The organism is Ornithinibacillus caprae, from assembly GCF_009728145.1.
GTDB lineage: Bacteria > Bacillota > Bacilli > Bacillales > Amphibacillaceae > Ornithinibacillus > Ornithinibacillus caprae.
Genome location: NZ_WOCA01000004.1, coordinates 1 through 115,343 on the forward strand (window position 1 = coordinate 1; position 115,343 = coordinate 115,343).

115 protein-coding genes, 3 tRNA genes, 1 rRNA gene, 1 other RNA gene, 1 pseudogene and 1 other annotated feature (1 of these 122 running past the window's edge) are annotated in these 115,343 nt (G+C 35.3%); of the genes and pseudogenes, 33 read left to right on the top strand and 88 right to left on the bottom strand.

Going from position 1 to position 115,343, the window contains the following annotated elements; all coding sequences use genetic code 11:
* The 17 genes from GMD78_RS06550 to GMD78_RS06630 form a co-directional block, all read right to left on the bottom strand.
* Positions 1-126: ribosomal RNA gene (locus GMD78_RS06550) — 16S ribosomal RNA — on the bottom strand; the annotation flags it as partial.
* Between the two features lie 539 nt (positions 127-665).
* Entirely contained in the window at positions 666-2,147 is a 1,482-nt protein-coding gene (gene lysS, locus GMD78_RS06555) for a lysine--tRNA ligase (RefSeq protein ID WP_343042162.1), read from the bottom strand.
* 369 nt (positions 2,148-2,516) lie between these two features.
* Complete coding sequence (locus tag GMD78_RS06560; RefSeq protein WP_155668048.1) at positions 2,517-2,729, bottom strand: helix-turn-helix domain-containing protein; 213 nt, start codon at positions 2,727-2,729, stop codon at positions 2,517-2,519.
* Positions 2,699-3,214: a 2-amino-4-hydroxy-6-hydroxymethyldihydropteridine diphosphokinase gene (folK, locus tag GMD78_RS06565; RefSeq protein ID WP_155668049.1), complete on the bottom strand. Its 516-nt coding sequence runs from the start codon at positions 3,212-3,214 to the stop codon at positions 2,699-2,701. Before folK ends, GMD78_RS06560 begins: the two co-directional genes overlap by 31 nt.
* Positions 3,207-3,575 (bottom strand): dihydroneopterin aldolase, encoded by a 369-nt coding sequence (gene folB / locus GMD78_RS06570; RefSeq protein WP_155668050.1) that lies wholly within the window; start codon positions 3,573-3,575, stop codon positions 3,207-3,209. Before folB ends, folK begins: the two co-directional genes overlap by 8 nt.
* 1 nt (position 3,576) lies before the next feature.
* Positions 3,577-4,398, bottom strand: coding sequence for a dihydropteroate synthase (gene folP / locus GMD78_RS06575; RefSeq protein WP_155668051.1), 822 nt, complete (start codon positions 4,396-4,398; stop codon positions 3,577-3,579).
* 105 nt (positions 4,399-4,503) lie between these two features.
* A complete protein-coding gene (gene cysK, locus GMD78_RS06580) occupies positions 4,504-5,433 on the bottom strand; it encodes a cysteine synthase A (RefSeq protein ID WP_155668052.1) in 930 nt (309 codons plus the stop codon).
* 149 nt (positions 5,434-5,582) lie between these two features.
* Positions 5,583-6,491 (bottom strand): peptidylprolyl isomerase, encoded by a 909-nt coding sequence (locus GMD78_RS06585; protein ID WP_155668053.1) that lies wholly within the window; start codon positions 6,489-6,491, stop codon positions 5,583-5,585.
* A gap of 33 nt (positions 6,492-6,524) precedes the next feature.
* On the bottom strand, positions 6,525-7,397 hold the full coding sequence (hslO, locus tag GMD78_RS06590) for an Hsp33 family molecular chaperone HslO (protein WP_155668054.1): 873 nt from the start codon (positions 7,395-7,397) through the stop codon (positions 6,525-6,527).
* The gene (locus tag GMD78_RS06595) at positions 7,390-8,187 is read right to left on the bottom strand and encodes a type III pantothenate kinase (protein ID WP_155668055.1); all 798 of its coding nucleotides are present in this window, start codon (positions 8,185-8,187) and stop codon (positions 7,390-7,392) included. The genes hslO and GMD78_RS06595 overlap by 8 nt, the downstream gene beginning before the upstream one ends.
* A gap of 236 nt (positions 8,188-8,423) precedes the next feature.
* Complete coding sequence (ftsH, locus tag GMD78_RS06600; RefSeq protein WP_155668056.1) at positions 8,424-10,421, bottom strand: ATP-dependent zinc metalloprotease FtsH; 1,998 nt, start codon at positions 10,419-10,421, stop codon at positions 8,424-8,426.
* 132 nt (positions 10,422-10,553) lie between these two features.
* Complete coding sequence (hpt, locus tag GMD78_RS06605) at positions 10,554-11,099, bottom strand: hypoxanthine phosphoribosyltransferase (protein WP_343042164.1); 546 nt, start codon at positions 11,097-11,099, stop codon at positions 10,554-10,556.
* A 10-nt stretch (positions 11,100-11,109) separates the two neighbouring features.
* Positions 11,110-12,510 (bottom strand): tRNA lysidine(34) synthetase TilS, encoded by a 1,401-nt coding sequence (gene tilS, locus GMD78_RS06610; protein WP_155668057.1) that lies wholly within the window; start codon positions 12,508-12,510, stop codon positions 11,110-11,112.
* Positions 12,511-12,561: 51 nt separating this feature from the next.
* Positions 12,562-13,494, bottom strand: a complete 933-nt coding sequence (locus GMD78_RS06615) for a protein kinase domain-containing protein (RefSeq protein WP_343042165.1) — start codon at positions 13,492-13,494, stop codon at positions 12,562-12,564.
* On the bottom strand, positions 13,466-14,200 hold the full coding sequence (locus GMD78_RS06620) for a VWA domain-containing protein (RefSeq protein ID WP_155668058.1): 735 nt from the start codon (positions 14,198-14,200) through the stop codon (positions 13,466-13,468). Before GMD78_RS06620 ends, GMD78_RS06615 begins: the two co-directional genes overlap by 29 nt.
* A gap of 536 nt (positions 14,201-14,736) precedes the next feature.
* Entirely contained in the window at positions 14,737-17,187 is a 2,451-nt protein-coding gene (gene spoIIE / locus GMD78_RS06625; RefSeq protein ID WP_155668059.1) for a stage II sporulation protein E, read from the bottom strand.
* A gap of 129 nt (positions 17,188-17,316) precedes the next feature.
* Positions 17,317-17,781 carry a DinB family protein gene (locus GMD78_RS06630; RefSeq protein WP_155668060.1) on the bottom strand — a complete coding sequence of 155 codons (465 nt, stop codon included), beginning with the start codon at positions 17,779-17,781 and terminating at the stop codon, positions 17,317-17,319.
* A 132-nt stretch (positions 17,782-17,913) separates the two neighbouring features.
* Here GMD78_RS06630 and GMD78_RS06635 point away from each other — a divergent pair.
* Positions 17,914-17,987 (top strand) — tRNA-Met (locus tag GMD78_RS06635).
* A gap of 257 nt (positions 17,988-18,244) precedes the next feature.
* Here GMD78_RS06635 and GMD78_RS06640 read toward each other — a convergent pair.
* From GMD78_RS06640 to metG, 26 genes are all read right to left on the bottom strand, one after another.
* Positions 18,245-18,628 (bottom strand): S1 domain-containing RNA-binding protein, encoded by a 384-nt coding sequence (locus GMD78_RS06640; RefSeq protein ID WP_155668061.1) that lies wholly within the window; start codon positions 18,626-18,628, stop codon positions 18,245-18,247.
* Positions 18,629-18,701: 73 nt separating this feature from the next.
* Positions 18,702-19,082 carry a septum formation initiator family protein gene (locus GMD78_RS06645; protein ID WP_155668062.1) on the bottom strand — a complete coding sequence of 127 codons (381 nt, stop codon included), beginning with the start codon at positions 19,080-19,082 and terminating at the stop codon, positions 18,702-18,704.
* A gap of 4 nt (positions 19,083-19,086) precedes the next feature.
* Positions 19,087-19,686 (bottom strand): spore cortex biosynthesis protein YabQ, encoded by a 600-nt coding sequence (gene yabQ, locus GMD78_RS06650; protein WP_155668063.1) that lies wholly within the window; start codon positions 19,684-19,686, stop codon positions 19,087-19,089.
* Positions 19,683-19,988, bottom strand: coding sequence for a sporulation protein YabP (yabP, locus tag GMD78_RS06655; RefSeq protein ID WP_155668064.1), 306 nt, complete (start codon positions 19,986-19,988; stop codon positions 19,683-19,685). Before yabP ends, yabQ begins: the two co-directional genes overlap by 4 nt.
* A 56-nt stretch (positions 19,989-20,044) precedes the next feature.
* On the bottom strand, positions 20,045-20,305 hold the full coding sequence (locus tag GMD78_RS06660) for an RNA-binding S4 domain-containing protein (protein ID WP_155668065.1): 261 nt from the start codon (positions 20,303-20,305) through the stop codon (positions 20,045-20,047).
* Positions 20,305-21,750: a bifunctional methyltransferase/pyrophosphohydrolase YabN gene (gene yabN, locus GMD78_RS06665; protein WP_155668066.1), complete on the bottom strand. Its 1,446-nt coding sequence runs from the start codon at positions 21,748-21,750 to the stop codon at positions 20,305-20,307. Before yabN ends, GMD78_RS06660 begins: the two co-directional genes overlap by 1 nt.
* Before the next feature lies 1 nt (position 21,751).
* Positions 21,752-23,323 carry a putative polysaccharide biosynthesis protein gene (locus GMD78_RS06670; protein WP_155668067.1) on the bottom strand — a complete coding sequence of 524 codons (1,572 nt, stop codon included), beginning with the start codon at positions 23,321-23,323 and terminating at the stop codon, positions 21,752-21,754.
* Between the two features lie 185 nt (positions 23,324-23,508).
* The gene (gene spoVT / locus GMD78_RS06675) at positions 23,509-24,042 is read right to left on the bottom strand and encodes a stage V sporulation protein T (RefSeq protein WP_155668068.1); all 534 of its coding nucleotides are present in this window, start codon (positions 24,040-24,042) and stop codon (positions 23,509-23,511) included.
* Between the two features lie 240 nt (positions 24,043-24,282).
* Positions 24,283-27,801 (bottom strand): transcription-repair coupling factor, encoded by a 3,519-nt coding sequence (mfd, locus tag GMD78_RS06680; protein WP_343042167.1) that lies wholly within the window; start codon positions 27,799-27,801, stop codon positions 24,283-24,285.
* Positions 27,802-28,030: 229 nt separating this feature from the next.
* Positions 28,031-28,261, bottom strand: a complete 231-nt coding sequence (gene fin, locus GMD78_RS06685) for an anti-sigma-F factor Fin (RefSeq protein WP_155668069.1) — start codon at positions 28,259-28,261, stop codon at positions 28,031-28,033.
* A 114-nt stretch (positions 28,262-28,375) separates the two neighbouring features.
* Entirely contained in the window at positions 28,376-28,939 is a 564-nt protein-coding gene (gene pth, locus GMD78_RS06690) for an aminoacyl-tRNA hydrolase (protein ID WP_155668070.1), read from the bottom strand.
* Positions 28,940-29,097: 158 nt separating this feature from the next.
* Positions 29,098-29,733, bottom strand: a complete 636-nt coding sequence (locus GMD78_RS06695; protein WP_155668071.1) for a 50S ribosomal protein L25/general stress protein Ctc — start codon at positions 29,731-29,733, stop codon at positions 29,098-29,100.
* A 140-nt stretch (positions 29,734-29,873) separates the two neighbouring features.
* Positions 29,874-30,827 carry a ribose-phosphate diphosphokinase gene (locus GMD78_RS06700; RefSeq protein WP_155668072.1) on the bottom strand — a complete coding sequence of 318 codons (954 nt, stop codon included), beginning with the start codon at positions 30,825-30,827 and terminating at the stop codon, positions 29,874-29,876.
* Positions 30,828-30,843: 16 nt separating this feature from the next.
* Positions 30,844-32,223: a bifunctional UDP-N-acetylglucosamine diphosphorylase/glucosamine-1-phosphate N-acetyltransferase GlmU gene (gene glmU / locus GMD78_RS06705; RefSeq protein WP_155668073.1), complete on the bottom strand. Its 1,380-nt coding sequence runs from the start codon at positions 32,221-32,223 to the stop codon at positions 30,844-30,846.
* 345 nt (positions 32,224-32,568) lie between these two features.
* Positions 32,569-32,856, bottom strand: coding sequence for a septation regulator SpoVG (gene spoVG / locus GMD78_RS06710; protein ID WP_155668074.1), 288 nt, complete (start codon positions 32,854-32,856; stop codon positions 32,569-32,571).
* Positions 32,857-33,315: 459 nt separating this feature from the next.
* Positions 33,316-34,131: a pur operon repressor gene (gene purR, locus GMD78_RS06715; protein WP_155668075.1), complete on the bottom strand. Its 816-nt coding sequence runs from the start codon at positions 34,129-34,131 to the stop codon at positions 33,316-33,318.
* A 66-nt stretch (positions 34,132-34,197) separates the two neighbouring features.
* Positions 34,198-35,049, bottom strand: a complete 852-nt coding sequence (ispE, locus tag GMD78_RS06720; protein WP_155668076.1) for a 4-(cytidine 5'-diphospho)-2-C-methyl-D-erythritol kinase — start codon at positions 35,047-35,049, stop codon at positions 34,198-34,200.
* A gap of 274 nt (positions 35,050-35,323) precedes the next feature.
* Positions 35,324-35,503, bottom strand: coding sequence for a small, acid-soluble spore protein, alpha/beta type (locus tag GMD78_RS06725; protein ID WP_155668077.1), 180 nt, complete (start codon positions 35,501-35,503; stop codon positions 35,324-35,326).
* A 107-nt stretch (positions 35,504-35,610) separates the two neighbouring features.
* The gene (locus GMD78_RS06730) at positions 35,611-35,967 is read right to left on the bottom strand and encodes an SCP2 sterol-binding domain-containing protein (RefSeq protein WP_246187591.1); all 357 of its coding nucleotides are present in this window, start codon (positions 35,965-35,967) and stop codon (positions 35,611-35,613) included.
* 75 nt (positions 35,968-36,042) lie between these two features.
* Complete coding sequence (veg, locus tag GMD78_RS06735; RefSeq protein ID WP_155668078.1) at positions 36,043-36,309, bottom strand: biofilm formation stimulator Veg; 267 nt, start codon at positions 36,307-36,309, stop codon at positions 36,043-36,045.
* Between the two features lie 289 nt (positions 36,310-36,598).
* Positions 36,599-37,486 carry a sporulation peptidase YabG gene (gene yabG / locus GMD78_RS06740; RefSeq protein ID WP_343042169.1) on the bottom strand — a complete coding sequence of 296 codons (888 nt, stop codon included), beginning with the start codon at positions 37,484-37,486 and terminating at the stop codon, positions 36,599-36,601.
* A 133-nt stretch (positions 37,487-37,619) separates the two neighbouring features.
* Positions 37,620-38,501 carry a 16S rRNA (adenine(1518)-N(6)/adenine(1519)-N(6))-dimethyltransferase RsmA gene (gene rsmA, locus GMD78_RS06745; RefSeq protein ID WP_155668079.1) on the bottom strand — a complete coding sequence of 294 codons (882 nt, stop codon included), beginning with the start codon at positions 38,499-38,501 and terminating at the stop codon, positions 37,620-37,622.
* Positions 38,488-39,063 carry a ribonuclease M5 gene (gene rnmV, locus GMD78_RS06750; protein ID WP_155668080.1) on the bottom strand — a complete coding sequence of 192 codons (576 nt, stop codon included), beginning with the start codon at positions 39,061-39,063 and terminating at the stop codon, positions 38,488-38,490. The genes rsmA and rnmV overlap by 14 nt, the downstream gene beginning before the upstream one ends.
* Positions 39,064-39,258: 195 nt before the next feature.
* Positions 39,259-40,455, bottom strand: a complete 1,197-nt coding sequence (locus tag GMD78_RS06755; RefSeq protein WP_155668081.1) for a resuscitation-promoting factor — start codon at positions 40,453-40,455, stop codon at positions 39,259-39,261.
* A 231-nt stretch (positions 40,456-40,686) separates the two neighbouring features.
* A complete protein-coding gene (locus GMD78_RS06760) occupies positions 40,687-41,460 on the bottom strand; it encodes a TatD family hydrolase (RefSeq protein ID WP_155668082.1) in 774 nt (257 codons plus the stop codon).
* 61 nt (positions 41,461-41,521) lie between these two features.
* On the bottom strand, positions 41,522-43,474 hold the full coding sequence (gene metG, locus GMD78_RS06765; RefSeq protein WP_155668083.1) for a methionine--tRNA ligase: 1,953 nt from the start codon (positions 43,472-43,474) through the stop codon (positions 41,522-41,524).
* 410 nt (positions 43,475-43,884) lie between these two features.
* Here metG and abrB point away from each other — a divergent pair, with 410 nt between their 5' ends.
* A complete protein-coding gene (abrB, locus tag GMD78_RS06770) occupies positions 43,885-44,166 on the top strand; it encodes a transition state genes transcriptional regulator AbrB (RefSeq protein ID WP_155668084.1) in 282 nt (93 codons plus the stop codon).
* 17 nt (positions 44,167-44,183) lie between these two features.
* Here the strand turns inward: abrB and rsmI are convergent, their stop codons facing one another.
* The 16 genes from rsmI to dnaX all read right to left on the bottom strand — a co-directional run bounded on the left by rsmI (position 44,184) and on the right by dnaX (position 55,339).
* Positions 44,184-45,068 (bottom strand): 16S rRNA (cytidine(1402)-2'-O)-methyltransferase, encoded by an 885-nt coding sequence (gene rsmI, locus GMD78_RS06775; protein WP_155668085.1) that lies wholly within the window; start codon positions 45,066-45,068, stop codon positions 44,184-44,186.
* A complete protein-coding gene (locus tag GMD78_RS06780) occupies positions 45,046-45,339 on the bottom strand; it encodes a GIY-YIG nuclease family protein (RefSeq protein WP_155668086.1) in 294 nt (97 codons plus the stop codon). Before GMD78_RS06780 ends, rsmI begins: the two co-directional genes overlap by 23 nt.
* The gene (locus GMD78_RS06785; RefSeq protein WP_155668087.1) at positions 45,332-46,072 is read right to left on the bottom strand and encodes a tRNA1(Val) (adenine(37)-N6)-methyltransferase; all 741 of its coding nucleotides are present in this window, start codon (positions 46,070-46,072) and stop codon (positions 45,332-45,334) included. The genes GMD78_RS06780 and GMD78_RS06785 overlap by 8 nt, the downstream gene beginning before the upstream one ends.
* Positions 46,073-46,141: 69 nt before the next feature.
* Positions 46,142-46,510: a DNA replication initiation control protein YabA gene (yabA, locus tag GMD78_RS06790; RefSeq protein ID WP_155668289.1), complete on the bottom strand. Its 369-nt coding sequence runs from the start codon at positions 46,508-46,510 to the stop codon at positions 46,142-46,144.
* Positions 46,511-46,528: 18 nt separating this feature from the next.
* The gene (locus tag GMD78_RS06795) at positions 46,529-47,356 is read right to left on the bottom strand and encodes a PSP1 domain-containing protein (protein WP_343042170.1); all 828 of its coding nucleotides are present in this window, start codon (positions 47,354-47,356) and stop codon (positions 46,529-46,531) included.
* 6 nt (positions 47,357-47,362) lie between these two features.
* Positions 47,363-48,352, bottom strand: a complete 990-nt coding sequence (gene holB, locus GMD78_RS06800) for a DNA polymerase III subunit delta' (protein WP_155668088.1) — start codon at positions 48,350-48,352, stop codon at positions 47,363-47,365.
* 41 nt (positions 48,353-48,393) lie between these two features.
* A complete protein-coding gene (locus GMD78_RS06805) occupies positions 48,394-48,828 on the bottom strand; it encodes a YaaR family protein (RefSeq protein WP_155668089.1) in 435 nt (144 codons plus the stop codon).
* 24 nt (positions 48,829-48,852) lie between these two features.
* Positions 48,853-49,182: a cyclic-di-AMP receptor gene (locus GMD78_RS06810; RefSeq protein ID WP_155668090.1), complete on the bottom strand. Its 330-nt coding sequence runs from the start codon at positions 49,180-49,182 to the stop codon at positions 48,853-48,855.
* A gap of 100 nt (positions 49,183-49,282) precedes the next feature.
* The gene (tmk, locus tag GMD78_RS06815; RefSeq protein WP_343042171.1) at positions 49,283-49,921 is read right to left on the bottom strand and encodes a dTMP kinase; all 639 of its coding nucleotides are present in this window, start codon (positions 49,919-49,921) and stop codon (positions 49,283-49,285) included.
* An 18-nt stretch (positions 49,922-49,939) separates the two neighbouring features.
* Entirely contained in the window at positions 49,940-51,361 is a 1,422-nt protein-coding gene (locus tag GMD78_RS06820; RefSeq protein WP_155668091.1) for an aminotransferase class I/II-fold pyridoxal phosphate-dependent enzyme, read from the bottom strand.
* Positions 51,362-51,500: 139 nt separating this feature from the next.
* Positions 51,501-51,695, bottom strand: coding sequence for a sigma factor G inhibitor Gin (locus GMD78_RS06825; RefSeq protein WP_155668092.1), 195 nt, complete (start codon positions 51,693-51,695; stop codon positions 51,501-51,503).
* Between the two features lie 93 nt (positions 51,696-51,788).
* Positions 51,789-52,055 carry a pro-sigmaK processing inhibitor BofA family protein gene (locus tag GMD78_RS06830; protein ID WP_155668093.1) on the bottom strand — a complete coding sequence of 89 codons (267 nt, stop codon included), beginning with the start codon at positions 52,053-52,055 and terminating at the stop codon, positions 51,789-51,791.
* A gap of 369 nt (positions 52,056-52,424) precedes the next feature.
* Positions 52,425-52,652 carry a YaaL family protein gene (locus GMD78_RS06835; protein WP_343042172.1) on the bottom strand — a complete coding sequence of 76 codons (228 nt, stop codon included), beginning with the start codon at positions 52,650-52,652 and terminating at the stop codon, positions 52,425-52,427.
* A gap of 18 nt (positions 52,653-52,670) precedes the next feature.
* Positions 52,671-53,267 carry a recombination mediator RecR gene (gene recR / locus GMD78_RS06840; RefSeq protein WP_155668094.1) on the bottom strand — a complete coding sequence of 199 codons (597 nt, stop codon included), beginning with the start codon at positions 53,265-53,267 and terminating at the stop codon, positions 52,671-52,673.
* Between the two features lie 18 nt (positions 53,268-53,285).
* Entirely contained in the window at positions 53,286-53,606 is a 321-nt protein-coding gene (locus tag GMD78_RS06845; protein ID WP_155668095.1) for a YbaB/EbfC family nucleoid-associated protein, read from the bottom strand.
* A 44-nt stretch (positions 53,607-53,650) separates the two neighbouring features.
* A complete protein-coding gene (gene dnaX, locus GMD78_RS06850) occupies positions 53,651-55,339 on the bottom strand; it encodes a DNA polymerase III subunit gamma/tau (RefSeq protein WP_155668096.1) in 1,689 nt (562 codons plus the stop codon).
* Positions 55,340-55,553: 214 nt separating this feature from the next.
* Here dnaX and GMD78_RS06855 point away from each other — a divergent pair, with 214 nt between their 5' ends.
* Positions 55,554-55,778, top strand: coding sequence for a helix-turn-helix transcriptional regulator (locus GMD78_RS06855; RefSeq protein WP_343042186.1), 225 nt, complete (start codon positions 55,554-55,556; stop codon positions 55,776-55,778).
* On the top strand, positions 55,775-56,056 hold the full coding sequence (locus tag GMD78_RS06860; RefSeq protein ID WP_155668097.1) for a hypothetical protein: 282 nt from the start codon (positions 55,775-55,777) through the stop codon (positions 56,054-56,056). Before GMD78_RS06855 ends, GMD78_RS06860 begins: the two co-directional genes overlap by 4 nt.
* Positions 56,057-56,111: 55 nt before the next feature.
* Here the strand turns inward: GMD78_RS06860 and ffs are convergent.
* Together ffs and tadA are read right to left on the bottom strand one after the other, a co-directional pair.
* Positions 56,112-56,376, bottom strand: an RNA gene (gene ffs / locus GMD78_RS06865) — signal recognition particle sRNA large type.
* 82 nt (positions 56,377-56,458) lie between these two features.
* Positions 56,459-56,923 (bottom strand): tRNA adenosine(34) deaminase TadA, encoded by a 465-nt coding sequence (gene tadA / locus GMD78_RS06870; protein WP_155668098.1) that lies wholly within the window; start codon positions 56,921-56,923, stop codon positions 56,459-56,461.
* A gap of 87 nt (positions 56,924-57,010) precedes the next feature.
* Between tadA and GMD78_RS21550 the strand changes: the two genes are divergently transcribed.
* The 3 genes and pseudogenes from GMD78_RS21550 to GMD78_RS06885 all read left to right on the top strand — a co-directional run bounded on the left by GMD78_RS21550 (position 57,011) and on the right by GMD78_RS06885 (position 59,822).
* Positions 57,011-57,196, top strand: a complete 186-nt coding sequence (locus GMD78_RS21550) for a cysteine hydrolase family protein (protein WP_246187592.1) — start codon at positions 57,011-57,013, stop codon at positions 57,194-57,196.
* A 93-nt stretch (positions 57,197-57,289) separates the two neighbouring features.
* A pseudogene (locus tag GMD78_RS06880) lies at positions 57,290-58,155 on the top strand (RNA-guided endonuclease TnpB family protein); the annotation flags it as partial.
* A 374-nt stretch (positions 58,156-58,529) separates the two neighbouring features.
* Positions 58,530-59,822 (top strand): glycoside hydrolase family 18 protein, encoded by a 1,293-nt coding sequence (locus tag GMD78_RS06885; RefSeq protein WP_155668099.1) that lies wholly within the window; start codon positions 58,530-58,532, stop codon positions 59,820-59,822.
* Positions 59,823-59,900: 78 nt separating this feature from the next.
* On the opposite strand, the gene acsA is transcribed toward GMD78_RS06885, so the two are convergent.
* From acsA to GMD78_RS06905, 4 genes are all read right to left on the bottom strand, one after another.
* Positions 59,901-61,616: an acetate--CoA ligase gene (acsA, locus tag GMD78_RS06890; RefSeq protein ID WP_155668100.1), complete on the bottom strand. Its 1,716-nt coding sequence runs from the start codon at positions 61,614-61,616 to the stop codon at positions 59,901-59,903.
* Positions 61,617-61,880: 264 nt separating this feature from the next.
* Positions 61,881-62,522: a YqcI/YcgG family protein gene (locus tag GMD78_RS06895; protein WP_155668101.1), complete on the bottom strand. Its 642-nt coding sequence runs from the start codon at positions 62,520-62,522 to the stop codon at positions 61,881-61,883.
* A 297-nt stretch (positions 62,523-62,819) separates the two neighbouring features.
* Complete coding sequence (locus GMD78_RS06900) at positions 62,820-64,043, bottom strand: dicarboxylate/amino acid:cation symporter (protein ID WP_155668102.1); 1,224 nt, start codon at positions 64,041-64,043, stop codon at positions 62,820-62,822.
* An 87-nt stretch (positions 64,044-64,130) separates the two neighbouring features.
* Positions 64,131-64,206, bottom strand: a tRNA-Arg gene (locus tag GMD78_RS06905).
* A gap of 353 nt (positions 64,207-64,559) precedes the next feature.
* Between GMD78_RS06905 and GMD78_RS06910 the strand changes: the two genes are divergently transcribed.
* Together GMD78_RS06910 and GMD78_RS06915 are read left to right on the top strand one after the other, a co-directional pair.
* Positions 64,560-65,204, top strand: a complete 645-nt coding sequence (locus tag GMD78_RS06910) for a deoxynucleoside kinase (RefSeq protein WP_155668103.1) — start codon at positions 64,560-64,562, stop codon at positions 65,202-65,204.
* 16 nt (positions 65,205-65,220) lie between these two features.
* Positions 65,221-65,904: a deoxynucleoside kinase gene (locus GMD78_RS06915; protein ID WP_155668104.1), complete on the top strand. Its 684-nt coding sequence runs from the start codon at positions 65,221-65,223 to the stop codon at positions 65,902-65,904.
* Positions 65,905-66,050: 146 nt separating this feature from the next.
* Here GMD78_RS06915 and GMD78_RS06920 read toward each other — a convergent pair whose 3' ends face one another.
* On the bottom strand, positions 66,051-66,401 hold the full coding sequence (locus GMD78_RS06920) for a hypothetical protein (protein ID WP_155668105.1): 351 nt from the start codon (positions 66,399-66,401) through the stop codon (positions 66,051-66,053).
* Positions 66,402-66,588: 187 nt separating this feature from the next.
* On the opposite strand from GMD78_RS06920, the gene GMD78_RS06925 reads away from it, so the two are divergent.
* On the top strand, positions 66,589-69,354 hold the full coding sequence (locus GMD78_RS06925; RefSeq protein WP_155668106.1) for a PAS domain S-box protein: 2,766 nt from the start codon (positions 66,589-66,591) through the stop codon (positions 69,352-69,354).
* Here the strand turns inward: GMD78_RS06925 and GMD78_RS06930 are convergent.
* The 8 genes from GMD78_RS06930 to guaB all read right to left on the bottom strand — a co-directional run bounded on the left by GMD78_RS06930 (position 69,347) and on the right by guaB (position 77,646).
* The gene (locus GMD78_RS06930) at positions 69,347-69,775 is read right to left on the bottom strand and encodes a universal stress protein (protein WP_155668107.1); all 429 of its coding nucleotides are present in this window, start codon (positions 69,773-69,775) and stop codon (positions 69,347-69,349) included. The genes GMD78_RS06925 and GMD78_RS06930 overlap by 8 nt on opposite strands.
* Positions 69,776-69,949: 174 nt before the next feature.
* On the bottom strand, positions 69,950-70,615 hold the full coding sequence (locus tag GMD78_RS06935) for a response regulator (protein ID WP_343042173.1): 666 nt from the start codon (positions 70,613-70,615) through the stop codon (positions 69,950-69,952).
* Between the two features lie 232 nt (positions 70,616-70,847).
* Positions 70,848-70,940 (bottom strand) — tRNA-Ser (locus GMD78_RS06940).
* Positions 70,941-71,522: 582 nt separating this feature from the next.
* Positions 71,523-72,797 (bottom strand): serine--tRNA ligase, encoded by a 1,275-nt coding sequence (gene serS / locus GMD78_RS06945; RefSeq protein ID WP_155668108.1) that lies wholly within the window; start codon positions 72,795-72,797, stop codon positions 71,523-71,525.
* 52 nt (positions 72,798-72,849) lie between these two features.
* Positions 72,850-73,077, bottom strand: a binding site (T-box leader).
* 53 nt (positions 73,078-73,130) lie between these two features.
* Complete coding sequence (gene pdxT, locus GMD78_RS06950) at positions 73,131-73,721, bottom strand: pyridoxal 5'-phosphate synthase glutaminase subunit PdxT (protein ID WP_155668109.1); 591 nt, start codon at positions 73,719-73,721, stop codon at positions 73,131-73,133.
* Between the two features lie 16 nt (positions 73,722-73,737).
* Positions 73,738-74,622: a pyridoxal 5'-phosphate synthase lyase subunit PdxS gene (pdxS, locus tag GMD78_RS06955; protein WP_155668110.1), complete on the bottom strand. Its 885-nt coding sequence runs from the start codon at positions 74,620-74,622 to the stop codon at positions 73,738-73,740.
* 64 nt (positions 74,623-74,686) lie between these two features.
* Complete coding sequence (locus GMD78_RS06960) at positions 74,687-76,021, bottom strand: serine hydrolase (protein WP_425495047.1); 1,335 nt, start codon at positions 76,019-76,021, stop codon at positions 74,687-74,689.
* A 155-nt stretch (positions 76,022-76,176) separates the two neighbouring features.
* On the bottom strand, positions 76,177-77,646 hold the full coding sequence (gene guaB, locus GMD78_RS06965; RefSeq protein ID WP_155668111.1) for an IMP dehydrogenase: 1,470 nt from the start codon (positions 77,644-77,646) through the stop codon (positions 76,177-76,179).
* Between the two features lie 174 nt (positions 77,647-77,820).
* On the opposite strand from guaB, the gene GMD78_RS06970 reads away from it, so the two are divergent.
* The gene (locus GMD78_RS06970; protein ID WP_155668112.1) at positions 77,821-78,780 is read left to right on the top strand and encodes a YaaC family protein; all 960 of its coding nucleotides are present in this window, start codon (positions 77,821-77,823) and stop codon (positions 78,778-78,780) included.
* A 717-nt stretch (positions 78,781-79,497) separates the two neighbouring features.
* Here the strand turns inward: GMD78_RS06970 and GMD78_RS06975 are convergent.
* The 9 genes from GMD78_RS06975 to dnaA all read right to left on the bottom strand — a co-directional run bounded on the left by GMD78_RS06975 (position 79,498) and on the right by dnaA (position 91,673).
* A complete protein-coding gene (locus GMD78_RS06975) occupies positions 79,498-80,712 on the bottom strand; it encodes a carboxylate--amine ligase (protein ID WP_155668113.1) in 1,215 nt (404 codons plus the stop codon).
* 77 nt (positions 80,713-80,789) lie between these two features.
* Positions 80,790-81,890 (bottom strand): HD-GYP domain-containing protein, encoded by a 1,101-nt coding sequence (locus tag GMD78_RS06980; RefSeq protein WP_155668114.1) that lies wholly within the window; start codon positions 81,888-81,890, stop codon positions 80,790-80,792.
* Between the two features lie 136 nt (positions 81,891-82,026).
* Positions 82,027-84,552 (bottom strand): DNA gyrase subunit A, encoded by a 2,526-nt coding sequence (gene gyrA, locus GMD78_RS06985; RefSeq protein ID WP_155668115.1) that lies wholly within the window; start codon positions 84,550-84,552, stop codon positions 82,027-82,029.
* 440 nt (positions 84,553-84,992) lie between these two features.
* Positions 84,993-86,912, bottom strand: coding sequence for a DNA topoisomerase (ATP-hydrolyzing) subunit B (gene gyrB, locus GMD78_RS06990; protein WP_343042174.1), 1,920 nt, complete (start codon positions 86,910-86,912; stop codon positions 84,993-84,995).
* 27 nt (positions 86,913-86,939) lie between these two features.
* Positions 86,940-87,218 (bottom strand): extracellular matrix regulator RemB, encoded by a 279-nt coding sequence (gene remB / locus GMD78_RS06995; protein WP_155668116.1) that lies wholly within the window; start codon positions 87,216-87,218, stop codon positions 86,940-86,942.
* A gap of 1 nt (position 87,219) precedes the next feature.
* Entirely contained in the window at positions 87,220-88,338 is a 1,119-nt protein-coding gene (recF, locus tag GMD78_RS07000) for a DNA replication/repair protein RecF (RefSeq protein WP_155668117.1), read from the bottom strand.
* Between the two features lie 57 nt (positions 88,339-88,395).
* Positions 88,396-88,620 carry a S4 domain-containing protein YaaA gene (gene yaaA, locus GMD78_RS07005; RefSeq protein ID WP_155668118.1) on the bottom strand — a complete coding sequence of 75 codons (225 nt, stop codon included), beginning with the start codon at positions 88,618-88,620 and terminating at the stop codon, positions 88,396-88,398.
* Positions 88,621-89,004: 384 nt separating this feature from the next.
* Complete coding sequence (gene dnaN / locus GMD78_RS07010; RefSeq protein WP_155668119.1) at positions 89,005-90,141, bottom strand: DNA polymerase III subunit beta; 1,137 nt, start codon at positions 90,139-90,141, stop codon at positions 89,005-89,007.
* Positions 90,142-90,326: 185 nt separating this feature from the next.
* Complete coding sequence (gene dnaA / locus GMD78_RS07015) at positions 90,327-91,673, bottom strand: chromosomal replication initiator protein DnaA (RefSeq protein WP_155668120.1); 1,347 nt, start codon at positions 91,671-91,673, stop codon at positions 90,327-90,329.
* A gap of 745 nt (positions 91,674-92,418) precedes the next feature.
* On the opposite strand from dnaA, the gene rpmH reads away from it, so the two are divergent.
* From rpmH to GMD78_RS07080, 13 genes are all read left to right on the top strand, one after another.
* Positions 92,419-92,553 (top strand): 50S ribosomal protein L34, encoded by a 135-nt coding sequence (rpmH, locus tag GMD78_RS07020; RefSeq protein ID WP_019377820.1) that lies wholly within the window; start codon positions 92,419-92,421, stop codon positions 92,551-92,553.
* Between the two features lie 132 nt (positions 92,554-92,685).
* On the top strand, positions 92,686-93,027 hold the full coding sequence (gene rnpA, locus GMD78_RS07025; RefSeq protein ID WP_155668121.1) for a ribonuclease P protein component: 342 nt from the start codon (positions 92,686-92,688) through the stop codon (positions 93,025-93,027).
* A 143-nt stretch (positions 93,028-93,170) separates the two neighbouring features.
* A complete protein-coding gene (gene spoIIIJ, locus GMD78_RS07030) occupies positions 93,171-93,941 on the top strand; it encodes a YidC family membrane integrase SpoIIIJ (RefSeq protein ID WP_155668122.1) in 771 nt (256 codons plus the stop codon).
* Positions 93,938-94,552, top strand: coding sequence for an RNA-binding cell elongation regulator Jag/EloR (jag, locus tag GMD78_RS07035; protein WP_343042175.1), 615 nt, complete (start codon positions 93,938-93,940; stop codon positions 94,550-94,552). The genes spoIIIJ and jag overlap by 4 nt, the downstream gene beginning before the upstream one ends.
* A 116-nt stretch (positions 94,553-94,668) precedes the next feature.
* A complete protein-coding gene (locus GMD78_RS07040) occupies positions 94,669-94,938 on the top strand; it encodes a hypothetical protein (RefSeq protein ID WP_155668123.1) in 270 nt (89 codons plus the stop codon).
* Positions 94,939-94,981: 43 nt separating this feature from the next.
* The gene (locus tag GMD78_RS07045; protein ID WP_155668124.1) at positions 94,982-95,221 is read left to right on the top strand and encodes a YozQ family protein; all 240 of its coding nucleotides are present in this window, start codon (positions 94,982-94,984) and stop codon (positions 95,219-95,221) included.
* Between the two features lie 265 nt (positions 95,222-95,486).
* The gene (mnmE, locus tag GMD78_RS07050; RefSeq protein WP_155668125.1) at positions 95,487-96,863 is read left to right on the top strand and encodes a tRNA uridine-5-carboxymethylaminomethyl(34) synthesis GTPase MnmE; all 1,377 of its coding nucleotides are present in this window, start codon (positions 95,487-95,489) and stop codon (positions 96,861-96,863) included.
* A 53-nt stretch (positions 96,864-96,916) separates the two neighbouring features.
* A complete protein-coding gene (gene mnmG, locus GMD78_RS07055) occupies positions 96,917-98,803 on the top strand; it encodes a tRNA uridine-5-carboxymethylaminomethyl(34) synthesis enzyme MnmG (protein WP_155668126.1) in 1,887 nt (628 codons plus the stop codon).
* A 69-nt stretch (positions 98,804-98,872) separates the two neighbouring features.
* Positions 98,873-99,589, top strand: a complete 717-nt coding sequence (rsmG, locus tag GMD78_RS07060; RefSeq protein WP_155668127.1) for a 16S rRNA (guanine(527)-N(7))-methyltransferase RsmG — start codon at positions 98,873-98,875, stop codon at positions 99,587-99,589.
* A gap of 643 nt (positions 99,590-100,232) precedes the next feature.
* Entirely contained in the window at positions 100,233-101,096 is an 864-nt protein-coding gene (noc, locus tag GMD78_RS07065; RefSeq protein WP_155668128.1) for a nucleoid occlusion protein, read from the top strand.
* A 746-nt stretch (positions 101,097-101,842) separates the two neighbouring features.
* Complete coding sequence (locus tag GMD78_RS07070) at positions 101,843-102,616, top strand: ParA family protein (RefSeq protein WP_155668129.1); 774 nt, start codon at positions 101,843-101,845, stop codon at positions 102,614-102,616.
* Complete coding sequence (locus tag GMD78_RS07075) at positions 102,597-103,433, top strand: ParB/RepB/Spo0J family partition protein (protein WP_155668130.1); 837 nt, start codon at positions 102,597-102,599, stop codon at positions 103,431-103,433. Before GMD78_RS07070 ends, GMD78_RS07075 begins: the two co-directional genes overlap by 20 nt.
* 108 nt (positions 103,434-103,541) lie before the next feature.
* Complete coding sequence (locus GMD78_RS07080; protein WP_155668131.1) at positions 103,542-104,249, top strand: DUF554 domain-containing protein; 708 nt, start codon at positions 103,542-103,544, stop codon at positions 104,247-104,249.
* Positions 104,250-104,325: 76 nt separating this feature from the next.
* Here the strand turns inward: GMD78_RS07080 and yyaC are convergent, their stop codons facing one another.
* Entirely contained in the window at positions 104,326-104,943 is a 618-nt protein-coding gene (gene yyaC / locus GMD78_RS07085; protein WP_155668132.1) for a spore protease YyaC, read from the bottom strand.
* A gap of 172 nt (positions 104,944-105,115) precedes the next feature.
* On the opposite strand from yyaC, the gene GMD78_RS07090 reads away from it, so the two are divergent.
* The 6 genes from GMD78_RS07090 to rpsR all read left to right on the top strand — a co-directional run bounded on the left by GMD78_RS07090 (position 105,116) and on the right by rpsR (position 109,023).
* The gene (locus GMD78_RS07090; RefSeq protein ID WP_155668133.1) at positions 105,116-106,141 is read left to right on the top strand and encodes a YkvI family membrane protein; all 1,026 of its coding nucleotides are present in this window, start codon (positions 105,116-105,118) and stop codon (positions 106,139-106,141) included.
* A 113-nt stretch (positions 106,142-106,254) separates the two neighbouring features.
* Entirely contained in the window at positions 106,255-106,452 is a 198-nt protein-coding gene (locus tag GMD78_RS07095; RefSeq protein WP_155668134.1) for a DUF951 domain-containing protein, read from the top strand.
* 210 nt (positions 106,453-106,662) lie between these two features.
* Entirely contained in the window at positions 106,663-107,763 is a 1,101-nt protein-coding gene (gene ychF / locus GMD78_RS07100) for a redox-regulated ATPase YchF (RefSeq protein ID WP_155668135.1), read from the top strand.
* A 175-nt stretch (positions 107,764-107,938) separates the two neighbouring features.
* Positions 107,939-108,229: a 30S ribosomal protein S6 gene (rpsF, locus tag GMD78_RS07105; RefSeq protein ID WP_155668136.1), complete on the top strand. Its 291-nt coding sequence runs from the start codon at positions 107,939-107,941 to the stop codon at positions 108,227-108,229.
* 25 nt (positions 108,230-108,254) lie between these two features.
* Positions 108,255-108,758: a single-stranded DNA-binding protein gene (ssb, locus tag GMD78_RS07110; RefSeq protein WP_155668137.1), complete on the top strand. Its 504-nt coding sequence runs from the start codon at positions 108,255-108,257 to the stop codon at positions 108,756-108,758.
* A gap of 34 nt (positions 108,759-108,792) precedes the next feature.
* Complete coding sequence (gene rpsR / locus GMD78_RS07115; RefSeq protein WP_050350602.1) at positions 108,793-109,023, top strand: 30S ribosomal protein S18; 231 nt, start codon at positions 108,793-108,795, stop codon at positions 109,021-109,023.
* A gap of 29 nt (positions 109,024-109,052) precedes the next feature.
* Here rpsR and GMD78_RS07120 read toward each other — a convergent pair whose 3' ends face one another.
* From GMD78_RS07120 to GMD78_RS07135, 4 genes are read right to left on the bottom strand one after another with little or no spacing between them, the layout of a single operon-like run.
* Positions 109,053-109,667, bottom strand: a complete 615-nt coding sequence (locus tag GMD78_RS07120) for an ATP-binding cassette domain-containing protein (protein WP_155668138.1) — start codon at positions 109,665-109,667, stop codon at positions 109,053-109,055.
* A gap of 15 nt (positions 109,668-109,682) precedes the next feature.
* The gene (gene modB, locus GMD78_RS07125) at positions 109,683-110,360 is read right to left on the bottom strand and encodes a molybdate ABC transporter permease subunit (RefSeq protein ID WP_155668139.1); all 678 of its coding nucleotides are present in this window, start codon (positions 110,358-110,360) and stop codon (positions 109,683-109,685) included.
* A 2-nt stretch (positions 110,361-110,362) separates the two neighbouring features.
* Positions 110,363-111,157, bottom strand: a complete 795-nt coding sequence (gene modA / locus GMD78_RS07130; RefSeq protein WP_155668140.1) for a molybdate ABC transporter substrate-binding protein — start codon at positions 111,155-111,157, stop codon at positions 110,363-110,365.
* Positions 111,158-111,180: 23 nt separating this feature from the next.
* Positions 111,181-111,672 (bottom strand): hypothetical protein, encoded by a 492-nt coding sequence (locus tag GMD78_RS07135; protein ID WP_155668141.1) that lies wholly within the window; start codon positions 111,670-111,672, stop codon positions 111,181-111,183.
* 450 nt (positions 111,673-112,122) lie between these two features.
* Between GMD78_RS07135 and GMD78_RS07140 the strand changes: the two genes are divergently transcribed.
* The 3 genes from GMD78_RS07140 to rplI all read left to right on the top strand — a co-directional run.
* Entirely contained in the window at positions 112,123-113,070 is a 948-nt protein-coding gene (locus GMD78_RS07140) for a YybS family protein (protein WP_155668142.1), read from the top strand.
* A gap of 101 nt (positions 113,071-113,171) precedes the next feature.
* Complete coding sequence (locus GMD78_RS07145; RefSeq protein WP_155668143.1) at positions 113,172-115,148, top strand: DHH family phosphoesterase; 1,977 nt, start codon at positions 113,172-113,174, stop codon at positions 115,146-115,148.
* Positions 115,145-115,343, top strand: the start of a protein-coding gene (gene rplI / locus GMD78_RS07150; protein ID WP_155668144.1) for a 50S ribosomal protein L9. 248 nt of this gene lie beyond the right edge of the window; the window shows 199 of its 447 coding nt (coding positions 1-199); it begins with the start codon at positions 115,145-115,147; its stop codon lies beyond the right edge, outside the window. The genes GMD78_RS07145 and rplI overlap by 4 nt, the downstream gene beginning before the upstream one ends.

Genomic DNA, 115,343 nt, shown 5'->3' on the forward strand with positions numbered 1-115,343 from the left:
ACCCGTCCGCCGCTCGTTCCACAAGTTCACGCCCCGAAGGGCGATCACTTGCTTCCCGCGCTCGACTTGCATGTATTAGGCACGCCGCCAGCGTTCGTCCTGAGCCAAGATCAAACTCTCCAAAAAAGTTTGTATGTGATTAACACCAATCAATCACATGAAAGTTCTTAGCTACTAGAAACACTAGCTTCTAGATTTAATCTTTAAAGAAAAACGGGATGTTTTTCTATCTTAACATACTAGTTGTTTTGTTCAGTTTTCAAAGAGCAAATATTATTGTGTTGTTTTTAGCGACAACTTTTATATTATATCAAATCAACTTATCGGTGTCAACAACTTTTTTTCAAATTGTTCTTCTCTTTAAGTTGGTCGCAAATTAGCGACTAGAATAATATAACACGTTGAGTTATTGAAGTCAACATGTTTTTTTAATACGTTCGTTGCTAATCAAAAAAGCAACGAAATATAATTTATCATGATTCTTCCCTTAAATCAAGAATAATTACATGGAAATTTTATGTAATTATATTATGATATATTTACCCCCATCCCCTTAGAATTAAACATTAAGTAGGTCAATCTATTTTTCCTACATATAAGAAAAAACCCAAGTATTTGTTTGAACTATAAATAGCTTGGGTTTTTTATACACTTTATTATGCTTACTATTTATTACGCATTTGTGGGAAAAGTAATACATCACGAATAGATGGGGAATTCGTTAATAGCATTACTAGTCGATCTATTCCAATTCCTAGACCACCAGTTGGAGGCATTCCATATTCTAATGATTCTAGGAAATCTTCATCCATTAGATGTGCTTCGTCATTTCCTTCAGCACGTTCTTTCACTTGTGCTTCAAATCGTTCGCGTTGATCAATTGGATCATTTAATTCACTAAATGCATTCGCATGTTCACGAGCCACAATAAATAACTCAAATCGATCTGTGAAGCGTTCATCTTCTTTATTTTTCTTAGCTAGTGGAGAAATTTCTACTGGATGTCCATATACGAAAGTCGGTTGAATCAATTTTTCTTCTACTTTTTGTTCAAAAAATTCATTAACTACATGTCCAAATGTCATCGTATCTTTAATTTCTACTCCATGATCTTTAGCTAATGCTCTTGCTTCTTCATCGCTCATTTGTTTCCAGAAATCTACGCCTGTATACTCTTTTACAGCATCAACCATATGAAGTCTTTTCCATTTTGGATTTAGGTCGACTTCGTATTCACCATAAGTAACTGTAGTTGTACCTAATACTTCTTCAGCTATATGAGCAATGAGATTTTCAGTTAATTCCATAATATCTTCGTAATCGGCATAAGCCTCATACAATTCAATCATCGTAAATTCAGGATTATGACGTGTAGATACTCCCTCATTTCTAAATACTCTACCAATTTCATAGACCTTCTCCATACCGCCCACAATTAAGCGTTTTAGATGTAATTCAATTGCAATTCGCATATATAGAGGAATATCTAATGCATTGTGATGTGTAATAAAAGGACGAGCAGACGCTCCACCTGGAATACTGTGCATCATTGGTGTTTCTACTTCTAAATACCCTTGTCCATCTAAGTATCTGCGCATCGACTGTATAATTTTGCTACGTAGCACAAACGTATCTCGACTATCTGGATTTGTAATCAAATCTAAATACCGTTGACGATAACGTTGTTCAACATCCTTTAGACCATGGTATTTTTCAGGTAATGGTCGAAGTGCCTTTGATAATAATTGGAATTCTGTAGCTTTTACAGATAATTCTCCAACATTTGTTTTAAACATAACGCCAGTAACACCAACAATGTCACCTAAGTCTGTCGTTTTAAAGACTTCATATGCATCTTCTCCAATTTTATCTTTACGGACATAAAGTTGGATTTGTCCACTTACATCCTGAATATGCGCAAAGCCTGCTTTTCCTTTTCCACGCTTTGTCATCATTCTTCCAGCAATCGTTACCTCAATTTGTCGCTCCTCAAGGTCTTCTTTGGATATTTCACTATACTGCTTATGTAATTCCTCCGCAACATGTGTGCGTGTAAATTTACCTCCAAAAGGATCCAACCCTCTTTCGCGATATGCATCTAGTTTATCTCTTCTGACCCGCATATGTTCATTTAATTCTTCAGACACTGCAATCACTCCGTTTTTATACAATTTATTTTAAACCAGCCACTAGACTGTATGTGAAAAAAATTAATATGTATGTGACTAATCTACCTCAATACATTAAAACAAACTTTTATCATTATCTCAAGATACCGTATATTTTACACCTCAAACACTTGAAATATCAACTATTCCAATCTTAAAAGAGGAAATAAAAAATTCGCCTGGAAGTCCAGCGAATTTTTTACGAAGCCTTCGGTGTAGCTTCTAGCTCATTTACATACTACTAATTCTTTTTGTATCTCTACTTAATTAATCTTACTTACTTCTTACTTTACGATTTCCTTTTAACCCTATAAAAATACCAAGCAGAATTTGCAACCTTATTCAACTTCAATCATCCTTAGAAATAATAATTTCATCCACTTCAATATTTAAAGAATCTGCTACTTTTAGGATCAAATCGTCATTAGGTTCACGAGTTCCTCTTTCAACCCCTCCAAGTACAGATAACGGTATACTCAATTCTCTTGCAAAATCTACTTGTGTATATCCCTTTAGTTTACGAAATGCTTTTATTCGTCTTCCAACCCGTTCCTTGTCCATATCATTACATCCTTCATGTCTTTCTTTGATAGTTTATTTACTAGTTCTCTTACAGACTCACCTCTAGAAGGAAGCAATATACCAGGGGCTATCTCCTCTAAAGGAATTAACACAAATGCTCGTTCATGCATTCTTGGGTGTGGAATAGTTAATTGCTCCGATTTTCTGTTTTCTTCATTATAGAGTAAAATATCAAGGTCAATTGTTCTTGGACCAAATCGAATTTCCCTTTTCCGCCCTAGCTGTTGCTCAATTCTTTGGCAATTTGTTAATAATTCTGTAGCAGTTAGAGTAGTTTCTATTTGTACTACCATATTCAAAAAATCATTCTGATCTGTATAACCTACTGGTGCTGTTTGATAGATAGAAGATTTTTTAATAACCTTTATACTTTTGTGATTACCCAAAATTTCTAATGAATGTTTTAAATGTTCGTACCTTGGTTCTATGTTTGTTCCTAAAGCAAGATAAGCCTTATTATCCATGTTCTTTCTCCCTATAAATTTTTACAGCAACCGATTGTAAGTGACCTGGGATTGGAGCATCTGGTTTTGTTACTTGGATTGAACAAGCTTGTAATAAGTCAAAGGATGCTAATAAATCTTCAGCAATAGTTTCGGCAACTGCCTCTATAAGGTTCATCGCTTTACCTTCCACTATCCTTTTAACACGGTCATAAACGATTGCATAACTAATGGAATCGTTCATGTTATCACTTCTACCTGCTTTTTTTAAATCTACATACAATTCCGCATCAACATAAAAACGTTGACCCAACTTATTCTCTTCTGGTAATAATCCATGATAGCCATAAAATTGCATTTGATTTAGTATGATTTGATCCATTTTATTCAACTCCCGCACGTAGCATTGCATCCATCATTTTTGCCATCTCTATATTTACCTTCACATTATGCACTCGTACAATATGAGCCCCTTTAGTAATTCCTAAACAAGTTGTAGCCCCCGTACCATGATCTCTTTCTGGTGCTGGCAAATCTAAAATGTTTCCAATAAACCGCTTGCGTGAAGTAGCTAACAACACGGGATAACCCATCTCTACAATTCTTTCAAGATTATTCATGACAATTAGATTATCAGTAGCATCTTTTGCAAAACCAATACCAGGGTCTAAAATAATATTTTCCCTTGGAACTCCAGCTTTTAATGCAATCTCAATACTTTCTTCCAAATCCTTTTTCATATCGTCAAGTAACGAATTGTAATTTTGATTAGTTCGATTATGCATGAGTATAATCGGGACATTAAATTGTTTAGCAACATCAGCAATTTCTGGGTCTCGTTTCGTACCCCATACATCATTTATTATATCTGCACCAGCTTCCACAGCTTTCCTAGCTGTTTCAGCTTTATATGTGTCAATAGAGATCGGAATATTTATATGCTCTTTTACCGACCTAATCATCGGTACGACTCTTGCAATTTCTTCTTCAACTGATACGGGTTTATGATCAGGTCTTGTTGATTCTCCACCGATGTCTATTATGTCAGCACCTTGCTGTTCCATCATTACAGCTTGCTGGATTGCTCTTTCTTCTGTTGTATACTCCCCGCCGTCTGAAAAAGAGTCAGGAGTCACATTTAATATTCCCATTATATGTGTTCTAGAATTTAAGTCATAGCTTGTAGTTGATGTGATTAATTTCATATTCGATCCTTCCTATTCCAAATACTACTTATCTATACTTTATCCTAACACATAAAAATAGAGCTAGCACCAATTTTTAGGGTGCTAGCTCTATTGTATGTTTTATTATTTTTCATCACTAAATTGATATAATGGAGTAGATAAATATCTTTCACCATTGTCAGGGAAAACAGCAAGCACTTTTTTTCCTTTGCCTAATTCTTTAGCAACCTTTAATGCTGCTGCAACTGCAGCTCCTGCAGAAATACCACCTAATATTCCATTTGTGGTAGCGACTTTGCGCGAAGTTTCAAATGCTTCATCATTAGAAATTTGTATTACTTCATCATATACTTTCGTATCAAGCACATCTGGAACAAAACCAGCCCCAATACCCTGAATTTTATGTGGTCCTGGTGTCCCTCCAGAAAGTACTGCAGAATCTGTAGGTTCAACGGCATATAATTTAACTTGGTCAAAGTTTTCTTTTAAAACTCTTCCTGCACCTGTAATGGTCCCTCCTGTTCCGATACCAGATACAAATGCATCTAAACCGTCTTTCATTTGTTCAACGATCTCTTTCCCTGTCGTACGGGCATGTACCTCTGGGTTTGCCTGATTACTAAATTGCTGTGGCATGAAATAACCATTTGCTTCTTTAAGTTCTTCCGCCTTTTTAATGGCACCCTTCATTCCTTCTGCTCCGGGTGTTAATACAAGTTCAGCTCCATAGGCACGCAATAAGTTACGGCGCTCTTGACTCATAGTATCAGGCATTACTAGTACAGCTTTATATCCTTTAGCAGCTGCAACCATTGAGAGACCAATTCCTGTATTACCACTAGTTGGTTCAATAATGGTATCTCCTTCTTTTAACTTACCTTCTTCTTCAGCCGCTTCGATCATCGCTAAAGCAATACGATCCTTAACTGAACTTCCAGGATTCATAAATTCCAATTTCACATAAACATCTGCACTATTTTCATCTGTTAGTCGATTTAATTTAACAATAGGGGTTTCGCCAATTAAGCCAGTAATATCATTCGCAACTCTCATCCAACATAACCTCCCGTTTAATTCCTAGTAAATATATAGGATTTATATCTAATGTAATTCTCATCAGAACTAAAGTCAATCAAAACGCTCCAGATTAATGATAGCTTACATTACAGTTTATACAACTTAACCCTTTACATATTCCTAGTTTATTTATTATATAACCAATCGATCTCCATTGTGTCCCATAATGAATCAGCAACCAACGAAACTTCGGAAGAAACAAGTGCTAATTCGTTTTTTATGTAAGGTTTTAATTCATCATACGTAAATGTTATTTCTGGCATACTTCTGTGTAAATACATGATAGCGTACCCTTGATCGGTCAAAAACGGTTCGCTATACGAATACTCCTCCATCTCGGAGGCTTTTTCCTTATAACCGTTCGGTAAGAATTGACTATTTGTGGTATAGTACCCAAAGTATCCCCCTGCATCTCTCGTATCTTCATCAATGGAGTATTCTTTGGCTAACAATGAAAACGATGCTCCATTATCCAGTTCTCCCTTTACCTTTTCTGCTGTCTCTTGGTCTTCCACTAAGATATGTGAAAACTGAATCGATTCCGTAAAGTTATACTGGTTATGATACTGATCGTAATATGCGCGCATGTCATCCTCAGATACGTTAATACCCTCCGCTAATAGAGCTTCGAGCTGATATCGATAAATGATTTCATCTCTCCACTTTTCTTCCATTTTCTCTGTCTCTTCTTCCGTCATCACCCCTTGCATAGAGGCTAATAAGGCTATTTCTCGATTAATCACCTTTTCATGTACAGTTATTCCTTGTTGATCAGCAAGTTTGTTTACTACTGTACGGTCTATCATCGTCTTTAATTGTTTTTGACCGTAATTATCTCTTAATGCTGCCATCCAAGCTTCATATGTGATTTCATCTCCATCAATAGAAGCGACTGGTTTTTTGGTATCTATCTGCATATCCGAAGCTTCATCTTCAACTACTTCACCAGGCCCACTTCTAGTCCACAACATTAATGTAGCAATATTTGTAATTAGTAAAACGGCTATAAGAGCCATTAAAAACCTTCGAGACATGATCGACTTCCTTTCGCACCTGTTGTTTATACATTAAGTTCGTAGTAAGGCTTCTAACTCATCCTCTGTAAAATAATACTTTTCATTACAAAAATGACAACTAGCCTCAGCTCCATGGTCTTCGTTAATCATTTTTTGTATTTCTTCATTACCTAGTCCCTTAATTGCCTGTTCTAACCTTTCTTTTGAACATTTACAACGGAACTCGATTGGCATTTTCTCATGAATGGTCATTTCTTCCTCTCCAAATAGACGCTCGAGTATTTCTTCTGGCGTTTTTCCTTCCTTTACAAGAGAGGAAATTGGTGGAAAGGAATTAATTCGTTCTTCTAACCGAGAAATCACATCATCATCTGCACCAGGCATTACTTGAACAATAAATCCACCTGAAGCCAAAACCGAATGGTCTGGATTTACTAATACCCCTGCCCCAACAGCAGAAGGAACCTGCTCAGAATTTGCGAAATAATACGTAAAGTCCTCGCTAATTTCTCCAGAAACAATCGGAACTTGCCCAGTAAAATAATCCTTTAACCCTAAATCTTTTACTACACTTAAATTACCTGTAGTACCTACTGCGCGGGCAACATCCAACTTTCCTTTTTCATTTAAGTCAAAATCAACATGAGGATTCGTCACATACCCTCTAACCTCACCTTTAGCATTTGCATCCGCAACGATTGCTCCAATAGGTCCGCCACCTTCAACCTTTGTGGTAAGCGAATCATTTCCTTTCAACATAGCGCCCATCATTACAGTAATAGTTATTGTGCGACCTAATGCTGCCGTTGTCGTAGCCCAAGAATCTTGGCGTCTTCTCGCTTCCTCAACCGTACTGGTAGAACGAACAGCATACGCACGTACCATCCCTTTATAGGAAGTAGCTTTTATTAAATAATCATTCATGATGTAATTCTCCTTTATTTTTCAAGTTATTATTTTGGTAAATAATATATAAGCCTTTCAATGTTAGGTAAGGGTCAATGACATCAATGGTTTCACTTGCATCACCAATTAAAGATGCTAACCCACCAGTAGCAATAATGGTTGGTTTTTTCCGCATCGATTTTTTAATTCTTTCTACAATGCCATCTACTTGTCCGACATATCCATAAAAAACTCCTGACTGCATTGCTTCTACAGTAGATTTTCCGACTATATTAGAAGGAGCTTCTATTTCTATTTTAGGAAGTTTCGATGCCTTTTGATACAATGCTTCCATAGATATATTTATGCCCGGGGAAATAATTCCGCCACAATATTCTTCGTCCTCATTGATATAGCAATAGGTTGTTGCTGTACCGAAATCAATAATTACTAGTGGTGCCCCATGTTCCTTTATAGCACCTACAGCATTAACAACTCGGTCTGCACCAATTTCTTGTGGATTAGGATAACACATTTTCAAATTTGATTGAACAGTCTCTTTCCCAACTATAAGTGCTTCTTGATTAAAATAAGTTTTGCACATTTTCTCTAGAGAGAACATAATTGGCGGAACAACGCTTGAAATAATGATCCCGTTAATATCTGTTAATTGTAATCCTTTATGCTCAAATAATGATTTAATCAGTATACCAAATTCATCTTCTGTTTTATATCGATCTGTCTTTATACGCCACTGATGCTTCAATATATCTTGTTCAAATACACCTAATACAGTATTTGTATTCCCTACATCAAGTACCAAAAGCATTCTGTACCAAACCTTCCTACTAAGTATTAATTATACACCTTATAAATATACCAAAATCAAAAACGTAATGGAAATTACAAAACGCAAGCACCCTAGGACCTATGGATGACTACAGCCATGCAAAAATAAAAAAATCACCAAGCAACGAATCAGTGCTTTGGTGATTGTATAATGAAAAGAGGTCTGCCCAATGGTCAAGTTTCATAACTCACGAGGCGCCTCTTACTATTTAAACTCTATTCTTTTTTCTCATCATCAGAACCATCATCTATTGGCTTATTCGTTTTTTCTTCCGCCTTTGCTTTTGCTTCTTCAAAAGATGGTCCTAATTTTTCATCATCATCATGTTTAGAGATATTTACTTTTACATCCTTATCTTCTGAAACATCACTTTTTTCATCGTCTACTAATGGCTCTGGTAGAACACCATCTTCAAACAATGATTTAATTTGTCTTGCATCTAATGTTTCCACTTCAAGTAATGTTTGTGCAATAAGTTCTAGTTTATCTTTATTTTCTGTAAGAATCGTTTTTGCGCGATCGTAACAGAAATTAATAAAGTTCTGCATTTCCTGATCAATATCATGAGCAATTGCATCACTATAATTCTGTTCATTTTGGATATCTCTTCCTAAGAAAACTTCTCCACCACCACTAGTAAATTGAAGTGGTCCAAGTTTATCACTCATACCATACTCAGTAATCATCTTACGAGCAATACCTGTTGCACGCTGGAAGTCATTAGAGGCACCAGTACTTACTTCACCAAAGATAATTTCCTCTGCAACACGACCACCTAGTAGTCCAGTGATCTTATCAAATAGCTCTGGTTTTGTCATGAAGTAACGATCTTCTTTCGGAAGCATAACAGCATATCCACCAGCCTGCCCACGAGGAACTATCGTAACCTTATGAACAACATCAGCTTCATCTAGAACCATACCAATAACCGTGTGTCCACTTTCGTGATAAGCAACAATATTTCTTTCTTTTTCAGAAATAACCCTCGTTTTCTTAGCTGGTCCAGCTATAACTCGGTCGATCGCTTCATCAACATCGGTCATATCAACAGACTTCTTGTCATTTCTTGCAGCTACTAAAGCTGCTTCATTTAACAAGTTTTCCAAGTCTGCACCAGAGAAGCCTGGTGTACGCATTGCAATTGTTTTTAAGTCAACAGAGTCATCTAGTGGTTTGTTTTTCGCATGTACTTTTAATACTGCTTGACGTCCTTTAACATCTGGACGATCCACTGTGATCTGACGGTCAAAACGTCCTGGACGTAATAATGCAGGGTCAAGAATATCTGGTCGGTTCGTTGCAGCAATAATAATAATACCTTCATTTGCTCCAAATCCGTCCATTTCAACTAACAATTGGTTTAATGTCTGTTCACGCTCATCATGGCCACCACCAAGACCAGCACCACGTTGACGACCAACTGCATCTATCTCATCAATAAATATAATACAAGGTGCATTTTTCTTTGCATTTTCAAATAAATCACGTACACGAGAAGCACCGACACCAACAAACATCTCAACAAAATCAGAACCACTAATAGAGAAGAATGGAGTTCCTGCTTCACCTGCTACCGCTCGTGCAAGTAATGTTTTACCTGTTCCTGGAGGTCCTACTAAAAGAACACCTTTTGGTATACGTGCACCAATTGCCGCAAACTTCCTAGGATCTTTTAAGAATTCAACAACCTCTACAAGCTCTTGTTTCTCTTCATCGGCTCCGGCAACATCTGTAAACCGTACTTTTTTCTTTTCCTCACTATACATCTTCGCCTTACTTTTACCAAAATTCATGACGCGTCCACCGCCGCCACCTTGTGCTTGGCTAAGTAAGAAGAAGAATAATAACCCAATAATCAAAAATGGAATTAACGTTGTAAAAAGGGTTACCCAAATGCTTGGGGTATCTTCCTCAACGACATTTAATACACTTTGTTCAGCTGCTTGTTCTGTTATGGATGCTATAATATCGTTATTATCTGGAACTTGTGCTACAAACGATGTATCATCTGTTAATGTTCCAGTAAAGCGCATTATTCCATTAACTGGCTGCATCGTCATTTCTTCAATTTCGCCATCCGTTAATGCATCTGTAAACTGTCTTACATTAAATTCTTCTGCTTGATCATTTTGTCCATTAAGTACCCCTAACACTCCGATAATCACTAAGAATAGGAGTAAATAAAAGAACGCATTCCGAAATATTCGGTTCATTGCCTACCTCCTCCCAAGCGGGAAAAACTATAAACAATAGTACCATAGGAAAAAGTTTTTTTACAACTAATTGCTCCTTGCCAATACTATTATTTTTCATAGTTTTTTATTCATGATATTCATTTACTTTAGTTATTCTTCTCCACCATATACTTTTGGTTTTAATACACCAATATACGGTAAATTACGATATTTTTCTTGGTAGTCTAAACCATACCCTACTACAAACTCATTAGGCACTTCAAAACCTACAATATCAGCTTTGATTTTAGCAGTCCTACCTGATGGTTTGTCCAATAAAGTAACAATTTTAATGGATTTTGCTTTACGGTATTTAAAGAGGTCCACTAAATAACTTAATGTTAATCCACTATCTATAATATCTTCAATAATTAGTAAGTCCCGTCCTTCAACTTGGGTATTTAGATCTTTTACAATCTTTACCTCCCCGGAGGAACTCATTTCTCCTCCGTAGCTAGATACATCCATAAAATCCATTTCAATATAGGTTTCCACACGACGTAAAACATCAGACATAAAAGGCATCGCACCTTTTAATACACCTATAGCTAAAGGGAATTTTCCATCATACTCCTCGGTTAACCTTCTACCTAGCTCCTTACATTTTGCTGCTATTTCTTCTTCCGTTATGAGAACTTTTTCTATGTCGTTATGCACGATGACCCTCCTAAAGTTTTCCTTTTTGATAGTATAGTTTAATAAGTGAATTAGAATCTTTGCATGTTTTAGGGTTCCCTTTTTTTATTCCAGCAAGCCATATTATTTCCCCGTTATTATCGGTTATTATTGGCCAAATATCCCGTTTATGTAAGGGAATTTTAGCATCAATAAAAATATCTTTAATTTTTTTACTTCCATTTAATCCTTTCCATCTCATTCGATCACCATTTTTACGAGTTCTTATATGTAACGGTAATGCAATATCTCCAGAAAGAACATATGTATGTTTATCATAGCGATCATTCATTTCATCCTGTTCTACATAAGTAGCGGAAACTTTAGATCCATCTGGTAAAACCACTTCTCCTGGTATATCTAATAAATAATGAAACGAAAGATCTTGGGGATTTGTTGATTGGAAGCTAAAACGTATCGTTTGATATGATTTTTCCACGATTAATTGTTGAGGAAAATCAATTTGGACATTGCCTTTATCCCTTTGTAATAATGCAAAGAATTGTTCTTCATGTACATAAGATAAATTATCTGGCAATTCATCATATAGATAATTTAATATTAGATGATAGGTTCTCCTTTGTAAAGCCGTTGCGTATGATTTGAATTTCTCAATATCAAAGGTTGCAATTTTATCCCCATCATGCAAATATACAACTTGTTCAAACATGCTTCGAGCTTCTGTAGACAAATACATTTCGTCCTCGTGAAGCGATTCACTTAAAAGTTGTATTGTTGTATGTATATTATTATTTTTCTCTTTTAGTATTGGTAGTACAAATTTTCTAAAATAATTTCGAGTATAAACTGTTTCCTCATTAGAAGGGTCAAGCCTAGGAACAATGTCATGTGCCCTACAATAATCTTCAATCGAAGCTTTCGTCGTGCAAAGTAATGGTCGAATGATCTCACCCGTACCAAATAATCGCTTATATGGAATGCCAGAAAAACTACTCGAATCCGCAGTACGAACAAGTCGCATTAGTATTGTTTCAATTTGGTCATCACCGTGATGACCAAGAGCTAGATAATCTGCTTGATAAGACTCCATTTGTTGTTTAAAAAACTCATATCGAAGGACTCGAGCAGCCACTTGTGTACCAACTTGATGCTCATTTTTATAGGTATAAACATCTACAGAAGTGCTAACAAATCCTATATTCCATTTGCTACATAGGTCAGCCACATACTGGACATCTTTTTTGCTTTCTTCACCTCGTAATTGGTGATCAACTGAAAGTGCAATTAACGTTAACTTCCAATCTGCTTGTATCTCCCGTAAATAATGCAACAGTGCTAACGAGTCTGGCCCTCCTGAGACACCTACCAAAACTGTAGCATTTTCCTTTAATAGCTGATGTTTTTTAATAAATGCTGTAACTTCATCTTTCATCTTCAACCCATCTCTCCGTTACCATTAAACTATCCCTTTATTTTATCATATTTAAGGGATAATAATAGAAGAAAGGTAATACCCAAGCGCTATAATACAGATTCCCAAAGATTCGATCACAAAAGGAAATGTATCGCCGGTATTGTCCTGTTGTTTTTTTCTCTGCCCTTTTTGTGCATGATATAAGACATCAGTAATTTCTTGCTTCATCTCTGCACTGGAATGATATCTCCCTAGAATTGCTTTTTTCAAACAGTTATTATACGGTTTTAAGGCTTTTACATCATTCATTTTTTTTAGTAAAGTTGCCTTTGGATTGGACCCTTTTTGAAACCGTTTCGGGTAGTAGACACTTAAAAATACCATGACGAATGCAAATAAATCATAGCTTGGTTCTGCTCGTCGCGAACCTAACTCCCAATAACCACGGTCATAAAATTCCGTGTACTCTTTAATAGCTCTACCAATCTGTGTTGTTCCACCAACATCAATCCACCGAACTTTTGGTGGTGAAGAGGCAACTAATAAATTCTCTGTTTTTAAATCCCCAAATACCCAACCTGATTGATGTAGATCTCCAAGATCTTCTAATAATTGTAGCATGAAAACACCAACCCATTCACTTCCATGACCTTTAATAAAGTCAGCCATCGGAATTCCTCGAACATATTCCATAACATAGAAGGAATAGATGTTTCCTTGAGTTGTCACCCAATCATCTACATCCAATAAGTAAGGCCCAAGACGATTTCCTTGGGCCTTTTCAAGCGACTTTAATACATTTACTTCCATCGTCATTGATGAACTTTTATCACTTATTTTTAACGCAGCTTGTTTTCCATTCATTTCGCATAAATAAACAGATCCAATAGCACCATTACCAAGCTTACGTTTAATGAGATAGGATTTCTTATGCCACTTACCTGTTATAGTCATACCAGGTCTTATTACATAATCAAGCGTTTTCGATGTCTTGTTCATCATTCTTTCTAAAGCTCCTTAGTAAGCTTTTCTTACCAAATTGATACATTGCTTCACGAATAGCAGGACCAGTAGGAGTAATTCCCCCACTTGTTAACTTAGGAAATACTGTAGATACGGCATCTAACTTTGGTGACCAATCAAATACTTTATCAATATCCTTCCGTTTACCAGGGAAGCTATAAATAGAGAAACGATTGCGACCAATTCTAGAATTTAAACTAATAGAAAGATCAATTAATGCTTCTTTTACTGTAGGAAGCTTATCATGCATACTTGCGCTTGTATCAATGAGTACAAGAACTTCCAAGTCACAGGTTTCTCCTAAATCCTCTACTACTTCCATAATTTCGCCACGTTTTTCTGGTTCTAAATCTTCCATTGATTGTTCCGAACCTAGAATTTGCTTTAATTCTGTGTTCACAAACCCTTGCAAGGTTTGCGTCATTGCTTGTTTCGTAACCATTTGTACCGTCTGTGATAATGCTTGCTTATAAACTAATTGACTTACACCACCACCGGATAAAGCGATTTCTTCCACTTCTTGTAAACCTTCAGGATCTTCCGTTTGGTCATCGTCTAGAATCCCAATAACGTTAACAGTTATACCTTGTTGATGGGCTAGTGCCGCTGTTGCTGCCGGGTCCTCCCCTTTATTAGAGCAACCGTCAGTGATTAATAGAATTTGCTTCAAAGTCCCCTTTTTCAATGAAAACACCTCCAACTTATTCCACTACCATCATCGCCAAAATAAGGAAAGTTTATACATTAGAAAACTTGTATTTTGCCACGTCTTTATGGAGATATCCTTAGTTACACTTTTGTAAATACCAAGAAAATGACGCCCAAAGACGAATGATTTAGGATCTGGAAATAGTTTTTTAATAACATAAGATGCTATTTGTAAGTCTAGTGATTAGAGCGGAGGGCAGTCGACTCCTGCGGAAACAGCACGTGTCTGAAGACCCCGCAGCAACGGTTTTTCCGTTAGGAGGCTGTAGCCGTGCCCACGGCAAAATAGACACTGTGATAGTGACTGAAAGGAGCTTAAACAGATGTCACCCTTGTGCTGGGTGTATTTTCCGGGGATAAAGCACCAACCGTCATTTCCGGTTACTTCAGATTCTATTAAAATTAGCAACAAAGCTTACGGAAATATTCCAAAAGGAAATCCGAACTAGTTAGTTCGGATCTCCAATTGATTAATATACTTTTTTCTCAGCTTCAACTATAATAGTTTATCAATTATTGAGCTTTCCCCTCATAGATTGGGACAGATGCCCATTCTGGAGTATTCTTCTTCACTTTTGCCACAAGAACTGTCATATCATCCTCAATTACACCTGAACGCGTACGAACTACTTCTTCTAACAATAGATCGGCAATTTCTTGAGGATCATCCGTTTCCATTTCACGTATCTTTCGCTTAAGCCAAACATCTGTATTCTCTACATGCTTTGGACCATCAAAAATACCATCACTCATCATGATTAATAGATCCTCTGACATTAATTGCTCACTGACAATATCGACATCAAATTCTTGAATTATACCCATTGGTAAATTGCTAGCCTCTATCTTAATCATCTCATCACCACGCTTTACAAAACTTGGTGTGGAGCCAATTTTCAAAAACCGAACGAATGCATTGTGTAAATTAATTACTGCGAGATCTAATGTTGCAAACATTTCATCTGTTGTACGTAGTGCTAAGATAGAATTAATAGATTTAATAGCGACTTTTTCTGGTATTCCAGTTTGAAGAATTTGTTGGAGTAAACGCAATGTCTCACCACTTTCTTCATTCGCCCTAGCACCATTTCCCATTCCATCACTAATCGCCATAGCATATTTCCCTGCTCCCAATTCTATCATTGTATAACTATCACCTGATACGATCCCACCACCTTTAGCGGCATGAGAAACACCAGTTTCCACAGCAAATTCCTTGGCAGACCCAAATTGTAAAAAGGAATAGCCATTTGGAAATGGTGAAATTTCTTCATGTTTTAAAATAATATTTTCATTTAATATATCTGATAGTACTGGGGCAATTAATTTTTCCCCTTCTCCTCGGTACTCATAAAAAGATACAGCCATTTCAATATCGACATTTCCTTTTTCTAGTTGATATACATCTAGCTTCTCTAATTCCATTCCCATTGATTTTAGTGCATGAACAATTTGAATTTCTTGTTTTTCATGATGCTCACGTTCCTTAAGTATTTCTTTCGCGAAATCTTCCATTACATCAGAAACCCCTTGAAGTTGTTCAGCTACTAAGCGCTTACTTTCTAGAACCTGCTTTTTCAGTTTACGATTTGCATCAAAATAAGACATCTCTTCTTTCATAACATCCATTACTCTTTTGGATTTAACACAATGATTTTCAAATTCACGAATAACTTTTCGATTTGGTTCACGACCATCCATATATTCATCTTTCATTTCTTCCATTAATGAGTACGTTGTATCGAATTGCTGTTGCCAGCAACGTTCCTTCATAAAACATGTTTGACATGTTTTTTCTGTTACTTGGCTTAGAAAATAGTCGGTCTCTCGCTGATCTTCACTTTCATCTTCTGAAAAATTCTCTGCACTATTAAAGCTTTTAGATAATGCAGCGAACACATCTGAAAACTGTTCTACACGTTTAGCAGTAACATTTCTTACTTTTTGCAAATATTGCTCCTGTTCATTGGTATGTTCTTCTGTACCTGGAATATATCTTGAGATTTTTTTAAACCAACTTGCCGGTGTTATGAAAAATAGAAATATCGCGGCTAACGATTCCATAAAAGAAGGAATGATAGCTCCAGAGTCACCATATATTCCAACTAAGAAAGTCCCAACTAATAATCCTGTTGCTACCCCAATTTTCTTTCCTTCTTTTAATAGTCCTCCTAGTAAACCGGAAAATGCTAATAAACTCATTTGGTAAAGACTAGCTACATTTGCTAAGGACAATATTAATCCTGCAACCACACCAACCGTTGATCCAATAGCTGCTCCACCAACAAAAGCAAGAACTAATACAAAATAACGTGAGAATACTTGTTCAATAGATGCACCATATAGCTCCCATCCTACTGTTCCAGTTAGTATCGAAGCGATCAATATAATCATACATACAATTTCTTCATTTTTAAGTGAAGGTTTGTACCTTTTTGGTGATAATAACGGTACACTTTGCATAAAGATTAATACTAGGATCGTTCCTAACACTCCCTCAACAAGTAAAAGCATCCATTCATAGGATGATAGTTGTCCATAAAGAGAATATAAAAATAACCTAGGAGCTACCGTTGATATAAATACAAATAGTGGAACTTTAATCTGCTGATGTTTTGTATTTTTAAAGATACCCGCTAATAAAATAAATAAAAACATGGCAATACCAATAAAAATACTATGCTCCATGGAATATGTAATGGCTCCAATTAGCATTGCCAGCATAGCCCTTGGTGCATGGCTTTTTTGGATAAACCAAAGAGTTGCTAAAAATGCTACTGCAAATGGAGATACGACTGATAGAATGACTGCTCGTCCTAATAAAAATCCGACAAATACAAACAGCCACCCCTTATCAAGTAATATTGATTTGATCCGTGTATAAATACCTCTCCGAAATTTTTCCAGGTTGGTTTGTTCTACATCTAAGGCTTTCGTTTCCATACTTGGAATTGAATCCATCATATCTCAACCACTCCCTCTTAGAAGCATATTAAACCATAAGATGCTTTCTGATTTTGTCAAAACAAGAGAGCAAATCCAAAAAATCGTTCGACTAGTTTCTAGGCGTACCTACAAAAAGCTAGAAACCTATCATAGAAAGAAAAAACGTTTTATAGACTGTATTGTTGAGGCATGCAAACCTTCATGGAAAATTGTGCGAACCAATACTTGTTCAACTGTATGCATGTCCATTTCAGTAGGTTCAAAAACTTCCTCTAGGCGTTCTCCATATACCTCTTTAATACGGAGAGGTTGCTCCCTTAGTAGCTTTTTTAGTTCCTCTAAATCTGGAGTTTCTTCTGAAAAATTACCGGGATTCGTTCCAAACCCAAACCAATCATTAAATTTGTCGTTATACGTCATTTTTTCCTTTGTTACTGCCTGTATCCACAAATATTGATCTAAATAAATATGTCCTAAATTCCAACGAATGTTATTGTTGAAACCATTGGGAATAATATTTGCTTGCTGTTCTGTAATGCCATCTATTAGTGATAATGTTTCTTGTCGATATGTATGTAGTTGCGTAAAAAGAACTTCATGTCTTTTTTTCATGATTCCACTCCTCTAATTTTGAATACTTACATATTCTCCACCATTATTAAAAATCCTTTATTTTGTCGAAAGAAAAAAATCTATTGACACAATTCGAATACTCCTGTAATATATTTTTTGTTGGCTTTATACGGCGGTGTAGCTCAGCTGGCGAGAGCGTACGGTTCATACCCGTGAGGTCGGGGGTTCGATCCCCTCCGCCGCCATTGAAAAAATAAAACCTGTTCTCTTTTGAGAGCAGGTTTTTTGTTAATAGGTAAATTGTTCATACTGTACATAAATCTAGCTTCTAGTATTTAACAGAATGAGGATCCATATAAGAAATAACCCATAAAAGAGCAGGTACCAATCCAATTTGGTACCTGCTCTTTTATCATTTTGCACCGGATAGTAACCGATGTTTATCCGTCATTGACTTTACTTATATTTAAAATTATAGAGCATTCTCTATAGACAGCAACTGCTATCCTCTTTTAGCACCTCGACCCCCGCGTCTGGATTCCGTGTGCTTCTTTAAAGAGGCTAAACGGTCTTCAGAATCTTTTAGAAAACGATTCATTTTCGCTTCGAATGATTCCGTACGTTCTCTTGAATTTTTTTGGCGTACCGGCTTATCTTTCGCTTTTTTAATAGATAAACCTATTTTACCATCCTTTTCAACATTAATAACTTTTACCTTGACTTCATCACCTACAGATAAATGTTCATTAATGTCTTTGACATAGTTGTCGGCAACCTCACTAATATGGACAAGGCCAGTAGTTCCTTCTCCTAGTTCAACAAAAGCACCAAAATTAGTGATACCAGTTACCTTTCCCTGCAGCTTGCTGCCTACTTCGATTGACATAAAAAAAATGCTCCTCCTTAAGATTTTAAAATATACTTACCATATATATTATAGCTAAGCTTGTAAAAGTGTGTCAATAAGACGGGTCTTCCTCAGGAATTTTAAAAATTAATTCCCCTTCTTTAGATAAAAAATAATTCGTACGAGCTATATCCAAAATATATTCTTCATCGTTTAACAACTGAATTTCTTCTTCGTATTCTTCTTCAGCTGCTTTTAACTTTGCAAGCTGCTCTTCTAGTTCTTGATATTCTTCCAATTTTTCAGCATGTAACGATCGTTGTTTAACATGATAGGTTGTCATTGTTCCAATAGCAAGAGCTACTATGGCCGAAAAAAGCACAAGACGGCGAATTAAACGTTTTTTCTTTCGTTTTTGTCGCTCTATGTAAGCATCGTATTTCTGCATATAGTTCGAATCTAGTCTTGCTACTGTTTTTTTCTTTTCAGACATAGCATTACCTCCTCTTTTGTGCGATATACTTGATCCATTTAATACATATATTCTTTATTTTACTATAAAATCCTGCTAGATTGTGAAAAAATAAATGGATTTTTTTAGGCAGCATTCTGTATATCACACGCAAAACCCATTTTATTGGAGTAAAGAGGACGTAAAAAATGTATTTAATTATCATAAATAATATATTACCAATGAACAATACACTGGTTATTAATGCCTGGAACAAAAACTGAATTGGTTTAATTATAACAACTGTAACAACTCTAGCTAAAAATTGATAGATGTCGGCAATTATGATTATTAAGCGTTCTAGTATACGTTTGTATATGTTCGCAGCTACTACTTGATAAATAGAAAAACCAAGTAAGCAAGCTACAAACACATACACCCTCAATTCACCAGAGTTAACCCGAAATAAAATATAGTATAGAATAAATGTTTGAGTTAACCAAAAGCTTATTTCCATGACATAAGCTAAAATGGTATGTTTTTTCCAATGCCTCGCAAATCGTCGGAATGTTTCTAGTGCTATACCTAAATAAAAACCACCTAATACCATTGCGATCATTGTCAAGAATTGAACGTTTAACGTCATTTAAATAGCTTGCTAAAGAATCCTTTAGCTTTCTCCTGATGATGTTCATCTACATAGGAAAGCTCATAGATTTTACCTTTAATAGACACAACGCCCTCGCCTACATCTAAGTTTTTCAGTTGTAAATTCTGACCACGGACAATTAAATAACCCATCACGGTTTCCAACAAAAACTCTTCATTATCAAAACTATCTACTTCTTTTACACCGGTAATTTCTAATAACTTCCGATTATTAATCTTCAGTTGGTGATCTTGATGCTGTACACTTCTTGTACTATTTTCTTTATCATAATAATTCATACGCGCTTCCTCCCTTATCATTAATACCTTATGAAAGGAAGGACAAGTATAGAACTTTATGCGTTAATTTTTTCTTCTTTTATCACGTTATATAACATACCTGCCTCGTCTTTTTTCACCGTTTCTTTTAACGATATTACCTCAATGGTTACTAGTTTTTGACCAAACTTAATAACTAGTTCATCTCCGACTGAAACGGTTGAGGAAGCTTTAGCTTGATTACCATTAATGGTAATTCTCCCCTGGTCAGCTACTTCCTTTGCTAAAGTACGACGCTTAATTAACCGAGAAACCTTTAAAAATTTATCTAATCGCATTACTCTCTCTCCTTTGCTTGATCCCAATAATAATCCATCTCTTGTAAGGATGTTTCTTGAATATCTTTTCCCTGTTCTTGTAATTGCTTTTCTATATAGGAAAAACGGGAAAGGAATTTTTGATTTGTCCGGTTTAAAGCTACTTCTGGATTAATCTTGTAGTATCTTGATATATTAGCTAAAACAAATAGAACGTCCCCTAATTCCTTCTCCATTTCTAATTGATCTTTGTCCTCAATGGCAGCTTTTACTTCCTCTATTTCTTCCTTCAATTTATTCCAAATATCATTTACATCATCCCAGTCAAACCCTACTTTAGCTGCCTTCTTTTGCAATTTGAACGCTTTTGCTAGAGATGGTAAATGTTCGGGAACACCATCTAATACAGATTTACGCTGCTCACCTTTTTCCTTTTTCTTTAAGTCATCCCAGTTTTTATAAACATCATCCACAGAATCTACTTTTATCGTATCAAACACATGGGGATGACGATATATCATTTTATCTGTAATAGATCGAATCACATCTTCTACGTTAAAATACCCATCATCTTCGCCAATTTGACTATGTAACATGACCTGTAATAGTATATCGCCTAGCTCTTCTATAATCCCTTCATCATCTTGATCATCGATTGCTTCTATTAATTCATATACCTCTTCAATCGCATATTCCCGTAACGTCTCATGGGTTTGCTCTTTATCCCATGGGCAACCGTTAGGACCTCTTAATTCTGCAATTACCTCACGTAATCGATAAAAGGTATGATTTAATAGATGTGCTGGAGCAGGTGGTACGTATACACTAGTTAAATTACTAACTTCCATCTGATGATCCAACTCTTCTAATGGAACCTTTTTAATCATTTCCTTGCTACTTCCTGCCGCTTCAATAATTGTTATTTCGTAATCAGCAGGTAGATCTTCTAATAAAGCTAGCTTTACTTCAGAAGCAATAAATCGATCATATACCTGACAAAAAACAATATGCTGTCTATAGTTTAGTTCACTCCGACTAAAAGATGTTCCATCTACAAATTGAAAACCCTCAATAGGGTCAATCTGTAACGAAGTAAATAAATCATCTAAATAACTTTGTCCACCAATAATTTTCGTTTCTATCTCCGAATTCTCTAGCAATAGCTGAACGGTTTTTTCTGCTAACATCGGATGCCCTGGAACTGCGTAGATTAAGGAGGTAAAGTCGCTTGCTTTTTCTATTATCCGTTCAACAATTTGTTGGTACACAGATTCAAATTGATCCTCTGTCTCATAGATCGTATCAAATGATTCAAACAGAACGCCTTCTTTTTGTAATGTTTTAATAACAGGATGATCCATGGTACGTACCAAAATAGGAGCCTTTGTATTGGTTAGCTTTTTATATATTCCAAGCGGTAATTGCTCAATATCTCCTGCCCCTAGTCCAATGATTTCTATCTTCATATTACTTCCTCCTCTGTAAGCGAATCAATTTTGCTGCAAAAGGTAACATAGATAATTCATCTTCAGTAAAAGCTCTACCACGTAAAAGTGTAACTAAATAGATTAATCCACCAATGCAAATAATGAACAATATATAAATGAATAAGACCGTTCTCGAATAGAACTCTACATGCATAGTGATTAATTGCGTTAGAACTAAAAATAAAACCATACTGCTACTTGCCTTTAAAAAAATCTTCCATTTTATTTTTTGAAAAATATACAGGCCTGGTAGTTTTCGTTTTAATTCAAATAACACAACAACACAAAGCGCTAATAAACTGATCACAGTAGCAATAGCACTACCTATTATTCCCCAGAATGGCACAAGCATCTGATTTGCGATCCATTTAATAAATAATGCAGCTAGAATAAATCCAGCTGTACGTTTCATATAATCTAAGCCTTGCAAAATCGATAATCCTGTAATTGCTATAGAACTAAGCACTATTGAAAGAACGACAATTCGTAGAGCTGTCACTCCATGATTATTTTGAAATAAAAGCATATTTGCTTCTGGAAAAATGACGATTAATCCAATCGTTGCACCAGCAGCAATATAAAAACTAAACGATAATGCACCTTCTATTTGCTTATAAAAAAGAGTTGACTCACTATACAATTTTCGTTTACTCACCGCGGGAATAAGAGCTAATGCAAAAGATGAACCTAAAACGGTTCCAAGCTGAATTAATGGTTGGCCACGATCATATACGCCTTTTGCAACCATCGCTTCAAGCTGTGTAAGCCCATAATCTTTCAAACTAGGTACTAACGTAAATGCATCTGCAAATTGGATCATCAGTAAAATCATATGATTTAATGAGGCGACAACTCCAAATATTAGAATGGTTCTAATATAATCATTCCACGGTATACGGTAGGTGCCCTGTTTTACAGGTTTATATTTTATAAATAAAAATACCAATATGAAAAGTGCAACTACCATACCAATTATAGAAGCTAACCCTCCAGCTTTTCCTATCATGTATATATCTTCATTATGATAGGAAACGTAAAACGCTGCTAATATGATTATAATCACTCGAAACAGTTGTTCTCCAATCTGAGAAAAAGCAGTTGGTTTCATCTGCATCTCTCCTTGGAAAACTCCTCGAAGCAAAGCGACAAAAGGAATGAGTAAAAACAGGAAAGCAGCAACCCGATAAGTAGCTACTAAGTTTTCATCACCTACCCATATCGCTAACGAATCGGCATTTAAACGAATAAATAAAAACAACGCTGTATTAATTCCTAATAAAATAAAAAAAACCGGTACATAAAACCGTTTAAAGGAAAGCACGTTACCTTCCGATTTTAAATCTACTGCTATTTTTGAAACAGCTGATGGAAATCCATAAAGGGCTAATACAAAAGCAATCCCTAATAATGGATATACCTGTTGATAAACATAAAATCCAATATCACCAGTTAAGTTCTGTAATGGAATACGATATCCAGCACTTAATACCTTACTAATGAATCCTGCTAATGTTAAAAGTAGTGCACCTTTTACTAAATTATTTGCTGCCATAATATACGTCCTTCTTAAGACCCTATAAAACGATACATTGTAATAGGATGATTATGTCATATTATAGCATAGTTGGGATATAACCCTAAATATCATATGCACAACCTGATAGTTCTTTAGCTCAGAAACAGTAAAATGGGTAAAAATCAGTACATCATACTAATTTCTACCCATATGTCTCACACTTATTCCATTTGTTTTGCAAGAAAGCTTGCAGCAGTTTCAATTGCTTTTTGTTCTACCTCACCTAGTTTTCCTTCTCTAGAAAATAGCATTACACAACCAATCGGATCACCATTAGCAATTATCGGGCTAAGACAGTATGCGTTTAGTTCTTCTTCTTTTCCTTGAATTATTTCTACAGTTTTTGCTTCGGTTTCTGTTACGACAGAGCGATTTTCAATCGACTTTTCTAGATGTTGTCCTATGTTTTGATTTAAGTAATCTTTCTTCGATTCTCCTGCTACAGCTATTATTTCATCTCGATCACAGATTAAGACCGGGAAATGAAGGGAATCAAATAGAGCTTGAGCATATTCAGAAGCGAAACTCCCAAGTTCATTAATTGGGGAGTATTTCTTTAGAATAACCTCACCTTCTCGGTCAATAAAAATTTCCAATGGATCTCCTTCACGTATACGTAATGTTCTTCTGATTTCTTTCGGGATGACTACTCTACCTAAATCATCAATCCGTCTTACAATTCCTGTTGCCTTCATCCGATATGAAGCCTCGCTTTCTATGATGATTTTTTTAGGCGCACCTTAACATCTTAGCCTCTTGTTTGCACTAATGGTGAAAGAGTATGTTTTTGATGATTGCTATCAAAAACCGAGTACTAAACGGACACAACAACATGCCTTTCCTATTCCTCTCTGAATGGGAAAATAACACCAGTTGTGTTTGCTTAGTATTGATCATCTTTAAAAGAAGTATACATGAAATACCAATTTCTGTTTTTAACGATTAACTTTTTCCAATTTTTCAATGAAATTCCCAAGAATCTCATACCGTTGGTGCTCCGTATCTCTTGATGGTTTATAGATTATTTTTAATTTATTACTTTCTGTTCCTAACTGAATTCCTCTTCCGAATTCATTCGCAAGCTCGAATAATTTTGCTCCATCGATCTGTTGGCTACGTTCTTCCGTTAAAAGCATTTCAATCTTTTTATTGCGTTCCGTAATACTTTCAACTCGTTCATTTTTAGAAACTCGTTTCAAGTTAGATACGATGAATAGGTTTTCTACTTCTTCTGGATAATCGCCAAAGCGATCGATTAACTCATCTTTTAAGTCATCAATATCTTCCTGTGCCAAAATCGTTTGAAATTGCTTATACATATCAATTTTTTGTTTTTCATCACTAATATACGTATCCGGTATATACGCATCAATAGAAAGGGCTAGTTCTGGTTCAAATGGTTTAATTTCTTCAATTTCTTTGCCAGCTTTACGAGCATCAATAGCATCTTTTAACATCTGGTTATACATATCAAATCCTACAGAGTCAATGAATCCATGCTGCTGCGCACCTAATAAGTTCCCTGCACCACGGATAGAAAGGTCTCGCATTGCAATCTTAAAACCAGACCCCAATTCGGTAAATTCCTTAATTGCCTGTAGGCGTTTCTCAGCAACCTCTGTTAATACTTTATCCTTTTGATACGTGAAATAAGCATAAGCTACTCGATTAGAACGACCTACTCTACCCCTTAATTGATAGAGCTGACTCAATCCCATACGATCTGCATCATAGACAATTAATGTATTTACATTTGGAATATCTACACCGGTTTCAATAATGGTTGTACTTACTAACACATCATATTCACCTTCTAAGAAGCCAAACATAACATTTTCCAACTCTGTTTCATTCATTTGTCCATGGGCTACTGCAATTCTTGCATCCTCTACTAGCATGCCAATATCACGAGCCATCTTATCAATATTCTCTACTCGGTTATATAAGAAAAACACTTGACCACCACGTGACATCTCTCGTTCAATGGATTCCCTAATTAATATTGGATTATATTCAGCCACATACGTTTGGATCGGAAAACGATTCTCTGGTGGTGTTTCAATAACGGATAAATCTCTTACACCTAACATCGACATATGCAATGTTCGTGGGATCGGTGTTGCAGTTAATGTTAGTACATCAATATTTGTTTTCATTTGTTTTATTTTTTCTTTATGTTTAACACCAAATCGCTGCTCTTCATCAACTATTAATAATCCTAATTCATGGTATTCAATATCTTTAGATAACAGTCGATGGGTACCGACTACTACATCTACTAAGCCCCTTTTAAGCCCTTGAATAGTTTCTTTTTGTTGTTTTGCTGTCCGAAATCTACTTAACAACCCTATATTTATCGCATGGTCCTGAAACCGCTCACGAATGGTTTCATAATGTTGCTGTGCAAGAATCGTAGTTGGCACTAGAATTGCTACTTGTTTTCCATCTGCTACAGCTTTAAATGCAGCTCGAATTGCTACTTCTGTCTTACCATAACCAACATCACCACAAAGTAAGCGATCCATGGGTTGTTCTTTTTCCATATCTTCTTTAATTTCCGCAATACATCGTAACTGATCTTCCGTTTCCTGATATGGAAAAGATGCATCAAATTCCCTTTGTAGATCTGTATCAGGAGAAAATGCGTAACCCTTTCTTGATTCTCTTTCCGCATATAGCTTGATCAAATCGTCCGCAATATCTTCAACGGATGACTGAACTTTACGCTTAACCTTTGTCCATTCACTACCACCTAGCTTATAAAGCTTAGGCTCTTTACCCTCTGAACCGACAAACTTTTGAACAAGATCTATTTGTTCTATTGGGACAAACAGTTTATCATCACCAGAATATTTAAGTAACATGTAGTCTTTATGTTTATCATTTACTTCAAGTGTCTCAATTCCTAAATAACGACCAATTCCATGATTAGCATGGACAACATAATCGCCAACCTTTAGCTCTTGATAATTTTTAATACGTTCTGCATTCGATATCTTTTGTTTTTTCCGGGTTCGTTTACTTCGTTTCTTAAATAGTTCATTTTCAGTAATCAACACCAACCTGTGCATTGGCATCTCAATACCACTACTAACGTTACCAACAGCAATAGTTGGATGCTCCACTGGAAGTTCTAGTTGATTGGTTACACTAGACTCAATATCATAATCTGTAAATATAGACTGGATCTTTTCTGCTCGTTTTTCATTTGGAGCTAATACAACTACAGAGTATCCACCTTTATCCCAACGACTTAATTCATTTTTAAATAGATGCATTTGTCCATGGAATTCCTGCATTGCCCTAGACGACAGATTTATAATATTTTGTGGCTGAGTATTTGGTATATGCCTTAAAAACACAGACATATACAGTCGTTGTGCATCCATTTTGTCCCATATGGTATGCCAATCAAATGAAAATTTACTGTTTTTTACTGTTTTATTCGATTCTAATAGGCTACTATACCATTCTGCTTCTTCCATATCTAAATTAGTCGCGGTTTCCTGGATTCTACTCATCTCATCTAAAATAATTAACCCATTAGATGGTAAATAATCTAATAAACTAGCAGGGTTATCATAGAGAAAACCTATATACTTATACATCTCTGGAAAATGTTCTAAGTTTCTTAATCGAGAAATATCATGTTCTATTTCTTCTACTAGCATCTCTTTAGCTTCTGTTGATTTTTTAGTTTTCAACGTGTTTGCTAAGGCACTTTCTAAACGTTCTGCTCCTGATAAAATATCCCCATCTTTTAATAACAATTCCGTAGCAGGCCCTATCACAATTGATTCCTTTTTATCTAAAGAACGCTGTGTTTCTGCATCAAAATAGCGTATCGAATCTATTTCTTCATCAAATAATTCGATACGAATTGGATTTTCTTCTGTAACAGGATATATATCTATAATTCCACCCCGACGACTAAACTCACCTGGAGTTGTTACCATCGAAGCACGCTCATACCCCATATCCACTAAGGACGATAAATAGCTTTCCATATTAATTTCTTCACCAACTGAGAAATCAAGTTGGTATTTTTCAAGATAGCTTGTAGGGGGCAAAATTCGTTTTAATGCTGCAACTGGAGCAATTAAAATACCCGACTTCTTATTGGTCCACTCCGTTAAGGCTTCAATTCGCTGACTTCTTAACTCTGGACTTGAAATTGCAATTTCAGAAGCTATTAACTCATTAACAGGATATAAATGAACATGTTCATCGCCCATAAATGCAGCTAGGTCATCATATAATGCCTGTGCCTGAACTAATTGAAATGTAACGAGAAGGACTGGCTTATTTGTTGACTCTTCTATTAATGATACTAATAGGCTTCTAGCTGAACCGGATAAACCAGCGACTAACTGCTCTTTCATTCCATTTGAAATCCCTGTAAGAATGGATTGGATGTCTTCCTTTGATTGTAAATATCTATTAATACCTTTCACAAACATAACCCCCATAATATTGGCCATATGACCCCTAACCTAATACACATATGCAGCATAAGAAAACTTATACCTTCTTATCTGCTAAAAACTATAACTGACTTACATAATAAAGCCATAAAATGATTAAACAATACAGCTGGTAAAAATTCTTTAGCAATGTACCTTTTACACGTAATAAACGCAAAAATGCCTTGGTTCACTTAAACCAAAGCCTTTATACGTTCTCTTATTGTATAAAATAGTCTAGTTCATGATATTCTGGATGATGCCCTAATGACTCTTCACAATTCTCACAAATTGATTGAATATGAACATCTCCATTTGCTTGATATTCGATCATCTCTTTTTTGTCCTCATTCGATAATTTATCCCATCCTAGAACGGTTGTGTCAATGACACGTTGTTCTAGTTGTCCAATAACATCCCCACAATGCCTACACTTATAGACAATAGACATGGAAATAACCTCCTCAGATAAACCATTAGATATTTTAAAGTTTATCCGAAAAGGATGTTTTTATACGGTAACCAATCCATTCAATTATCTATTATCATCATTTATATGCTGCAATTACGCATTAAATTCATTCATTACTTCTAAGAAAGGCTTTTCTAACCATTTTTCACATGCATCTGCAGCTCTTTCGATGCTATCTGTTACTATTTCTTGTTCCGATTTTGGAAATGAACTAAGAACATAGTCTACGACTGGTACGGGAGAGGTTGGTCTGCCAACTCCGATACGAATCCGTTTAAACTCTTTCGTACCCAAATGGTCTATTACAGAACGGATCCCATTATGTCCTCCATGCCCACCTTTTTGTCGTAGGCGTATCTTTCCAGTTGGTAAATCTAGTTCATCATAAATAACTAAAACATTCTCTGGTTCGATGTCATAAAAATCTATCAAAGGACGTAACGATTGCCCCGAAAGATTCATATACGTTTGTGGTTGTAGCAGAACTACTTTCTCTCCTTGATAGTGTTCTACGATATGTTTTCCGTTAAACTTATCTTTCTTTAAAGGTCCCCATTTATGGCGATCAAGCAATTCATCGATCACCATAAATCCAATATTATGTCTAGTTTTTTTATATTTTCTGCCAGGATTACCTAGACCAACAATACACTTCATCGTTATTCCCTCGTTTATTATTAAAAGTTAGAAAATTCGTCTTTATCCAAGAATTCATTACAACTATGCAGCATAAGTAAGCTTATTCTTTTCTGCTAAAAAATACAACAATCCCTCCTTCGTTCATATATGAAAAGGAGGGGATGTTGGTTCTATCATTAATCTGCATTCCGTTCGGTTTGAGCTTCTCCAACTAGTTCTGGTTCTTCATCTTCATTGTCAATACCTTCAACATCATCATCAGTAGTTGGTGTTAAAATGGTTACAAGTGTTGATTCAGGATCATCCAGAATTTCATAATTGGCTGCCTTTGGAATATCAGCAACAGTTAAACTATCACCTGTATCTAAGGATGAAACATCGATAGTAATTTCATCTGGGATATTATTAGGTGTTGCTCTTACTTGCACTTCATATAAAGCTTGTTGTAAGACTCCACCATCTTTAACTCCTTGTGGTTCTCCCTCAAGTCGAACCGTAACGGCTACATCCATTTCTTCCGACATATTTACAACATAGAAATCAGCATGTACCAACTCATCTTTTATAGCATCTAATTGATAATCATGTAGCATTACATCTACAGAACTATCATCTGCAATATCCAATGAAATTACTGCGTTACGACCTTCATCGCGTACCGTTTTAATAAGTTCAATACTATCTACAGCAATTGATTTCGATTCCTTTTCTTTTCCATATACAACAGCGGGAACTTGTCCACTTTCTCTGAGTTTTCTAGTTGTCGATCTTGTATGATCTGGTCTTTTAATTGCTTTCAATGTAACTGACATGATTTAATCATCCTCCATTATTTGAAAACTAGATATCTTCCAAATCTTGTATGACAAACTTTCTCATTATATGAAATTTTTTCTCTCTACCAACTTGCTCTATATAGTAAAATTCCCCTATTTTAATTAATATAAACCTTTTAATCGAATAAAATACTTACAGACTGTTCCTCATGAACACGGATAATCGCTTCCCCAATAAGTGGAGCTACAGATAGTTCGGTCACTTTATCAATCTTCTTCTCAGCAGGTAAAGGTATGGAATTAGTAATCACTAATTCTTTTATTTGAGAGTTCTCAATACGCTCCATAGCTGGTCCTGATAATACTGGATGCGTACAACATGCATAAACCTCTTTTGCTCCATTTTCAATTAACGCATTAGCTGCAAGGGTAATGGTTCCAGCAGTATCAATAATATCGTCAATAAGTATTGCAGTTTTTCCTTCGATATTACCTACAATATTCATGACTTCTGCAACATTTGGACGTGGACGTCGTTTATCAATAATACCTATAGGTGCTTTTAATCGATCTGCCATTTTACGTGTTCTAGTAACCCCACCATGGTCAGGTGATACAATGATTAGATCGTCAATGTTTTTCGCTTCAAAGTAATCCGATAAAATTGGAACACCTTGCAAGTGGTCGATAGGTATATCAAAGAACCCTTGAATCTGAGGAGCATGAAGGTCAAGTGTAATTACTCGATCTGCTCCGGCTGTTTCAACTAAGTTTGCTACTAATTTTGCAGTGATTGGTTCTCTTGCACGAGATTTACGATCCTGTCTTGCATATCCGTAATACGGCATAACAATATTAATTGATCGAGCTGATGCACGTTTTAACGCGTCGATCATAATCAACAGTTCCATAATATGTCGATTCACTGGTGTACTTGTAGACTGAACGACATAAACATCACAGCCACGCACACTTTCTTCTAGGTTAATTTGAATTTCACCGTCACTAAATGAAGATACCGTGCACTTACCTAAAGTTGTACCAATATGTTCTGCTATTTCTCCTGCTAATTTACGATTTGAGTTTAACGTAAATACCTTCAAAGAACTGTCTTTGTAAGTAGATGCCATGGAATTTTACCCTCCGTTAATCTTTTTTCCTATTTTTGATTCTAGCTGCATAGCCTTCTTTATTCGTTTGTTTTGCTCGTGCGATTGATAATGATTCACCCGGTACATTTTTGGTAATGGTAGATCCTGCAGCAACATAGGAACCTTTACCAATTGTAACAGGTGCAATGAGGTTTGAGTTACAGCCAATGAATGCATCATCCTCAATCGTCGTTAAATATTTATTTTTTCCATCATAGTTCACTGTTATTGTACCACATCCGACATTAACATTGCTTCCAACTTGTGCATCTCCAATATAACTTAAATGAGATACCTTACTCTTATCACCTAATGTAGACTTTTTAATCTCGACAAAATTACCAATTTTTGCCTCGTTGCCTATATTAGCTTCTGGTCGAATATGAGCGAATGGTCCAATTTTCACTCGGTCACCGATCTTGGAATCTGTTGCTACACTTTGCTTGATAACAGTAGCTTCGCCTACCTCGCAATTCGCAATTTCCGTATTCGGTCCAATTTCTGCATCAGTCTTAATAATCGATTTCCCAGTAATAACTGAACCAGGATGGATTACAACATCTTGTTCAATAACAACATCAGGATGAATATACGTATGATCTGGGTCAATAATGGTTACCCCATTACGCATATGATCCTCATTTATTCTTCGTTTCATCGTTTTCTCAGCTTGTGCTAAAGCTACTCGGTCATTAACACCTAATGTTTCTTCAAATTTAGGTGTTACATACGCTCCAACCTTAGCAGATTTGTTTTTTAATATTTCTATTATATCCGTTAAGTAGTACTCACCTTGTGCATTATCGTTTGAAACTTCTTGTAACGCCTCAAATAAGGCTTTGTTATCAAAACAATATGTACCAGTGTTTATTTCAGCTACACGGAGTTCATTCTCATTGGCATCTTTATGTTCTACGATTCGTTCTACTTCATTATTTTCATTACGGATAACTCGACCATAACCAGTAGGATCTGGAGCCTTAGCGGTTAATATAGTTGCTTTTGATTTATTTTTTTCATGATGCTCAAACAAGTCCAAATATGTTTGATCTGTTATTAGTGGAGTATCTCCACATACAACAATAGTAGTACCTTCTTTGTCTTTTAGTAATTGTTCAGCCTGAATAACTGCATGCCCAGTACCTAATTGTTCCGCTTGAAGTACAAATTGACTTTCTTTTCCCAAATGCTCTTTTACTAAATCGGCACCATGGCCGACAACAGTAACAACCTCATCTAGATTTACGGCTTTTACTTGATCTAGTACATGCTGTACCATTGGTTTTCCTAGAACAGGATGAAGCACTTTATATAGTTTTGACTTCATTCTCGTACCTTGACCAGCAGCAAGAATGATTGCATAACGTTTCGCCATGAGGAAACCTCCAATTTTTATTTATCCTGGTGTTTCGTTTAAGGATTTATACCCTTATGGTGTGTACAAACAGCGTTGATAAAACACTGCACTGTTTCACTTTATCCATTATGAATATATCTTAAATAGAGATTCATTTCAACAGATACAGAAGGGATGGAGGTATCCAAATACGAATTATTTTTTTATTAGAAACCTTAGCATTCAACAAGCCTTTAAGGTGAATGCCTTAGTTGCACTAATGCAGGATAGGAAAGTTTCTACTTTTCTTATTTTCTTATCTGGAAACAAAAAAAGAAGGCCAATCCTAGGAGATTAGACCTCTTGATGTTAAATTTTTCATAATTAGGAAGCTCCAGCTTCCTCATATTCTACTTCTTCACCTGCTCGGTGATATTCTTCTAATACCGCATCTTGGATCTTTGAACGTGTGTTGGAATTGATTGGATGTGCAATGTCTCTAAACTCACCATCAGGAGTGCGTTTAGATGGCATAGCGACAAACAATCCATTATTACCGTCAATAACACGGATATCATGGACAACAAATTCCTGATCCAACGTAATAGATGCAATTGCACGCATTCTGCCCTCTGTATTAACACGGCGTAATCTTACGTCAGTTACTTCCATGCTGTTTCACCACCTTTGCAAAGTTAACTTAATAAAGATAATTCTACAAAGATTATTTAAATCCTGCTTAAAATTGAAAAAAGTTTAATTATTTACACAAAAAGGTAAAAAAATTTACAAAGAATAACTTATAATTACCGCCCCCTTGATCAACCCCTAGTTAGAATAAAAGCGCAAGCGCCAACGTTGGGCGCAAAGATCAATTATAGTCGGCCATCCTCAGTAGAAGTTAAGGATGTTCGACTGGACTGTTACCGTACGGAGAAGAGGGAAGTCTCGCTAGTCTCTATGCGCTGGAAACGGCTGTTCCTGTAATAAAAAGATAACACACCAAAATTTTTATACTTTCTTATTTCTTTAGAAAACGTGGCATTCACACCATGCCTTTATGGTGTGTGGCCTATCTGCCTAAAAAAATAAAATCTTTTTCAATCGAAAAAGATTTTAGAATAAAAGTATTTAATATGCTGCATAATTACCTGGTAATACTCGAATTTCCTTGCTAACCAAGTCAAAATCTGAAATCTTTACTAAAGAGGTGTAATTTTCTACAACTCGATCTTCTTCATCATCATCAGCCTCGGCAAGCACTCCAATTTCTGCTACATTGGCATTGAACTCATCCAGCAAACTAACCATACCAGTAATGGTTCCTCCAGCTTTCATAAAATCATCAATAATGCATACATTAGCACCTGCACGTAAACTCCGTTTTGGCAGAACCATTGTTTGAATTTTTCTTGAAGAACCAGAGACATAGTTAATACTTACCGATGATCCTTCCGTTACTTTCGGATCTCTTCTTACAATTACAACCGGAACATCTAAGAACGAAGCTACTGCATATGCTAGCGGAATTCCTTTTGTAGCTACTGTCATTACTACATCAATATCCGTATTGGAAAATTTTGAAGCAAATACTCTACCAATTTCTCTAACGGTTTTAGGCTCCCCTAATACATCACTCATATAAAGATATCCACCTGGAAGTATACGTGTTGGATCTTCCAAACGCTTGCATAGTTTTTCAATAAAATTAATCCCATTATCATAAGTTGATTCTGGGATAAACATTACCCCACCAGCAGATCCTGATGTTCTTTTCAGATATCCGAGACCTTCTTCCCGGAACATATGATCAACAATATCTAGATCTTCACTCATCGATGCTTTTGCAGCATTATATTTTTCAGAAAAATATGGAAGGTTTCGATGCTGCCTAGGATTTTCTAGAAAAAAGTTTGTTAGTGATACTAACCGATTACTTCTTTTCATTCATTACACCTCAAAAGCCGAATATTTTCCTTTTAATATACCATCAATATACGCCTTTAGCAAGATTCATCCAATAATCCGCACAATGTGAACATCATGACAAAAACCTTTCATGCTATTATAAATGCGTTGAGCTTTATTATGATGCTTCACTAATCCATAAACAGTTGGACCACTGCCACTCATAAGGACACCTTCTGCACCTGCATTAATCATTTTTTCTTTAATTCTCTTTACCTCCGGATATAAGGACATCGTAATGCATTCCAGAGAATTCCCTATATGTTTGCATATATGTTGAAAATCTCCTTCATAGAGGCCTTTTATAATTTCATTAGTGTTAGGATGTGATATTGCATCTACATTCACTCGTTGTAGAATAGATTTTGTAGAAACCCCTATATTAGGCTTGGCCAAAATAACCCAACAAGAGGGTGGTGCTGGAAGTCGTTTTAGTATTTCCCCCTTCCCTCTAGCAATTGCAGTTTTTCCTAAAATACAAAATGGTACATCTGCATCGATCTTCAAACCCAACAATGCTAATTCTTCTAGGGGAACTCCAACATCCCATAGTTTATTTAAGCCACGTAGTACAGCAGCAGCGTTACTACTTCCCCCACCCAATCCAGCAGAAACTGGGATATTTTTTTCAATTTTTATATGAACTCCTTTTTTAATACCGTATTCCTTTTTAAATATTTTCGCTGCTTTATAAGCTAAATTTCGCTCATCATTTGGTACATATCTACTCCATAACGATACTTCTATCCGGTCCTCGTTTAAACTATTCAACTCTACTCGATCGGCTAAATCAATAGTTGCCATAATCATTTCCACTTCATGAAAACCATCCATTCGTTTTCCAATTACATCAAGTGATAAATTTATTTTAGCCGGAGCTTTCTCAAAAAGAGCCATATCCGTCACCTACTTTATTCGTTCGCGCATTAGTAAAAACGTCTTTCAACTGCGTTTTACATTATGTAAAGAAATTGTATCATAATAAAAAACTCCAAGCGACTACTATGTGAAATTAGGTAAGTTGACATCCTCACCCACCTAAACACTGTCGCGTTTTGAGGAAGGAGTCTTCTCGCCCAAGTTCGATAATAAAAGAGGATCCGCTCGCTCCCCTACGAACCCTCATTTTACGCATGATCACTATGCAAAAAGAAAAACGGCAAATCCCGTTTTAGGATCTGCCGTTTTGCATATTTTGCTCGGCTATTTCAATTGCTCGTTTAACCATGTTCCCGGCATCCCTTGCCTTAATGCCGCCCCAACCATCTCGTTGTACCGTGTCGTAAAAGCCTAACTCCTTTGCAATTTCTTCTTTCAATTGGTCGGACATAATACCTCCACGTCTCGCCATGAAAGAACAACCCCTTTCTGTTAAAACTTCTTACGACATCTATAGTTTGTACATTTGTTTGAAACAAAACCTAGTAATATGTATACATAAAAGGAAATATTACGTAATTAACTAAATTTATACTGTTTAAGTAGTCCCTCTAATTTTAATGCTAATCCTATATTGCCTTCTACTTTAAGTTTCCCCGTCATAAACGCAGTAGTACTATTCAAGTCGCCTAATAAGAATTTTCTAAAGTTTTTTTCTTTCATTTTTAGCGTACAGTTTGCTTCATTTTGATGATGGTCAAAAATGTGTACATTTCCGTCTTCAAAAACAAGCTGCCACATATTGTGATCATCATGATCTATAAGCTGAAATCCATAAGTAGCAGTCAAATCCTGATAGGGTTCTCCATTTTCATGTAACTTACTTTCAATGATCCTCCAAATATCTGTTATCTTCGCTTCTTCAATCATGCTCATTTCTCATTCTCCCTTGAAATAATTATAATTATCAAATAATTTTATATAAAAAACAAGAACAGTAAACACTTTCGTTCACTGTTCCAATAACATTGCTTTAGTACGTTCATCTAGGAAGCTTAGTTCTACTGTTTCAGTTAATACGTCTGCATAGCTGTAGGAAACACGTTCGAAAGCATTTTCTTCTTGGTCTAATTCAACAATGAAAACAGAAGGATATGTTTCTGCTAAAATTCCCGATCGCTCAATAGTTTTCCTTCTACCGCCATTGGCTTTCAAAGTTAGACGTTTTCCGACTTGACCCTCAAGACCTTGCTTAATTTCGATTAATGTTTTAGCCAATACACTCCACCTCACTGTAATTACATCATAACATAAGCTTGTTTTAAAGTCAAATAAAATCTTATATTATAACAAGATATGTTTTTTACTGTCAACAACTAAATTCAGCTATTGATATTATTATTTCAAAATGTTAACAAATTATGTATGTTTTTTAATGTATATTTCCTTTTTCCATCAGATAACTCGTCTTTTACAAAGGCAGAGCATCGGGATTTATTGTGTTGGTCAAAAAATTTTATATTTCTCTACACCAAATTAGCTAGCTTTTTTGGTAATAACCAAAAAGCTAGCTATTCTCGGTCTGCTCCTGTTCATCTTGATCTTCTTCTAAATATGGCATACCCGTGCGCAAAAGTCCCCTTGTTTCGACACCACCCATTCCTTTTTCTCCAGTTAATGTATTACGTAACGCATCCCAAACAGTCACTTTTTCCATAAAAGGAGTATATGCTATTTTGGCAGCTATATAGACTGGGTCTAAGGCATGAATATTAATTCTTAGTGGAGAGCTAGCAAAATTTGCTCCTGCCCGTATAAGCGATTCAAAATGAGATTGACAAGCACCTGCAAAAATCACTAATTCATCTAAATTAGGAACAATCTTTCTTGCTTCTCGTACTGTTTCAGCAAAAAACTTAGAATGACGATATGCACGAAGATCATTCTTTCTTCCTTTATTTTTCGAAAAAGCATCATGTCCAGTAATTACAATAATATTGGGTTGTATTTTCCGTATTAAGTCACCAATTTCATATGGCATTTCTTTTTCATTGATATGAACACCATGGACCTGTAGCCCTAGTCGTTGATATAATGCAATACACTTTCGTAAGTACATTTGATCCCCATCTAAATGTAAAACTCTAGCAGGTAATTGAAAATACTCAGCATATTGATATCCATCTGTTGATTGGTACTCTCTCTTTTCTTTCATTAATTGATAATCTTGTCGAAATAGGCGGAAAGAAAATTCTTCTTGCTCTTTCTCCTTTATCCGCCTTTTTTGTAAATCCCGACCTTCTACACGATTTAAATCATCTAGAGGGGAATCAGCCTCTAAACGAAGATCTTCTCCATGTAATATCGCTTTATCATTCGTTAAGGAAACAATCCGAAATAATAGATCATGATTATATGATTTTCTTGTTACTAAGTCTCCTATAGCTAAAGACACATTTATCCACCCCACGGCCTTCTTTAAATTGAAAGCTTATTACTTCTATAGACTATGTGGGTTCATCTGTTCCTGTGCCAATACCCAAAAAAATAGGGCTATTACTCATACGAGCATAGCCCTATTAGAATCTTTATTTACTACGTTTATAAAATGTATTCGCCAAGGTAGCGAACTCTTCCATTGTTAGCGATTCACCACGTCTTGTCCCATCAATATTAATCTCATCTAGTATGGTTGTAATTTCTTCTTTGTCATAGATCCCTTTGAAATGACTTGTTAAATTATTTCTTAACGTCTTTCTTCTTTGGGCAAAACACGCCTGGACGATAGGGAAAAAATAATCCTCATCCTCCACATGAACAGGTGGATTTTTCCTTCTTGTTAACTTCAAAATGCTGGAATCAACATTTGGTTGTGGCATAAATACACTTTTAGGTACATGCATAACAACTTCTGCATCGGTATAGTATTGGATAGCGATGGTTAATGAGCCATAGCTTTTACTATTTGGCTTAGCTGCCATACGTTCTGCTACCTCTTTTTGAATCATTACCGTAAGACTGGATATTGGTAGGTTTTCTCGCAATAGTTTCATCAAAATTGGTGTCGTAATATAATAAGGCAAATTCGCTACAATATGAACAGGCTGCTCAGCTTTAAATTGTTTGTTAATCATTTCTTGAACATCAGCTTTTAGTATATCTTCATGGATTACATGAACATTATCATAATCCTGTAATGTGTCCTCTAGAATAGGTAGTAGTCGTTGATCGATTTCATACGCAACCACTTTATCTGCATGAATGGCTAATTGTTCTGTAAGGGCTCCAATACCTGGACCTACTTCAATTGCTCCTGCTTCTTTATCAATTCCAGTATGACTAATAATATTATTTAAAATATTTACATCAACTAAGAAATTTTGTCCCAAGCTTTTTTTAAAAGTAAAATGGTATTTCTTTAATATTTCTTTCGTTCGGATCGGAGTTGCAATATATTTATTTGTGCTCATGTATACTATCCTCCTGTTGCAATGTAAGCATTGCTTGGTCGAACTGTTCTTTTGTTATATGAAACATCGAAAGTCTTTTTAAAAGTTGTTTTCCATTAGTATGTCCAATTTGTAGTAACTCACCAAGTCGTTCTCTTCTAGCATTTGACCCAGGGCCACCAATCAGTCGATTAGCAATTAAATCTGCTTTGGTAATTTCACTTTTTTCGTAGTCAACTAGTTCATATACAGCCGATAACGCTTCTTGAATAGACTTAAGCGATGCATGCTCGATTCCTAAGCTTTTGTTTTCGGGATGTTTTGCTCTTGCTTTCTCCTGAGTTAAAAAAGCATGCTTACATCCTGGAACAGCTTCATTGATGATTTGTCGAATTCTTTCTCCTGGATAATCTGGATCTGTAAAAATTATAACACCACGTTTTTCTTTCGCATGTTGAATTTGTTTTATTGTATTTTTGTTAATAGCGGATCCATTTGTTTCAATGGTATCTGCATCCACAGCTTGTTTAATTTTTGTTGTATCATCTTTACCTTCAACTACAATCACTTCTTTAATTCTCAAAATTATTTCCTCACTTTGATTTATTCATTTATAGCTCCAATACACATATACACAGTATGAAGTTATATACTAAAAAAACTTGGCTTTGTTATGGCATTAGTCTTCGTTTCTTTTATGCAGCATAAGAATATATTCTTTTTTACTAAAAAATAATGCTCTTACCATTATACATGGCAAGAGCACTCATTTCATATTTTAATTAATTACTTTAACTTTAACCCTTTTGACACCCCAACGATAAGCGTCTGACTTCGTAGGTACGTGAACATCAATACGATTACCTTGAATGTGACCGCCAGTATCTCCAGCTATTGCTTCCCCATAACCTTCAACCCATACTTTTGATCCTAAAGGAATAACATTAGGGTCAACCGCAATTACTTTCTTATTTGGGTTGGCATTAAGATTAATTCCTGTTGTTGTGTAACCAGAACATCCACTACAGCTAGCTGTATATGCACTTGCTGTCATTGTAAATTCCTTACCACCAGAGGGTTTGCTTCCAGAAGATAACGTAACAAGATTTTGCTTTGGTTCTTTTGTTCCAATAGCAACTACACGGTTTTCACTATCTTGAACGACCTCTTCTTCAATCAACTCACGATCTACTTCCTTGCCATTCTCGTATGTGACTTCATACGTTTTTACAAGTTTTCCATCTTTACCTTCTGCAAGAACGTTTTTCTTCCCTTTTTCAAGTGAAGAATCTTCCTTCGTTTCTGTTTTGAATGCAACAGACTCTTCAACTTCCTCTGTTTTTGTTTCTACACGTACAATTTGAATTTGTGTATCATTCGTAACAGATTCTTCTATTGCAGGTTCAATTTTGTCTTGGTCTGTTAATGTAATTTGATTTTCATCTAGCAACTCCTGAATTGTTCCTCCAGTAGTCCAGACCTGTTCTTCTTCTCCACCATCATTTATGGTTACTTGGAAGGCTTGATTTACAGTTAACTGTAAGCCATCTGAAATTTCTTCATCCTTACTATGAGAAATATCATCACGATCGGAAAATGAAAGATTATTTTCTCCTAAGAAGGAGCCAATGGTATCGGCAACTGTAAAATATTCCTTTTCTTCCCCATCTATCGTAACAATAACTTGTTTTGCTGTCTTGTATTCTATTTCCATACCGTTTTCAATTGGTGCATCCATTGAATGTGATAATGCATCATGTTCTCCAACAGTAATAGCTATTTCATCAAGCAGTTCCTTTACGGTATCAGCGTGGGTTTTTACTGTTTCTATTTCTCCATTGTTTGAAACAGTAACATCTGTCTTTGTTGCTTCATATAGTATAAACGAAGAGAAAGCGACAAGAACCAGCACTCCGATACTTGAAATGACCAGCTTCAGTTTTGAGGCCGGCAATAGCTTTGAAAAATTTCGCATGCTACATGCCTCCTTAATCGACTTTGATTATATAAACACTACTATGCAAAGTCAAAGCATATAGGATTACGATTCCTTTACAGTTTTATTACAACGGACAAGTTCATCTCTCAAACCCTTATTTACCAACGATATACCTTGTTACATAAAGGAAATAAAAAAGACTAGTTTTTAAACTAGCCTTCAAAAAATGTATAAATCATCCATGTAAAAATACCCATTTGTGTTAATTTAATCATGTTTTATTCCAAATAGTGTAAATGCATTTCTTGTCGTTATATCACTTATTTCTTCGAACGATAATCCTCTTAATTCTGCAATTTTCTCTGCGACTAATGTCACATAAGCAGGTTCATTTCTTTTTCCACGATTAGGATGCGGAGCCAAAAATGGTGCATCTGTTTCAACTAATAAACGGTCTAGAGGCACCTCTACTGCTACTTCTTTTGGAAGTGGTGCATTTTTAAACGTTACGGGACCACCTAGTGAAATATAAAAATTCATATCTAAACAGGTTTGCACATAACGTACTGAGTCATTATAACAATGCATAATACCACCTACTTGCTTGGCACCTTCCTCCTGTAATATATCTATAATATCTTCTGTTGCTTCACGATTATGAATGATAATAGGCATATTTACTTTCTTCGCCAAGCGGATCTGCTTTCGAAATACTTCTTTTTGTATAGCTTTTGGTGACTTATCCCAGTGATAATCGAGACCCATTTCGCCAATTGCCACAACTTTTGGATGGGCGGATAACTCTTCGATCCAAGCTAAGTCCTCATCTGTCATATCAATTGCATCAACCGGATGCCATCCCACTGCCGCATAGATCGTCTCGTACTGCTCAGCAATCTCTATTGCTAGGGGAATTGTTTCTCGATCAAAACCTACAACTACCATATATTTTACTCCTGTGTTAAATGCACGCTCAATAACTTCGTCCCTATCTTCTAAAAACTGTCGCGCATTTACATGTACATGAGTATCTACTAACATTTTTAATTACCTCCAAAAGAAAAGGTCAGCTTCCATAATAAGAAGGCAGACCTTTTCATCTTTATTTTACTACAGATCCATTTGGTAACGTATCCTCCACGGTAGCCAGTGATAGTTTACCATTCTCATCTTCACCAGAAAGGATCATTCCTTCAGACATTTCACCTCTTAATTTAACAGGCTTCAGGTTCGTTACACAGATCACTTTTTTTCCTATTAATTCTTCAGGTTGATAATGTTCTGCAATTCCTGAAATTACTTGTCGTTTTTCGAAACCTAAATCTAATTGCAGTTTTAGTAGTTTGTCCGCTTTTTTCATTTTTCCCGCTTTGACTACTTCAGCTACTCTTAAATCAAGCTTCATGAAATCATCATAAACCACTTGTTCTTTAACTTCAGCTTGGTTGGACTCCTTCTTTTCCTCTGCTGGCTTTTGCATCATAGCTTTAATGGCTGCTACTTCTTCCTCCACATCTAAACGTGGGAAAATTGGGCTTCCTTTTTCAACCTTTGTTCCCTCTTGAATTAAACCCTGTTGGTAAACCGTATCCCATTCTTTGAATGATTCAACTTTTATTCCTAATTGCTTAAATATTTCAGTAGGAGCTTTTGTTAAGAACGGCTGAAGCATAACGGCAATAATTCGCAATGAATCAGCTAAATGTGCCATTACATTTCCTAAACGTTCCTTGTTACTGTCATCCTTCGCTAATACCCATGGTTCTGTTTCATCAATATACTTATTTGTTCTACTAATAAGTTGCCATAATGACGAAAGCGCTACTGAAAATTGCATATCTTCTAATGCATTTTCTACTTTTTCAATTGTTTCTTTCGTAAATGTTTCCAGTGATTCTTCTATTTCTGTTTCTGATGTAACATATGCAGGAATTTCGCCAGCAAAGTATTTATCAATCATTGCAACAGTACGATTCAATAGGTTGCCTAGATCATTTGCTAGATCAAAGTTGGTACGTTCTACAAATCCTTCTGGAGTAAATACACCATCTGACCCAAAAGGAACTTCCCTTAAAAGATAGTAACGTAGAGCATCTAATCCATAACGATCAATTAGACTAACCGGATCCACGACATTGCCTTTTGATTTGGACATTTTTCCATCCTTCATCAAGATCCAGCCATGAGCAAAGATTTTTTTCGGTAATGGTAAATCAAGTGCCATTAACATAATTGGCCAATAAATCGTATGGAAACGAACGATTTCCTTACTCATTAAATGAACATCTGCTGGCCAAAATTTATTAAATTTATAATCTTCATCCGTTCCGTAACCAAGTGCCGTTATATAATTACTTAACGCATCAATCCAAACATAAATTACATGTTTAGGATCACCTGGTACTTTAATACCCCAATCAAATGTTGTCCTAGAAACCGCTAGATCTTCTAGACCTGGATTAATAAAATTATTTAACATTTCATTTTTTCGACTTTCTGGTTGAATGAATTCTGGGTGTTCGTCATAATATTGAACAAGCCGATCCACATACTTACTCATTTTGAAAAAATAGGATTCTTCTTTTACCTTTTCAACATGCCCACCACAATCAGGACAGTGGCCGTCCTCTAATTGCCGTTCTGTAAAAAAGGACTCATCTGAAGTACAATACCAACCTTCATATTCATCAAGGTAAATATCTCCCTGTTTGACAAGTTGATCAAATATTTTAGCTACAACTTTTTTATGACGATCCTGAGTGGTCCGAATAAAGTCATCATTCGTAATTTCGAGCTTCTTCCAAAGCTCTTGAATACCACTTACAATTTCATCTACATATTCCTGAGGGCTTACCCCTTTTTCTTCAGCTTTACGTTGAATTTTTTGTCCATGCTCATCCGTACCTGTTAAATACATAACATCAAAGCCACGCATTCTTTTATAGCGAGAAATAGCATCCCCTGCAACAGTAGAGTATGCATGACCAATATGTAATTTTCCACTTGGATAATAAATGGGAGTCGTTATATAAAACGTTTTGTTTTCCTTAGACATTACATTACCTCCTCGATTACCATTCAAATTATTCATTCTTCTATTGTAGCGATTTTATCATAAACTTTCCATTATGGAATAACTAAAGACTTCTAGCCTAAATCGATTCGTATATATCAAATCTTTCTACTAATGCTGTAAGGTAGAAAACATGGCGAGAAATGTCGAATAAATTTCCTTATATTAACCTTCTTTCATTATAAACATAAAAATTCAAATTTATATTAAAAAAGTGGTTTAACTTTAAAAAATTTCGGGTATATGTGTATCAGTAATTCAAATTTTCCCATTATTTTTTGTTTTGTACAATTATTTATTGACAGTATTAGTAAACATTGCTATTATAATGGGTATAAAGATGTCGAAAATTGACGAAATTTTACTTTTTTATTCTTTAAGGGGGACGTAAGATGAAGTCTACTGGTATCGTAAGGAAAGTCGACGAACTAGGACGTGTTGTAATTCCCATTGAATTGCGCCGTACGCTTGATATTAATATCAAAGACCCGTTAGAAATCTATGTTGATAATGACAAAGTTGTTCTGAAAAAATACCAACCAAATATGTCTTGTCATATCACAGGTGAAACATCAGATGATAATGTTTCATTAGCGAACGGTAAATTAGTACTTAGCCCAGAAGGTGCAAAAGCATTAATAGAGGAAATTCAATCTAGATTTGACATGAAATAAAAAAGGCTGACAGTTTGTCAGCTTTTTTTATTATCAATATGATAGGATTGATAAACATCTCTTTTAGGAAGATTTCTTTCTTTAGCAACCTGCTTGATCGCTTCTTTACTAGTAGTTCCTTCTTCCTTCGTATAATACTCTACATGCTCCATTACAGATAAATGACTCCACCAAACCGGAGAAGTATCTACAACCTCTTGTTCATTTCCTTCAACCACTACACAAAATTCACCTTTTAATTCTGTCGTTTCAGCCCATTCCAATACTTCTTCTGCTGTACCACGCACATATTCCTCAAATCGTTTTGTTAGCTCTCTAGCAATGGCTATACTACGATTACCAAGTTGGTTGTATATCACTTTTAGTGTATCTTTTATTCGATATGGTGATTCATAAAATATCATAGTTGTCTGCATACTTTTCAAACGATTCATTTCCGCTTCTTTATCCTTCTTTTTTCGAGGTAGAAAACCATAAAAGTAAAAATTTGTTGATGATAGACCTGAGCCAACTAAAGCACATAGTGCGGCATTTGCACCTGGAAGAACAATTACAGGCAAATCCTTACCTATTGCTGCCTGTACTAATTCGTAGCCTGGATCTGAGATTGCTGGCATACCTGCATCACTTACAATAGCAATAGACTCTCCATTTTCAACCTTTGTAATTAACTGATCTTCCCGTTCCGCTTTATTATGTTCGTGATAACTAATAAGCGGAGTAGGTATGTCAAAATGATTCAGTAACTTCTTCGTATTCCGCGTATCCTCTGCTGCTATTATGGTTACAGTCTTCAATATCGTTAACGCTCTAAATGTTATATCCTCTAAGTTACCGATTGGAGTCGGCACAACATATAATGCACCTTCTGTCCCCTGATCAAAGCTCTTTTGAATGTTCATACTGCATAACCTCTTTCAATTTATCACGGATTAATTGATACTTCCCTTTTCTAGTTAGCTGTTTAATTTCATATTCCCGTTTCATCGCTTTTTCTTTTGTAGGAAACTTTTCAACAAACAACACCTGAAAAGGACCTCTCCCACGAGTATATTTAGCCCCCTTACCGCTTTCGTGCATCTGCAAGCGATGCTCTAAGTCATTAGTGTATCCAGTATAAAGCGTATCATCTTTACATTTTAAAATGTAAACAGTATGTATCAGATCATCCATATATAATCTCCTTTGCTTTTTCGGTATATGTCCCATCTTCGTTATATATATACAATGGAGGAAGTATTGTTAGATCTGCTTTTCCATCTCGGATTCCTTCTACTAGTAACATATTTGCTTCCTTGCCTTTTTTCGGATAAACAAGCTGCATTCGTTTTGGCTCTAAATTATAGGCTCTAAACGTTGTTAATATATCTACTAGCCTACCAGGTCGATGGACCATTGCTACTTTTCCCCCTGGACGAACATGTAATTTACATGCTTTTACTACATCATCTAGAGTACAATACACCTCATGACGGGCAATTGTTAAATACTCATTTTGGTTATATTCCGTTTTAGACGGTGTTTTAAAGTATGGAGGATTACAAGTTACCACATCAAACTTACTTTGACCTAAATGAGGTTGCATTTCTTTTAAATCCCCATGGATCATCTTAATTTGCTCCGTCAAACGATTCAATTCAATACTACGTTCAGCCATATCATATATTCTTTCCTGAATTTCTACACCTGTAATGGTTGCTTTTGTTCTTCGTGATAATAAAAGGGGAATTGCTCCATTTCCAGAACACAAATCTAAAATTGCTCCTTTTTTTATTGGTACATAGGCAAAATACGAAAGCAAAACAGCATCTAACGAAAAGGAAAATGCCGTTGGACTTTGAATAATTTGCAAGCTTTCATCCGCTACTAAATAATCTAATCGTTCATCATCTATTAATTGTACCATGTTCTATTCCTTTCCATTCTCTATATAAGAAAAGCTGCCTCGTACCTTATGATACGCAGACAGCTAACATTATACTTTATTTTTTTTACTGAGAAAATCAAGACAAAACATACAATCATCGTTTTGCCTCGGACTTCCAAACTCTAAATTGCAAATATGAAAGCCCTCTTCGTATATCCTTGCTAAATTATCATACCCTTCACTAGGAATATCTTTAGCAGTCTTTTCTTTTTGAACCTCTGATTCTAAATCTTCTGTTGCTTCTTGGTCTTGTTCTTGATCCAAGCGATTTCTTAAATGGTGATTTTCCATCTCTAAGCGATGATTTTCTTCTAAAAGGTCACTTAACTTTCCTTTCAAATCACCAAGCTGTTCATATAATTCGCCTATCTGCTTCTCCATATCTGATACTTGATCAAATATTTGTCTCTTATTCATTTTCATGCTACCACTCCATTATTTTTGGCCCTGAGCTGTAACAATTCCTTCTTCGATGAGTTCATCTAATGTGTATTCAATAACGCGTTCTTTTTCTGGGATTTCAATCTGGATCAATCGATCGAGAATATTTAACCCAACTACCTGACCTTTACCATATGGTGTTTTAACATTTTGTCCTAAATCAGGTAATTCTCGTTTTGCTTCTTCATATTCATCATTCTCGTATTTTAAACAACACATTAATCGTCCACATAAACCAGAAATTTTCGCAGGATTTAACGATAGATTTTGGTCCTTTGCCATTTTAATAGAAACTGGTTCAAAATCTCCTAAAAAAGTAGAGCAACAAAGCATTCTACCACAAGGACCAATCCCACCAAGCATTTTCGCTTCATCACGGACTCCTATTTGCCTGAGCTCAATTCTTGTTTTAAACAAAGCAGCTAAATCCTTTACTAAATTACGGAAGTCGACACGACCATCTGCTGTGAAATGAAATATAATTTTATTCCGATCAAACGTATATTCAACATCGACTAGATTCATATCTAAATTATGCTCAATAATCTTCTCCGTACATGTCTCAAACGCCTTCTCAGCATATTCTTTATTTTCAACAACCGTTATTTTATCGTGTTCCGTAGCAGTACGAATTACTTTCTTTAGTGGGAGAACCACATCCTCCTCATCTACCTTTTTGTTGGTCAATACTACTTTACCAAATTCAATCCCTCTCACCGTTTCTACGATGACATAACTATCTAGTTCAATCTGATGGTCAGCAGGATCGAAATAATATATTTTACCCGCTTTTTTAAAGCGAACACCAATTACTTCTATCACGAATTATCACCTCTGTATTTGAAGTGTCAATTGCTCCATTACCAGTGTTGGATTGACATTTTGCTTCAATTTTTGTTTCGCTTGTAAAAGGTGATGTAAGATATCCACAAGCTTCTCTTGTGAGAAATACATCCCTAATTTCTCTAGCCTCTCATCACCAGGAGTGAAGACTATTAGCCTATCTTCATTTCCAATATGAAAATATAATATATCTTTAAAAGCTAGCAATAATAAATCCAACCCTTGCTCCTGCTCTTTACGTTCTTTAAAATTAGTTACCCAATGATTATGAATAAATAAATATGCATCATCAGGCTGATCTGCAAATACTTCAACTAATTGTACCATTAACTTTCTGGCGGTTGCAAACCACTCATCTTCATTCCAAGCTATTGCTTCATCAAAATTATTCGTTAACGAACTTAATAGTTTGGCACTTTTTTCTTGAACTCCGGCATCTATTAATTGTTGTTGAAAATGCGATGGATTCAATGGTTGCAAATCAATAACCTGACATCTAGATCGAATGGTAGGTATAATGGCTTGACTATTCTCCGTTAACATTATTGCCGTAGTCTTTTTACTTGGTTCTTCTAAAAATTTCAAAATACGGTTTGCCGCATTTAATGTTAATGTATCTGCTCCTACAATGATATATACCTTTTGGTTTGATTCGACACCAGAGTAGGTAAATTCCTTTTGTAAGTTTTTAATTTGCTCTATTTTAATAGACTGTCCTTCTGGTTCAATCCAGTGGACATCTGGATGATTTCTAGAATCAATCCGCTTACATGCATTACATGTATGGCAAGGCTCAACACCTTGCTTATCCTCACAAAATAAACCTTTAGCTATCAAACGAGCTATCGCTTCTTTTCCAGTTCCCCGTTCACCTTGAAGCAGGTAAGCATGTGAAACACGACCTTTTTTCATACTGTTGATTATTACTTTACTTGCTAAAGGTTGTACCTTTGCGATATCGGACCATGTCTTCATTTTAAACCATCCTAGTCATCTACTACATTCCAATTCATGAGTTACGTATATAAATTAACCAGTAAACCTTTGATTTCTCCGATTAATCCTAATAGGTCTACTGTCTTTTTTTCTTGGTTCATAATTTCTTCTGTTAATTCCATCAACTTCTCATCTATCTCTTCGACAATCGTTAAATTACGACTATTTCCTGTAAAACTAAAACTATGTGACTTTTTCAAATCTAGTCCATTTGATACTGCTTCCTTCAAAAAACCTTTTATTAAGCGTTTAAATTTAACTAAATCCTTAAATGATCGGTAACGTGCTAATTTATTACCTTGCATTGTGATATCCTGCATTAGCTTTTGAAGCTCAGATTGCTGTAACTTTTGAGTTTGGGACTGAACAACGGCTTGAAAGGACTGTTTCCCTTCTATATTGGTCTGTACACTCTTATTAGCAACTTGAGATCGCATTTCTTGGCTGATTTTCATTGTCCAGCCCCCCTTTCATAGCGGTTAAAATTGCACAAATGATTCTATTGGAAGTATAAATACGGTTGCTCCTCCAACCTCTACCTTCACAGGTTTTGGAATATAGGAATCAGCATTTCCACCCATTGGAGAAATTGGTGCTACCATTTGTTCTCGTTTCGAACAATTATCTCGAATAATATCTAAAGCATCATCCACATATTGGTCCTCACAACCAATCATTAACGTTGTATTTCCTTCTTTTAAAAATCCACCTGTGGTAGCAAGCTTTGTTGTCTTAAAATTACCTTGACCTAAGGCATCAGTTAATCGATTAGAATCTTTATCTTGAACAACGGCTATTATAAGTTTCATGTTTATCACCCCTTTACGAGTTGGATTTATTTTAGAAAACTTGGCTTTTGCCAAACCTTTTAGCAAAAGCCTTCGTTGCACCTAAGCAGCATAAGAAAACTTATACTTTCTTATCTGCTAAAAAGTCAAGAATCTTCGTAAGGCTTTCTTGTTCCACCTTCTCGATTGTTTGATCTGCAGCAATTACTTGTATACGATTGGGAAATCGATCCACTAGTTGGTGATAGGCTGAATAAACATCCTCATGAAAGCGCAAATTCTCTAAATCTAAACGATTTCTTTCTCTATCTTTATTCGCTGTAATACGATCTAATCCCTTTTTTGGTTCAATATCAAAAAATAAAGTTAAATCTGGCATCGCATCCACAATAGCAAATTGATTAATTGCAAACACTTCATCCATCCCTAATCCTCTTGCATATCCTTGATAAGCTAAGCTACTATCAATAAATCGATCACATAAAATAACTTTCCCAGCTTGTAATGCCGGTAGAACCTTTTCAACTAAATGCTGTCTTCGAGCTGCTGCATACAGTAATGCTTCTGTTCTTGCATCCATTTCTGTATGATTAGGGTTTAGAATAATACCTCTTATTTCTTCAGCGATATGAATTCCACCTGGTTCTCTAGTTGAAACTACATCATATCCTTGTTCTTGAAGCTTTTTTTCTATGGAACGGAGTACAGAAGTTTTTCCTGCTCCTTCACCGCCCTCAAATGTAATAAAATAACCACTCACGTAATTCTTCTCCTTTAGCTATACCGAAAAAACTTGGATGCCTTCTTCTATATGTCTATGCTGAATTGTAGCACCTTGCTCAATTAGCTGATTAATGATTTCAATATGTGCCTCAGTAATTCTTTCACCTTTTGCAACTAGTGGAATTCCTGGAGGATAAGGAATAATCGCCTCGGCAGCAATGAACCCTTTAGCTTTGGTTAACGGTATTTGTATTGGATCCATCTGCCTCATCATCTGATGCGATAATGCTAGCTCTTGTATTGGTTCTCTAAATAATCTACTTATATCTATTGTAGCATGGTTTGGCTCATATTTTAATTGTTCATTGATGGTTTTTATCACTTTTTCAACTTTCTCTAGTTGATCGAACACTCCTAAACCATGTATGAGCAAAACTTGATTGGTTGTTGCAAGCTCAGGATAGATACCTTCATTCTCCAAACATTGGGCTACCTCGAAACCGGAAATTCCTTTGTTAACATGCAGTGTAATCTTTAGAGGGTCATCACCTAATAATACCTTCCAATGTGTTCCTAATTGTAATACGTTCCTTAACTGTTCTACACTTTGAAAAATATCTGCACGACTCTTAGATGATAATGTTGCCAAAAAGGATCGTGATAAATCTAATGAAGCCATTAAAGGATACGATGGACTGCTCGACTGTAGCATTTGTAAATAATGAGCAATAGCTTCTTTCGATAACATGTTAGATTTCATATGTAAATATGATGACATTGTCATTGCCGGAGCCATTTTATGAGCTGATTGAACAACCACATCCGCTCCTAGTACTAATGCAGATGGTGGGAATGGCTCACCTAACGAAAAATGTACTCCATGTGCCTCATCTACAAATACTGGAATACCGTGGCTATGTGCTAACTCTATCAACTCTTGGATCGCATACGTTTGCCCAAAATAATCTGGATATGTTAAAACCAGTGCCTTCGCATCCGGATGCATATGAATGGCTTGGCTAACGGTTTGGTAGCTTGGAGCATGATATCGTTCAACTTCTGAATCATATTCTGGGTTGATAAATATTGGGTTTGCTCCACTCAACTCCAATCCGTTCATAATTGATTTATGACTATTTCGTTGAACAATAATTTTATCTCCAGGAGAACATACTGCTAAAATCATTGCCAAATTTCCTACTGTACTTCCTCCTACTAAGAAAAACGTATGGTCCGCTTGAAAATACTCTGATGCTAATTGTTCTGCTTCAGCAATAACCCCTTTTGGAGCATGCAAATCATCAAGACCATTTAATTCCGTTAGATCTAGCTGCAAAACAGATTGAAAATATTCTTTCGCATGATCTGGAAAAATAGTTCCGTTTTTATGACCTGGTACATGAAAAGATATGGGATGAAGGTTAATAAATTGAGAAAGATGATGAAATAGAGGTGCATGATAATCATTATTTTTCATACTAGCTTCCCTTTCAAACTATATTTACTCTATCTTAATGACACTACTTGGCTTTTCGCAAGCTTTTTATAACGAATGTCTTCCTTTCGTATAAAACAAAAAAGGCCCTTGCAAGTAATTTGCAAGACCTTGTTAGAATCTATGAAAACATCGTAGGTTGATTAATATTCTTTAATTTTTTTAGATAGTATTGATATTTTTCCTCTCGTGGTTCCGTATGAATCATATTATGCTCACATTCGGTGCAAATAAACATGTTATATAAGTGAATTCCTTGTTGTTTTTTTTCTTCACATATACCACAATACTCCATTTCCATTACTCTTTCTTCCATGATTCCCACCTCCGTTAAGACTAGTAAATAGTATCTCCTAATCTAACAGATTATATACAGGAATCTTTGAAACTTTTTTCAGTAAGATATAGCTTAAGGAATGATAAATAAATGAATTGCTGCTAAAGAAGCAACACCAAATAATCCTAAGAATCCAGAGACCAATACTGTAAATATGTTAATCGGAATGTGTAACCCCATGAAACCAGCAAGAACATTAAAGAAGAATAAAAACAAAACTCCTATTCCTAATTTTACTGTTCCTTGTGCGATAAATCGCATTGGTTTAACAGGCGCGCCAACAAATAGAAGAACAACAATTAATGCAATCATAATCGTAATAACTATTGTAGAGCTCATATTAGTTCAACTCCTTTTCCTTGTCCCATTATTAGTATGTATGATAGGAGAACAAAAAAAAGAACTAGATACAAAATAGAATTATGAATTTATGATACTTTTTCTGAGCAATGAATTTAAATGGATAATTGATGCGGAATGTGCAGTGACTTTACTGTGGGAAGTCCAAACCACTATATTAGTGGAGGAAAGGATCCAACTATCATTTCAAGTTCCTACGTATTAACGGAATAAGGATCCACTTTACTCGCTTTGATGGATCCTCGTTTCGTTATCTTATTACTCCTATTTCAAGTCTTATATTATTAGCAACGACACCTATAAGAAAGACAAGGAATAACAAAATTATCCCTTGTCTTCTTAGATAGTTTACTTACTGTACCTTATCGCACTGATCTTTCGCTCACGTGCTTCTCGAAGTAAAAATAAATATTTAGCCTGTGCTAGACGTTCACTATTTTTTCCTTCGATTGTAGGATCTATGCTTTTATCTACAATCGATTTAATTTGTTTCCATTCTCTCTCAACGGTAAATAGTGAATCCAATAATAACTCATCGACCTCTCGCTTTTTACGTTTTTTTCTTTTTCTTCCCACAGTATCGTCACCTTATTTCTACAAGTCTCTCCTACCCTCTAATGCTTTCGATAATGTGACTTCATCTGCATATTCCAAGTCTCCACCAACTGGTAATCCATGTGCAATTCGTGTTGTTTTAATCCCCGATGGCTTCACTAAACGAGAAATATACATTGCGGTTGCTTCCCCCTCAATGTTAGGATTTGTAGCTAAGATTAATTCATTCACTTCTTCATCTTTTAATCGATTAATCAAATCCGGCACATTGATATCTTCTGGTCCTATACCATCCATTGGTGAGATAGCACCATGAAGAACATGATACTTCCCATTATATTCTTTCATTTTTTCCATTGCGATCACATCTTTTGGATCTTGAACCACACAAATAACAGAGCCGTCTCTTGAAGCATCCTGACAGATGGAGCATGGATCCTGATCAGTAATATGACCACAAATAGAGCAATGTGATAATTCTCGCTTTGCATTAACGAGCGAATTAGCAAACTCCAACACATCATCATCTTTCATATTTAAAACAAAAAAAGCCAGACGAACTGCTGTCTTTGGCCCAATTCCTGGCAATTTTGTAAAGCTATCAATTAGCTTTGAAATCGGTTCTGGATAATACATCCTTGTGTTCCCCCTAGATTAGAACATGCCAGGCATATTCAACCCTTTCGTGAATTGTCCCATTGTTTCGTTAGTTTTTTCGTCGATTTGATTTAATACATCATTAGTTGCTGCAAGAATAAGATCTTGTAGCATTTCAATATCATCTGGATCCACAACTTCTTCTTTAATTTGTACATCAGTAACTTCTTTTTTACCATTTGCTACTACTGTCACCATTCCACCGCCAGCAGATGCTTCAAATGACATTTCATGAAGCTCATCCTGTGCCTTCATCATTTTCTTTTGCATTTTTTGCATTTGCTTCATCATGTTACCCATATTTCCCATACCTTTCATGGAAAACGCCTCCTTCAACATATGTTTTTTAGTTTATCCTATTATTAATCATGTATTTCGATTAAGTCATCTCCAACAAGTTTCCTTGCTTCTTCAATTAATGGATCTTCTTTAGCTTCTTCTTGCGGAGCTGACTGTTCTTGTTTCTTCACATATTCACTTCGTAAATCTTTCCAATCCTTTACAGGAATTGGGATAATAGTTAATTGTTTATTAATGATACTTGCTAAAATCGATTCCACTAACTCTCTATTATCTAAAAATAAAGAGCAATGAATTTCATATTTAAACGCAACAACCAGCGCCTTGTCCGATGCTGCTGCAGGTTTACTATCCTGTATCGTCGCATGTGCTGGAGCATTTGTTGTTTTTAGTTTATTTAGAAATGCTGCCCATTGTGATTGGACTTCTTTTAATGCTGTCTTCTCTGCTTCCTGTAATACCATACGAATTTTTTCATAAGGAATTTTATAGCTATTTTTAGATGCTCTCGCTGGTGCCCTTCTTTTTGGCTCTGAAGGTGCTTGGGCCTGGGATCCACCATTGACTTCTTTTAGGTTCTCTAGCTGCTTTTCTAGCTGAGCTAATTTATTTGTTAACTGCATAACCGCTTCTGAATCAGCTGATTGACTGGTTTCATCCTGTTGTTGGTATCTATTCGTAATGGTTAATAGTGCAATTTCAATAAACACCTTTGGATTATTTGTCCATTTCATTTCTTGCTGACATTGGTTTAATTGCATAATCGCATCTTGAATCCAAGCATCATTTACTTCTGTAGCTAAGTTTTTGAAAGGATCATCGATAATAGCTCGTTCCAAAATCCCCTCTAACCCAGGAGCACTTTTGTATAATAAGAGGTCACGTAAGAAATAAATCATATCATAGACAAATCGACCTGGATCTTTTCCTCGTTGGATTAAATCATCCAGTAACTTCAATGCTTCTTGGACATTTTTTTCATGCATTGCTTTTACAATATCCGTTAACAACTGCTGGGAAACCGCACCTGTTACTGCTAAAACATCATCAAGCTGCACGGTATCCTCACTATACGAAATTGCTTGATCCAAAATACTTAACGCATCACGCATTCCACCTTCAGCAGCTAAAGCAACTGCATCCAAAGCTTCCGTCGTTACGGATATTCCTTCTGCATCTAAAATCGTTTGCATCCGCTCAACAATTGCTTGGTTAGAGATCGGTTTAAAATCAAAGCGCTGACATCTGGAAATGATCGTTAAAGGTATTTTATGTGGCTCGGTAGTCGCTAAAATAAAGACGACGTGCTTAGGTGGTTCCTCTAGCGTTTTTAATAATGCATTGAATGCATTTACCGAAATCATATGAACCTCATCTATGATATACACTTTGTACGGAACGACGCTCGATGCGTATTTTACTTTGTCCCGGATCTCACGGATATCATCGACACTAGTGTTGGAAGCAGCATCAATTTCAATTACATCAGAAATGGAACCATCCTGAATCCCTCGGCAAGCCGCACATTCATTACATGGTTCTTTAACTGGTGCACGTTCACAGTTAATTGTCTTTGCAAAAATTTTTGCCGCACTGGTTTTACCAGTTCCACGTGGCCCAGAAAATAAATAGGCATGAGAAAATTTTTCTTGGACAATCGCATTTTGCAGTGTTCGTGTGATATGGGTTTGACCGACAACGTCCCCAAAACTTCGTGGACGCCATACGCGATACAATGCTTGATAGCTCATAATGCAGTTCCCCTCTATGATTTCTATCTAATTATACCGATTTTAGTCTTGAATGTGAACCATTATAATGCATTTGACTTAGTAAGAGTTTTTTACAAAAGAAACGTATACCAATTCAGCTACTGAAAAGGCTTGCATTTGCTAAATTTGTGATGTAATATATTTTATACAAAATGTAAAAAATATATTACATAAATAAGATACCAGGTGATAAATAGTGAAAAAAGGAAAATTAGATAACCAGGTTTATTTACTAAGAACACAAGCAAGACTATCTCAACAAAAATTAGCCGAAAAAGTAGGCGTTACACGTCAAACAATTAACGCCCTTGAACACAATCGTTATAATCCATCGTTGGTCCTTGCATTTGAAATTGCTAAAGTTTTTGAAAAGTCAATTGAAGAAGTATTTTCTTATTCAAAGGAGGAGAGTTTATGATTTTCATCGTAAATATTCTATTTTTTTTAGCCTTTATTTATTGGGTACATTTTAATTATACAGCTGGAAGAGATGAGCGGGGAAAAAAGATAGGTTATTATACAGCTGTTTTTGCTGCAACAGGCTTAGTTTTAGGAATTATAGTATTAGACATATATTCGGAATACAATGAGATGACCCTCGAAAGCTTTAAATCATGGCTAATGTTTATATATCGCATTGTCATTATAGGGGTAGCAGCTATCACTTTTTATTTATCTAAATTTGCTAAAGTGTAGAATATAATAAAACCTCTTGTCTTATACGACAAGAGGTTCTTATTATCTATGTATGCCGTGCACCCACCTTCGATGTAACGACCCTATGCGTTACTTAAGTTCATGGCTCAGCCTAGGTAACCCCGCGGCACACAGAAATGACCACTTACTGCTGCTTCCTTCCGGACCTGACAGGATTCATGGGTTTCTGTTGCGCAGGACCTAAGCGTCAACACCACTCCCTTAAGGCAGACCATAAAGTCGTCCACCTCGAGTGGGAATTCAGCCTCGCTACAGCGGATTGCGAGTACAGGGCACCGCTACCTCCCCGCCTAGCACGGTAATTTCCATTATAACACTTTTAGGTGAAATTGCAATGGGGTATAGATGAGAGTATATGGAAATAACGGATAACAATGTTAGTTAAGATTTATCTTTCTTTCGTTGTCTTAGTTCACGGAAAAAGTCTGTTAGAAGCTTTCCACAAGCCTCCTCTAAAACACCACTTGTTACTTCAACCTGATGATTAAAACGTGGATCATCCAATAGATTCATTAAAGAACCCGCACAACCTGCCTTCGGATCGAATGCTCCAAAGACTACCCGCTTTATACGAGATTGAACAATTGCACCTGCACACATTGGACAGGGCTCTAAGGTGACATATAACGTACAGTCTTCTAATCGCCAACTACCAATCTTTTCATTTGCTTCTTGTATCGCTATTAATTCAGCATGTGATAGTGTTTCTTGAGATTGTTCCCTTACATTGTGTCCATAAGCGATTACTTCATTATTATAGACAATAACTGCACCAATTGGAACTTCAGCTTTTATTTGTGCCTTTTTGGCTTCATCAATTGCTAACTGCATAAATTTTTCATCCATTACGCTCATCCTATAACTTTTCATTTTTAAGATTTTAAATTACGTAAATAATAGTATGTTATAACCTAATTATTAAAGGAGTATAACATGGATCATTCATTGATAAATACTGCTATCCTTTTTATAGATATAATAAATGATTTTAATTTTCATGGTGGAGACAAATTACTGTCCCATACAGAAAAGATTTTACCAAATTTAATTAAACTCAAACATTTTGGGGAGAAAAATAATATCCCCATTATTTATGTCAATGACCATTATCAGTTATAGACTTCAGATCCTAGCAAAATAATTAATTATTGCAGAAATGAAAAAAGTGAAAAAATCATTAACGCTTTACAGCCTAATAATGACGATTATTTCTTCATTAAACCACAGCACTCTGCCTTTTTTCAAACCCCATTAAAATCATTATTAAATGATTTAGGAAAGACAAACTTAATAATAGCAAGTATAGCGGGAGATATCTGTGTTTTATCTAAAACAGACGAGAAAACCCCCATCTTCAATGGTCTTGTACGTTTTGCTAAAAGTCGTGAAGTAGAAGGTCGGATCATGAATGCAACCATTAGACGTAATCCCTCGGGTAAATATCACATTTCAATTTTGGCTGAAACCGAAGTTAAACCACTTAGGAAGACAGATTCATCTGTGGGAATCGATGTAGGGTTAAAAAACTTTGCTACTCTTTCAGATGGAACAGTCTATTCAAACCCTAAATTTTTTCGAACACTAGAAAAAAAATTAGCAAAAGCTCAACGCATACTATCAAGGAGAGAAATTAGTTCTTCTAATTGGCATAAACAAAAAAAGTCGCTCGTATCCATGAGAAAATTGCCAATTCTAGAAAAGATATGTTGGACAAAATCTCTACCGGGATTGTCAAAAACCACGACGTCATCGGAATAGAAGATTTGTCAATAAAAAATATGTTAAAAAACCATAATCTTGCAAAAGCAATTAGTGAAGTATCCTGGTCACAATTCAGAACGATGCTAGAATATAAAGCAAGATGGTACGGAAAACAAGTCGTTACCGTAGCCAAAAACTTTGCTTCAAGTCAGATATGTTCCAATTGTGGACATAAGCACAAAGACGTTAAAAATCTTGCTTTGCGTGAATGGACTTGTCAACGTGCAACAGTCATCACCAAAGAGATATTAACGCAAGTATCAATCTTCGTAAATGAAGCATTACGATTAACCGCAGGGACTGCGGGGATAGCCTAATCCATATCTGACCTATAGGTTAGTGTTCTTAGGAATCCCCCACTTCAATCGAACCGTAAAGTCGATAAGTGATGGGTAGTTCAATTACGGCAAAGGATGCATATCCCAAAAAACTGCATGGCTTCTGAAGAATTGGAAGGCAATGACTATGCACTTTATCTGATGCACTCGGTTATGAAAACTAGAATTGACTCTATTTAAGACATATCACAAGCACTCCATTCATAAAGTGTGAATAGGATAGGATATTAGAAAACTTAGCTGTTTCTAAGTCTTTATAGCAACAGCCTTAGTTACCTTTGCAGTATAAGAAAGCTATACTTTCTTAACTGCCAATAAGACTGTGTATACACACACTTAAGGAGGGAATCTTTTTGCAAATTCATGTTGTAAGTAGTGGAGACTCATTGTATTCGATTGCCAATACATATGGCAATTCGATAAATGCATTAGTTGATGCAAATGAATTAGAGGCACCGGACAATCTAGTTGTAGGGCAAGCATTGGTTATCCCTATAGTTGGTGAGTTCTATTTCGTCCAACCAGGGGATAGTTTATATTCCATTGGACAGCGGTTTGGAATTTCTTATCAAGAGTTAGCTCAAATCAATAATATTCCTGTTGATGGGACCTTACCTGTTGGATTAAGATTATATATTCCTCCCCGTCCAAAACAAGAAATTATATCTAACGCGTATGTAGAACCCACTGGTGAAACTGTTACACCAACATTAGAAAACGCAGCAAGAAAAGCAGCACCCTATCTATCTTACCTCGCTCCATTTAGTTATGAAATCAATCGCGATGGAACATTAAACCCACCACCATTAAACAACTTCGCTCAAATAGCTAGTGCCAATAATGCATCTCTTATGCTAGTAGTAACCAATTTAGAAGAAGGGGAATTCAGTGCTGATCTTGGCCACATTATTGTCACTGTTCAATCCGTACAAAATACATTATTAGATAACATCGTAAACACGGCTCATCAAGTTGGATTCACCGATGTGCATTTTGACTTCGAATTTCTACCACCAGAAGACAGGGAAGCATATAATACATTTTTAAGAAAAGCGAAAGATCGCCTATCACAGGAAGGATTGTTAATGTCTACCGCTCTTGCCCCAAAAATAAGTGCTGAACAAGAGGGGGAATGGTATGAAGCCCATGATTATGGGGCCCATGGAGAAATAGTTGATTTTGTCGTACTCATGACATATGAATGGGGCTATAGTGGTGGTCCTGCCATGGCCGTATCACCAATTGACCAAGTAAGAAGAGTTGTTGATTATGCATTGACAGAAATGCCTGCTGATAAAATATTACTCGGTCAGAATCTATATGGCTATGACTGGACATTACCTTATGAACCTGGTGGGGAATATGCACAAGCATTAAGCCCTCAGCAAGCCATTGCCTTAGCACGTGAGAATAATGTACCAATTCAATTTGATACAACTGCACAGGCACCATTTTTTACTTATACTGATCCAGAAGGTAATGAGCATGAAGTTTGGTTTGAAGATGCTCGGTCCATTCAAGCAAAATTCGATATGATTAAGGAATTAGGGTTAAGAGGAATAAGCTATTGGAAGTTAGGTTTAGCTTTCCCACAAAATTGGCAATTACTTCGAGACAACTTTACAATTACGAAACCAGGAAGTTAGAATAAAAAGGTTTGGAAAAAACTTATTCTTTCTAAAAAACCGTTGCCCCTCTTATAAGGGCAACGGTTCTTTTTAAGGTTATTTTTCTAATGTTGATGTATCACCAGTTGGTAATCCTAACTCCCAAGATTTTAATAAACGGCGCATAATTTTACCACTACGTGTCTTTGGTATTGATTCTTTTACTTCTATTTCACGAGGTGCAGCATGTGCACTTAATCCAGTCTTAACAAATTGGCGGATGTCCTCTAGTAATTCTGGAGAATCTTCATACCCAGCATTTAACGTAATAAATGCCTTGATAATTTCACCACGCTCAGGATGCGGTTTTCCTATAACACCTGCTTCAGCAACTGCTGGGTGTTCAATTAGTTTACTTTCAACTTCAAATGGTCCAACACGCTCTCCAGATGTATTAATAACATCATCTAAACGACCTTGGAACCAGAAGTAACCATCCTCATCACGATACGCGCTATCACCTGATACATACCATCCATTTACAAAATAACTTTCATATTTACTTGGATTGTTCCAAATAGCTCGCATCATAGACGGCCATCCTGCTTTAATAGCTAAATTCCCCATTTGATTTGGAGGTATTTCATTTCCTTCGTTATCAACAATAGACGCTTCAATACCAGGAATTGGTTTTCCCATTGACCCTGGTCTAATTTCTTCAGAAGGAATATTTACGATTAACTGTGCACCAGTCTCTGTCATCCACCATGTATCATGTATGCGAAGATCAAATGCTCTTAATCCCCACGTAATTACTTCTGGATTTAACGGTTCTCCAACACTTAAAATATGTCTTAATATAGATAAGTCATGTTTTTTCACAAGTTCTTCCCCGGCACTTACTAGCATACGTAGTGCGGTTGGAGCTGTATACCAGACAGTTACTTTTTCACGTTCCAATGTTTGATACCAATCTTCTGGTGTAAAACGACCTCCACGAATGACATTCGTTACTCCATGCAGCCATGGCGCAAAAATACCGTAACTTGTTCCAGTTACCCAACCAGGGTCAGCTGTACACCAATAAACATCATCTTCTTTTAAATCTAAAACCCATTCAGCAGTAGCATAGTGCTGAATCATAGCATTATGAACATGATAAACTCCTTTTGGCTTACCAGTAGAACCAGATGTATAGTGGAGTAGCATTCCATCCTCTAAATCTACCCACTCTATATCAAAGTCAGTAGAGGCTTCTTTCATTTCAGAAAAATAATCAATATATTTATCGGATGTTTCATTATGATCGCCAACTAAAACGATCTTTTCAAGATCTGGTAAATCCTCCTGAGGAACTCTTCCTAATAATTCAGGTGTAGTAATAAGCATCTTGGCTTCACTATCCTGCAAGCGATCTCGTACAGCTTGCTCCATAAATGCCTCAAATAACGGCCCTGCAATTGCACCAATCTTTAAGATACCAAAAAAGCTAGCGTAAAACTCTGGGCTTCTTGGCATAAATAAAAAGATACGATCTCCTTTTTCAACATTATGTTTCTTTAATACATTCGCAAATTGATTACTTTGATGGCTAAGCTCTTCAAACGTTACCTTTTCTTCCCGGTCCGGTGCTGAGTATAATAGAGCTACTTTATCCTTTTTAGTTGGATCTTGAGCATGGCGATCAAGTGCTTCATAAGCAATATTGACTTTACCAGTTTCATTCCAAGAAAAATTCTTTTTTACTTCTTCCCATGAAAAAGTCTCACGCATTTTTTCATAGTTTTGTAGATTATGATTACCTTCTCTTGCTGGTATACGTTGCATATCCATCCTATCACCTCATCTGTAAAATTTGGAACCGATTACATTTGGTATTTTAAGAAATAATTAAATTATTTGGTAATTTTTATTTTAGAACATTCTATGACATTTTTAAAGCATTTAATACGAATTGAAAGAATTTTTATTAAATGCTCTAAGAAATTTTTCTTGGCAGATAGAAAATTACAAACTTCCCTTTCCTGATTAGTGTAACTAATGCATTCACCATAAAGGCATGGCATGCCTTAGTTTTCTAACACTTCCAATGTTCTATTAATCACGCTGAAATGGACATTCAGATAATGATGTATAGTCATCTCGTAAAAAATACTGCTTCCACTCAAAGTTATCTTCATTTCCGTAGCTATTTAAATGTGGGTGTATGGAGGCGGAATCATAATTGGATAATCTTTTTCTTACCATGTTTTTTATTTTTATAGCGTGAGGATTTGTTTTATAAAATTCACGGAATACCCATCTTGGAGTAATTGCAAGCATCATTGTCTCATATTGCCTGCTTTTGCGATGCTTATGGGCTGGAGTAGCACAATAGATAAAATACCTTTCACCCTCAAAACAAAATTCCCACATATGATGATGAGCATCTATTGGAATATCAGACGGCCATTCTATTCGGTCAATAGCAGCTAATCCATTTAATTGTTCCCAAAACAGTTGTTCAAATTGCTTTACAGAATAGGTTGTCTTCACTTCTTCTGGAAGTTGATAAAAAACAACAAGGGATGTGTATTTTCCAAATTCTCTCGAGGATTTTGTGAAATCTCTTAATAACTCGGAAAGCTCAAAAATCGTAGAACGCTCCCTTGGGTCCCCAACAAAACCATAACGAAACTGATTCAACGAGAACCCTATTGTAGCAGGTATGCATGGAAATAGATCCTTTTTATCGGTCATTTTTTTCTCAAATTGTTCAAGGGTTCTTTTTTCCCTGTGATCGAGTTTGTTTCTATTATCATGCCTAGCACTAAATAATCTGTTGATAATATCACCTCACAATAGCTTCTACAATATATTCAGTGAAACAAATATGGGTGAATGTCTAGAAAGGAAGTAAATGTGGTAACATAGCTTTTCCAGTTCTTTCAGTAAAAACTTAGGCACACATACGCAGGTTATACTTCTTAACTACTCAGAATCCATTACAAAGATTCCTCTATATAAAAAAGAGAAGCGAATCGCTTCTCTAATCAATTATCCTTTTTTCTCTCTTCGTTTTTCACCTTCAGAAATAATATATGCACACGCAGCATCACCAGTTATGTTTAAGGATGTACGAATCATATCCAATATACGATCCACACCGATAATTAATGCAATTCCTTCAACTGGTAGATTTATTTGATTTAAAACCATGGCAAGCATAATTAAACCTACACCGGGAACACCAGCTGTTCCTATGCTTGCTAGAGTAGCTGTTAGTATGATCAATAAAATTTCATTAAATCCTAGTGATACTCCATACACTTGAGCGATAAATACCGTTGCAACTGCCTGCATGATCGCAGTTCCGTCCATATTAATCGTTGAACCAAGTGGTTGTACAAAGCTACTTACTGATTTTTTAACACCAAGTTTTTCCTGTGCTATTTTCATAGCAATCGGTAATGTAGCACTTGAGCTGGAAGTACTAAATCCAACTGACATAGCTGGGAAGAATTCTTTATAAAACTTTATTGGACTCCCCTTACCTAATCCTTTAATCGCGATACTATATGTCACTGCACCATGAATGACTAATGCAAGAATTACTGCAATCATATACATCGCCATAGATCCTATTGCATTTAAACCAGCTCCACCAATTGCTGAAGCAATCAATGCAAAAGCACCATACGGAGCTGTTTTCATTATTAGATTAACTAGATACATCAGAATCTCATTTGCTTGTTCAAAAAGTCTATAAATTCCGCTCGTTTTCTCCCCTAAAACAGCAAGTGCAATACCAATGAAAATTGCAAAGGCAATGATCTGTAGCATATCACCACTGGTCATAGCTTCAATTGGATTGGTAGGAATGATATTGACCAATGTCTCCATGATCGGTGGTGCTGTTTTCTCTTCATAACTTACATCGCCTATATCATTAAATACCCCTTCTTCACCAGGCTCTAGTATGTATCCTACACCAAGCCCAATCATTAATGCGATGGCAGTTGTGATTAAATAAAAGGAAATAGTTTTTATACCAATCTTTCCTAATTTAGCTGGTTCTCCTAGACCAGCTGTACCTAATACAATAGATACAAATACAATAGGTACAACAACCATCATAATTAAGTTTAAGAACAGTTGACCTATGGGATTTAGTATATAGTTATCGATTGTTGAAAAGATATCCGGTGAGGAAAAACTTAACCCAATACCTACAATAACTCCTAGAAATAATGCTATAATTATCTTTTTTGTTAGATTCATATAGTTGCTCCCTTCGTAATATTATGAAAAATTTTGTTGATGGATAGGAAGAGTGGGATCGTTTACGCAATTCATAAAAGTGATGGGTGGCGCCCCCGGCAGGATTCGAACCTGCGGCACACGGTTTAGGAAACCGATGCTCTATCCCCTGAGCTACGGGGGCATACATTTTTGCAAAGTAACATTGACTATTATACAAAATCAATAGCATTATGAAAAGTATCATGAATTTTTCCCAAAAATTCCTCAATTCCTACTCTTTTAGTGGGTTTATTTTTTATCCCGCATGTAATGGGCAGTAAGACCCCCACTTCAAGACTTTGAAGTGAAGAAGGATAAGTGGGGGATCAACTGCCCGTAAATGTCCGATTGGTTCAACTAACATTCAGTGGGGGATGAAGAAAACCCCCTCTGAATGAAGTTTCACTTTATCTGAAGATAATATAGAACCATCCTTATATATATGTTAAAATTAGAAGATATCTGTCGAATTGATTTTTGATTGGGGGAGAAGATATGGCAGAAGTCCCTTTTATCGCAATAGAAGGACCAATTGGCATCGGAAAAACATCGCTTGCAAAGAAGCTCTCTGATCACTTTGATTTTCATTTATTAAAAGAAATTGTGGAAGAAAATCCGTTTCTTGGTAAGTTTTATGATGATATCGAAGAGTGGAGCTTTCAAACCGAAATGTTTTTCCTTTGCAATCGATTTAAGCAACTAGAAGATATAGAAAAAAAATACCTAACACAGCAAAAGGCAGTCGTAGCTGATTATCATATATCAAAAAACATGATCTTTGCAAAACGTACATTACAAGCAGATAAATTTAATAAGTATGAGCAAATTTATCATATCTTAACGAAGGATATGCCGGTACCAAATATGATGATTTATTTGCATGCTAGCTTAGATACGATTTTAGAACGGATCCAAATGCGTGGAAGAGAAATTGAACAAAACATAAAAGCATCCTATCTTTCACAGCTAGCTGATGATTATGAAGCATATATGAATGAATTCGAAATCCTACATCCAAAAATTCCTGTCATTCGTATTAATGGTGATGAATTGGATTTTGTAAAAAAACAAGATGATTTAGAGTCGATTATTAGTGATGTTCAACAACAATTAGCGAATCATATAGCTATCTCTAAATAAAAAGGGGAATACAATAATGAATTTAAGAGAAAAGTATCAAATCCCAAATGATAGTATCATTACAATTGCGGGGACGGTTGGAGTTGGAAAATCAACGATGACCAAAGCATTAGCAAATGCATTAAATTTTAAAACATCATTTGAAAAAGTTGATACAAATCCATATCTAGAAAAATTCTATGCAGATTTTGAACGTTGGAGCTTTCATTTACAAGTATATTTCTTAGCAGAGCGTTTTAAGGAACAAAAGAAAATATTTGAATATGGCGGTGGATTCATACAGGATCGTTCGATTTATGAAGATACAGGTATCTTTGCAAAAATGCATTATGAAAATGGGACCATGTCAAAAACAGATTATGAAACATACAAAAACTTATTTGATGCAATGGTGATGACACCTTACTTTCCACATCCTGATCTTCTGATCTATTTAGAGGGTACATTTGATGAAGTATTAAATCGTATTCAAGAACGTGGGAGAGAAATGGAAAGAAGTACACCGATTTCATACTGGGAAGAGATGTATAACCGCTATGAAAACTGGATTAATAACTTCAATGCATGTCCAATCCTACGTATAAATATTACAGATTATGATTTAATGAAAGAAGAGAATTCCATTGAACCTATTCTTGAAAAAATAGGACATTTTATTCAGCAATCAAGACGATGGGAAACAAGAGAATTAATTAAATAAGATGTATTTCGCATTGTATGCTGTTATGAATGTAAAAGCAATACTAGCGAATGAAATACACGAAGACTCCAAAAAGAGTTCCACTTTTTAGTTGGAACTCTTTTTTCTTCTGATATTCTTGGATTTTGTATTTCTTTTACCGATCATTAAAGAAAATTCATCACAAAACTTTTGATATAACGAAAAGGTAAGTTTACATATTTAATAAATTTTGTAAAAGGACAAAGCAATAAAACAACATATAAATTTATCATATGAATTTTAATGAACAGTTCACCTAGAATAAGATTTACTCCATAGCCTAGATTCAGAAGATATAAAATTCCAAACGTAATGGCTAAAATGGTAGAAATTTTACAAGTGGCATTTAAATAACGAGTTAACGTACTATCGTTATAATGATCCATATCCTCATATTGCCAGATTAACCCCATTACAAACACTGCTAAAGATACAATAAGTAACACAAACCATATCATACTTTCATCAAAAACCATGAATATCCCTCCGTAACCCTTTCTATATACTAAGCATATAAAATAAAGTTCAAAAGGAATATCAGGAAATCCCCCTATTTCGTGATAAAAATCACCTTACTTCCCAATAAGGAAGCAAAAACTTCCTTGCTTCGCACAAACAAAAACCTGTAAGATAGACTCATACTATGAGATAGGGGTATGTACAATGAAAAATGAGTCACATAAGCAATTAACGGAACGAGAACAAATTGCTGAACTTGTCATAGATAATGTCGTCGATGCAATTATTACGATTAATCGAAATGGAATTATTGGATCGTTTAATCCAGCAGCTGAAAAAATATTTGGCTACAAGGCTAATGAAGTAATTGGTAAGACAGTTAATAATCTCATGCCTGAACCTTATAAAAGTGAACACGATTCCTATATTGATAATTATGTACATATGGGAAAAGCAAAAATAATAGGAATAGGACGAGAGGTTACTGGAAAAAGAAAAGATGGATCGACCTTTCCTATGAATTTAGCTGTATCTAAATTTTTTATTGGAGAGGACATTCACTTTGTTGGGATTGTTCAGGATATTACCGAACGAAAAGAGACCGAAGCCGCTTTAGAAAAAGCACTTCGAGATAATTTTAATCATACCGTTAAAAACTTACAGAATCTCATATTTAAAGTAAAACAAATAAATGATGAATATTTATATACATTATCTGAAGGAAAAGCAGCACAAGCAATAGGCATGACTACAGAAACCATTCGAAATAAAAAAAATTCCGATATCCTTCCTGAACATTTAGTTGATGAGATAGATACCTATTTTCAAAAAGCCTTTAATGGAGAACATATTAACTATGAACTATCCTTTGAAGGAAAATTTTTCTTTATATCCCTTTCGCCAATCATTGAAAATGGTGTTGTAACAGAATTGGTTGGGTCTGGTATTGACATTACAGACCGTAAAAAAATGGAGAAGGCTTTGGAGATAGCTCGCGATCAGGCACTAGAAGCATCAGAGTTAAAGTCACAATTTCTGGCCAATATGAGTCATGAAATACGTACACCGATGAATGGTATTATCGGTACAGTCGATCTTTTGCGTGACACTCCATTAAATAAGGAGCAACAAGAATATTCCAATATCATCTATGACTCATCACAAGCATTGTTAACTATTATCGATGATATCCTTGATTTTTCAAAGATGGAAGCAGGAAAAATGAATATAGAACAGATCCCATTCCAACCAACCTCCTTAGTTGAAGGAATGGCGGAAATTTTATTAGCTAGAGCTCACCGAAAACGAGTATCCTTAATGACTTTTGTTGATCCGGCTATTCCTCCGATTCTTTTGGGAGACCCAGGACGTCTACGACAAATATTACTAAACCTTAGCGACAATGCTATTAAATTTACAGAACAAGGAAACGTTGTAGTTCGTGCTATATTAGGTAAGAAAAGTAACCATCAAGTTATCATTCATTTTGCTGTCATTGACACTGGAATAGGAATGTCTGATGAAGAGCAAGCTCGTTTGTTCCAACCATTTGTGCAAACAGATGGATCAACTACACGAAAATATGGTGGTACGGGTCTAGGTTTAGCGATTTCAAAAAAACTGATTGAATTAATGGGCGGTGAGATTGGGGTAGAAAGCGAAAAGCATAAAGGTTCAACATTCTGGTTTAACATTCCATTTGATATTCCTGAAAAATATGAAAAGGAAACAATTACTGTGCCAACGGATTTCACTTTAGAAAGCTTCCGTATACTTATAATTAATGACCATCCTGATGAACGTGAGATCTTAGAATCGTATTTAAACTCATGGGGAATTAAATATAAAACGATTGAAAATGAAATTGATGCATTAGCTGAATTACAACAAGCTGCTATTAATCATAAGCCGTATAAAGTAGCAATAGTAAATCTCACCAATCCAGACATGGAATACGATGCATTCATCAAAATTATGAAGCAAAATATTCATTTAACCAGTTTAAAAGTGTTACTATTAACTGATTTTAATTCTAAATCAAGGTTGAGGGAAATCACAGGTTATGATGCAATTCTAACTAAGCCAATCAAGCAGTCACAGTTATTCGATTCTATTATAAATGTGGTAAGTTCAACAATGGAACGTCCATCTATTTCAAAAAGTGAACATGATATTATATTGTCAGATGAACATTCAACTCCTAAGGGAAAACAAACAATTCTTTTAGTTGAGGATAACCCCGTGAACAAAAAGGTAGCCATTTTTCAACTTAAAAAGCTAGGCTACACGGTTGAATCCGTCACAAATGGAAAAGATGCAATCAAGAAGCTAACAACGTACAACTATGATGCTATTTTAATGGATGTTCAGATGCCTGAAATGGATGGAATTGAAGCAACAAAAGAGATTCGAAACAATCCTTCTATATTACAAAAGGATGTTCCTATTATCGCGGTTACAGCAAATGCTTTACCAAGTGATAAAGAAAAGTATCTTGCAGCTGGAATGAACGACTATTTAAGTAAACCGGTCAGACTAGATAAAATGCGTGTCATACTCGAAAAATGGGTAAAAAAAGAGGAAAGTCAAATAGATTCACAAATAAGGAACAAAGATTTAACTGACGTAACTACTGTTCCAATTCAGCTTGAAAAACTAACTTCAAGCTATGAAGATAAGGAAATGATCAAAGAATTACTGGAGTTATTTATAGAAACAGCCCCGTCCTTAATTGAATCAACGAAAAAGGAACTTGATCATGGCAATATAATGAAGGCTAGAGAATCTATACATGGTTTAAAAGGATCTGCAGCTGTTATTGAAGCAGCTTCATTTGTACAACTATGCGTGGAAATCGAGAAAGAAATGAAACACGCTAATTGGAGTTCTGTGAACTCATTAATTTCTAATCTTGAAGTAGAGTTAGCAAAAATAAAGCGATTTTTTTCCGATCAAATGGATTTTAACTGAGGGGATGGGATACATCTCCTTCCTTTTCTCTTACAAACACAACAGGACAATTTACTTTATCACAAATAGATGATGTCAAACCAATGCCTTCTTTATTTTCCTTGTCAGCAACAATTAGCATATCCATTTGTTCAAATTTAACCGCCATAATTATCTCCTGAATAGGATTTCCGACCTGAATAATTTTTTTGAACCAAATATCATGTTGAGTTAAATATGCCTCTGCTTGTTGAAATAGTTTTACTTCAGGAAGGCTTAGTTTTGGTTGAGTTTTAACTACTTCAAGCTTGCTAGAAAGTGGAAAAACATACATTAGAAATACTTTTAAATTGCTGATATCTGATGTGATTCGAATCGCTTTTTCAACTGCTTCCTTAGCTCCATCCATATAATTAGCATATATAAGTACTTTATTTCCCATAGCATAATCCAACCTTTTTACAAATTCTGTATTTCAAAAATTAGTTACTACCACTAGTATAAAGATTAATGCCATAAAAAAATATCAGGGTTTCCCCTGATATTTCTAAATTTATCGAACTTGGGCGAGAAGACTCTTTCCTCCATACGCGATAGCGTTTAGGTGGGGGGGATGTCAAACATCTAGATCAAGCAATCCTTTTTTCATTGCATACTGAACAAGTTCATGACGCTTTTGGAATCCTAGTTTATCCATAATTTTACTCTTATGACTTTCAACTGTTTTTACACTTATATATAGTATTTCCGAAATTTCTTTATTACTATATCCTTTTGCTATTAACACAAGTGTTTCTTTTTCTCGATCACTAAGAAGATTATATTTAGGCATATCTTCCCCTTTATCAATTTGCACTAAATAGTTTTCAACCAACTTTTTTGTTGCAGTTGGATACAAATAAACTTGCCCGTTTGAAACTGAACGAATCGCATTAACTAACTCTGAATCTAGAGCATTTTTTAATATGTAGCCGGATGCCCCAGCTTGAAGCACTTGAAATAAATACTTATCGTCATCATGCATGGTTAAAATTATTATATTTGAATCTGGTAAGGATTGTTTTAATTCTGTGGTCGCTTCTAAACCATTTTTACCAGGTGGCATGCTTAAATCCATAATAATAACATCTGGTTTTAAAGACAGTGATTGTTGGATTGCTTCCCTGCCATCTGCAGCTTCACTTATTACTTCCATATCATCCTGTTGAGCAAGTAGCATTTTTACCCCTGCTCTAACAATTGCATGATCATCAGCAATTAGTATGCGAACTTTTTCTACCACAAGCCTTACCACCTTTCTTCATAATAAACGTATGTAATTCTATTCTACATGAATCATATAAGTCCTGCTAGGCTTTTTACAAAAGCCTATAGAAGAATCGCTTTAAGATACTTAGTTACACTTATGCTTGATAGGAAAGTTTTTACGCTCCTATCTGCCAAAAAAAATAAAGCCGTTACAACTGTAACGACTTTATCATATCTCCAAAATTTATGCGCTATTTTAATTAAAATGGAGGAGGTAGAGGGATTCGAACCCCCGCGCGGTTTGACCCGCCTGTCGGTTTTCAAGACCGATCCCTTCAGCCAGACTTGGGTATACCTCCGTAGCAACATTTATTAATATACAGGATTTTATTTTTCATGTCAATGAATTTTTAATACATCTAAAAATAAAATAAATTTCTGATAATATCAAAAAAACTAGAACCATAATACCTAGTTCTAGTTTTGCAATGTGATTTTTGATAGTTTGTTGTTACCTATGACAGATTGTGTATAGAATGAGCAGGAACTTAAGGTATGAAAAACTTGGTTAAGATTTAAGACGTAATGTACCACCCCCGAGATCGCTCCTAAAATACATTTCGCTTTCACTTCCAGCATAAGGGCGACATCTGTTCAAGCTCTTTGCAGTCGCTTAGGTGTTAATCCTTCCAATCATCGCACTACTAGCGTAGGCAGAATACGTAGACTCCGGCGGGAACAGCACGTGTCCGAAGATCCCGCAGGAAGGTGGTTTTGCTTCCGAGGAAGCTGAGGCCGTGCCCGCGGAAAGCGAAGTATTCTGCCGGAGCGGTGTTTTCGCACTCATTTCGAAAGAGCGGATGTAAGCTAAAATTCACGAGAAAGTTACTACGCATTCTATATCAACTGCGAAAGCTCAAGCTAAATCTTTCACAACAACCTTACTTAATAACTTCTTTTCCACCCATGTATGGTCGCAATACTTCAGGTATTACAACTGTACCGTCTTCTTGTTGATAATTTTCTAAAATTGCTGCTACGGTACGGCCAATTGCAAGTCCTGAACCATTTAATGTATGAACAAATTCTGGTTTACCATTCGTTTCTCTTCTAAAACGAATTCCTGCTCGTCTTGCTTGGAAATCTTCAAAATTAGAGCAAGAAGAGATCTCACGATACGTATGTTGACTTGGAATCCAAACTTCAATGTCATATTTCTTCGCAGCTGTAAAACCTAAATCACCAGTACACATACTCATTACACGGTAAGGTAACTTTAATAGCTGTAAAACCTTTTCTGCATGTCCTGTTAGTTTTTCTAACGTTTCATAAGAGTCTTCTGGTTTCACAAAATGAACTAGTTCTACTTTATTGAATTGGTGTTGGCGAATTAATCCGCGTGTATCACGACCAGCTGAACCTGCTTCAGAACGGAAGTTTGCACTAAAAGCTGCATATTGTTTAGGTAGGTCATCTACACTTAGAATTTCATCCCGGTGATAGTTTGTAACTGGAACCTCTGCAGTTGGTATTAAAAAATAATCGGTGTCACTAAGTTTAAATACATCTTCAGCAAACTTAGGTAACTGTCCTGTACCAGTCAGACTTGCACGATTTACGATTTGAGGTGGTAGCATCTCTTGATAACCGTGCTCATCAGCATGTAAATCCATCATAAAATTCCAAAGTGCACGTTCAAGTCTTGCACCTAAACCTTTATAAACAACAAATCGACTACCTGTTATTTTTGCAGCTCTTTCAAAATCAATAATTTCTAATTTCGTAGCGAGATCCCAATGCGGTTGTGCCTCATAATCGAAAGAAGGTAACTCTCCCCATTTTCTTGCTTCCACATTATCCTCTTCATCTTCCCCTACAGGAACACTTTCATGTGGAATATTTGGAATGGATAACATAATTGTTTCTAGATTTTCTTCTATGTCTTTTAATTCATTATCTAATGCTTTTATTTGTTCACCTACTTCACGCATTTCCTTGATCGCAGGTTCTGCATCTTTCTTTTCTTTTTTCAATACAGAAATTTGCTTCGATGCCTCATTACGTTTAGCTTTTAACGCTTCTGTTTCATTAATTAATCTACGGCGTCTTTCATCTAATTCTCCAAAACGATCTAATTCAGATAAATCTTCTCCACGATGTTTTAATTTTCCTTTTACTTCTTCAAAGTTGTTACGTAAAAACTTCATATCTAACATACTTTTTTCCTCCTTCATTCTTCTGGTAAATACAAAAAACTCCCGTCCCATTATTAGGGACGAGAGTTTATCTCCCGCGTTGCCACCCTTGTTGAAGAGAAAAATCTCTTCCGGCTCTAAGTAATTAACGGCACTTCACCGGGTTTACTTACTAATAGATAAGTCTATTTTCAATAAACCAGTTCAAGGATGGATTCACAGTATGCTTTCATCGATTCACACCAACCATCGACTCTCTTAAGAATGCTTTACTGCTACTAGTTCCTATCAATACTTTTTTACAAGATATTGTTACGTTTGATTTAATTATTTTATATCATAGCCAAATTGCGATTAAGATGCAAGTGTTTTCGTTGAATTTTTAACCATATCCACAAAATGTTGTATAACTCGGTTATCTTCTGTTAATTCAGGATGAAATGCCGTACACAAATAATGACCTTGTTGCGCTGCTACGATACGATCATTATACGTTGCTAGTGGCTCTGCTTCTGGCCCTAATTCAAGAATATATGGAGCACGAATAAATACTGCATTAAAATCCTCTGCAACATGCTTAATGGATAGCTCCGCTTCAAAACTTGCAACCTGTCTACCAAACGCATTTCTTGCAACTTTCATATCCATCAACCCAAGATGTGCATGTTCCTGACCGTCTATTTCACTTGCCATCAAGATTAATCCAGCACAGGTACCAAATACTGGTTTACCTTTTTTGCCAAATTCCTGAAGAGCGGTAAAAAATCCATAGCTATCAATTAGGCGACGCATTGTAGTACTTTCTCCACCAGGGAGTATAATGCCATCAATTTCATCTAGTTGTTCCATTCGTTTTATTTCAATAGCCTTTACGCCACATTCTTCTACGGAGCGAATATGTTCACGAACGGCACCTTGTAAGGCTAGAACACCAATTGTCGTCATATAAAACATTCCCTTTCTATTCGCTGCGATCTTGCATACGATCACTTGCAGATAGAGTACTCATTTCAATACCTTTCATAGCTGTACCAAGATCTTTAGATAGCTCAGCAATCAATTTATAATCTTTGTAGTGTGTTGTTGCTTCTACAATAGATCTAGCAAATTTTTCAGGGTTATCAGATTTAAAGATACCTGATCCAACAAATACTCCATCAGCACCTAATTCCATCATTAAAGCAGCATCAGAAGGAGTAGCAATTCCACCAGCAGCAAAATTAACCACAGGTAAACGTCCTTCTTCTCTTATTTGTAATAACAATTCAAATGGTGCGCCAATTTCTTTAGCATATGTCATCACTTCATCTCTAGACATACCAGTTACTTTACGAATTTCTGATTGTACTTGGCGCATATGACGTACCGCTTCTACAATATTTCCTGTCCCTGGCTCACCTTTTGTACGAAGCATAGAAGCACCTTCTCCAATACGACGAGCTGCTTCTCCTAAGTTACGGCAACCACAAACAAATGGTACAGTGAAATCAGATTTATTTAAATGATATACATCATCAGCAGGAGTTAATACTTCACTCTCGTCTATATAATCAACACCCATTGCCTCTAATACACGTGCTTCTACAATATGTCCAATACGTGCTTTTGCCATTACTGGAATAGATACAGCGTTCATTACCTCTTCTGTAATCGTTGGGTCAGCCATACGAGCTACTCCACCCGCAGCACGGATATCTGAAGGTACACGCTCTAGTGCCATTACTGCAACAGCACCCGCAGCCTCAGCTATCTTTGCTTGTTCAGCATTTACGACGTCCATAATAACGCCGCCTTTTTGCATTTCAGCCATTCCTCTTTTTACACGTTCTGTTCCTCTGTTTGTCATGGTTATGTCCCCCTATGTATGTTTTATGGTGCAAAGAGTCGACAACAGTCAACTCTTTGCTAGTTTAACTAAACCAACCTTTAACCGTATCAAGTAGTGAACCGAAAATATTACCGAAGAAGTTTCCTACTGCACTAAGAGTTAACATAAACCAATTAGCTTTTTCCACTCCATCTTCCGTAACAAGATCCACCGTATGACTACTGCCTCCAGTAATATATCCATATTCATTGTCACCGGTATAAATAAGTTCAGCAGTTCCTATTACTTCACCTTTTTCAATTGGAGCAATTAATTCTCCAGATTCGTTTAACTTATCCTCATCAATATGATATTCAATCGTATACGAATCTTCATCCCCTTGCTCAATAGGAGCAGAAAATCCTTCATTTATAGAAATTTCAACTGTATCTTCTTTACCTTTGGCAACCGGAAGTGAAGATTCACCCTCTATTTGATATCCAGCGGCGAATAATTCCTTTGTATGGAAATTATTATATCCATAATCCATTAATTTAGCAGTTTCTTCATAACGGATCTCACTTGAACCACTTGTTCCCATCACAACAGATATTAATCTTTTTCCGTTGCGTAAAGCAGTTCCAGTAAACATCTTCCCTTTTTCATCACCGGTATTACCTGTTTTTAGACCATCAATTCCTTCATAATAATATTGATCTAAACTAGTTGTATTATGAGGTAACATATAGTTCCAGTTACGAATTTCCTGTCCATCAAAAACTTCCGTCGGTCGACTTGAAAAGTCTAATACTTCCGGATAATCTCTAATTAGTCGGTATGCTAGTAATGCTGCAGACTTTGCAGACATTAAATTAACTTCATCCGAGCTAGTCCCTTCTGGAGGAATGACACCATCGTTATTATTTTTCAATCCAGTTGAATTGACAAATTTATACTCTGGAAGTCCAAGCTCTTCTGCTTTTTGATTCATTAATTTAACAAACTCACCTTCAGATCCTGCAACTAATTCTGCTAGAGTGATAGTTGTTGCATTATCCGAATTGATTGCCATTGCTTCATATAATTCACGGACATTATACTCATAGTCCATTCTTAATCCTACACCAGAATAATTACTATTCGCGGATATATCAAACGCATATTGGCTAATTTCTGTTGTTGTTTCCCAGCTTATATCGCCGTTTTCAATTGCTTCTAACACTAAATACTCTGTCATCATCTTAGCCATACTCGCTGGATTTATTGGCTCGTCTATATTTTTACCGTATAAAATCTTACCTGTATCAAAGTCAACTAAAATAGCAGCTTCAGCTTGTACATCTAATTCAGCCGCTGATGCTGTAATTGGTTGTGTTATGAATGATGCTACTAAAACAAATACAACAAGTATCATCGAGAAAAACTTGGTATTTTTCACTTTCTCTACCTCCACCTTAAGCTGTTAATAACTAGGTTTATATTTTTATATACACCTTTGTTATTTTATCATAAAACACTATAAAAAAATAGACAGGGAAATATCCCTATCTATCTCCAAAAAAAGGAAAATATTCATCAATTATCCAAATTGATTTACACCGAATAATTCGGAGCTTCTTTTGTTATTTGTACATCGTGAGGATGGCTTTCACGTAAGCCAGCGTTTGTAATGCGAATAAAACGTGCATCATTACGTAATGAATCGATTGATTCTGTTCCACAATATCCCATACCAGATCGCAGCCCACCAATCAATTGATGGAATGTATCTGCTAATGGTCCTTTATAAGGTACTCGACCTTCAATACCCTCAGGAACAAGTTTTTTCGTTTCTGATGATTCTTGGAAATAACGGTCTTTAGATCCAGCTTTCATGGCACCGACAGAACCCATTCCGCGATATACTTTATACTGTCTTCCCTGATAGATTTCTGTTTCTCCAGGACTTTCTGTCACTCCAGCAAACATACTACCTAACATGACAGCATGTGCACCAGAAGCTAGTGCTTTTACAATATCACCAGAATACTTAATTCCGCCATCTGCTATAACCGGAATACCATATTTTGCAGCAGCTACTGCACAATCGTGAACAGCAGTGATTTGTGGAACGCCAACACCAGCTACGACACGTGTAGTACAAATAGATCCAGGTCCAATACCTACTTTTACGATGGATGCTCCTGCTTCAATTAATGCCTTTGTTCCTTCTGCTGTTGCTACATTTCCAGCAATAATATCCAGAGTCGGATATACTTCACGTACGCGTCTTACCTGATCAATAACACCTTTTGAATGACCATGTGCGGTATCAATAACGATAACATCCACACCTGATTCCACTAATTTTTCAATCCGCTTCATAGCATCGCCAGTAACACCAACTGCAGCCCCAACTAGTAATCTTCCTTGAGCATCTTTTGCTGCATTAGGGAATTCGATGACCTTCTCAATATCTTTAATAGTGATTAATCCTTTTAAAACGCCATCTTGATCAACAAGGGGAAGTTTTTCAATTTTATATTGTTGAAGTAATTTTTCCGCTTCTTCTAATGTCGTTCCTACTGGAGCAGTTACTAGATTTTCATTAGTCATTACTTCAGAAATAGAAATGGAATAATCCTGAATAAAACGTAAATCACGGTTCGTTATAATACCTACTAGCTTCTGTTCTTCAATCGAATTTACGATTGGTACACCAGATATGCGGAATTTACCCATTAAATGCTCTGCATCAAAAACCTGGTGTTCAGGAGTGAGGAAAAATGGATTGGTAATGACTCCACTTTCTGAGCGTTTTACACGATCTACTTCTTCAGCCTGTTGTTCAATAGACATATTCTTATGAATAATTCCAAGGCCACCTTGTCTTGCCATTGCAATAGCCATAGGTGCTTCTGTAACAGTGTCCATTCCAGCACTAATTAAAGGAGCATTCAACTTCAAATTCTTACTTAAGATCGTACTAACTTGAACATCTCTTGGTAAAACTTCTGATTCTGCAGGAACCAATAAAACATCATCAAATGTTAACCCCTCTTTTACAAACTTATCCTCACGCATGATTCTCCTCCTCATTTTATATTTTGTATATTCAATCAAGCTTTGAGTAAACTATATAGGTATATCTATTGTTATTTAGAATACGTTAACGCAACTACTTTTTCAATATGTGTTTCTTAGAAATAAAAAGTAAATAGATTCTAAATCTTTTTAATTGTTAAAAGGGGATATAATATGAATAAGAAAGCAATTGATACATTCTTTGTATATCTTCAATCTCAAGAAACAGCGCAAGTTTTTTTACATAATTGCTATAAACAATTAAACGATGTTGATGCCGAAAAAAAGAGCTTTGAAAACAGTGGGAAGTTTTTATACTATTTGGAGGAAGGAGGTCTATTTTTCTCAGAAGCAGAAAAGGTTGATATAAGACTTAGACCAATCTTATACTTCTATGGCCTCGTACATATGCTAAAGGCATGTCTTGTAACAAATCGACCAGATTATCCGGAATCCACCTCTATTCTTGCACATGGGGTATCAGCAAGAAAACGAAAGCGAAAGGATTATTCGTTTTTGCTTGATGAAGTAAAAATCCAGCAAAATGGATTATTTACTTATTCTTCTAAGCACTTATTTCATTTATCAAACTCACCATTCACAAAAATTCAGATGGATATTTTATTTGGGGTAGTACCTGAAATGAATGACTTTTATGTATGTCAACAGCAACCCAAATGTATTTCAATTGGTAATCTAGGTTTAACTACTTTATATTTTCCTTCCACGTTATTAGATAGTTACTATCTAACGGAAAAGTCCTTTATTAATCGGATTCGTCCCTATTTACCATCTATTGAATCAGTAGAAAAAACAAATGATGTTATAGAGGTACATGTGAAAAAGCCTTTAGTTCCTGCTAATGGTCCATTTTATTTACACTTAGATAGAAATGAGATTTATTTTCCGATTGAAAGGGAGTATTTCCTTAAGGCTCCTGAGGTATTGATCCATTATTTGCTTTTATATAATTTAAGTATGGTTAGCCGTTATGAAACGGAGTATTGGGGAGAGCTATTTTCTACAAAATATGATTTTGATTATGCATCGATTCATTATTATTTAACGAATGTAGCCGATAAAGCGCGTTACTTACTAGGGAATTGGCTTCTTGATAAAAAACAGAGTCACTAAAAAACTTGGCTTTTTCCATGCCTTTAAAAAAAATTAGTTGCACTTATACAGGATAGAAAAGTATAAAATTTCCTATCTGCCTAGAAAGACCCTTTCGTTACGAAACAAAAAATAGTACAACCATAAGAAAACGCAAAGGTTTTTTTACCTTTGCGTTCGTTGTTATATAAAGTAGATGTAAAAAGCGCAGTAACTAATGGTATGAAACTAGGAAAAATTTAAGAAGTAATGTACTGGTCTTGACATCGCTCCAAAAATACATTTCGCTTCCACTTCCAGCACAAGAGCGACAGCTGTTCAAGCTCCTTTTAGTCACTATCACAGTGTCTACTTTACCGTGAGAAAGGGCACAGCCAGAGAGCATCTTGAATATGCTTCATTGCCCTTGCGCCGAGGAACTATACTTCGAAGCAATCGCAAGACCAAGGAAAACTTCGACAGCATGACATCGCACCAAACTTAAAAGAGAGATGTTATAAAATTGCATAGCACTACATAGCGGAGAACATACACGAAGACTCCTGCGGGAAGAAAGGCATCGGTGAGACCCCACAGTGCGCCAGCACGAGGAGGCTCACCAGCCGCCCGCGGAAAGCGAAGTGTATGTTCGGAGCGGTATAAACGCACCAACCATCTTTTCAAGTTACTAGGAATTCTATATAAAATCTTCACCAATCTATAAGGCAAGCAATGACAATATTTACAATCACTCACATTTTACCATGAACTATTTTTATACTTGCGATAGTAATTTATTTGTCTTAGCAATAGGTATATTTTTCTTATCAAATGCTTATCTTTTTTATAAAATAATGGATTACCATATTTGCCTCTTCGTATTAGGCGTTTAACATCTTTTTGAACTTCTTCATTCTTAACAAACTTACGAAGAACAATTTTAGGAACGACTGTAAATAAAAATTCCTCTTTCAAATAAGTAAGTGGCTTCTCTTTATTATAGATCAAGTCATCAACTAGGTATTCTGCCATATTATGTCCAAGTGAGGTTACATAATAGCTAGATCTTCCTTGACGGATATTTACTTCAAATACTTTAAACTTACCATCACGAGTATCGTATTTCATATCAAAATTAGCAAAACCAACATAGCCAACCTTTTCTAAGAAATCCTGTAGTTTTTTCATCATTTCCTCATTATACCTAGAAACAACAGCCGTATAATTACCAATTGCTGTAGCTGTATGTTCTTGCAGTACAACTTGTCCAAAACTAACTAATTGTGTTTTTCCTTTTGAACTTGCATATATTACTGAATCCCACATATACGTATCGTCACCAGGAATATAATCCTGAATAATTAGCTCATCTTGATATCCACTTTGAATAATTTTATCAATAACTTGCTGAACTTCCTCTTTGGTTTGAACACGATAAACCTTTTCTTGACCAGCAAACTTGTGTTTATAATATTCAATACTATTACTTGGTTTAATAATAACTGGATAATTCATCGTTTCATCAAATGGTGTTGGTTCACTACAATCATAAAAGAATGTAATAGGGGTTTCTATTCCATACGCTTTACACAATTTATAAAAATTAGATTTATTTTGTAGCTTATTCATTAAATCCTCGGAAATATAATTAAACTCAAAAACATCCTTTAATTGTTCTCTATGCTCAATAATTAACCGGACATATGCGTCATTTGTACCTACCAATAACAATTTCTTATTTTCTTCTTTATATCGGTTCGCCAAATCCAACATGATTGGAGCAAAATGCTCATCCTCAGATAAATCAGGATGAATTTCTATCTTATCAATTACAGAACTATAATGGGTGAACGCCATTTGCAATTTACCTACTAATATCGGTTTAACCCCATATTTTTCATGAAAAGAAATAGCCATATTATAGGCATTTATATCGGTTCCAACAATAATTGGAATGAAATCCAAATTTTTCATCTTCTATCATAATCCTCCTAGCTTTAAATATATCACCTAAAATTCTATTTAACTCACTAACAGTCATTCGAAATTTTTTACTCGTTTACGATCTCATCAATAAATAAATCTTTTTCGTCTTTTAAACTTATGATAGAATCCTGTTCGATAAGTTTAACAATAGGTCTAGTTGGGGATTTATCATCCATAAAAACGATTTGCCCAATCATACTATTCGATAGTTTTACGGTTGTTCCAATAGAGAAGTTGGATAGTGCTTCAATAAATGTTTGAACAACTGTTAAGTCTAACTTGGTATATTGTTCTCGTTGTAATTCTTCAATTACTTTAAAAGGAGATTGTTTTTCTTTATAAATTCGGTCACTGGTCATCGCATGATATATATCACATACCGCTATAATCATAGCATATTGATGAATTTTATCTTTGGACAAACCAAGTGGATATCCACTACCATCTATTCGTTCATGATGCTGTAATACTGCTAACTTAATTGCATAGGACACCGATGAATTCTGCTCTAATAGACGATACGAATACGTAGGGTGTTTAATCATCTCTGCTCTTTCTGAATGAGTTAGAGAACCAGCTTTTTTAAATAACCCTGGGCTTAGTTTTGCCATTCCAGCATCACTTAGAAAACCGGCTAGCCCAAGTTGGATCCATTCTCCTTTTTCATATCCCAATTTCTTCCCTAAAAATGCAGCTATAATAGCGACAGAGACACTATGATGATAAAAATAATCTATTTTATTTGTATATCTATGTAAGCTATATATAGCAGAGCCGATATCATCCATCCGTTCAATTAAAGGAATAACTAGATTACGTACCACTAACATATCAATCGGTGCGTTATTTCGCCAGTTATCAAAGAGTTTTTGATAATTTTCAACTACATAGAAGTAATGCTCTTTAAATGAAAATGTAGAGATATCAATTTCTTTATGTTCCTCCATTACATGTTCTTCCTTTTTACTTTCTGGCTTAGGTATGTATACTTTACCGTCATGTAACCGTTCGGATACTTCTACTTTTTCTACTAAAAATCGTTCTAATACGTTTATATGTTTATTTGTCAACACTGTTTTTTTAGGTATTATGGGTCGGTTTGTTTTCCCTACTACATCCTTTAATAAAACACAGCCATGTACTAATTGTGAAGGACTAACTCGCATTTTTATCCCCCTTGTCTTTAAACTATTTTATCCCCTATGAAATAAGGTGACTTATGGAAACAACAGCCACGCTATCCGTATATTTCCAGAGCGCTTTCGTCTTTGTTCCCATTAAGTCACCTTTCATTTTAATTTTTTATTCTTCTTGATCTTGTTCAGGTTCTATTTCTTCTGAATCAGATCCAACTGCTTCTGCTTCTTGTGCTGCTTCTACTTCTTCTATCTCTTCATCATCTTTTTCTATTTTTGCAACTGTTGCTACTTCTTCATTTTCTTGTAGTCGAATTAACCGAACACCTTGTGTATTTCTACCTGTTTGAGAAATACCTTCTACTGGAATTCGAATTAATACTCCAGCAGCAGTTATCACCATAATATCTTCTTCACCAGTTACAGCTTTTACTGACACAACATGTCCTGTATCATCATTTAACTTACAAGTGAAAATACCTTTACCGCCACGTTTCGTTATACGATATTGGTCTTCTGGTGTGCGTTTACCTATCCCTTTATTCGTCACGTGTAAGATCTGTAATCCTTCTTCCAATATTTCCATTGAAACTACTTCATCATCTTCACGTAGTGAAATACCTCTAACACCAGATGCAGTTCGTCCCATTGATCTTACTTGTTCTTCTGGGAAACGAATGAGATAGCCGAATTTCGTTGCAATCATGACATCTTTTGTTCCATTAGTTAATCGTACAGATATTAACTCATCATCTTCTCTCAATCCTAGTGCTATTAATCCACCTTTACGAATATTAGCAAATTGGGAGAGCTGTGTCCGCTTAGAGATACCTTGTTTCGTCGTAAAGAAGAAATACCAATCATCACTAAATTCATTAACAGAAATGACTGCGTTCACCCATTCTTCTTTTTCTATTTGTAATAGATTAATAATTGGAATCCCTTTTGCTGTACGACTAAATTCTGGAATTTCATATCCTTTTACCTTGTAAACTTTTCCTTTATTTGTAAAGAAAAGAATCGTGTCATGGGTAGACGTTGATACTAAATGTTCTACAAAGTCATCATCGTTGGTTCCCATTCCTTGAATACCACGACCACCACGTTTTTGTACACGGTACGTAGAAGATGGTAATCGTTTAATATATCCTTGATGCGTTAAGGTAATAACAATATTTTCTTCTGGAATTAAATCTTCATCTTCAAAGAAATCAGCGCCACCAATTGTTATTTCTGTACGTCTTGGATCATTATATTTTTCTTTTATATCCGTTAATTCTTCACGAATAATGTCTAATACTTTTTCTTCACTTGCTAAAATTGCTTTTAATTCATCAATCAATTCAATAAGCTCTTTATATTCATTTTCAATTTTATCACGTTCTAATCCTGTTAAACGTTGTAAGCGCATATCTAAGATTGCTTGTGCTTGCTTTTCCGATAAATTAAATCGCTCCATCAAGCCATCTCTAGCAATATCTGCAGTCTTTGAATTACGGATTAATGAAATAACTTCATCTAAATGATCAAGCGCAATTCGAAGTCCTTCTAAGATATGTGCTCTAGCTTCTGCTTTTCGTAATTCAAAAGCAGTTCTACGCTTAATAATTACCTTCTGATGCTCAAGATAATGCACTAAACAATCTTTAATAGATAACACTTTTGGTTGTCCATCAACAAGAGCAAGTGTATTCATACCGAACGTTGTTTGCATAGCCGTAAATTTATATAAATTATTTAATAAAACATTTGCATTAACATCACGACGTAGCTCCATTACGATTCGCATACCATTACGGTCAGACTCGTCTCGTAAATCAGTAATTCCATCAATCCGTTTATCACGTACTAATTCAGCGATTTTTTCAATTAACTTCGCTTTATTCACTTGATATGGCAATTCTGTAACTAATATCGTTGATTTTCCATTTGCTTGTTCCTCAATATTTACTTTCGCTCGAACAGTAATAGATCCTTTACCAGTTTCATATGCCTTACGAATTCCACTTCTGCCAAGAATGATACCTGCAGTAGGAAAATCTGGTCCTGGTAGATAGTCCTCCATTATTTCATCAATAGTAATATCAGGATTTTTACTTACAGCAAGTACTGCATCAATTGTTTCTCCAAGGTTATGTGGGGGAATATTTGTAGCCATCCCAACCGCAATACCAGATGCACCATTAACTAATAGATTTGGAAAACGAGAAGGGAACACGATTGGTTCTCTTTCCGAACCATCGTAGTTATCTTGATAGTCAATGGTATCTTTATTAATATCTCGTAATAATTCCATCGATATTTTTGACATTTTTGCTTCTGTATAACGCATCGCAGCAGCTGAGTCGCCATCGACAGAACCGAAATTTCCATGCCCGTTAACAAGCATGTAACGATAGCTGAAGTCCTGTGCCATACGAACCATTGCTTCATAAACAGCTGAGTCACCATGTGGGTGATACTTACCGATAACTTCCCCTACAATACGAGCAGACTTTTTATAAGCCTTATCTGCATGCATACCTAGATCATTCATTGCATATAATATTCTTCGATGTACGGGCTTCATTCCATCCCTTACATCTGGCAAGGCACGTGAGACAATAACACTCATTGCATAGTCAAGAAAGGACGTACGAACTTCTTGACTTATATTTATTTCTTGAACACTTCGACGTTCTTGATCCGCCATTAATTAAACCTCCTATTAAGAAAAGCGTAAGCGCACGGTTAGCGACGTACGGAGGTGAGGGAAAACTTACACCTACATAAAAGGTAATATAGTATCTCCCATGTAGTACCTTCGCTAATCGCTAGGCGCCGGAGCTAGACATGGCTGTTCCGTTTATCAATGGAACATGGCCAAAATTTATATATCTTAAACTCAAAAATAAAGTACAGTCCAAAACTGCCATCTTTAGAACACTTGGCTTTTTCAAAGCCTTAATTGCGCGTATGAAGCATAAGAAAGCTTAGACTTTCTTATCTGCTAAAAAACTCTCATAAATGGCAAAGTCATTAGATAAAGTGAAACTTCATTCAGTGGGGGTTTTCTTCATCCCCCACTTATCCTTATTCACTTCAAAGTCTTGAATTGGGGGTCTTACTGCCCGTTACATGCGGGATAAAATTTTAAACATCTAAGTTTTTTACATATTGAGCATTTTCTTCTATAAAGTTACGACGTGGCTCTACTTTATCACCCATCAGCATATCAAATATATGATCTGCATCTATTGCGTCTTTTAACTCTACTTGAAGTAATGTACGATTTTCTGGATCCATCGTAGTTTCCCATAATTGTTCGGCATTCATTTCTCCAAGACCTTTATATCGTTGCAATCCAGGTTTAGGTGTTTTTGGTATTTCTTCTAAAATCTGATCAAGTTCCTTATCATCATAAGCATAATGAACAGCTTTACCTTGTTGCACTTTAAATAATGGTGGTTGGGCAATATAAATATAGCCATGTTCAATTAATGGACGCATAAATCGATAGAAAAATGTCAATAGTAAGATACGAATATGAGCACCATCGACATCTGCATCTGTCATAATGACAATTTTATGATAACGAGCCTTTGTGATATCAAAATCTTCTCCAATACCTGTTCCTAATGCTGTAATCATTGAACGTACTTCATTATTAGATAAGATTCGGTCTAAACGTGCTTTTTCGACATTTAGGATTTTACCACGTAACGGTAAAATGGCTTGGAAGTGACGATCACGTCCTTGTTTTGCTGAACCACCTGCAGAGTCACCCTCAACAATATATAATTCACTTATTTCAGCATCTTTGGATGAACAATCTGCTAGTTTACCCGGTAAATTAGATACTTCCAAGGCACTCTTTCTACGAGTTAAATCACGTGCTTTTTTGGCTGCAGCACGAGCTCTAGAAGCCATTAATCCTTTTTCCACTATTATTTTTGCCACAGATGGATTTTCATAGAGAAACTTAGAGAACATTTCACTAAATATCGAATCGGTAATAGCACGTACTTCACTATTTCCAAGCTTCGTTTTGGTTTGTCCTTCAAACTGTGGATCTGGGTGCTTAACCGAGATGATAGCAGTCATACCTTCACGTACATCATCACCTGTTAGGTTTGGATCACTTTCTTTAAATAAATTATTTTTACGTGCATAATCATTAATAACACGAGTTAAACCAGTTTTAAATCCTGACTCGTGTGAGCCACCCTCATACGTATGAATATTATTTGCAAATGAATAAATATTACTTGCAAACCCATCATTGTATTGAATCGCTACATCAACAGCAATGCCTTGATCTTCACCTTCAGCAAAGAATGGTTCATGTAATACTTCTTTATTTCGGTTAATAAATTCCACATATTCAGCAATTCCACCTTCATAGTAGAATGTTTGTGGTTCAGAATCCGTACGTTTATCTTCAACCGTAATTTTAATTCCTTTATTTAAAAAGGCTAGTTCACGTAAACGTTGAATTAATATTTCTACATCATAAGTTGTGGTCTCGGTAAAAATTTCAGGATCTGGTTTGAAATGTGTTGTTGTACCAGTTACATCTGTTTCACCAATTACTTTAATTTCATTCTGTGGAACACCACGTTCAAAGCCGATAAAATGAATTTTCCCATCACGGTGAACGTAAACCTCAAGATTGGATGACAATGCATTTACTACAGAGGCACCAACACCATGTAAACCACCGGAAACCTTATAGCCTCCGCCTCCAAACTTACCACCAGCATGCAGTACTGTCATAATAACTTCTACTGCTGGTTTACCAGTCTTTTTCTGAATATCAACTGGGATTCCACGGCCATTATCTTTAACAGTTATGCTATTATCTTTTTCAATAATTACTTGAATATGATCGCAATAACCTGCTAAAGCTTCATCAATACTATTATCTACGATTTCCCATACTAGATGATGAAGTCCCTTCTCACTTGTTGAACCAATATACATACCAGGTCTTTTACGAACAGCCTCTAAACCTTCTAAAACCTGTATCTGGTCGGCATTATAAGATTGTTCATTCTTAACAACTTCTTCCACTAGTTCCACCTACATTCCTTTTGCGATTTATTCAAGCTCAAGCTCTTCAGAATAATCATCGAGCTTGCTTATTGTCGATATCATACTTGCACGTTTCTTTAGTGTCGTAATAGACAACGTACTTAAATAAATATTATTATTTGTTATCACAACGGACTTAACATCCTCAGATGGCCCAACAATATCTTTTTCTTTATTAGTCATCAGCTCTTCCATGATCGAAGAAGAAGAGACAACGCTTTGGTCAATGATCGTAATAATATCATCAGATCTAATGACATTATCATTTCCAATATGAATAAACATTTTATCCTTCCACCTTCCTTACATTCCCATTTGTAACACTAAACAGTTCTGCCTTATTTAATGTTTCATGGTTAATACCATCTACGCTAGTGGTGGATACAAATGTTTGAACTTTGCCTTGAATCGTATTTAATAAATGGGATTGTCTAAAATCATCTAATTCACTTAACACATCATCAAGTAAAAGAATTGGGTATTCACCAACCTCGTTATAAATCAATTCTATTTCAGCGAGCTTAACAGATAATGCTGTTGTTCGTTGTTGTCCTTGTGAACCGTACGTCTGAACATCCTTACCATTGACATAGAAAATTAAATCATCACGATGCGGTCCAATTAAAGTTGTTCCCCGTTCAATTTCCTTAGTTTCCACTTCATGGAATTTTTCTAAGTAGATAGCTTCTATTTTCTCCTTATTTGCGCCTTCTAATACTTCAATTGTAGGAGAATACTTTATTTCAAGCTTTTCTAGCTCACGACTAATTCCATGGTGAATAGGGCTTGCCCATTTACGAAGAAGTTCTAAGAAAACAAATCTTCTTTCTAATATGGTTGATGCATGTTCAACTAATTGCTCTGTCATAACACGTATCATTGTACGATCTTCTTTTTTGTATTGCATTTGCTTCAAAAGATGATTTCGTTGTTTTAATACTTTTTGATATTGACCAAGATGATAAATATATGTTGGTTGAATCTGTCCTAGTTCCATATCTATAAACCGTCTACGCACCTGTGGAGATCCTTTCACTAAGGACAAATCTTCAGGGGCAAACATAACTACATTTAACGAACCAATGTAGTCACTTAACCTTTTTTGTTCCAACCGATTAAGCTTTGCTTTTTTTCCTTTTGTTGAAATGACAATTTCCAGGGGAAACGTTTGATTTCGCTTCGTTATACTACCTTCTATTTTAGCATAATCTGTTTCCCATTTTATCAGCTCTTTTTCTCGAGGTGTTCGATGAGATTTGGTAAATGCTAAAAGATAGATAGCTTCCATCAAATTTGTTTTCCCCTGTGCGTTCTCCCCTATAATGACATTTACCTTATCATCGAAGGAAATATCCAACTGATCGTAGTTACGGTAATTTCTTAATTTTAAACTTTCAATATGCATGCAAATTCCTCATTTACACGGAAAACTTTTCCGTTAAAATCGACATAATATACTTGGTTATTCTCCCTTTTTCATCGCAATATAGGATCCTACCCCTTCTATTTCCACAACATCTCCAGGATATATTTTCCTTCCACGACGATGATCTAACTCTCCGTTTACTATTGCTCCTTGGTCTTGGAGAAAAGCCTTAACCATTCCACCAGAATCCAAAACATTAGCAAGCTTTACAAATTGCCCTAATGTTATATAGTCGGTGTTAATTTCAATTTTTTCATGCATTTTTATCACCAAATTTCCTTGATAGGGTTCAGAAGTTCATATATATATTTTACTAAAGTTTTTAGGTTTAGGAAAGGAAACATACTATAATTATATAAAAAGCCCTTATATACGCTTAAAATGAATAATTTTAGGAACCCATGATTTGGATTAACTCTAAAATGTATATGTTTCGGAATAAAAGATACAATTTAGATTGTGGAACACAATCCAAACGAAGGAAATACACGTAGACTCCTGCGGGAAAGCGAAGTGTATTTCCATAGCGGTATAAATGCCACCAACCACTATTTCAAGAAACTGCGCATTCATTACTTTCCATGTCATAAATAAGAGCTCTTATCATTCGTAAAATAAGAGCTCTTATGGAATCACTTTTTAGTTTTAATACGTTCTTACAGGAAGAATTAACTGTAAAATAGACTCATCATTTAAAGGACGTATAATAAACGGTCTCATTGCGCCAGTGAAATTAATTTTCACCTCATCTACTTCCACCGCTTTTAAAGCATCTAACATATATTTTGAACTAAAGGAGATTTTTAATTCTTCACCTTCAAAGGATTGTACGGTAATTTCCTCTGTTACTCGACCAACTTCCGGTGAATTACTTGAAATTTCAACAACATTATTATCCATGGTTGTTAAACGAACAACATTATTATGTTCTTCTTTTGCAAGCAAAGAAGCACGATCAATTGTATTGAGTAATTCTTTTGTATTTACTTGAATTGTTGTTTTACTTTGCTCTGGAATTAATCTAGATGTTTCAGGATAATTTCCGTCTAAAATACGTGATAGAAAAATTAAATGCTTTGTTCTAAATAATATTTGATTATTCGTTACGCTAATTTCTACTGTTTCTTCGGTATCATCGAGTATTTTATTTAACTCATTTAAGCTCTTTCCTGGAATAACAACACTTAGATCACTAATATTATCTGCTTTTACTGTTACTTCACGTGATGCTAAGCGGTGACTATCTGTAGCAGTAAAGCTTAATTGACCATTATTTAATTTAACATTTACCCCAGTTAATATAGGTCTTGTCTCCATTGTAGATACAGCAAATACAGTTTGCTTGATTAAGCTTTTTAGAATATCAATAGGCATTTCAAAACTATCATCAGTTTGTAGTTTTGGGAGATGTGGATACTCTTCTGCATCTTGTCCGTTTAAATTAAACTCTGCTTTACCAGATCGAATGGTAACTTTTAAGTTTTCGTCTACTTCAAACTCTACTGTTTGTTCTGGTAGTTTTTTTACAATATCCGGGAAATACTTAGCCTGAAGAACAATACTACCTTCTTCAATATTCTCTACATTTACAATTCCATCTTCTTCAGCAGGAATATAAGATTCAATAGATATATCTGAATTGCTACCAGTTAACGTAATTCCATGTTGTTTAACTTCAATTTTCATTCCAGTTAAAATTGGAATTGCTGTTCTACTAGATATTGCTTTCATTACATCTTGAACACTTGCGATTAATTGATTACGTTGAATTATAAATTTCATCAAAATCCTCCTATGTGGAAGTTATATATATTTATTTTTATTAATAAAAAAATAGTAATAATAATAATAGGGCCTGTGATTATGTGGATAAGTATAAAAACACTTTATGAAACAAGGTTATCCACATGTGCATAAACTGTTCATAAGGTTGTACCTCTTATTCACGTTATTCACATGTGGACAGATTAAATGGATTTAATTTGTTCTTTGATTTCATCTATTTCCTTACTAAGGAGCGTATCTTTTTCCATCATTTTAGATACTTTTTCATGAGCATGAATAACAGTAGTATGATCGCGGCCACCGAATTCTTCTCCGATTTTAGGAAGAGAGAAATCCGTCATTTCACGAGAAAGATACATAGCTATTTGCCTTGGGAATGCAATTGACTTTGTTCTTTTCTTTGCCAGAAAATCATCAATCTTTACATTATATTTTTCTCCGACTACTTCCATTATGCCTTTAATGGTTACGACCTTTGGCTTGCTACTTGGAATAATATCCTTTAATGCGTCAGCAGCTAGTGCTGCATCAATATCTTTATTAACTAATGAAGAGTATGCTACGACACGGATCAATGCACCTTCAAGCTCACGAATATTTGTATCTATTTGGTTGGCAATATAGAGCATAACTTCGTTAGGAATATCTAGTCCTTCTGCTTTTGCTTTTTTTGTTAAAATAGCAATTCGCGTTTCTAAATCAGGTGGAGTAATATCTGTAATTAATCCCCATTCAAAACGTGAGCGGAGTCGATCCTCAAGAGTTGGAATTTCTTTTGGAGGTCGGTCACTAGATATGATGATTTGTTTATTTTCCTCATGAAGCGCATTAAAGGTATGGAAAAATTCCTCCTGTGTTGATTCTTTACCAGCAATGAATTGAATATCATCTATTAGCAGGATATCAACATTTCTGTATTTATTTCTAAAATTAATGGTTTTATTATCCATGATTGCATTAATAAACTCATTGGTAAATTTCTCAGATGATAAGTAAACCACTTTTGCATCTTTTTTATGTTCCCTAACATAATGACCAATCGCATGCATCAGGTGGGTTTTTCCTAAACCAACTCCACCATAAATGAATAATGGATTATATGCTTTAGCAGGAGCTTCTGCAACAGCTAGTGATGCAGCATGTGCAAAACGGTTACCGGATCCAATGACAAATGTATCAAATGTATATTTTGGATTAAGCATCGTTTTAGCAGTATCCTGTTGGTCATCATTAACCCGAGTTACTTTTTTTGGCTCGGGATTCACTTCTTCTTCATGAATGGAATCAGGAATAATAAATTTAATGGTTAGATTGGCACCTGTAATTTCTTCAAGAATGGTTGAAATTAATTGAGTATATTGTTCCTCTAACCAGTCTCTAGCGAATTCATTAGGGGCACTAATGGTAATCGTATTTCCCTCTAGTGATTCTGCCTTCGTATTTTTTAACCATGTTTCAAAACTTGGTTTGCTAATTTTTTCTTCAATCTTTTTGAGTGTTGCGTCCCACAAATCACCGATGTTTTCCAAGCTGGTTTCACCCCTCTCACAATAATTTTCAAAAATGTAATCATAATAATGAATAGATATAAATAATATAGAAATAGTTCGTCCATAGAAAAAAAAAGACGAAAAAAACCTATCTTATATTCTTCTTGTAAGCTTGATCAATAGAAATAAAGATAGAAAGCTACATGTTATTTTGCTTTTTTCTATTAAAAAGTAATGTGGATATCAAATATAGGTATAGAAAAAGAAGCATGGAGTTATCATCATTATCCACATTTATGTTAATAAGTACATAAACAAGGGTGTGAATGAATGTCCACAGGTTATCCACATTCTGTGTATAACTATTATAGCTGAATTATTTACTAACATGTTAAAACACAATAATAATAACAAAAAAAACCTTGATCTGCAATGTTTTTTCGACACTTATCCACAAATTCCACCTATTGTAGACAAGATCTATCCACACTACTATATTTTGTGATTATCTTGTAGATAGGGATTGTGGATAATGAAAAACGAGAAAAAAATTAAGAACAAAGGGTTGTGGATAAGAAAAATTAAAGTAGAAGTTGACAGATTGGGGCGGTTTTAAGTATAATTACAAAGACTGTCTAATGGATAGACGTTTTATTTGACAGATATGAATATAAAAACTTTCATATCCTGCATAAGTGCAATAGGCTAACCGTCATAAAAGTTGGCGTATGCCAGTTTTTAAAATTTGGATATTTAAGTGTTCCTTTTGGGAGGTGCAAGATAAATGAAAAGAACGTTTCAACCAAATAACCGTAAACGTAAAAAAGTACATGGCTTTCGTACACGTATGAGCACAAAAAACGGACGTAAAGTTTTAGCTCGTCGTCGTCGTAAAGGAAGAAAAGTATTGTCTGCATAGGCCGCTGAAATAATCAGTGGTCTTTTTTACGAATAAGATTGTAAGCAGTGGTTTAAAATGGGAGATAGTAGGTTTGGATCCCAGCTGCTTACTTTTTTACATACTGGTGATAGCATAAGGTGATTGATATAAATGAAAAAAGCGTTTCGTATAAAGGATAATAAAGAATTTCAACAGATTTTTAGTAAAGGAAAGTCCTTTGCTAATCGTCAGCTTGTTATATACTATAGGAAGAGTTCTGATCAGGATCATTTCCGGGTCGGTCTTTCAGTTGGGAAGAAAATTGGAAACGCCGTCACAAGAAATCGAATAAAAAGATTTCTTCGTCAGGCTTTTCATGAACTTGAGACGCAAATTAAACCTGATTATGATATCGTGATTATTGCAAGACAGCCAACCAGTAATATGGAATTTCATGAAATAAAAAAGAGTTTAACTCATTTATTAATGAAAGAGCGTTTGTTAAAAAAATAATTCCTTATTAAGTTTAATATAGAATCTAGTACACAATTCATGTAAAATATAGGGTACATAGTTTTGAAGTTAAACTAGTTGATATAGATATATCTTGATCATTCAAAGGTAGTTTGTTTTTATTAGTTAGGAGGAAGTATAAATTGCGTAAAAAGATATTATTGCTAGCAATGTTAATTGGATTGGTAGCATTACTTTCAGGCTGTATGGAAATTAACGAGCCTATTAATTCTGAGAGTGAAGGAATATGGAATAAGTATTTTGTTTATCCGTTATCATTATTAATCACTTATTTTGCTGAATTATTTAATCCCGTTAATTTCGGTTTAGCAATTGTATTAGTTACTATTATTATACGTTTAGTTCTTTTACCACTAAACGTGAAACAAATAAAAAGTTCGAAGGCAATGCAAGACATTCAACCAGAGCTAAAAGAATTACAAAAAAAATACAGCTCAAAAGATGCGAATACCCAACAAAAACTTCAACAAGAAACAATGGCGTTGTTCCAAAAGCATGGGGTAAATCCACTTGCTGGTTGTTTACCGATCTTTGTGCAAATGCCAATCTTAATTGCTATTTATCATGCAATTATGCGTACAACTGAAATTCAGACCCACAGTTTTTTATGGTTTGAATTAGGTGCACCAGATCCATATTTCATTTTGCCATTGGTTGCAGGTGCAGCAACATGGTTCCAACAGAAGTTAATGATGGCTGGTAGTCCAGCTGCTCAAAATCCACAGATGATGGTAATGCTTTATGTTATGCCAATCATGATTGGTGTCTTTGCTATTTTCTTCCCAGCCGCATTAGCATTATACTGGGTAGTTGGTAATATATTTATGGTAGTACAAACTATTTTCATTCGTAAGCCAATGATGAATGTTAGTACTGGAGGAGACAAAAAGTGAGACAAGTAACTGCTAGTGGACAAACGGTAGATGAAGCGGTCCAATCAGCATTAGAGCAGTTAAACACAACAAAGGACCAAGTTGAAATTGAAATTATTGATGAAGGTAAAAAAGGTCTTCTAGGTGTATTTGGTTCAAAACGAGCGATCGTGAAGGTAACGAAAGCGAAAAATCAGGTTCAAGAAGCAGAGAATTTCTTGAAAGATGTTGTTCGAAATATGAACGTAGAAGCTGAAATTTCAACAGAGGTAAAAGATAATCATGTAACATTTGATTTAACAGGTGAAAAAATAGCACTATTAATTGGAAAACGTGGCCAAACATTAAATGCATTACAATATTTAGTACACCTTGTTTTGAATAAGGATGCAAAACAATATTATACCGTTACATTAGATGCAGAAGGCTATCGTGGTCGTAGAAAAGAAACATTAGAAACCTTAGCAGAACGAATGGCAGAAAAGGCAAAACGGATCAATAAGAAAGTAGCACTTGAACCAATGCCAGCTTATGAGCGTAAAATCATTCATAGTATGTTACAAGCAAGAGGAGATGTAACAACATACTCTGATGGTGTAGAGCCACATCGCCATATTGTTATTAAACCGTAGATTAATATGCTGTTTATGGAAAACCCCTGATTTTTTTCAGGGGTTTTTTTGTATGAATAAAAAATTAATCGATATACTAATTATGAATAGTTAGGTCTACTAAAAGGAGATTTCATATGAATAATTTTTCTGGAACGGTATTTAGTGGCGAGTTTGATCAACAAAATAGGTACTTTTATTTAAACCGAGTGAAAAATTTAACAACAGCATCCACGCTTTCAGAACATCAAATCCACCAATTAGTGAATTACTTAGAAAAGCAATCGGATTCATGTACGATTACAGTTAATGATCAAATACCTATTCTATTAGGTCAAGAAGAAGTAGAGCTACTTTTAAACGAACTAGAGATCATTAAACAAGAACTTCAGATTAACCATTCATAAGTTTTGTTCAGGTGGTTAAGAATAAAAAGAAGGAGGATGAATAATGACGAATAAAAATAAACGAGAAACCATTAATAGTGCAAAAAAGGTAGCTGGAAAAATGTATGATGTATCAGATTATAAAAGTAATGAGGAAATAGACCAAGGAATGGCTGTTACTCATGAGCAAGCAACAGATGCCTATACAGAAGGGACTGTTGATGGTAAAATTGACCAGGTTTCGGATCAAAATAAGTTAGAAAACCATAATGGTGAAGAAATTCCTAGAAAAGGATATAAATAAAGTGAAACTTCATTCAGTGGGGGTCTTACTGCCCGTTACATGCGGGATAAAAGTTGTTGATAACTTCATCAACTTAAAAATCGTTTATTCACATGTGGATAAACGATTTTTTGCTATATATTCTCTTAATGTGGATAACTTCCCTTTTAAATTAAACTGTGATATTCTATTAAGTTAGTGACGATAAAAAATGTTACTGAAATGAATTAAAGTAAATAATGTGTGGATATATATAATGTTTATTTTTGTGGATGGAGGTGAAATGATGGAGACAGATACAATAACGGCGATATCGACTCCAATTGGGGAAGGTGCTATAGCGATTGTAAGGTTAACAGGACCACAGGCTATAGAGATTACAGCTAAACTGTTTGATGGAAAGGATCTTATGAAGGTTGATTCCCATACGATTAATTACGGGAAAATTATTGATCCTCAAACAAATGAGGTAGCTGAAGAAGTGATGGTTTCCGTCATGAGAGGACCGAGGACGTTTACGCGTGAAGATGTAGTAGAGATTAACTGTCATGGTGGGATGGTAGCTGTAAATCGTGTATTAGAGATTGTTTTAAATCAAGGAGCACGATTAGCAGAACCTGGTGAGTTTACAAAGCGTGCTTTTTTAAACGGACGTATTGATTTATCACAAGCTGAGGCTGTCATGGACTTAATTCGTGCAAAAACGGATAAAGCAATGTCCGTTGCATTAAAACAAATGGATGGAAGACTTTCTGGCTTAATTCAAAAATATAGACAAGAATTATTAGAGACGGTTGCCCATGTGGAAGTGAATATCGACTACCCTGAATATGATGATGTCGAAGAAATGTCCCATGAAATGATGCGTAAGAAGACAAAAGAAGTACATGATGAAATTGAGGAATTACTACAAGTAGCAAAACAGGGGAAAATTTTACGTGAGGGTTTAGCTACAGCAATTATTGGACGTCCAAATGTAGGAAAGTCTTCATTAATGAATACATTAGTACAAGAAAATAAAGCAATTGTAACGGAAATACCAGGTACAACGAGGGATATCATTGAAGAGTATGTTAATGTTCGTGGTGTTCCACTTCGATTAGTTGATACGGCAGGTATTCGGGAGACAGAAGATATAGTTGAGAAAATTGGTGTAGAGCGATCTCGTAAAGTATTGAAGGAGTCTGATTTAATTCTTTTTGTATTAAATTATAATGAAGCATTATCAGATGAAGATAAAAAGCTGTTTGAGGCAATTAAAGGATTAGAATATATTGTAATCATTAATAAAACTGACCTGCCACAAAAGCTTGACCTTGACGAGGTAAAACAATATTCTGAGGAACGACCAATCGTAACTACTTCTTTAATAGAAGAAAAAGGGGTAGACGAGTTAGAATCAGCTATTGCTAAAACATTTTTTGCAGGGGATATAGATACAGGAGATTTAACGTATGTATCAAATGTAAGACATATCCAACTACTGAAACAAGCGAAACAGGCATTAGAGGATGCAATGGCGAGTCTAGAAATGGAAATGCCTTTAGATATCGTTCAAATTGATGTAACGAGAACGTGGGAGTTTTTAGGAGAAATAATTGGAGATACTGCTAGTGATAGTTTAATTGATCAGTTATTTTCTCAGTTCTGTTTAGGAAAATAAAAATTAGAGGGATACGTTTAATGTGTTTCTCTAACTAGAAAGGAATGAAAACTATGGTATATAATGCAGGGCATTACGATACAATTGTAATTGGTGCTGGTCATGCGGGTGTGGAAGCGGGATTAGCTGCCGCACGAATGGGTGCCAAAACATTAATGCTAACCTTAAATTTAGATATGATTGCTTTTATGCCATGTAATCCATCCATTGGTGGACCTGCTAAGGGTATTGTTGTACGTGAGGTTGATGCGCTAGGTGGGGTAATGGGTAAAGTAATCGATAAAACACATATTCAAATGCGCATGTTAAATACAGGTAAAGGGCCAGCTGTGCAAGCATTACGAGCTCAAGCTGACAAACCGTTGTATATTAAAGAAATGAAAAATATCATTGAAAATGAACCAAACCTTACTGTCCGCCAAGGTATGGTAGATGAACTTATCGTAGAAGATGGTGTGTGTAAAGGCGTATTAACAGAAACTAAATCAGCTTATTATGCTGAAACGGTCATTATTACTACAGGAACCTTTATGCGCGGTAAAGTATTAATGGGAGATTTGGAATATGAGAGTGGTCCGAATAACCAACGTCCATCCATTAAACTATCCGAGAATCTAGAAAAGCTTGGATTTGAACTTACTCGCTTTAAAACAGGTACACCTCCGAGAGTAAATAGTCATACGATTGATTATACGAAGACAGAAATCCAACCAGGGGATGAAAAGCCCCAAGGATTTTCATATGAAACAACAGAATTTATTACAGATCAAATACCTTGTTGGTTAACGTATACCAATGAATTCACGCATAAAATCATCGATGATAATTTATCACTTTCTGCAATGTATTCAGGAATGAAACGTGGCACAGGTCCGCGTTATTGTCCTTCCATTGAAGATAAAATTGTTCGTTTTAATGATAAACCTCGTCATCAAGTCTTTCTTGAACCAGAAGGAAGAGATACGGAAGAGGTTTATGTACAAGGATTATCTACTTCATTACCAGAATCAATTCAGTATGAAATGATAAAAACAGTACCAGGACTTGAAAATGCTCAAATAATGCGTCCAGGTTATGCGATTGAGTATGATGCAGTAGTACCGACCCAATTATGGCCAACACTAGAAACGAAAAAAATATCTGGTTTATATACTGCTGGCCAAATAAATGGAACTTCTGGTTATGAGGAAGCAGCAGCGCAAGGAATCATGGCAGGTATTAATGCAGCTGCTAAAGTACTTGGAAAAGATCCTGTAATTCTAGATCGATCACAGGCCTATATTGGAGTATTAATCGATGATTTGGTAACGAAAGGAACGAAAGAACCGTATCGCTTACTAACTTCACGCGCAGAATATCGTTTGTTATTACGTCATGATAATGCTGATTTGCGATTAACGGATCTTGCTTATAACCTTGGATTAATAACAGAAGAACGTTATCAAAAATATGAAGAAAAGAAACGTTTAGTAGAAGAAGAAAAGAATCGATTGAGAAAAATTACAATTAAGCCAACAGATGAAGTACAAAAAATGCTAGAAGGAGCAAACGCAACTTCACTTAGAGAACCTGTAAAAGCATATGATCTGTTAAAACGTCCAGAATTAACATACGAACTCATTGAAAAAGTAATTGAGTCCGTAGAGGATTTACCAAGTGAAGTGAAAGAACAAGTAGAAATACAAATTAAGTATGAGGGATATATTAAAAAAGCAAATGAACAAGTAGAACGAATGCTTAAAATGGAAGACAAAAAAATCCCAGAACAAATTGATTACGATGATATTAGTGGTATTGCTACCGAAGCGAAAGAGAAGCTTAAAGAAGTACGACCACTATCAGTCGGTCAGGCCTCAAGAATATCTGGTGTGAATCCGGCTGATATCTCTATCTTACTTGTTTATATTGAACAAGGAAAGATCGCTAAGCTTGCAAACTAATAACTGTGTAAGAAGTCGACCAAAACTATTGTCGACTTCTTACTATCCATAAAAAAGGAGATTGTCCTTATGAATCCAGAACAATTTGCTGCAGAATTAGAAAAACAAGGGATAATACTAAATAACCGACAATTAGAGCAATTTTCAATCTATTTTAAAACACTCGTTGATTGGAATGAAAAAATAAACTTAACAGCTTTAACTTCTTTAGAAGATGTATATTTGAAGCATTTTTATGATTCTATTTCAGCGGCATTTTATTATGATTTTACGAAAGAAATACATATCTGTGATGTTGGAGCAGGAGCAGGATTTCCTAGTATACCACTTAAAATTTGCTTTCCACATATAAACGTAACCATTGTTGATTCATTACAAAAACGTATTGGATTCTTGAATCATTTAGCTTCTGAATTAGATGTAACAGGTGTTGCATTTTATCATGATCGAGCAGAAACTTTCGGGAAAAATAAGACTCATCGCGAATCATTTGATCTAGTTATGGCTCGAGCAGTTGCTAGAATGTCTGTACTAAGTGAGCTTTGCTTGCCATTATCTAAAGTAAATGGTGCTTTCATTGCTATGAAAGGTGCTCAAGCAACAGAAGAATTAACGGTAGCAAAGAATGCAATCGAAATATTGGGGGGAGAGATAGGGGAATCACATACCTTCTCATTACCAGTAGAAAACAGTGAAAGATCTATTGTAATTATTAATAAGAAAAGAAAAACACCTAAAAAGTATCCTCGAAAACCAGGTACACCAAATAAAGAACCAATTGAATAAAGTGGGGAATTCGGAGAAGAAAAGTGCAAGGGGAGATGTACTTTTCTTTTTTAAATAAGTTGAGGGATGATATTATAAGAACCTTCAGCAGTCTATTATTTTTTCACCAGATATAAAAGCATGAATTTTTAATTCTGTATAAGTGCGACTAAGTCATTTTAATAGATAAGTTTCTAACGTTTAAAATAGGTTTTTTATTAAAATTTATAAATACCTTTATTTTTGATAATATGGTAAAATAAGAGGATAAACGCTATACTATATAAGTACGGTGAATGCATAATAGTTTCATAGATGATAGACTATTACCGTATTCTACTCAAAAACCACTACATAACATACTAATGTTTCACGTGAAACATTTTCATATAAAGTTAATTCCGTACTATATTCTAGATGTTCTTTCATTCAAAAGCGTCTAGCTACAGTTCCCGGCGACTTGTGATCCTTTATAGGGAATAATATATTGCCTATGTACTGAGTTTGGGATAAAATGCTCCTTATTGTAATAGATTTTTGGTGGAGAGGAAGTATCAGTAGCTCTACTATCGAACCACCAGTGTTGCGCGTACGGAGTACATATGTCGCTAAATGATTGCTTTCGCTTTTGGAACTAATCTATTTGTAAAAAGGGTGGTGTTTGATGGTGCATCCATTTAACCGTATTTTTGGTTTAGGGGAGAAGGCAGATTCTGAGTTGGAGTTAGGCGAGGAATCCTATCATCAAGACGAAGTTATTGAGATTCCAGTTCAATCTATTGAACCGAATCGTTATCAGCCAAGGTCAATATTTAATGAAGAAAAAATTAAAGAGCTTGCGCAAACAATTAATACTCATGGCATGATTCAACCGATTGTTGTAAGGAAAATTGATGAAGATCGGTATGAGATTATTGCTGGGGAACGTCGTTGGCGTGCTGTTCAATCATTAGGCTGGGAAAAAGTATCTGCTATTGTTCGTGATATGTCGGATACGCAAACTGCTTCAGTAGCATTAATTGAGAACTTACAGAGGGAAGAATTAACGGTAATAGAAGAAGCGGTTGCTTATGCTAAGCTACTAGAAATGCATAGTTTAACCCAAGAAGCACTTGCGCAAAGACTAGGTAAAAACCAGTCAACGATTGCTAATAAGCTTCGACTATTAAAGCTTCCAGAAGCTGTCCAACAGGCCTTATTAAATAAACATATAACAGAAAGACATGCAAGAGCATTAATTAAATTGGATGAAGAGGAAAAGCAATTGAAGCTTCTCCAAGAAATTATGGAACATGATTTAAATGTTAAGCAAACAGAAGAGCGTATTGCTAACTTAAATCAATCGAAGGAAAAGCAAAAGAAAAAAAGACCGAAATTAAAAGGTATTAATAAAGATATTCGAATAGCGATGAATACGATTCGCCAGTCGTTGAATATGGTATCGGATACTGGTATTGATTTAGAATCGGATGAGCAAGATTTAGATGATTATTATCAAATTACTATTAAAATTCCTAAGAAGAAATAATATATTCCGCCCCCATCTTTCTAAGGTGGGGGCTTTATTTGACAAAAATGAATGCTTAATTTTATAGGTGTATTTTGCATGGTATGTTGTACAATTGTATAGAATTCGATGTAATATACTGCTCTATTACCGCTACGGAAATACACTACGCTTTCCGCGGGCTCGCGCTAAGCCTCCTCGGTGGCACAGAACGCTTCCTGTGGGGTCTTAGCGTCTTCGCTTTCCCGCAGGAGTCTTCGTGTATTTCCTTCGCTAAATTAATTCTAATTCATTATTTATCACATTTGTCATTATTGATAAATTTCATTAGACATTATTGTTACCAGTAATTAGAGTGAAGGGATAGAGGGCAGTTTGACTTCTTGAAAGTAAAACACATTTTCTCAGTGCGATGTAACACTCTTAATTTATAAATTCTAGGGGACTTATCATTTCAAAAATAGCGAAGAATTCTTCAGTAGCGGTGTAATAGCTCTCGTTTTGAAGGAGCGAATGTAACAAAGGTTCTTTGCATACTAATACTTTATACAATACAACCATTTGAAAATTAACTTGAATTTAAATAATAATCTAGCGTATATTGAAGTTTTAATATAATTAAACAGGTAAAATAATTACTAGAAACAAAGATAATTCAATAGATTACTAATGTTAATTTACATATTTATAACAAATAGTAAATTTAATAAGATTTCCATCAAGAAAAGTGATAAAATAGATAGTATATCGTTTGGGTAGGTGAAAGTATGGGAAAAATAATAGCCATCGCTAACCAAAAAGGTGGCGTGGGAAAAACAACTTCATCTGTAAACCTAAGTGCTTGTTTAGCACAATTAGGTAATAAAGTTCTACTAGTGGATATTGATCCACAAGGGAATGCAACTAGTGGAGTTGGAATTAACAAAGCAGATATGAGTCAATGTATATATAATGTTTTAATAGAAGATTTACCAGCAGAAGAGGTATGTGTTCCGACAAACGTATCTAATTTAGACATAATACCGGCAACTATTCAATTAGCAGGAGCGGAAGTGGAATTAGTACCAACTATTTCACGTGAAATAAGATTGAAAAAATCACTAGAAAGCTTAAAGGAAATATATGATTATATTATTATAGATTGTCCTCCTTCTCTTGGTTTATTAACAATCAATGCACTTACTTCCTCTGATACGGTACTTATTCCTGTGCAATGTGAATATTACGCATTAGAAGGTTTAAGTCAGTTGTTAAATACAATTCGTTTGGTTCAAAAGCATTTAAATAAAGAATTAATGATAGAGGGCGTTCTGTTAACAATGTTTGATGCAAGAACGAACTTAGGTATTCAAGTGATTGAAGAGGTTAAAAAGTATTTCCAAGATAAAGTATATAATTCTATCATTCCTCGGAATGTTAGATTAGGGGAAGCACCAAGTCACGGTGAACCGATTATTTCTTATGATCCCAAATCAAAAGGTGCTGAGGTTTACTTAGAATTAGCGAAGGAAGTGATGCGTAATGGCGCGAGGGTTGGGTAAAGGACTTGATGCATTTTTTCCTGAAATAGAGGAGACAGCAACAGACAAGGTAATGCAAATCCCTATTAGCGAATGTAGACCGAATCCTTATCAACCAAGAAAAACGTTTGATACAGAAGCAATTGAAGAATTAAAGGATTCTATTTTAGAGTATGGTATTATTCAACCAATAACTGTTCGTAAGTCAATTAAAGGCTACGAAATAGTTGTAGGGGAGAGACGTTACCGAGCTGCCAAAGAGGCTGGATTAACTGAAATCCCGGTTATTGTAAAAGAATTAACCGATGATAAAATGATGGAACTAGCCTTATTAGAAAACTTACAACGTGAAGACTTAACACCTATTGAAGAGGCTTACGCATACTCGAATTTAATGAATGAACTTAATTTAACTCAAGAAGAATTAGCAAAGCGCCTTGGTAAAAGCCGATCACATATCGCTAATATGGTAAGATTATTAGGTTTACCTGATCAGGTGATCGCATATATAAATAATGGTGAACTTACTATGGGACATGGCCGAGCTCTACTTGGTATTAAGGATAAAGAAAAAGTTATTCCGGTAGTAAATAAAATTCGTAATGAAAAACTAAATGTTCGCCAGGTAGAAAAGTTAATTGTTCTACTAAATCAAAAACCAAATAAGAAAAAAGAAAAACCTAAAAAAGATATTTTCTTGCAAGAAAGAGAATCAATTTTACGCGATCGATTAGGTACAGCTGTAACGATTCAAAAGGGGAAGCGTAAGGGTAAAATAGAAATAGAATTTTATACAGATGATGATTTAGAGAGAATTATTGAGGTTCTTGAAAACTAATAAGATATATGAATTAGACTGGGGATATTTATATTTCCCAGTCTTTCTCTATAACAAATGTTTCACGTGAAACATTTAAATAAAACTTTGAACCATGGGGTTGGTAATATGGCATTATACGGAACCCTGGTAAATGGAATACTAATCATTTTAGGGACATTACTAGGTCTGTTTTTCACAAAAATACCAGAGAGATATAAAGAAACAGTGATGCATGGAATTGGGTTAGCGGTTATATTAATAGGTTTACAAATGGCTTTTTCTACAGATTCAATTATTGTTGTATTACTAAGTCTGCTTACAGGTGCAATTATTGGAGAGTTTTTTCATGTAGAAGAAGGGTTAAATCGATTAGGGAATTGGATTGGAAGTAAATTTGTTAGTAAAAATAAGAACTTTAGTGTTGCAGAAGGATTTGTTACTGCATCTTTAATTTTTGTAATAGGTGCAATGTCTGTGATAGGAGCTTTAGATAGTGGGTTACGTGGTGACCATGAAGTACTTATAACCAAAGGTGTAATTGATGGATTTGTTGCACTTGTATTAACAACTACCTTAGGGTTTGGAGTAATCTTTTCCGTGATCCCGGTGGTTGTTTATCAAGGCGGAATTGCTTTATTAGCTACGCAAATTGAGAGATGGATTCCAGATGCCTTTCTAAATGGATTAATAGTTGAATTAACGGCTGTTGGTGGATTGTTGATCGTTGCTATTGGGTTAAATCTATTAAAGATTGTGCAAATACGAGTTGGGAATCTATTACCTTCCATATTAACTGTTGTGTTAATCTATTATATCTATCAGTTATTTATATAAAAATAGAAACTAAAATAGGCTGTCTCAAAAATTGGGACAGCCTATTTTTGTATAAATAGGGGGGGATTAATAAGGTTTATATAGAATTTTCTTTTAGATGAGACATTACGATTGCTGGTGAAATTTGATTGTATGTTAATTGTTGATCAATTAAATTGATCGTCTTTGCAATCTTTTTAGCCATCGAAACGACAATTGATAGACGTGTGTTTTGCAATACGGAATACTCCATAAATCCACTTATATTTACTACTCCAGTTATATGGATATCTCCAACTTCAGGTAAAGGCTTTTTTAATGCAGCGCCAGGCTTCAGTGATCCTTCACTAGCAATAATATGACCAACGGAATTTGTTTTTCCTAAGCATGCATCTACAGCAATAATAAATGGATTTTGATGATTACTATAAATTAAATTGATATAGTCATTTAGATTTGTAGCATGCACAGGATCTTGTAATGTTCCATAAACAGACATATGTCTTGGTCTAAGTTCATCTAAATATGTACCAGTTAAGGGTCCTAAAGCATCTCCAGTTGATCGATCTGTTCCAATACAAACAACAACATATTCGCGTGGCTTCTCAGGAAGCCATGAAATTATTTTGTTACTAATTACATCCGTCATGGTAGGTTCTGTATGTAACATTCTAATTGTATCATTTTTTGAATTTAAATGACTCTTTAGATTCATAGGTTTTCCTCCGCTAACATATTGATATTAGTATACGGAAATTATTTAACTTTTATACATCGTTCTTGGAAAACTATTTGCCAATTCCATATGGTGAATTTCTATGTTGCACTAAACGAGAGTAGGAAGGTAACACATAATCCTATTACAAAAAAATAATGGAGGATACGTAATGTTTAAATCAGGATTTAAATGGATGTTTTTAATCATCGGAACTACCATTGGAGCTGGATATGCCTCGGGAAGGGAACTATGGGAGTTTTTTGGCCATGAAAGTGGACTAGCCATTGCTTTATTCATGGTATTCTTTGTAGTTTCATGTATTGTCATTATGACAATAAGTTATGAGCGAAAATCTACGGAGTATCGCCCGGTGTTACGAGATATTGTAGGTGATAAATTAGCAAAACTTTATGATGTGATGATTTTTTTATATTTATATACAACTACGGTAGTTATGCTATCTGGAAGCGGTGCTACGGGACAAGCATTTAACTTTCCGTATTGGTGGGGAATTGTCTTTATTGTAATTGCATTAATTATTTTATTTAGTAAAGATATCACTGGATTATTATCCATAAACCAAATTATATTACCCATTTTACTTACTGGTCTATTATTTGTTTTAGTAATATTTACAATCGATCAAGATCTAGCATTGTTTTCACATTGGCATGAGCAAAGCAATTGGATTGCTGCATTCCCATTTACTGCATTAAATATTTTGCCTTTAATAGCTGTATTAGGTGCAGTTGGTAATAAGGTTGAATCTAAACAAGAGATTTGGTTTGCAGGAATTGGGAGTGGTGTTACATTAGGAGTAATTTCATATATTTATAATAATAGTCTCATTCAAATAGCAGATGAATTGTTACTCTATGAGATTCCTCTATTTGCTATACTCAAACATTATCCATTCCAAATGGTTATTTTTATGTCTATATTGTTATGGTTTGCTATTTTTACTACGGCAGCCGCAGGAGTACTTGGAATCGTAACTCGTGTAAATAGTTATTTAAATAAACCACTATGGATCATTGTCATTACAACATTATTAACGATGATTCCATTAACTACATTAGGTTTTTCTAACTTAATAGGTTTTTTATACCCAGTATATGGAGTATTAAATTTATATGTATTAACAAGGCTATTACTTTATCCGATTTGGAATAATATGGAAAAGAAAAGAGTGTAGGACTAGTTGAACATATTGTATTTACATAATAGAATGTTGTAATATAAAAGTGAATACAATCAAAAGGCAAAACTAACTAGATGTAAAAAGAATAAATGTGAGGAGAAGAGGACATGGTGGATAAGGATTTTGAATTAAATGATGTCGTACAAATGAAAAAACCTCATCCATGTGGTGAAAATCGATGGAAAATAATTCGAATGGGCATGGATATCCGTATTAAATGTCTAGGTTGTGATCATAGTGTGATGATTCCACGCCGTGAATTTACGAAAAAGCTAAAGAAAATTATAGAAAAATCTTCTAATTAATATGTTAAAATAGACTAAACACTGTAAAAAATGGTAAAATATATGTATAGAAAGATAGATATAGAGAAAACGATAGGGTAAAAAGCAAAAATAGGTATCTTTTTGATGCCTATTTTTGTTTTTTACCTGCTTGTCTTTTTTTTTACTAGTATCTATAATTGGAATAACGAACGCGTTCATATGAAGGAACCCTTAAGGAGTGAAAATTGAATGGCTTTAACAGCAGGAATTGTCGGACTTCCTAACGTAGGTAAATCTACGTTATTTAATGCAATTACGCAAGCGGGTGCTGAAGCAGCTAACTACCCATTTGCAACTATTGATCCTAATGTAGGAATTGTGGAAGTTCCAGACGAGCGCTTAAATAAATTAACAGAATTAGTAAATCCGAAAAAAACAGTACCTACTGCATTTGAATTTACCGATATTGCAGGTATTGTTAAAGGGGCAAGTAAAGGAGAAGGGTTGGGTAACCAATTTTTATCCCATATTCGTCAAGTTGATGCAATCTGTCAGGTTGTTCGTTGTTTTGTGGATGAAAACATTACCCATGTATCTGGTAAAGTAGATCCAATAGATGATATAGAAGTTATTAATTTGGAGCTTATTTTAGCAGATTTAGAAACGGTAATGAAACGATTGCAGCGTGTTGAAAAATTAGCTAAGCAAAAAGATAAAGAAGCAGTTGCTGAATTTACCGTATTAGATAAAATAAAGACTGCCCTAGAAGAAGAAAAACCAGCTCGTGCCATTGATTTTACAGATGAGCAACAAAAAATTGTTAAAGGACTTCACTTATTAACAAGTAAACCAATGCTATATGTAGCAAATGTAAGTGAAGATGAAGTTGCAGATCCTGATGGCAATGAACTTGTGCAAAAGGTTAGGGAATATGCTGCAAATGAAGGTGCTGAAGTAATTGTAATCTGTGCTAAAATTGAGGAAGAGATTTCCGAACTAGATCAAGAGGAAAAGGAAATGTACCTTGAAGAATTAGGTATTTCTGAATCAGGCTTAGATAAACTCATTAAGGCTTCCTACAGTTTATTAGGTTTAGCAACATATTTTACAGCTGGTGAGCAAGAAGTACGTGCGTGGACATTCCGAAAAGGGATTAAGGCACCACAAGCTGCTGGAATTATCCATACAGACTTTGAACGTGGTTTTATCCGTGCGGAAACAGTTTCCTATAATGACTTAGTAGAAGCTGGCTCTATGACACAAGCACGTGAAAAAGGCAAGGTTCGCTTAGAAGGAAAAGACTATATTGTTAAAGATGGAGATGTAATTCATTTCCGTTTTAATGTATAGGAAAACATATTAAAAAAACGTAGAAAAAGGATCTCTCGAAAACTTGTTATTTCGTATAAGATTTGGTATAATACACTATTGTGAGTAATGAATTTAGATTACTCCTTGCTCTTATTGCGAAAAGCTAAGCTTTTCTATAATTTAGAGCCGCTAAGACCAAAAGGAGGTGTAACGGATGAGAAAATACGAAATCATGTATATCATCCGCCCAGACATGGAAGAGGAAGCGCAAACAGCTTTAATCGAGCGTTTCAATAATATTTTAACTGATAATGGGGCGGAGATTGAAAAAGTTGATGAAAAAGGTAAAAAACGCCTTGCATACGAAATCAATGATTTCCGTGACGGATATTATGTAATAATTAACTTCTCTGGTGATGAAAATGCAATTAATGAATTTGATCGCCAAGCTAAGTTCTCTGAAGATATTATTCGCCATATCGCAGTTCGAGAAGATGATCAATAATTAGGAATAATAAGGAGTGGTTCTGATGTTAAATCGTGTCGTACTTGTCGGCAGGTTAACGAGGGATCCTGATCTACGTTATACACCAAGTGGAGTGGCAGTTGCTAACTTTACTGTTGCAGTCAATCGACCTTTTTCAAATCAGCAAGGAAACAGAGAAGCTGATTTTATAAACTGCGTCATCTGGCGTAGACCAGCAGAAAACCTTGCCAACTATATGAAAAAAGGTAGTATGATTGGTGTCGATGGCCGTATTCAAACTCGTAGTTTTGAAGGTCAAGATGGAAAAATGGTATATATTACAGAAGTTGTTGCTGATAGTGTGCAATTCTTGGAGTCAAAAGGTTCCTCACAAGGAGGACAAGGACAACAAGGCCAAGGCAATTATTCATCAGGATACCAGCAAAATCCAAATCAGAACCCAAACAACCAGAATCAAACTAGAGATAATCAATTTCAAAATGATGAGGACCCATTTAAAAATAATGGTGAGCCGATCGATATATCAGATGATGATTTACCATTCTAAACGAATGGCATAATGAACAAAAGGAGGGGTATCAATGGCAGCTCGTCGCGGTCGTGCTAAGCGTCGTAAAGTGTGTTACTTCACAGCGAACGGAATTACACACATCGACTACAAAGACGTTGATCTTCTAAGACGTTTCATTTCTGAGCGTGGAAAAATTCTTCCTCGTCGTGTAACTGGAACTTCTGCAAAATACCAACGTAAATTAACTAAAGCAATCAAACGTGCTCGTACAATGGCTTTATTGCCATATGTGGCTGAGTAATATAAAAAGCCTCTAAACTATTCATTAGTTTAGAGGCTTTTTCCTTTATCGATTTTAAGGATACGATCTGCTAATTTATTCGCTTCCTTTAAATCATGTGTAACTAATATCATTGGAATTTTCCACAATTCATGCAAACGTAATAATTCATTTTGACACTCTACTCTCGTATCTTGATCTAGTGCTGAGAAGGGTTCATCTAATAATAATGCATCTGGTTTAGTTGCTAATGCGCGAACCAATGCTACTCGCTGTTTTTCTCCACCGGATATTTGGTTAGGATAACGATCCAGTAAGTGTCTAATTGCAACGGTATCAATGAGCTGCTCTGTTAAATGAGCATCCTTCATTCCATATGAAATGTTCTTTTGAACCGTCATATGAGGAAAAAGTGCGTAATCCTGAAAGAGGTACCCTATATTTCGCTTTTGTATAGGAACAGGTTTCTTTTTTGTTTCATAGAAGGTACGATTCTCTAATTGAATCAGTCCTTGATCAGGATGTGCCAAACCGGCAATACAATTTAATATCGTTGTTTTACCTGCTCCAGAAGGGCCAAACAAAGCAATAATTTCTTCGTTCACATTAAAATGAATCTCTAATGAATAATTTTTTAGTTGTTTTTGTATACTTACTGAAAGCAATGAGCATCCCACCAATTAATTTTCACTTGTAAACCGTAATATATTTCGACCACTCCACCAGTTCAGCCATAGCATTGCACTAAATCCAATGATCACCATACTTACAACCCAAAAAATTGCTGTTTCCGTATTGCCAGATTCAACTGCAAAGTAGATCGCTAGTGGAATTGTCTCCGTTTGATTGGGAATATAACCGGCAACCATTAAGGTAGCACCAAACTCACCTAATGCACGGGAAAAGGTCAAAATTAGTCCTGCTAATAAACCTGGCCAAGCTAATGGGAAGGAAATGGTCCAAAAAACCTTTAGCTTAGAAGCTCCCATTGTATAAGCAGCATTCTCTACATTACGATCATAGGTTTGAAAAGCAGCAGAGGCACTTTGATACATTAATGGGAACGATACAACAATGGCTGCTATTACTGCGCCTGTCCATGTAAAGACGATCTGATAATCAATCCATTGCAATAAGAAACTACCAATCGGTCCATTTTTACCAAATAAATAGAGTAGGCCAAAACCTACTACCGTTGGCGGTAATACAATTGGTAATAATAAGATGGATTCGATGATCCTTTTTCCAGGGAATCGGTTTCTAGCAATGACCCGGGCTAAAATGGTTCCTAAAATCAACACAATAACTGTAGCACTTCCGGCTATTTTTAATGATAGAAAGAAGGGAGTGAAATTCATATTTAGTCCACCTTTAAAGATGTAAACCCATATTTTTTAAATAATTGAGTTGCTTTTTCTTGCTTTAGAAACAATAGAAAATCGTTAGCAATTTCTCTTTGCTCACTTGTTGCTATAACAGAACCAGGATATGTAATTGGTTCATGTAGGTCTTCATTAATGGATAGTAACTGTTTTACTTGATCGGATAGAAGTACATCCGTATAGTATACAAATCCGATCTCCGCATTACCTGAAGTGACATAGGTAAGAACTTGTCTTACATCCTTTGCATAAATTAGTTTGTTTTGTAGACGTGAATGATTCCAAATCCCACTGTTTTCTAATGCGGATTTGGTATAACTACCAGCAGGAACACTATCTGGATTTCCAATAGCAATTTGGTCAATATCATATTCCATTAATTCCTCCAAAGAATTTACTTCTATTGATGAATCTTGGTCTCCAATTAAGATTAGTTGGTTTTTAGTAAAATCAATTCTCGTATCAGATACCAATAACCCTTGATCATCCAATAAATCCATGGAAGGTTCATCCGCAGAAAGAAAAATATCCGCTGGTGCACCTTGCTGAATTTGTCTTGCTAGGGTACCAGAGCTACCAATATTTAATGTGATCGTTGTGTGCGGGTTTTCCATCTCATATAATTCCACTATTTCTTGTAAAACTTCTGTTAAACTAGTTGCTACTGAAATCAATAGCTCTTGGTTATTAGGTTCAGATTTATTAATTTCGTTCGTACTTGAACAACCAGTAAGCGTAACGAAAGTAGCTAAGATAATGATTAAATGTTTCATGTGAAACACTCCTGCGGTATGTATTATTTTTTTCTAGGTTTCCGTTTGGGATAAACGGATATAATGGCTATTAGCATAGTGAGGATATATAGTACCGAAATCCATAAGTATATGTCATGAACAGGAAAAAACAATGCAATTCCTGTATACAGTAGGAATGGTATTGTTGTGGTATATGCACACATTTTCCATAATATTTGTAATCGCAGTTTTCTATGCATAAAATGGGAAATCCACGTCATCACATAAGAAATAACTGTTATTGATAAAAATATAATAATGGTTAAGGGCAAATAATAAAATATAAAAAAATAGATAAGTAGAAAAACAATATTCATATCTGCCGAAAAACCCGAGTTTTCATAAATACGATCGGTAAGAGCTGGAATGGAAGCAATAAATAATAAGATAAACATATAAATTACTGTAATATCCATCCCGGTACGATTTAACTTAAATACAATTTCTTTTTTGGGTAAGCGTAGACTTTGAAGTAATGTTTGCCAAAAAATCATAATTTCCATCCTTTAATTGAATAGTAATAAAGTGAAACTTCATTCAGTGGGAATCTAACTCCCCGTTACGTGCGGGATAAATCTATTGAGCATCTTTCTTCTATTACGTAATTATATTATAATAGAAGCTACAAAAAAAGCGTGGGCTACTTCACTATAATTACTTCTTATCTACCTTCTAAAATCAGCTGTTGCGTTGGAAATACTTTTCTCTCATTCTAATTCCAAATTCCTTGAAATCCATGTTATCATATACTAATGAGATAAAATACTACCTTTAACCTGAGATGAGAAAATATAAACTTTCTTATGCTGTGTAAGTGCAGCTATGGCATTTCGTATGAATGCTTTACTCAAGAGTATAAGGGCTACTAGAAGCAAAGAAATCTCTTGAACAATTCATGTAATGATTGCCAAGTTTGCTAATAAAATACTGGGGTGCAAAAAAATATGAATCAATCCAAAAAACTAACGGATGGAGCATTATTAACATCTATCTTTATCGTATTATTACTTGTAACGTTTTTTGTTCCGTTTACATCAATCTTTCTTACGTTTGTACTACCCGTACCATTTATAATTTTTACAGCAAGACATGATTGGAAGCCATCACTAGTTATGTTAACTGCCGCTATTATTATATCTTCCTTATTTGCAACGATTTTCTCTTTGCCTATAACGGTCATGTCAGGGCTAGGTGGAATGATGATAGGGACTGCTATAAAACGAGGATTCACGGCCTATGAAACGTGGGCGAGAGGGACAGTTGGTTTTGTAGCTGGTATACTGTTTGCATTATTATTTACGCAGGTTCTATTTGATGTAAATATTATAGATGAAACGAATCTAATGATTGATGAATCAGTACAGATGAGCCGTGCTATGATGGAGCAATTTGGTCTAGAAGAAGAACTATTGGATGAACAGTTTACGTTAATCGAACAACAATTAGAAATGTTTATTGATTTACTTCCTATGCTAATTGTAATGATGGCTCTCGTACAAGCATTAATTAGTCAATGGGTTGGGTATAAGGTAATGAATCGTATTGAAGGTCGCAAGCTCCGTTTTCCAAAGTTCCATCAATTACAATTTCCAGTGGCAATTATATGGATTTATTTCTTAGCATTAATTATAACGTTATTTCAACCTGATCCCGAGGGAATACTCTTTATTGCATTACAAAATGTGTTAATGCTGGCTGGATTTTTTATGGTTATACAAGGATTTTCTTTTATCTTCTTTTACGCACATTATAAAAAAATGTCTAAAGCATTACCAATTATTGTAATCATCATAACCTTGATTTTTTCAATACTATTACTTCCTTTGGTCCGAATCTTAGGTATAATTGATATAGGGTTTGGCCTAAGAGAGCGTATGAAGAAAAAAGAGTAAGAATAAGCTTTTGTAGTAGAAGGCTGAAGATACTGTAATGTTAAGGTATCCTTATAAACGGATTACCTGTAATGGTCTTTCTAAGTAGGAGCTGAATGTTAATGCCTGATTTACTAAAGAAACCGACGCTTAGTAAACATTTATGGATTATATATATTATATCCGCTATATTACTTGGCGTTATTTGGTATTACCAATGGATACTAGGGATGATAATGACGGTCTTATTAATTACGTCATTTTATTATAGTGTTCGTAATGAAAAAACAATACTCAATGAAACAGAAAAATATATTTCAACCCTCTCCCACCGTGTGAAAAAGGTTGGCGAAGAGGCGTTATTAGAAATGCCAATTGGAATTGTATTGTTTTCTGAGGACTACCAAATTGAATGGACGAACCCTTATATGAATCAATTTGCAGATGAAGATTCATTAGTAGGGAAATCGTTAAATGTTATTTCCGAAAATTTAATACCAATGATTAAAGAAAATAAAGAAGAAGTTTGGGTTAAGTTAGAGAACTATGAGTTTCAAACGACGATTAAGAGAGAAGAGCGGCTATTATATTTGTTTGATCGTACCAAACAAACTGAAATTCAAACATTGTACCAAAATGAGCAACCAGTTCTGTTTATCATCTATCTAGATAATTATGATGAACTTACACAAAACCTTGAAGATACATTAAAGAGTCAGTTGAACTCATATGTTACTTCATTTTTAAGTAAATGGTCTCAAAAAAATGGTTTATATATTAAGCGAACATCTCAGGATCGCTTTTTAGCAGTCGGAAACAGAGAAATTCTACAAAAACTAGAAAAGTCTAAGTTTGATATTTTGGATGAAATGCGTGAGTTAGATACAGAACTTGATATTCCTATTACACTTAGTATAGGAATAGGAGTTGGAAAAAATTCTACATTACCTGATCTGGGTGAACTAGCACAATCTAGTCTTGATTTAGCTTTAGGTCGTGGTGGTGACCAAGTAGCCATTAAAGATGATTCTGGAAAAGTTCGTTTCTATGGTGGTAAAACAAACCCGATGGAAAAACGTACAAGAGTACGAGCTCGAGTAATATCACACGCACTAAAAGATCTAGTTAAAGCAAGTGATAATGTTATTATAATGGGACATCAATCACCAGATATGGATTCCATTGGAGCGGCAATAGGGATATTGAACATTGCCCAGACGAATGGAGTTAATGGCTTTATCGTTTTTGATCCCAATGATGTTGATACAGGTGTTTCACGAATGGTGGAAGCAATTGAAGAAGAAGAGTCACTTTGGCAACATTTCATTGAGCCTGATGATGCAGAAGATATTGTAACAAGTCGGAGCTTAATTGTTGTTGTCGATACGCATAAGCCTTCTATGGTAGTTGATAAACGTTTATTAAATAAGACGGAATATAAGGTTGTCATTGACCATCATCGTCGTGGGGAAGACTTTATTGAAAATCCAACACTAGTTTACATGGAGCCATATGCATCATCAACGGCTGAGCTAGTTACCGAATTGCTAGAGTACCAGCCAAAAGGAAAAAAACTTACGATGCTAGAAGCTACTGCTTTACTAGCAGGTATTACTGTAGATACAAAGAGCTTTACATTACGAACTGGTTCGCGAACCTTTGATGCTGCATCATATCTACGTGCAAAAGGTGCGGATACAGTACTGGTTCAGCAATTTCTTAAAGAAGACTTAGATTTATATATAAAAAGAAGCAAACTTATTGAACGAGCAAAGGTCTATCGTGATACAATTGCTATTGCAAAAGCAAAGCCAGATGATATTTATGGGGCAGTGTTAATTGCTCAAACAGCAGATACACTGTTAACCATGAGTGGTATTAATGCATCATTTGTTATTTCAAAACGTAGTGATGGAAGAGTTGGGATTAGCGCTCGGTCACTTGGCGAAATTAATGTTCAAGTCATTATGGAAAAAATGGATGGTGGCGGGCATTTAACAAATGCAGCTACTCAAATAGAAGATACAACGATTGATGACGCAGAAGCACTTTTAAAGGATATATTAGATGAATATTATGAGGGGAGAGAATCGGAATGAAAGTAATTTTCTTAAAGGATGTTAAAGGAAAAGGGAAAAAAGGAGACGTAAAGAACGTTTCTGACGGATATGCGCGTAATTATTTGTTGAAAAACAATTTAGCAAAAGAAGCTACACAAGGAAATATGAAAGCATTAGAGGCACAAAAGAAGAAAACGGCTCAATTAGAACAACAAGAAAAAGATGAAGCAGTTA

Bases quoted from the DNA above. Each gene is read 5' to 3' on its own strand.
- GMD78_RS06560 (WP_155668048.1), bottom strand. From the start codon at position 2,729: ATGGACAAGGAACGGGTTGGAAGACGAATAAAAGCATTTCGTAAACTA.
- folK (WP_155668049.1), bottom strand. From the start codon at position 3,214: ATGGATAATAAGGCTTATCTTGCTTTAGGAACAAACATAGAACCAAGG.
- folB (WP_155668050.1), bottom strand. From the start codon at position 3,575: ATGGATCAAATCATACTAAATCAAATGCAATTTTATGGCTATCATGGA.
- folP (WP_155668051.1), bottom strand. From the start codon at position 4,398: ATGAAATTAATCACATCAACTACAAGCTATGACTTAAATTCTAGAACA.
- cysK (WP_155668052.1), bottom strand. From the start codon at position 5,433: ATGAGAGTTGCGAATGATATTACTGGCTTAATTGGCGAAACCCCTATT.
- GMD78_RS06585 (WP_155668053.1), bottom strand. From the start codon at position 6,491: ATGTCTCGAAGGTTTTTAATGGCTCTTATAGCCGTTTTACTAATTACA.
- hslO (WP_155668054.1), bottom strand. From the start codon at position 7,397: ATGAATGATTATTTAATAAAAGCTACTTCCTATAAAGGGATGGTACGT.
- GMD78_RS06595 (WP_155668055.1), bottom strand. From the start codon at position 8,187: ATGCTTTTGGTACTTGATGTAGGGAATACAAATACTGTATTAGGTGTA.
- ftsH (WP_155668056.1), bottom strand. From the start codon at position 10,421: ATGAACCGAATATTTCGGAATGCGTTCTTTTATTTACTCCTATTCTTA.
- tilS (WP_155668057.1), bottom strand. From the start codon at position 12,510: ATGAAAGATGAAGTTACAGCATTTATTAAAAAACATCAGCTATTAAAG.
- GMD78_RS06615 (WP_343042165.1), bottom strand. From the start codon at position 13,494: ATGATGAACAAGACATCGAAAACGCTTGATTATGTAATAAGACCTGGT.
- spoIIE (WP_155668059.1), bottom strand. From the start codon at position 17,187: ATGATGGATTCAATTCCAAGTATGGAAACGAAAGCCTTAGATGTAGAA.
- GMD78_RS06630 (WP_155668060.1), bottom strand. From the start codon at position 17,781: ATGAAAAAAAGACATGAAGTTCTTTTTACGCAACTACATACATATCGA.
- GMD78_RS06640 (WP_155668061.1), bottom strand. From the start codon at position 18,628: ATGTCAATCGAAGTAGGCAGCAAGCTGCAGGGAAAGGTAACTGGTATC.
- GMD78_RS06645 (WP_155668062.1), bottom strand. From the start codon at position 19,082: ATGTCTGAAAAGAAAAAAACAGTAGCAAGACTAGATTCGAACTATATG.
- yabQ (WP_155668063.1), bottom strand. From the start codon at position 19,686: ATGACGTTAAACGTTCAATTCTTGACAATGATCGCAATGGTATTAGGT.
- yabP (WP_155668064.1), bottom strand. From the start codon at position 19,988: ATGAATTATTATGATAAAGAAAATAGTACAAGAAGTGTACAGCATCAA.
- GMD78_RS06660 (WP_155668065.1), bottom strand. From the start codon at position 20,305: ATGCGATTAGATAAATTTTTAAAGGTTTCTCGGTTAATTAAGCGTCGT.
- yabN (WP_155668066.1), bottom strand. From the start codon at position 21,750: ATGAAGATAGAAATCATTGGACTAGGGGCAGGAGATATTGAGCAATTA.
- GMD78_RS06670 (WP_155668067.1), bottom strand. From the start codon at position 23,323: ATGGCAGCAAATAATTTAGTAAAAGGTGCACTACTTTTAACATTAGCA.
- spoVT (WP_155668068.1), bottom strand. From the start codon at position 24,042: ATGAAGGCAACAGGAATTGTAAGACGGATTGATGATTTAGGTAGAGTA.
- fin (WP_155668069.1), bottom strand. From the start codon at position 28,261: ATGTCTATTGTCTATAAGTGTAGGCATTGTGGGGATGTTATTGGACAA.
- pth (WP_155668070.1), bottom strand. From the start codon at position 28,939: ATGAAGTGTATTGTTGGTCTAGGTAATCCTGGCAGAAAATATAAAAAA.
- GMD78_RS06695 (WP_155668071.1), bottom strand. From the start codon at position 29,733: ATGTCAGTTACATTGAAAGCAATTAAAAGACCAGATCATACAAGATCG.
- GMD78_RS06700 (WP_155668072.1), bottom strand. From the start codon at position 30,827: ATGGCATCTACTTACAAAGACAGTTCTTTGAAGGTATTTACGTTAAAC.
- glmU (WP_155668073.1), bottom strand. From the start codon at position 32,223: ATGGCGAAACGTTATGCAATCATTCTTGCTGCTGGTCAAGGTACGAGA.
- spoVG (WP_155668074.1), bottom strand. From the start codon at position 32,856: ATGGAAGTAACTGACGTAAGATTACGCCGTGTTAATACAGAGGGCAGA.
- purR (WP_155668075.1), bottom strand. From the start codon at position 34,131: ATGAAAAGAAGTAATCGGTTAGTATCACTAACAAACTTTTTTCTAGAA.
- ispE (WP_155668076.1), bottom strand. From the start codon at position 35,049: ATGGCTCTTTTTGAGAAAGCTCCGGCTAAAATAAATTTATCACTTGAT.
- GMD78_RS06725 (WP_155668077.1), bottom strand. From the start codon at position 35,503: ATGGCGAGACGTGGAGGTATTATGTCCGACCAATTGAAAGAAGAAATT.
- GMD78_RS06730 (WP_246187591.1), bottom strand. From the start codon at position 35,967: ATGAGCATGATTGAAGAAGCGAAGATAACAGATATTTGGAGGATCATT.
- rsmA (WP_155668079.1), bottom strand. From the start codon at position 38,501: ATGAGCACAAATAAATATATTGCAACTCCGATCCGAACGAAAGAAATA.
- GMD78_RS06755 (WP_155668081.1), bottom strand. From the start codon at position 40,455: ATGCGAAATTTTTCAAAGCTATTGCCGGCCTCAAAACTGAAGCTGGTC.
- GMD78_RS06760 (WP_155668082.1), bottom strand. From the start codon at position 41,460: ATGTTAGTAGATACTCATGTACATGTAAATGCGCGACAGTTTTTAGAA.
- metG (WP_155668083.1), bottom strand. From the start codon at position 43,474: ATGTCTAAGGAAAACAAAACGTTTTATATAACGACTCCCATTTATTAT.
- abrB (WP_155668084.1), top strand. From the start codon at position 43,885: ATGAAGTCTACTGGTATCGTAAGGAAAGTCGACGAACTAGGACGTGTT.
- rsmI (WP_155668085.1), bottom strand. From the start codon at position 45,068: ATGAACATTCAAAAGAGCTTTGATCAGGGGACAGAAGGTGCATTATAT.
- GMD78_RS06780 (WP_155668086.1), bottom strand. From the start codon at position 45,339: ATGGATGATCTGATACATACTGTTTACATTTTAAAATGTAAAGATGAT.
- GMD78_RS06785 (WP_155668087.1), bottom strand. From the start codon at position 46,072: ATGGTACAATTAATAGATGATGAACGATTAGATTATTTAGTAGCGGAT.
- yabA (WP_155668289.1), bottom strand. From the start codon at position 46,510: ATGAATAAGAGACAAATATTTGATCAAGTATCAGATATGGAGAAGCAG.
- holB (WP_155668088.1), bottom strand. From the start codon at position 48,352: ATGAAGACATGGTCCGATATCGCAAAGGTACAACCTTTAGCAAGTAAA.
- GMD78_RS06805 (WP_155668089.1), bottom strand. From the start codon at position 48,828: ATGAAAATCAGCCAAGAAATGCGATCTCAAGTTGCTAATAAGAGTGTA.
- GMD78_RS06810 (WP_155668090.1), bottom strand. From the start codon at position 49,182: ATGAAACTTATAATAGCCGTTGTTCAAGATAAAGATTCTAATCGATTA.
- GMD78_RS06820 (WP_155668091.1), bottom strand. From the start codon at position 51,361: ATGAAAAATAATGATTATCATGCACCTCTATTTCATCATCTTTCTCAA.
- GMD78_RS06825 (WP_155668092.1), bottom strand. From the start codon at position 51,695: ATGGAAGAAAGAGTAATGGAAATGGAGTATTGTGGTATATGTGAAGAA.
- GMD78_RS06830 (WP_155668093.1), bottom strand. From the start codon at position 52,055: ATGAGCTCTACAATAGTTATTACGATTATGATTGCATTAATTGTTGTT.
- recR (WP_155668094.1), bottom strand. From the start codon at position 53,267: ATGTATTATCCAGAACCGATTTCAAAGCTAATTGATAGCTTTACAAAA.
- GMD78_RS06845 (WP_155668095.1), bottom strand. From the start codon at position 53,606: ATGAAAGGTATGGGAAATATGGGTAACATGATGAAGCAAATGCAAAAA.
- dnaX (WP_155668096.1), bottom strand. From the start codon at position 55,339: ATGAGCTATCAAGCATTGTATCGCGTATGGCGTCCACGAAGTTTTGGG.
- GMD78_RS06860 (WP_155668097.1), top strand. From the start codon at position 55,775: ATGATTTTCATCGTAAATATTCTATTTTTTTTAGCCTTTATTTATTGG.
- tadA (WP_155668098.1), bottom strand. From the start codon at position 56,923: ATGGATGAAAAATTTATGCAGTTAGCAATTGATGAAGCCAAAAAGGCA.
- GMD78_RS21550 (WP_246187592.1), top strand. From the start codon at position 57,011: ATGGATCATTCATTGATAAATACTGCTATCCTTTTTATAGATATAATA.
- acsA (WP_155668100.1), bottom strand. From the start codon at position 61,616: ATGGATATGCAACGTATACCAGCAAGAGAAGGTAATCATAATCTACAA.
- GMD78_RS06895 (WP_155668101.1), bottom strand. From the start codon at position 62,522: ATGACCGATAAAAAGGATCTATTTCCATGCATACCTGCTACAATAGGG.
- GMD78_RS06900 (WP_155668102.1), bottom strand. From the start codon at position 64,043: ATGAATCTAACAAAAAAGATAATTATAGCATTATTTCTAGGAGTTATT.
- GMD78_RS06910 (WP_155668103.1), top strand. From the start codon at position 64,560: ATGGCAGAAGTCCCTTTTATCGCAATAGAAGGACCAATTGGCATCGGA.
- GMD78_RS06915 (WP_155668104.1), top strand. From the start codon at position 65,221: ATGAATTTAAGAGAAAAGTATCAAATCCCAAATGATAGTATCATTACA.
- GMD78_RS06920 (WP_155668105.1), bottom strand. From the start codon at position 66,401: ATGGTTTTTGATGAAAGTATGATATGGTTTGTGTTACTTATTGTATCT.
- GMD78_RS06925 (WP_155668106.1), top strand. From the start codon at position 66,589: ATGAAAAATGAGTCACATAAGCAATTAACGGAACGAGAACAAATTGCT.
- GMD78_RS06930 (WP_155668107.1), bottom strand. From the start codon at position 69,775: ATGGGAAATAAAGTACTTATATATGCTAATTATATGGATGGAGCTAAG.
- serS (WP_155668108.1), bottom strand. From the start codon at position 72,797: ATGTTAGATATGAAGTTTTTACGTAACAACTTTGAAGAAGTAAAAGGA.
- pdxT (WP_155668109.1), bottom strand. From the start codon at position 73,721: ATGACGACAATTGGTGTTCTAGCCTTACAAGGTGCCGTTCGTGAACAT.
- pdxS (WP_155668110.1), bottom strand. From the start codon at position 74,622: ATGACAAACAGAGGAACAGAACGTGTAAAAAGAGGAATGGCTGAAATG.
- guaB (WP_155668111.1), bottom strand. From the start codon at position 77,646: ATGCGTGAGGATAAGTTTGTAAAAGAGGGGTTAACATTTGATGATGTT.
- GMD78_RS06970 (WP_155668112.1), top strand. From the start codon at position 77,821: ATGAATAAGAAAGCAATTGATACATTCTTTGTATATCTTCAATCTCAA.
- GMD78_RS06975 (WP_155668113.1), bottom strand. From the start codon at position 80,712: ATGAAAAATTTGGATTTCATTCCAATTATTGTTGGAACCGATATAAAT.
- GMD78_RS06980 (WP_155668114.1), bottom strand. From the start codon at position 81,890: ATGCGAGTTAGTCCTTCACAATTAGTACATGGCTGTGTTTTATTAAAG.
- gyrA (WP_155668115.1), bottom strand. From the start codon at position 84,552: ATGGCGGATCAAGAACGTCGAAGTGTTCAAGAAATAAATATAAGTCAA.
- remB (WP_155668116.1), bottom strand. From the start codon at position 87,218: ATGTTTATTCATATTGGAAATGATAATGTCATTAGATCTGATGATATT.
- recF (WP_155668117.1), bottom strand. From the start codon at position 88,338: ATGCATATTGAAAGTTTAAAATTAAGAAATTACCGTAACTACGATCAG.
- yaaA (WP_155668118.1), bottom strand. From the start codon at position 88,620: ATGCATGAAAAAATTGAAATTAACACCGACTATATAACATTAGGGCAA.
- dnaN (WP_155668119.1), bottom strand. From the start codon at position 90,141: ATGAAATTTATAATTCAACGTAATCAATTAATCGCAAGTGTTCAAGAT.
- rpmH (WP_019377820.1), top strand. From the start codon at position 92,419: ATGAAAAGAACGTTTCAACCAAATAACCGTAAACGTAAAAAAGTACAT.
- rnpA (WP_155668121.1), top strand. From the start codon at position 92,686: ATGAAAAAAGCGTTTCGTATAAAGGATAATAAAGAATTTCAACAGATT.
- GMD78_RS07040 (WP_155668123.1), top strand. From the start codon at position 94,669: ATGAATAATTTTTCTGGAACGGTATTTAGTGGCGAGTTTGATCAACAA.
- GMD78_RS07045 (WP_155668124.1), top strand. From the start codon at position 94,982: ATGACGAATAAAAATAAACGAGAAACCATTAATAGTGCAAAAAAGGTA.
- mnmE (WP_155668125.1), top strand. From the start codon at position 95,487: ATGGAGACAGATACAATAACGGCGATATCGACTCCAATTGGGGAAGGT.
- mnmG (WP_155668126.1), top strand. From the start codon at position 96,917: ATGGTATATAATGCAGGGCATTACGATACAATTGTAATTGGTGCTGGT.
- rsmG (WP_155668127.1), top strand. From the start codon at position 98,873: ATGAATCCAGAACAATTTGCTGCAGAATTAGAAAAACAAGGGATAATA.
- noc (WP_155668128.1), top strand. From the start codon at position 100,233: ATGGTGCATCCATTTAACCGTATTTTTGGTTTAGGGGAGAAGGCAGAT.
- GMD78_RS07070 (WP_155668129.1), top strand. From the start codon at position 101,843: ATGGGAAAAATAATAGCCATCGCTAACCAAAAAGGTGGCGTGGGAAAA.
- GMD78_RS07075 (WP_155668130.1), top strand. From the start codon at position 102,597: ATGGCGCGAGGGTTGGGTAAAGGACTTGATGCATTTTTTCCTGAAATA.
- GMD78_RS07080 (WP_155668131.1), top strand. From the start codon at position 103,542: ATGGCATTATACGGAACCCTGGTAAATGGAATACTAATCATTTTAGGG.
- yyaC (WP_155668132.1), bottom strand. From the start codon at position 104,943: ATGAATCTAAAGAGTCATTTAAATTCAAAAAATGATACAATTAGAATG.
- GMD78_RS07090 (WP_155668133.1), top strand. From the start codon at position 105,116: ATGTTTAAATCAGGATTTAAATGGATGTTTTTAATCATCGGAACTACC.
- GMD78_RS07095 (WP_155668134.1), top strand. From the start codon at position 106,255: ATGGTGGATAAGGATTTTGAATTAAATGATGTCGTACAAATGAAAAAA.
- ychF (WP_155668135.1), top strand. From the start codon at position 106,663: ATGGCTTTAACAGCAGGAATTGTCGGACTTCCTAACGTAGGTAAATCT.
- rpsF (WP_155668136.1), top strand. From the start codon at position 107,939: ATGAGAAAATACGAAATCATGTATATCATCCGCCCAGACATGGAAGAG.
- ssb (WP_155668137.1), top strand. From the start codon at position 108,255: ATGTTAAATCGTGTCGTACTTGTCGGCAGGTTAACGAGGGATCCTGAT.
- rpsR (WP_050350602.1), top strand. From the start codon at position 108,793: ATGGCAGCTCGTCGCGGTCGTGCTAAGCGTCGTAAAGTGTGTTACTTC.
- modB (WP_155668139.1), bottom strand. From the start codon at position 110,360: ATGAATTTCACTCCCTTCTTTCTATCATTAAAAATAGCCGGAAGTGCT.
- modA (WP_155668140.1), bottom strand. From the start codon at position 111,157: ATGAAACATTTAATCATTATCTTAGCTACTTTCGTTACGCTTACTGGT.
- GMD78_RS07135 (WP_155668141.1), bottom strand. From the start codon at position 111,672: ATGATTTTTTGGCAAACATTACTTCAAAGTCTACGCTTACCCAAAAAA.
- GMD78_RS07140 (WP_155668142.1), top strand. From the start codon at position 112,123: ATGAATCAATCCAAAAAACTAACGGATGGAGCATTATTAACATCTATC.
- GMD78_RS07145 (WP_155668143.1), top strand. From the start codon at position 113,172: ATGCCTGATTTACTAAAGAAACCGACGCTTAGTAAACATTTATGGATT.